This window comes from Paraburkholderia sp. BCC1886 (assembly GCF_900996245.1).
Taxonomy (GTDB): Bacteria; Pseudomonadota; Gammaproteobacteria; order Burkholderiales; family Burkholderiaceae; genus Paraburkholderia.
Map to the genome: position 1 here is coordinate 54716 of NZ_CAAJGK010000011.1, position 113294 is coordinate 168009.

119 protein-coding genes (2 of these 119 running past the window's edge) are annotated in these 113294 nt (G+C 58.2%); 25 read left to right on the top strand and 94 right to left on the bottom strand.

Annotated features, from left to right (window positions below; genetic code table 11):
- Both FQ746_RS00365 and FQ746_RS34600 read right to left on the bottom strand, forming a co-directional pair.
- Positions 1 to 459, bottom strand: partial view of an AAA family ATPase gene (locus tag FQ746_RS00365; protein WP_144106622.1) — the 5' end (the start) only. The gene continues 873 nt to the left of window position 1, outside the view; only the first 459 of its 1332 coding nucleotides appear in the window; it begins with the start codon at positions 457 to 459; the stop codon falls past the left edge of the window.
- Between the two features lie 298 nt (positions 460 to 757).
- A complete protein-coding gene (locus FQ746_RS34600) occupies positions 758 to 922 on the bottom strand; it encodes a hypothetical protein (RefSeq protein WP_186310585.1) in 165 nt (54 codons plus the stop codon).
- 167 nt (positions 923 to 1089) lie between these two features.
- Between FQ746_RS34600 and FQ746_RS00375 the strand changes: the two genes are divergently transcribed.
- The 3 genes from FQ746_RS00375 (at position 1090) to FQ746_RS00385 (ending at position 2688) form a co-directional block, all read left to right on the top strand.
- Positions 1090 to 1389 (top strand): H-NS family nucleoid-associated regulatory protein, encoded by a 300-nt coding sequence (locus FQ746_RS00375; RefSeq protein ID WP_144106623.1) that lies wholly within the window; start codon positions 1090 to 1092, stop codon positions 1387 to 1389.
- 291 nt (positions 1390 to 1680) lie between these two features.
- The gene (locus FQ746_RS00380; protein ID WP_144106624.1) at positions 1681 to 1887 is read left to right on the top strand and encodes a hypothetical protein; all 207 of its coding nucleotides are present in this window, start codon (positions 1681 to 1683) and stop codon (positions 1885 to 1887) included.
- Between the two features lie 75 nt (positions 1888 to 1962).
- A complete protein-coding gene (locus FQ746_RS00385; RefSeq protein WP_144106625.1) occupies positions 1963 to 2688 on the top strand; it encodes a sulfite exporter TauE/SafE family protein in 726 nt (241 codons plus the stop codon).
- 87 nt (positions 2689 to 2775) lie between these two features.
- On the opposite strand, the gene FQ746_RS00390 is transcribed toward FQ746_RS00385, so the two are convergent.
- On the bottom strand, positions 2776 to 3060 hold the full coding sequence (locus FQ746_RS00390; RefSeq protein WP_144106626.1) for a hypothetical protein: 285 nt from the start codon (positions 3058 to 3060) through the stop codon (positions 2776 to 2778).
- A gap of 154 nt (positions 3061 to 3214) precedes the next feature.
- Between FQ746_RS00390 and FQ746_RS00395 the strand changes: the two genes are divergently transcribed.
- From FQ746_RS00395 to FQ746_RS00405, 3 genes are read left to right on the top strand one after another with little or no spacing between them, the layout of a single operon-like run.
- Complete coding sequence (locus FQ746_RS00395) at positions 3215 to 3514, top strand: hypothetical protein (RefSeq protein ID WP_144106627.1); 300 nt, start codon at positions 3215 to 3217, stop codon at positions 3512 to 3514.
- 13 nt (positions 3515 to 3527) lie between these two features.
- On the top strand, positions 3528 to 3728 hold the full coding sequence (locus tag FQ746_RS00400; protein WP_144106628.1) for a hypothetical protein: 201 nt from the start codon (positions 3528 to 3530) through the stop codon (positions 3726 to 3728).
- Between the two features lie 4 nt (positions 3729 to 3732).
- A complete protein-coding gene (locus FQ746_RS00405; RefSeq protein WP_260853842.1) occupies positions 3733 to 4392 on the top strand; it encodes a DNA ligase in 660 nt (219 codons plus the stop codon).
- Here FQ746_RS00405 and FQ746_RS00410 read toward each other — a convergent pair.
- From FQ746_RS00410 to FQ746_RS00420, 3 genes are read right to left on the bottom strand one after another with little or no spacing between them, the layout of a single operon-like run.
- Complete coding sequence (locus tag FQ746_RS00410) at positions 4381 to 4704, bottom strand: hypothetical protein (RefSeq protein WP_144106629.1); 324 nt, start codon at positions 4702 to 4704, stop codon at positions 4381 to 4383. The two genes, FQ746_RS00405 and FQ746_RS00410, sit on opposite strands and share 12 nt — an antisense overlap.
- The gene (gene imuA, locus FQ746_RS00415; protein WP_144106630.1) at positions 4691 to 5416 is read right to left on the bottom strand and encodes a translesion DNA synthesis-associated protein ImuA; all 726 of its coding nucleotides are present in this window, start codon (positions 5414 to 5416) and stop codon (positions 4691 to 4693) included. Before imuA ends, FQ746_RS00410 begins: the two co-directional genes overlap by 14 nt.
- 46 nt (positions 5417 to 5462) lie before the next feature.
- Complete coding sequence (locus tag FQ746_RS00420) at positions 5463 to 5774, bottom strand: hypothetical protein (RefSeq protein WP_144106631.1); 312 nt, start codon at positions 5772 to 5774, stop codon at positions 5463 to 5465.
- A gap of 509 nt (positions 5775 to 6283) precedes the next feature.
- Here FQ746_RS00420 and FQ746_RS00425 point away from each other — a divergent pair.
- The 3 genes from FQ746_RS00425 to FQ746_RS00435 all read left to right on the top strand — a co-directional run bounded on the left by FQ746_RS00425 (position 6284) and on the right by FQ746_RS00435 (position 9870).
- Positions 6284 to 7513 (top strand): ParA family protein, encoded by a 1230-nt coding sequence (locus tag FQ746_RS00425; protein ID WP_144106632.1) that lies wholly within the window; start codon positions 6284 to 6286, stop codon positions 7511 to 7513.
- Entirely contained in the window at positions 7510 to 8538 is a 1029-nt protein-coding gene (locus FQ746_RS00430; protein ID WP_144106633.1) for a ParB/RepB/Spo0J family partition protein, read from the top strand. Before FQ746_RS00425 ends, FQ746_RS00430 begins: the two co-directional genes overlap by 4 nt.
- Positions 8539 to 8778: 240 nt before the next feature.
- Positions 8779 to 9870, top strand: coding sequence for a Replication protein O (locus FQ746_RS00435; protein ID WP_144106634.1), 1092 nt, complete (start codon positions 8779 to 8781; stop codon positions 9868 to 9870).
- Here the strand turns inward: FQ746_RS00435 and FQ746_RS00440 are convergent.
- The 9 genes from FQ746_RS00440 to FQ746_RS00480 all read right to left on the bottom strand — a co-directional run bounded on the left by FQ746_RS00440 (position 9862) and on the right by FQ746_RS00480 (position 18432).
- On the bottom strand, positions 9862 to 10272 hold the full coding sequence (locus FQ746_RS00440; protein ID WP_144106635.1) for a hypothetical protein: 411 nt from the start codon (positions 10270 to 10272) through the stop codon (positions 9862 to 9864). The genes FQ746_RS00435 and FQ746_RS00440 overlap by 9 nt on opposite strands.
- A gap of 127 nt (positions 10273 to 10399) precedes the next feature.
- Complete coding sequence (locus tag FQ746_RS00445; RefSeq protein ID WP_144106636.1) at positions 10400 to 10663, bottom strand: hypothetical protein; 264 nt, start codon at positions 10661 to 10663, stop codon at positions 10400 to 10402.
- 42 nt (positions 10664 to 10705) lie between these two features.
- Positions 10706 to 11158 (bottom strand): hypothetical protein, encoded by a 453-nt coding sequence (locus FQ746_RS00450; protein WP_144106637.1) that lies wholly within the window; start codon positions 11156 to 11158, stop codon positions 10706 to 10708.
- Positions 11155 to 11397 carry a hypothetical protein gene (locus FQ746_RS00455; RefSeq protein WP_144106638.1) on the bottom strand — a complete coding sequence of 81 codons (243 nt, stop codon included), beginning with the start codon at positions 11395 to 11397 and terminating at the stop codon, positions 11155 to 11157. The genes FQ746_RS00450 and FQ746_RS00455 overlap by 4 nt, the downstream gene beginning before the upstream one ends.
- 29 nt (positions 11398 to 11426) lie before the next feature.
- Positions 11427 to 11951, bottom strand: a complete 525-nt coding sequence (locus tag FQ746_RS00460) for a hypothetical protein (RefSeq protein ID WP_144106639.1) — start codon at positions 11949 to 11951, stop codon at positions 11427 to 11429.
- A gap of 115 nt (positions 11952 to 12066) precedes the next feature.
- Positions 12067 to 13608, bottom strand: a complete 1542-nt coding sequence (locus tag FQ746_RS00465) for a hypothetical protein (protein ID WP_144106640.1) — start codon at positions 13606 to 13608, stop codon at positions 12067 to 12069.
- A gap of 160 nt (positions 13609 to 13768) precedes the next feature.
- A complete protein-coding gene (locus tag FQ746_RS00470) occupies positions 13769 to 15928 on the bottom strand; it encodes a hypothetical protein (protein ID WP_144106641.1) in 2160 nt (719 codons plus the stop codon).
- Positions 15868 to 18117, bottom strand: a complete 2250-nt coding sequence (locus tag FQ746_RS00475; protein ID WP_144106642.1) for a hypothetical protein — start codon at positions 18115 to 18117, stop codon at positions 15868 to 15870. The genes FQ746_RS00470 and FQ746_RS00475 overlap by 61 nt, the downstream gene beginning before the upstream one ends.
- Positions 18118 to 18144: 27 nt before the next feature.
- Complete coding sequence (locus FQ746_RS00480; protein WP_144106643.1) at positions 18145 to 18432, bottom strand: hypothetical protein; 288 nt, start codon at positions 18430 to 18432, stop codon at positions 18145 to 18147.
- Positions 18433 to 18648: 216 nt separating this feature from the next.
- Between FQ746_RS00480 and FQ746_RS00485 the strand changes: the two genes are divergently transcribed.
- Positions 18649 to 18912, top strand: a complete 264-nt coding sequence (locus FQ746_RS00485; protein ID WP_144106644.1) for a hypothetical protein — start codon at positions 18649 to 18651, stop codon at positions 18910 to 18912.
- Between the two features lie 87 nt (positions 18913 to 18999).
- Here FQ746_RS00485 and FQ746_RS00490 read toward each other — a convergent pair whose 3' ends face one another.
- The 14 genes from FQ746_RS00490 to FQ746_RS00555 form a co-directional block, all read right to left on the bottom strand.
- Complete coding sequence (locus FQ746_RS00490) at positions 19000 to 20412, bottom strand: hypothetical protein (RefSeq protein ID WP_144106645.1); 1413 nt, start codon at positions 20410 to 20412, stop codon at positions 19000 to 19002.
- Between the two features lie 16 nt (positions 20413 to 20428).
- Positions 20429 to 21946 carry a hypothetical protein gene (locus FQ746_RS00495; RefSeq protein ID WP_144106646.1) on the bottom strand — a complete coding sequence of 506 codons (1518 nt, stop codon included), beginning with the start codon at positions 21944 to 21946 and terminating at the stop codon, positions 20429 to 20431.
- 3 nt (positions 21947 to 21949) lie between these two features.
- Positions 21950 to 23515: a hypothetical protein gene (locus FQ746_RS00500; RefSeq protein WP_144106647.1), complete on the bottom strand. Its 1566-nt coding sequence runs from the start codon at positions 23513 to 23515 to the stop codon at positions 21950 to 21952.
- A gap of 211 nt (positions 23516 to 23726) precedes the next feature.
- Positions 23727 to 24458: a hypothetical protein gene (locus tag FQ746_RS34605; RefSeq protein ID WP_186310586.1), complete on the bottom strand. Its 732-nt coding sequence runs from the start codon at positions 24456 to 24458 to the stop codon at positions 23727 to 23729.
- Positions 24459 to 24547: 89 nt separating this feature from the next.
- Positions 24548 to 25411, bottom strand: a complete 864-nt coding sequence (locus FQ746_RS00510; RefSeq protein ID WP_144106648.1) for a hypothetical protein — start codon at positions 25409 to 25411, stop codon at positions 24548 to 24550.
- 4 nt (positions 25412 to 25415) lie between these two features.
- Entirely contained in the window at positions 25416 to 26516 is a 1101-nt protein-coding gene (locus FQ746_RS00515) for a hypothetical protein (RefSeq protein WP_144106649.1), read from the bottom strand.
- A gap of 7 nt (positions 26517 to 26523) precedes the next feature.
- A complete protein-coding gene (locus FQ746_RS00520; RefSeq protein WP_144106650.1) occupies positions 26524 to 27219 on the bottom strand; it encodes a hypothetical protein in 696 nt (231 codons plus the stop codon).
- 8 nt (positions 27220 to 27227) lie between these two features.
- Positions 27228 to 27884, bottom strand: coding sequence for a hypothetical protein (locus tag FQ746_RS00525; protein ID WP_144106651.1), 657 nt, complete (start codon positions 27882 to 27884; stop codon positions 27228 to 27230).
- An 8-nt stretch (positions 27885 to 27892) separates the two neighbouring features.
- On the bottom strand, positions 27893 to 28327 hold the full coding sequence (locus FQ746_RS00530; protein ID WP_144106652.1) for a hypothetical protein: 435 nt from the start codon (positions 28325 to 28327) through the stop codon (positions 27893 to 27895).
- Between the two features lie 120 nt (positions 28328 to 28447).
- Positions 28448 to 29068, bottom strand: a complete 621-nt coding sequence (locus FQ746_RS00535) for a hypothetical protein (RefSeq protein WP_144106653.1) — start codon at positions 29066 to 29068, stop codon at positions 28448 to 28450.
- A 1-nt stretch (position 29069) separates the two neighbouring features.
- Positions 29070 to 29711, bottom strand: coding sequence for a hypothetical protein (locus FQ746_RS00540; RefSeq protein ID WP_144106654.1), 642 nt, complete (start codon positions 29709 to 29711; stop codon positions 29070 to 29072).
- 44 nt (positions 29712 to 29755) lie between these two features.
- Positions 29756 to 31255 carry a hypothetical protein gene (locus tag FQ746_RS00545; protein WP_144106655.1) on the bottom strand — a complete coding sequence of 500 codons (1500 nt, stop codon included), beginning with the start codon at positions 31253 to 31255 and terminating at the stop codon, positions 29756 to 29758.
- A 404-nt stretch (positions 31256 to 31659) separates the two neighbouring features.
- Positions 31660 to 33603, bottom strand: coding sequence for a hypothetical protein (locus FQ746_RS00550; protein WP_144106656.1), 1944 nt, complete (start codon positions 33601 to 33603; stop codon positions 31660 to 31662).
- A gap of 1290 nt (positions 33604 to 34893) precedes the next feature.
- Positions 34894 to 35268: a hypothetical protein gene (locus FQ746_RS00555; RefSeq protein WP_144106657.1), complete on the bottom strand. Its 375-nt coding sequence runs from the start codon at positions 35266 to 35268 to the stop codon at positions 34894 to 34896.
- 361 nt (positions 35269 to 35629) lie between these two features.
- Between FQ746_RS00555 and FQ746_RS00560 the strand changes: the two genes are divergently transcribed.
- A complete protein-coding gene (locus tag FQ746_RS00560; RefSeq protein WP_144106658.1) occupies positions 35630 to 36742 on the top strand; it encodes a hypothetical protein in 1113 nt (370 codons plus the stop codon).
- Between the two features lie 323 nt (positions 36743 to 37065).
- Here the strand turns inward: FQ746_RS00560 and FQ746_RS00565 are convergent, their stop codons facing one another.
- The 19 genes from FQ746_RS00565 to FQ746_RS00655 all read right to left on the bottom strand — a co-directional run bounded on the left by FQ746_RS00565 (position 37066) and on the right by FQ746_RS00655 (position 49191).
- Entirely contained in the window at positions 37066 to 37326 is a 261-nt protein-coding gene (locus tag FQ746_RS00565) for a hypothetical protein (RefSeq protein ID WP_144106659.1), read from the bottom strand.
- A gap of 12 nt (positions 37327 to 37338) precedes the next feature.
- On the bottom strand, positions 37339 to 37710 hold the full coding sequence (locus tag FQ746_RS00570; RefSeq protein ID WP_144106660.1) for a hypothetical protein: 372 nt from the start codon (positions 37708 to 37710) through the stop codon (positions 37339 to 37341).
- 48 nt (positions 37711 to 37758) lie between these two features.
- Entirely contained in the window at positions 37759 to 38076 is a 318-nt protein-coding gene (locus FQ746_RS00575) for a hypothetical protein (RefSeq protein ID WP_144106661.1), read from the bottom strand.
- Positions 38077 to 38326: 250 nt separating this feature from the next.
- Positions 38327 to 38554 (bottom strand): hypothetical protein, encoded by a 228-nt coding sequence (locus FQ746_RS00580; protein WP_144106662.1) that lies wholly within the window; start codon positions 38552 to 38554, stop codon positions 38327 to 38329.
- 10 nt (positions 38555 to 38564) lie between these two features.
- Positions 38565 to 38891 (bottom strand): thioredoxin TrxA, encoded by a 327-nt coding sequence (trxA, locus tag FQ746_RS00585; protein WP_144106663.1) that lies wholly within the window; start codon positions 38889 to 38891, stop codon positions 38565 to 38567.
- On the bottom strand, positions 38888 to 41122 hold the full coding sequence (locus FQ746_RS00590; protein ID WP_144106664.1) for a family B DNA polymerase: 2235 nt from the start codon (positions 41120 to 41122) through the stop codon (positions 38888 to 38890). The genes trxA and FQ746_RS00590 overlap by 4 nt, the downstream gene beginning before the upstream one ends.
- Before the next feature lie 437 nt (positions 41123 to 41559).
- A complete protein-coding gene (locus FQ746_RS00595; protein ID WP_144106665.1) occupies positions 41560 to 41979 on the bottom strand; it encodes a phage DNA polymerase-associated SH3 family protein in 420 nt (139 codons plus the stop codon).
- 23 nt (positions 41980 to 42002) lie between these two features.
- The gene (locus FQ746_RS00600; RefSeq protein WP_144106666.1) at positions 42003 to 42410 is read right to left on the bottom strand and encodes a hypothetical protein; all 408 of its coding nucleotides are present in this window, start codon (positions 42408 to 42410) and stop codon (positions 42003 to 42005) included.
- An 18-nt stretch (positions 42411 to 42428) separates the two neighbouring features.
- Complete coding sequence (locus tag FQ746_RS00605) at positions 42429 to 42962, bottom strand: hypothetical protein (RefSeq protein ID WP_144106667.1); 534 nt, start codon at positions 42960 to 42962, stop codon at positions 42429 to 42431.
- A gap of 25 nt (positions 42963 to 42987) precedes the next feature.
- A complete protein-coding gene (locus FQ746_RS00610; protein WP_144106668.1) occupies positions 42988 to 43383 on the bottom strand; it encodes a hypothetical protein in 396 nt (131 codons plus the stop codon).
- A 1-nt stretch (position 43384) separates the two neighbouring features.
- Positions 43385 to 43855 (bottom strand): hypothetical protein, encoded by a 471-nt coding sequence (locus FQ746_RS00615; protein ID WP_144106669.1) that lies wholly within the window; start codon positions 43853 to 43855, stop codon positions 43385 to 43387.
- Between the two features lie 5 nt (positions 43856 to 43860).
- Positions 43861 to 44235, bottom strand: coding sequence for a hypothetical protein (locus tag FQ746_RS00620; RefSeq protein ID WP_144106670.1), 375 nt, complete (start codon positions 44233 to 44235; stop codon positions 43861 to 43863).
- A gap of 25 nt (positions 44236 to 44260) precedes the next feature.
- The gene (locus tag FQ746_RS00625) at positions 44261 to 44905 is read right to left on the bottom strand and encodes a hypothetical protein (RefSeq protein WP_144106671.1); all 645 of its coding nucleotides are present in this window, start codon (positions 44903 to 44905) and stop codon (positions 44261 to 44263) included.
- The gene (locus FQ746_RS00630; protein ID WP_144106672.1) at positions 44902 to 45282 is read right to left on the bottom strand and encodes a hypothetical protein; all 381 of its coding nucleotides are present in this window, start codon (positions 45280 to 45282) and stop codon (positions 44902 to 44904) included. Before FQ746_RS00630 ends, FQ746_RS00625 begins: the two co-directional genes overlap by 4 nt.
- A gap of 762 nt (positions 45283 to 46044) precedes the next feature.
- The gene (gene acpP, locus FQ746_RS00635; protein WP_144106673.1) at positions 46045 to 46293 is read right to left on the bottom strand and encodes an acyl carrier protein; all 249 of its coding nucleotides are present in this window, start codon (positions 46291 to 46293) and stop codon (positions 46045 to 46047) included.
- A 16-nt stretch (positions 46294 to 46309) separates the two neighbouring features.
- The gene (locus FQ746_RS00640) at positions 46310 to 46807 is read right to left on the bottom strand and encodes a histidine phosphatase family protein (protein WP_144106674.1); all 498 of its coding nucleotides are present in this window, start codon (positions 46805 to 46807) and stop codon (positions 46310 to 46312) included.
- Positions 46791 to 47057 carry an acyl carrier protein gene (acpP, locus tag FQ746_RS00645; protein WP_144106675.1) on the bottom strand — a complete coding sequence of 89 codons (267 nt, stop codon included), beginning with the start codon at positions 47055 to 47057 and terminating at the stop codon, positions 46791 to 46793. Before acpP (FQ746_RS00645) ends, FQ746_RS00640 begins: the two co-directional genes overlap by 17 nt.
- A 15-nt stretch (positions 47058 to 47072) precedes the next feature.
- On the bottom strand, positions 47073 to 47615 hold the full coding sequence (locus tag FQ746_RS00650; RefSeq protein ID WP_144106676.1) for a hypothetical protein: 543 nt from the start codon (positions 47613 to 47615) through the stop codon (positions 47073 to 47075).
- 559 nt (positions 47616 to 48174) lie between these two features.
- Entirely contained in the window at positions 48175 to 49191 is a 1017-nt protein-coding gene (locus tag FQ746_RS00655; protein WP_144106677.1) for a hypothetical protein, read from the bottom strand.
- 172 nt (positions 49192 to 49363) lie between these two features.
- Here FQ746_RS00655 and FQ746_RS00660 point away from each other — a divergent pair, with 172 nt between their 5' ends.
- Positions 49364 to 50167 carry a hypothetical protein gene (locus FQ746_RS00660; protein ID WP_144106678.1) on the top strand — a complete coding sequence of 268 codons (804 nt, stop codon included), beginning with the start codon at positions 49364 to 49366 and terminating at the stop codon, positions 50165 to 50167.
- A gap of 59 nt (positions 50168 to 50226) precedes the next feature.
- On the opposite strand, the gene recJ is transcribed toward FQ746_RS00660, so the two are convergent.
- From recJ to FQ746_RS00695, 7 genes are all read right to left on the bottom strand, one after another.
- On the bottom strand, positions 50227 to 51927 hold the full coding sequence (gene recJ, locus FQ746_RS00665) for a single-stranded-DNA-specific exonuclease RecJ (RefSeq protein ID WP_144106679.1): 1701 nt from the start codon (positions 51925 to 51927) through the stop codon (positions 50227 to 50229).
- A 1-nt stretch (position 51928) separates the two neighbouring features.
- Positions 51929 to 52459 (bottom strand): macro domain-containing protein, encoded by a 531-nt coding sequence (locus FQ746_RS00670; RefSeq protein WP_144106680.1) that lies wholly within the window; start codon positions 52457 to 52459, stop codon positions 51929 to 51931.
- Entirely contained in the window at positions 52456 to 53154 is a 699-nt protein-coding gene (locus FQ746_RS00675) for a hypothetical protein (RefSeq protein ID WP_144106681.1), read from the bottom strand. Before FQ746_RS00675 ends, FQ746_RS00670 begins: the two co-directional genes overlap by 4 nt.
- A complete protein-coding gene (locus tag FQ746_RS00680; protein ID WP_144106682.1) occupies positions 53147 to 53608 on the bottom strand; it encodes a GNAT family N-acetyltransferase in 462 nt (153 codons plus the stop codon). The genes FQ746_RS00675 and FQ746_RS00680 overlap by 8 nt, the downstream gene beginning before the upstream one ends.
- Positions 53605 to 54699, bottom strand: a complete 1095-nt coding sequence (locus FQ746_RS00685) for a hypothetical protein (RefSeq protein WP_144106683.1) — start codon at positions 54697 to 54699, stop codon at positions 53605 to 53607. Before FQ746_RS00685 ends, FQ746_RS00680 begins: the two co-directional genes overlap by 4 nt.
- On the bottom strand, positions 54696 to 55250 hold the full coding sequence (locus tag FQ746_RS00690) for a hypothetical protein (RefSeq protein WP_144106684.1): 555 nt from the start codon (positions 55248 to 55250) through the stop codon (positions 54696 to 54698). The genes FQ746_RS00685 and FQ746_RS00690 overlap by 4 nt, the downstream gene beginning before the upstream one ends.
- 126 nt (positions 55251 to 55376) lie before the next feature.
- Positions 55377 to 55610 (bottom strand): hypothetical protein, encoded by a 234-nt coding sequence (locus tag FQ746_RS00695; RefSeq protein WP_144106685.1) that lies wholly within the window; start codon positions 55608 to 55610, stop codon positions 55377 to 55379.
- A gap of 684 nt (positions 55611 to 56294) precedes the next feature.
- Here FQ746_RS00695 and FQ746_RS00700 point away from each other — a divergent pair.
- Both FQ746_RS00700 and FQ746_RS00705 read left to right on the top strand, forming a co-directional pair.
- A complete protein-coding gene (locus FQ746_RS00700; RefSeq protein ID WP_144106686.1) occupies positions 56295 to 56870 on the top strand; it encodes a hypothetical protein in 576 nt (191 codons plus the stop codon).
- A gap of 3 nt (positions 56871 to 56873) precedes the next feature.
- Positions 56874 to 57194, top strand: coding sequence for a Gp49 family protein (locus tag FQ746_RS00705; RefSeq protein ID WP_144106687.1), 321 nt, complete (start codon positions 56874 to 56876; stop codon positions 57192 to 57194).
- 112 nt (positions 57195 to 57306) lie between these two features.
- Here the strand turns inward: FQ746_RS00705 and FQ746_RS00710 are convergent, their stop codons facing one another.
- Entirely contained in the window at positions 57307 to 58056 is a 750-nt protein-coding gene (locus FQ746_RS00710; RefSeq protein WP_144106688.1) for a GIY-YIG nuclease family protein, read from the bottom strand.
- 68 nt (positions 58057 to 58124) lie between these two features.
- On the opposite strand from FQ746_RS00710, the gene FQ746_RS00715 reads away from it, so the two are divergent.
- Positions 58125 to 59360: a hypothetical protein gene (locus tag FQ746_RS00715; protein WP_144106689.1), complete on the top strand. Its 1236-nt coding sequence runs from the start codon at positions 58125 to 58127 to the stop codon at positions 59358 to 59360.
- 92 nt (positions 59361 to 59452) lie between these two features.
- Entirely contained in the window at positions 59453 to 59878 is a 426-nt protein-coding gene (locus FQ746_RS00720) for a hypothetical protein (RefSeq protein WP_144106690.1), read from the top strand.
- A 43-nt stretch (positions 59879 to 59921) separates the two neighbouring features.
- Here the strand turns inward: FQ746_RS00720 and FQ746_RS00725 are convergent, their stop codons facing one another.
- From FQ746_RS00725 to FQ746_RS00740, 4 genes are all read right to left on the bottom strand, one after another.
- Positions 59922 to 62165, bottom strand: coding sequence for a hypothetical protein (locus FQ746_RS00725; protein ID WP_144106691.1), 2244 nt, complete (start codon positions 62163 to 62165; stop codon positions 59922 to 59924).
- Between the two features lie 131 nt (positions 62166 to 62296).
- Positions 62297 to 63988 (bottom strand): hypothetical protein, encoded by a 1692-nt coding sequence (locus FQ746_RS00730; RefSeq protein WP_144106692.1) that lies wholly within the window; start codon positions 63986 to 63988, stop codon positions 62297 to 62299.
- 24 nt (positions 63989 to 64012) lie between these two features.
- Positions 64013 to 66625 carry a hypothetical protein gene (locus tag FQ746_RS00735; RefSeq protein WP_144106693.1) on the bottom strand — a complete coding sequence of 871 codons (2613 nt, stop codon included), beginning with the start codon at positions 66623 to 66625 and terminating at the stop codon, positions 64013 to 64015.
- Between the two features lie 77 nt (positions 66626 to 66702).
- A complete protein-coding gene (locus FQ746_RS00740) occupies positions 66703 to 67617 on the bottom strand; it encodes a hypothetical protein (RefSeq protein ID WP_144106694.1) in 915 nt (304 codons plus the stop codon).
- Between the two features lie 187 nt (positions 67618 to 67804).
- Here FQ746_RS00740 and FQ746_RS00745 point away from each other — a divergent pair, with 187 nt between their 5' ends.
- Both FQ746_RS00745 and FQ746_RS00750 read left to right on the top strand, forming a co-directional pair.
- Positions 67805 to 69943 carry a hypothetical protein gene (locus tag FQ746_RS00745; RefSeq protein WP_144106695.1) on the top strand — a complete coding sequence of 713 codons (2139 nt, stop codon included), beginning with the start codon at positions 67805 to 67807 and terminating at the stop codon, positions 69941 to 69943.
- A 91-nt stretch (positions 69944 to 70034) separates the two neighbouring features.
- Positions 70035 to 71009: a hypothetical protein gene (locus FQ746_RS00750; RefSeq protein WP_144106696.1), complete on the top strand. Its 975-nt coding sequence runs from the start codon at positions 70035 to 70037 to the stop codon at positions 71007 to 71009.
- An 80-nt stretch (positions 71010 to 71089) separates the two neighbouring features.
- Here the strand turns inward: FQ746_RS00750 and FQ746_RS00755 are convergent, their stop codons facing one another.
- From FQ746_RS00755 to FQ746_RS00840, 18 genes are all read right to left on the bottom strand, one after another.
- Positions 71090 to 71302, bottom strand: a complete 213-nt coding sequence (locus FQ746_RS00755) for a hypothetical protein (protein ID WP_144106697.1) — start codon at positions 71300 to 71302, stop codon at positions 71090 to 71092.
- Positions 71303 to 71322: 20 nt separating this feature from the next.
- Positions 71323 to 71847 (bottom strand): hypothetical protein, encoded by a 525-nt coding sequence (locus FQ746_RS00760; protein ID WP_144106698.1) that lies wholly within the window; start codon positions 71845 to 71847, stop codon positions 71323 to 71325.
- A complete protein-coding gene (locus FQ746_RS00765) occupies positions 71844 to 72176 on the bottom strand; it encodes a hypothetical protein (protein WP_144106699.1) in 333 nt (110 codons plus the stop codon). Before FQ746_RS00765 ends, FQ746_RS00760 begins: the two co-directional genes overlap by 4 nt.
- Before the next feature lie 54 nt (positions 72177 to 72230).
- Positions 72231 to 73526: an RNA ligase family protein gene (locus tag FQ746_RS00770; RefSeq protein WP_144106700.1), complete on the bottom strand. Its 1296-nt coding sequence runs from the start codon at positions 73524 to 73526 to the stop codon at positions 72231 to 72233.
- The gene (locus FQ746_RS00775) at positions 73517 to 73756 is read right to left on the bottom strand and encodes a hypothetical protein (RefSeq protein ID WP_144106701.1); all 240 of its coding nucleotides are present in this window, start codon (positions 73754 to 73756) and stop codon (positions 73517 to 73519) included. Before FQ746_RS00775 ends, FQ746_RS00770 begins: the two co-directional genes overlap by 10 nt.
- Complete coding sequence (locus tag FQ746_RS00780) at positions 73746 to 73979, bottom strand: hypothetical protein (RefSeq protein WP_144106702.1); 234 nt, start codon at positions 73977 to 73979, stop codon at positions 73746 to 73748. Before FQ746_RS00780 ends, FQ746_RS00775 begins: the two co-directional genes overlap by 11 nt.
- On the bottom strand, positions 73976 to 74389 hold the full coding sequence (locus tag FQ746_RS00785) for a hypothetical protein (RefSeq protein WP_144106703.1): 414 nt from the start codon (positions 74387 to 74389) through the stop codon (positions 73976 to 73978). The genes FQ746_RS00780 and FQ746_RS00785 overlap by 4 nt, the downstream gene beginning before the upstream one ends.
- Positions 74319 to 74810 (bottom strand): hypothetical protein, encoded by a 492-nt coding sequence (locus tag FQ746_RS00790; protein ID WP_144106704.1) that lies wholly within the window; start codon positions 74808 to 74810, stop codon positions 74319 to 74321. The genes FQ746_RS00785 and FQ746_RS00790 overlap by 71 nt, the downstream gene beginning before the upstream one ends.
- A 260-nt stretch (positions 74811 to 75070) precedes the next feature.
- Complete coding sequence (locus FQ746_RS00795; protein WP_144106705.1) at positions 75071 to 75592, bottom strand: hypothetical protein; 522 nt, start codon at positions 75590 to 75592, stop codon at positions 75071 to 75073.
- Between the two features lie 121 nt (positions 75593 to 75713).
- Positions 75714 to 76175, bottom strand: a complete 462-nt coding sequence (locus FQ746_RS00800; RefSeq protein WP_144106706.1) for a hypothetical protein — start codon at positions 76173 to 76175, stop codon at positions 75714 to 75716.
- A 186-nt stretch (positions 76176 to 76361) separates the two neighbouring features.
- Positions 76362 to 77117 carry a S80 family phage morphogenetic serine protease gene (locus FQ746_RS00805; protein ID WP_144106707.1) on the bottom strand — a complete coding sequence of 252 codons (756 nt, stop codon included), beginning with the start codon at positions 77115 to 77117 and terminating at the stop codon, positions 76362 to 76364.
- Between the two features lie 29 nt (positions 77118 to 77146).
- The gene (locus tag FQ746_RS00810) at positions 77147 to 77875 is read right to left on the bottom strand and encodes a hypothetical protein (protein ID WP_144106708.1); all 729 of its coding nucleotides are present in this window, start codon (positions 77873 to 77875) and stop codon (positions 77147 to 77149) included.
- Positions 77876 to 77909: 34 nt separating this feature from the next.
- Entirely contained in the window at positions 77910 to 79337 is a 1428-nt protein-coding gene (locus tag FQ746_RS00815) for a hypothetical protein (protein ID WP_144106709.1), read from the bottom strand.
- Positions 79338 to 79352: 15 nt separating this feature from the next.
- Positions 79353 to 79541 (bottom strand): hypothetical protein, encoded by a 189-nt coding sequence (locus FQ746_RS00820; protein WP_144106710.1) that lies wholly within the window; start codon positions 79539 to 79541, stop codon positions 79353 to 79355.
- 84 nt (positions 79542 to 79625) lie between these two features.
- Positions 79626 to 80798 carry a hypothetical protein gene (locus FQ746_RS00825; protein WP_144106711.1) on the bottom strand — a complete coding sequence of 391 codons (1173 nt, stop codon included), beginning with the start codon at positions 80796 to 80798 and terminating at the stop codon, positions 79626 to 79628.
- Between the two features lie 255 nt (positions 80799 to 81053).
- Positions 81054 to 82064 carry an HNH endonuclease gene (locus tag FQ746_RS00830; protein ID WP_144106712.1) on the bottom strand — a complete coding sequence of 337 codons (1011 nt, stop codon included), beginning with the start codon at positions 82062 to 82064 and terminating at the stop codon, positions 81054 to 81056.
- 59 nt (positions 82065 to 82123) lie between these two features.
- Entirely contained in the window at positions 82124 to 85372 is a 3249-nt protein-coding gene (locus FQ746_RS00835) for a hypothetical protein (RefSeq protein ID WP_144106713.1), read from the bottom strand.
- A gap of 5 nt (positions 85373 to 85377) precedes the next feature.
- Entirely contained in the window at positions 85378 to 87000 is a 1623-nt protein-coding gene (locus FQ746_RS00840; protein WP_144106714.1) for a hypothetical protein, read from the bottom strand.
- A 78-nt stretch (positions 87001 to 87078) separates the two neighbouring features.
- Here FQ746_RS00840 and FQ746_RS00845 point away from each other — a divergent pair, with 78 nt between their 5' ends.
- Entirely contained in the window at positions 87079 to 94176 is a 7098-nt protein-coding gene (locus FQ746_RS00845) for a glycoside hydrolase family 19 protein (RefSeq protein ID WP_144106715.1), read from the top strand.
- A 79-nt stretch (positions 94177 to 94255) separates the two neighbouring features.
- A complete protein-coding gene (locus FQ746_RS00850) occupies positions 94256 to 96346 on the top strand; it encodes a hypothetical protein (RefSeq protein ID WP_144106716.1) in 2091 nt (696 codons plus the stop codon).
- 56 nt (positions 96347 to 96402) lie between these two features.
- On the opposite strand, the gene FQ746_RS00855 is transcribed toward FQ746_RS00850, so the two are convergent.
- The 4 genes from FQ746_RS00855 to FQ746_RS00870 all read right to left on the bottom strand — a co-directional run bounded on the left by FQ746_RS00855 (position 96403) and on the right by FQ746_RS00870 (position 99627).
- Positions 96403 to 97701: a hypothetical protein gene (locus FQ746_RS00855; RefSeq protein WP_144106717.1), complete on the bottom strand. Its 1299-nt coding sequence runs from the start codon at positions 97699 to 97701 to the stop codon at positions 96403 to 96405.
- 70 nt (positions 97702 to 97771) lie between these two features.
- Positions 97772 to 98314, bottom strand: coding sequence for a hypothetical protein (locus FQ746_RS00860; protein WP_144106718.1), 543 nt, complete (start codon positions 98312 to 98314; stop codon positions 97772 to 97774).
- A 41-nt stretch (positions 98315 to 98355) separates the two neighbouring features.
- Positions 98356 to 99018, bottom strand: coding sequence for a hypothetical protein (locus tag FQ746_RS00865; RefSeq protein WP_144106719.1), 663 nt, complete (start codon positions 99016 to 99018; stop codon positions 98356 to 98358).
- Between the two features lie 66 nt (positions 99019 to 99084).
- Positions 99085 to 99627 carry a hypothetical protein gene (locus FQ746_RS00870; RefSeq protein ID WP_144106720.1) on the bottom strand — a complete coding sequence of 181 codons (543 nt, stop codon included), beginning with the start codon at positions 99625 to 99627 and terminating at the stop codon, positions 99085 to 99087.
- Positions 99628 to 99755: 128 nt separating this feature from the next.
- On the opposite strand from FQ746_RS00870, the gene FQ746_RS00875 reads away from it, so the two are divergent.
- Complete coding sequence (locus tag FQ746_RS00875) at positions 99756 to 99992, top strand: hypothetical protein (protein WP_144106721.1); 237 nt, start codon at positions 99756 to 99758, stop codon at positions 99990 to 99992.
- 24 nt (positions 99993 to 100016) lie between these two features.
- The gene (locus FQ746_RS00880; protein WP_144106722.1) at positions 100017 to 100517 is read left to right on the top strand and encodes a hypothetical protein; all 501 of its coding nucleotides are present in this window, start codon (positions 100017 to 100019) and stop codon (positions 100515 to 100517) included.
- Between the two features lie 75 nt (positions 100518 to 100592).
- On the opposite strand, the gene FQ746_RS00885 is transcribed toward FQ746_RS00880, so the two are convergent.
- The 7 genes from FQ746_RS00885 to FQ746_RS00915 form a co-directional block, all read right to left on the bottom strand.
- A complete protein-coding gene (locus FQ746_RS00885; RefSeq protein WP_144106723.1) occupies positions 100593 to 101348 on the bottom strand; it encodes a hypothetical protein in 756 nt (251 codons plus the stop codon).
- Positions 101349 to 101396: 48 nt separating this feature from the next.
- Positions 101397 to 101939 (bottom strand): hypothetical protein, encoded by a 543-nt coding sequence (locus FQ746_RS00890; RefSeq protein ID WP_144106724.1) that lies wholly within the window; start codon positions 101937 to 101939, stop codon positions 101397 to 101399.
- The gene (locus FQ746_RS00895; RefSeq protein ID WP_144106725.1) at positions 101936 to 102616 is read right to left on the bottom strand and encodes a hypothetical protein; all 681 of its coding nucleotides are present in this window, start codon (positions 102614 to 102616) and stop codon (positions 101936 to 101938) included. Before FQ746_RS00895 ends, FQ746_RS00890 begins: the two co-directional genes overlap by 4 nt.
- Positions 102600 to 103127 (bottom strand): SLOG family protein, encoded by a 528-nt coding sequence (locus tag FQ746_RS00900; RefSeq protein ID WP_144106726.1) that lies wholly within the window; start codon positions 103125 to 103127, stop codon positions 102600 to 102602. The genes FQ746_RS00895 and FQ746_RS00900 overlap by 17 nt, the downstream gene beginning before the upstream one ends.
- Positions 103091 to 103450, bottom strand: coding sequence for a hypothetical protein (locus FQ746_RS00905; protein ID WP_144106727.1), 360 nt, complete (start codon positions 103448 to 103450; stop codon positions 103091 to 103093). The genes FQ746_RS00900 and FQ746_RS00905 overlap by 37 nt, the downstream gene beginning before the upstream one ends.
- 80 nt (positions 103451 to 103530) lie before the next feature.
- Positions 103531 to 103875, bottom strand: coding sequence for a hypothetical protein (locus tag FQ746_RS00910; RefSeq protein ID WP_144106728.1), 345 nt, complete (start codon positions 103873 to 103875; stop codon positions 103531 to 103533).
- A gap of 10 nt (positions 103876 to 103885) precedes the next feature.
- The gene (locus FQ746_RS00915) at positions 103886 to 105466 is read right to left on the bottom strand and encodes a hypothetical protein (protein ID WP_186310588.1); all 1581 of its coding nucleotides are present in this window, start codon (positions 105464 to 105466) and stop codon (positions 103886 to 103888) included.
- A gap of 51 nt (positions 105467 to 105517) precedes the next feature.
- Here FQ746_RS00915 and FQ746_RS00920 point away from each other — a divergent pair, with 51 nt between their 5' ends.
- A complete protein-coding gene (locus FQ746_RS00920; protein WP_144106730.1) occupies positions 105518 to 106339 on the top strand; it encodes a hypothetical protein in 822 nt (273 codons plus the stop codon).
- A 67-nt stretch (positions 106340 to 106406) separates the two neighbouring features.
- On the opposite strand, the gene FQ746_RS00925 is transcribed toward FQ746_RS00920, so the two are convergent.
- The 4 genes from FQ746_RS00925 to FQ746_RS00940 form a co-directional block, all read right to left on the bottom strand.
- Positions 106407 to 106817: a hypothetical protein gene (locus FQ746_RS00925; protein ID WP_144106731.1), complete on the bottom strand. Its 411-nt coding sequence runs from the start codon at positions 106815 to 106817 to the stop codon at positions 106407 to 106409.
- A gap of 97 nt (positions 106818 to 106914) precedes the next feature.
- Positions 106915 to 108549, bottom strand: coding sequence for a ribonuclease H (locus FQ746_RS00930; protein WP_186310589.1), 1635 nt, complete (start codon positions 108547 to 108549; stop codon positions 106915 to 106917).
- A 64-nt stretch (positions 108550 to 108613) separates the two neighbouring features.
- Positions 108614 to 109093, bottom strand: a complete 480-nt coding sequence (locus FQ746_RS00935) for a hypothetical protein (protein WP_144106733.1) — start codon at positions 109091 to 109093, stop codon at positions 108614 to 108616.
- Between the two features lie 24 nt (positions 109094 to 109117).
- A complete protein-coding gene (locus FQ746_RS00940) occupies positions 109118 to 109540 on the bottom strand; it encodes a hypothetical protein (protein ID WP_144106734.1) in 423 nt (140 codons plus the stop codon).
- Positions 109541 to 109635: 95 nt separating this feature from the next.
- Between FQ746_RS00940 and FQ746_RS00945 the strand changes: the two genes are divergently transcribed.
- Together FQ746_RS00945 and FQ746_RS00950 are read left to right on the top strand one after the other, a co-directional pair.
- Complete coding sequence (locus FQ746_RS00945) at positions 109636 to 111051, top strand: hypothetical protein (protein WP_144106735.1); 1416 nt, start codon at positions 109636 to 109638, stop codon at positions 111049 to 111051.
- A 15-nt stretch (positions 111052 to 111066) separates the two neighbouring features.
- Positions 111067 to 113028 carry a hypothetical protein gene (locus FQ746_RS00950; RefSeq protein WP_144106736.1) on the top strand — a complete coding sequence of 654 codons (1962 nt, stop codon included), beginning with the start codon at positions 111067 to 111069 and terminating at the stop codon, positions 113026 to 113028.
- Between the two features lie 57 nt (positions 113029 to 113085).
- On the opposite strand, the gene FQ746_RS00955 is transcribed toward FQ746_RS00950, so the two are convergent.
- Positions 113086 to 113294, bottom strand: partial view of a hypothetical protein gene (locus FQ746_RS00955; RefSeq protein ID WP_144106737.1) — the end only. It continues 766 nt past the right edge of the window; the window shows 209 of its 975 coding nt (coding positions 767-975); the start codon falls outside the window, past its right edge; it ends in the stop codon at positions 113086 to 113088.

Sequence of the window (113294 nt, forward strand, 5' to 3'; positions counted from 1 at the left end):
ACGAAGCTCATGCACCAGTGTTTCGGAGCCGCTGAATTCGATGCAGAAGTTGGAGCGTGGGTGGGGGGCGTATGAGATCCAGAGAACCGGACGATTACCCTCGTCGAGCATGACGAAGTCACCTCGGCCAAGACGCACAAGAGCCTTCGCGTCCACATACTCGAAGAACCATGCGTCCGACTCGAAGTAGTGCTCGCTCGTCAGCATTCGGTTCGTATCGACTGAATCCACCGGAAGACCCAATGCCTGACAGAACGCACGCACTGCCGTTCCATTCAAAGCCTTGTTGTCCGGGTCGAGATAACCCGTGCTGTTCGTCCACGAGAAGAGCGCATCACCGATCGAATCGAAATGGGAGTTCAGCGGACGCACGGTCGAGAACCGGATGACCGGGAAGTCGGCTGCTGCGTTAGTGTCTTGGTCGATTGCGTTCACGTTGCGGAGGGCTGCAGATTTCATGGGTGTTTCCTTGGATTAGTTATAGGTTCGTGTTAATGCTTGGTTATCACCACCAGGGCCGCCACTCAACATGTCCTTGTGGTGTCTGGTGCTGCTTTCTATCGAGCGTGCCTACTGGCACACCGCCTGCCTTCTTTCGTGATGTGTCATGCTCCCGAGGTGTGAAGGGCTGAACAGCATTTGCCGAACGGCGCTTCGAGAGTTCGAGTTGCTTCTTGCGCTGCTTAGGAGTCTGCTGAAAGTTTTTCACCCTTCGTCCTTCTGTAGTTGATTGCGTGACTGAATGACGCCGATGTCCTTATTGCTGGACTTGCGTCTCATGGGGGACGTGGCTCTGACCAACGTGGTCAGCGACAACGAGCGTCAAGCCACCGAAGATGAAGATGAGCGTTGTCAGGAACGCGCGCATCGTGTTCTTCTTGGTTTTGCCAGAGTGATAGTTCTTTCTCGCGAAATCGTTCATGACATTTGCTCCGTGTAGTTAGATTTGCCAATCCATAGGGGGATCGGATTCACGGCTGTCATATGTGGCTGAGATTTCTTTGATTCGTTGCTCGCACAACTGAATGAACTCGTAAGCCTCACCCTGTAAAATGGTCTCGCCTTGAGCACCACACATTAAGGATAGGAATGGCTACAAAGACACTGGCGCAGATGCGCGAAGAGTACGCAGCACTTGAGCAGAAGATCACTCAGGCAGAACAGGAAGGGCGGGCGAGTGCGATCGAGCAGATCCACGCGATCATGGATGAGTTCAGTCTCACGCCGGAAGACTTGGTAAGGAAGCGCAAGCGCGGACCGAACAAGAATGCGGGAACACCAATCCCGCCGAAGTATCAGGATCCGAAGTCGGGTGCGACTTGGAGCGGTCGCGGTAAGGCACCGGCATGGATTGGAAAGAACCGGGACAGGTTCTTGATTCAGAAGTAACGCAGCAAAGAAAAAAGCCGCCCTTGAGGCGGCTTTGTTTTTGGCACGCTTGGCTTAGGCGACCGATAGTGCATGGCCTATCTTCCTTGATCCGAATCTGGTGAAAGCTGCGCGCCCTTCAACGGACCAAGCACCGCGGCCCGCAACCACTCGATGTTGCGACGCTCGAATCGCTCGAGGATGAAGCTCACACCATGGTCCTGATGACGGATGCTGATTTGATGCTTGCGGCAGAGCGCCTCGAACTCATCTAGAAAGACTTCAATCGCGTCGGGCGATTCGATGCGTTCCTTGGCGACGCTTATCGACCACCTTCCATTGGGTCGCGGCGATCTATCGATCGAGAACGTCCAGCAGGCTGTGCTCTCGGGCGGATCGGTAGCGGTCGTGGAAATTCGACCACATCAGAGTAAAGAAGAAATACAAGCCGCGCTCGACGAGGTCAGTGCATGGCTGCAACCGAAAGGTATAGCTACGGTTTCTGAAATCTTCGCTTGATATAGTTTTAACGCCAGGGGACGGCCAACCTTTTCGAAGGTTGGCCTTTTTGTCATTTAAATTACAAAGCCAACTATGATTATCTATTCTCTCGTCTTTGTCGTGGGTCTCGCAGCGGGAACCATCAGCGGTGTGATTGGTACTGGATCATCAATCATGCTGCTGCCGGTGTTGGTGTTTTCGTTTGGCCCGAAGCAAGCAGTACCGATTATGGGCATCGCTGCAGTGATGGCAAACGTCGCGAAGGTGGCTGCCTGGTGGCGTGAGGTTGACTGGAAAGCCTGCGCGGCCTATTCAATTACCGGCATTCCTGCTGCTGCACTGGGCGCCCGGACCTTGTTGTTCCTTCCAGCGCGAGCAGTCGATATTGCGCTAGGTATCTTCTTCATCGCGATGGTGCCAGTCAGGCATTGGCTGAAGAAGAAAAGTTTCAGGATGAGCCTGTGGCATCTCGCAGTGATCGGCGGCATCATCGGTTATCTGACCGGTATCGTCGTGTCCACCGGGCCGCTCAGCGTGCCGGCATTTACTTTCTACGGCCTGACAGGGGGTGCGTTTCTCGCGACTGAGGCGGCTAGCTCACTGGCTGTCTTCATTTCGAAAGTACTCGCATTCCAAGCATTCGGTGCGCTCCCGCCCGACGCGATAGTGAAGGGGCTTATTACAGGCGCGTCATTGATGCTCGGTTCTTTCCTCGGAAAAGCGGTAGTTGTGCGACTAAGTCCCACATTCTTTCGGCGGCTCCTCGACTGCCTCATGCTTGCGTCCGGAGTGACGATGCTAATAGCATCGACTCGTTAATCGCCATCCATTAGCGACAGATTCTCGATCGTACACCAAAGTAAAAAGCCGCCCCTTTGGGGCGGCTTTTATTTCGGCTGTCTTGCGCTAGCCCGCACTGACACTGAGGTAGGGGATATGCAGACTGATCGTTGCCAGTACCGCAAACGAAAGAAGCATAACCACGAGCGGAATTATTGAACCCTCGCGGTCGCCTGACTTGATGGCCAAAACTGCGCTGCGGGCGGTTACAAACACCGCAACCAGTCCGCCAACAACCGTCAACCACTTATTTACTTCGGGTCCAAACCGCGTCACCCAGTGCAGTGCCAACAAGATTAGCGCGACGATCCAGGTCCAAGCTTCGCCCCCAATCGATTCTTTTTCCGCCATAACTTCTCCTATTTGTTATTTGACATAATGCAAATGATCAACATTTTAGTTCAATGTTTTCAATGCCTTAGCTCAAAAGTCACCAGTTGATAATGCGCTGCGTTTATCGGGCCTCACCCTTGCTTGATGGTAAGCAACCTCCCGGAGAACCCCGATGCCCAGAACAGATAAAGACAACTACCAGAACATCGCCATGATGTTACGCGATCTGCCCCTTGGTTATACGGCCGACGTATCGGACTACATCGTGTTCTATTGGGATGGCAGCGAACTAGCGGGCGCGCATCTCTCGCCAGATAATCCGGGCGTCGTCGACGAGACGTTCGCCGTCGAGGAAGTGCTGTGCCTGGTCCCGGAAGTGGTCGAGGACTGGTTGAAGGCGCCGACCTTTACGTTTCGCCAGTCAGTCGTCGCATGGCTGAGTGACGCACCGCCGATCGACGCCGGCGTGTAACCGGAGATGAGTCATGTGCTATGGGAAACCTGATGAGCTAACTGCGCAACTGCTCGAAGCCTGCGGTCTCAAGAAGAACGATCTTGGGCACACGGCGCTCGATGACTTCGATCATTTCTGCGCCTACAGCGGATGCATCAAGGAAGAGATCGGTGAGCTTGCCTTCGCGTGGACGAAGTACGCTTACCTCAGCGCACACCCCTTAGTCCGGTAGCAGCGTGGCCGACTTCGAAGCCGCCGACCTGATGCTCGCCATTCGCGAGCACCGGGTGTTCTCGCGCGACGGCTGGTTGTTCGAGCTCAAGTACGATGGCTTTCGCTGTCTGATCCGAAAGAAGCGTGAGCGCGTGGAACTCATCTCGCGGCAAGGCAATTCGCTCAACCAGTCCTTTCCCGACATGGTCGAGCAAGTCGCTCGGGTGAAGGGTGACTTTGTCTGGGATGCGGAGCTTACGGTTGACGAAGCGACGGGCCAGTCGTCTTTTGATCGGCTGCAAAAACGTGCACGGGCGTCACTGCCTCGATCCGTGAAGGTGGCGATGCAGAACCACCCTGCCCGGCTTTACGTCTTCGATATCATGACGGCCGGTAAGCGGGATGTCCGTGCCCTTCCCTTGGTTGAGCGCAAAGAGATTCTGCGCGACAGCTTCGAGAACACAAGCGGTCTGGTTTTCGTTACGGGGATCGTCGCTGCCGGCGAATGGGTCTTCGAGCAAGTGAAGGCACATGACTTCGAAGGCATGATCGCCAAGCGCATGGATGCGCCCTATCAGCGTGGTCGCTCTCGCGACTGGATCAAGCTGAAGTACGAACACTACTCCCGGCCTGAAGCATTAGGTTTCGGGCGCAAGCTCCCTCCCCTGCCCTCAGTCGACTAACGCGGGTTCCGGCTCGTCCGGTTCATTCTTCCGCGGTGGTGGCTTCAGACCCGCCAGTGCCCCCAGTCGCAAATTCTGCTCGACGAAAATCAGGCGCATCTTTTCCATCGCAACCAGCTGGCCCAGCTTCTCATCCTTCCAGGCCTTGTGGACGGATTCGAAATAGCGCTCGAGGCTGATCAAGGTCTGTCGACTCTGCGCGATCTCGAGCAGCATCCGTTCGACCTCGGCATTGCCGCGGTACTGTTTCCAGAAGCGGCGCAGTTCATTCAGCCCGATCGGCTCAAATCGAGGAAGCTCACGCATCATCATCGAGCACCGACACCGGGATTGGCAGCGGCGTCAACTTGCGCGCAACCTTGGTCGGCTGACGCGTCATGCGTCCGTGCTCACTGAAGAGAATTGGCGAGTGCTTCAATACAACTTCGAACGGCTCGGTGCCAAGTGGTCCCTTCCGTTTAACGATGTCGATCATCACGCCACGGGTAGACGGCCGCAGCCCGATTCGCAATGCGGCCGGCGACGCATCCTGCTGTACGGCAAGCGGTCGCAGAATGAAGAGCATCGTTTCAGCCGACTGGGACGCGAGCGACAAACGTCGAAGCGCGTCCGCCCGCATGTGTTGCTGCCACATGAGGACCGCACCGCACGTCCCTGCTTTCAAAACCTGCTCGGCGCTCCAGAGCGTATCGGCACTGGTCTCAGTCTTGAGCAGAAGCAGTTTCTCAATCGGGATGCCGATGTGGTGCAGACCGTGTCCGCTTGGTTCATGCGGGGGCTTGATCAAGACGATCGGGCGCTTCGAGACCTGAGTGAGTGCGGGTTGCAACAGGCGCATCTCTCCGATCCCCGGCTGCTGAAGCAGCAGCTCGGTCAAAGCGCCCACCGGCCACCCTCCTCCCGGCAACTCCGTCGAGAGATTGTCGTAGCCGGTCGGCACGACACGACCCACCTGGCGAGCCAGTTGATTGGCTCGCCAGAGCGATGGGTGGATTTCTTCGATGTGTTTGGGTAAGGCGGACATGACGGATGCAAGACACTGTACGGATATACAGCATCCTACACTCTTCTCAACGATTCTCTGCTGCCAATAATTCAGGGCGCCATTCCCGCACCACTGCCTCGAACTGCTCACTGAACCCCAGCGTGTCGGGGTAGGTGTGGGAGCGCGACGCCAGACGGAAAACGATGCACATGTCATCCATGATTTCGTCGTCCACGCCCCAGGCGGTCGTCAGGTCGTAACTGCCGCACGATCCCGCGTTCCACCAAGCAAGGAGAAAGTCGGCGACGCGCCGGCTTTGATCGGTGTTTCCAACAGCGTGGAGGAGAAGACGAGCCAGCGCCATCTTCTCTTCATGACGAATCTCATCGGGTCGCATATCCCCTCCTCCTGAAAGCTGCAAGTGTACTGCGGCGGTATTGCTCGATAAAGCATCGCGCATTGACGGTTAGTTGCATCGCAAGCCGAAAACGTAAAAAACACTACGATCTACGTAATGCTTAGTACGGCATCGGGGTCTTTGCGACTTCGGTGTCGCACTTATGCCGGTTCGCACGCCAGATCAGCATGAGCAGCCGAGACGGGCATCAAAACGCGTGGAACATTTCGCGATTGTGACGCTATGTCCATGACAGGACAGTGTTTTCAAGGCGCGCAGTGTGGACCTTGAGTGTTTCACGGACCGGCGATCGTTTCACGACTTCACATCTTTTCGAGAAAACCCGATGAAAGCCTTACCTAGCCTTGCATCCCCCTACCCTCTCGCCGGCAAAGTTAACTTGTCACGCCCTCGTTTACCGTTTACAGTCCCAACGAATTTCGCCTGTCAGCGCTTTATTCGACGCCACTCGGCGAATCCGATCATCACCTTCAGAAAGGACGGGTCTTATGGCAACGTCTGCTAAGCCCATTGTGTCGATAACGCATGCAGTGAACAACCTTCCGACTTCGTTCGCCCTCGATGATATCGAGATTATCAGTCAGCACGCGAACGAAACGCTCTTGACGGTGCGTGAGCAGATGCTCCTGCCCCACCCCAAGAAGCATGCGCCCGTCTTCACAACGCCGCAGCTCGCAGCGCTGTGCCGGACAGATCGCAAGAAGATCAACTACTACTGGGAGCGTCCTGAGCTGGCCCTGCCGCAAGGCACGACCATGCCCCGCTCCCGTGAATTCACTTTAGCCGAGGCGCGTGAGTGGATCAAGAAGGTCGGTCCCTTCTCCCCTCGCCCGGCGGGTGCTCGAGGCAAGAAGATTGCCGTGGGTAACTTCAAAGGTGGCGTGACCAAGACGACCTGCGCCATGACGCTAGCCCAAGGGCTGTCGCTCTTCGGCCGTCGTGTTCTACTCGTCGATCTGGACCCACAAGCCTCCCTCTCCGCCCTGAACGGCGTCATCGCAGATAGCGAAGTCAGCGAAGAGCAGACCATCCTGCCGCTGATCTACGGCGAGGAAACGGACCTCAAGTACGCGGTGCAGAAAACGTACTGGGACGGTATCGATCTGATTCCAGCCAGTGCTGCCCTCTTCTCGGCGGAGTTCTATCTCCCGTTCAAGCAATCCCAGAATTCGGACTTCCGCTTCTGGGACGTGCTCAATGCTGGCCTTGAGCCCCTGCTGGACGAGTACGACGCGATCATCATCGATACGCCCCCTGCCTTGTCCTACGTAACCATCAACGCCTTCATGGCAGCTGATGGCCTGATTGTACCGATCCCGCCCAACGCGCTGGACTACGCCTCCTCCACCCAGTTCTGGTCGCTGTTCACCGACCTGGGCAAGAGCATGAAGAACGTGGTGCCGGACCTGAACAAGCGCTTCGACTTCATCCACGTTCTGCTGACCAAGGTGGACGCGAGCCAGATCGCCACCAACAAGGTTCGCGAGTGGATTTCGCGCTCCTACGACAGTCTGGTCCTGCCGATTGAAATCCCGGCGACCACGGTGACGACGACCGCCTCCATGGAGTTCGGGACGGTCTACGACATCTCGAAGTACGAAGGCAGCAACAAGACCTACCAGCGTGCCCGGGAGGCCTACGACCGCTTCGCTGAAATGATTGACCAACAACTGATGGCGCTCTGGACAGCGGAGACCCAAGTGGAGGTGGCAGCATGAGTTTGAGAGACAAGCTGGCTGCGAAGAATGCAGCGATCGCCGTGGCATCTGAGAGCAACCAGGGCGTGGCGCGCCCCAATGACGGCGCACCCAAGACGGCGCCCGGTCGCCTGTTGGAAGCTATGCCTATGCTGGCCGCCAAGGACAAGCAGCTGCAAGAGCTTCAGACGACCAACAGCGAACTGCGTGAGCAGCTCTCGAAGGCCGCACAGGCCGGCGCTGACCTCCCTCTCAAGCAACTCGTCGAAATCCCCGGTCGTCGTCGCAAGCTCTCGAAGGAAGCCTACGTAGCGCTTCGGGAAAACCTGCGACACAACAAGCTGATCCACCCGGTGGTGGTGCGTAAGGCCGAGGGCGATACGTACGAGATCATCTCGGGTCACCATCGGGTCGACGCCTACCGTGAACTGGGCCGTGAGCAGATCCGCGCCGTGATCATGGACAGCTCTGAGGAAGAAGCCACGGACGGCGCGTTCAACGTCAACCTCATTCAGTCCGGCTTGACTGACTACGAGAAGTATCTGGGCTTCCGGATCCGTCTGGAAAGAACGCCCGGAATGACGCAAGTGGAACTGGCTGAACAGACAGGGATTTCGACCGCCCTCGTCTCCTTCATCCTCCAATTCGATCAACTCCCGCCTGACGTGTTATCGATGGTGGAGGAGCGCCCTGACCTGCTGGGTGCGACGGCTGTTGCGGCTCTGGCCGGCTACGCGAAGGCGGGTAAATCCGAGCAGGTAGTGACGGCAGTACAGAAGCTGGCAGCGGGAGAAATCGACCAAGGTCAGGCCGTGAAGCTGGCTGGTGCCGAACCCCCGAAGCCGAAGAAGGTCTCCCCTCCCCCAGTCATGGAAAAGATCAAGGCAGGGAAAGCGACCTACTGCGAGATGCGTCGCGCGAAGAATGTGTTCCGGCTGGAGTTCAAGTCTGAGGATGAAGCCGAGCGAATCCACACGGCACTCAAGAAGCTGCTGGAAGACGAGGCGCTGGTGGCAAACACCGCTTCCGAAAAAGAAAGTGCTTAACAATCAACGGGTTAAGTAGACTAAACAACGTTTTGGAGCAGGAAATGACGTAATCGGGCTTCAGAAAGACAAAGGCCCTCAGCTGGAAACTGAGGGCCTTTGCGTAGTGGGCTTGGCTGGAAACCTCGCACCACACTCCCCAGCTGGAAACTGGAAAGGGTACTTCTCTCAACCCGGAGTGTAGCGCAACGAGATCGACAGTCAAGCGAATTCAAGCCATTTGAACAATGGACGCTAGACATGTCTATCGCGCAACCTCTCGTTGCTGGCGAGGGTGAAACACATCCTGCCGACTCAGAAGCCGTCGTGGCCTTCTATGCTGACGCTGTGAATCTGCCGTGGAAGATCTTCCGCGCCACCTTCCGCGCGAACCACATTGACGCCCTGCCTCAGCGCGCTCGCGCGGTGCTCGCTGCCCTCGCCCGTACCGTTGATCAAGCCAAACCCTTTGCTGCCATCTTCGCCCGTCGAGAGCTCCTCACCGGCCGCGCAATGCAATCCATGCGCACCTTCTATCGCAGCCTGGATGATCTGGAATCGGCTGGGTTGATCGATCGTCGCCCCCAAGGTCGCTATGTCGAAGCCGGGCTCTTTGGTCGCGCTTATCTGCATCTCACCCAGCAAGCAGCAGAACTCCTAGGGCTGGTCGAGCCGCCCGTTGTACACGTACCAGCCGCAGAGCCTGTCTCTTTGACTAGCCCGTCTGCCACCGTGGCAGACGGTGGTATATATAAGGATCTTTCCCCTGCTTCTTCTCAAAAGAGACAACCGGGGCAAGTGCCTGCGGATCTTCAGCGCCTGCGGTCCCTGGGGTTTCTTGATTTCTTGATCTTCAAACTCATGCGAGAAGCACGTGAGCATGGCAAGCGCCTCTCGGATGTCGTGGAAGTCACGTGGCAACACCTCAAGGCTGCCCAACGTCCGATTTGCTATCTGCGCGCCCTGCTGCGCAACCCAGTCGACTTCTCGCACCTGCTCCGCCAAAAGACGCAGACGATCGTCGAAGTGCAGGCCAAGGTTATTGAGCAAGCCCACGGTGAACGTACGGCCCGGGAATGTGCAGGTCAGCGGTTTGTGGATGCTAGCGGCGAGACGACATACGTGGTCAGTGACGACGGGGACGCACTCACGGTTTTCAAGACGAGCGAAGGCGTGGGACGTCAGGCGGCGAACTGGAAAGCAGGCTTTGCGCATGCTCTGGCCGGTGGCTTCATCCGCAGGACCAGCGAGGTCAGTGTGGCCGCAATGCCGACGGCAGCCGAAGCAGCGCGAGCACACCTCGCCAACCTGCGCGCGCGTCTCCGCGGCGGCATGGACGCATCGTCACACTGAGTTTGAATGTCGGTAGCATGCGAACGATCCTGCATGCGGCAAGTTACGCGTGATGTAATCGCGGGGCGGGAACGGGACAGTGATCGTTTCTTTGTGTCCCACAGAAGTCATGCCCTGAAAAAGCGGGAACATCTCCTCCCACGAACCTGGCCTAGGCTCGAGCCTCCGTCCGAGTGGGTCGAGCATGATGATTTCTACCTCGAAGCTCACACGCCCTGAGCGATCATCTTTGATCCAAGGAACATACACCTCGACATGGCCGTCGTTGAAAACCGTGACTTCCATACCCTCGCGCCACTCGCATCCGTTATCGCCCCACCCATCGCCAAACCCCACCTGCCGCCAGATGTTCGAGTTGCCAGCAGGCGGTTTGCTGTCTGAGTAATGCGCCGTGTCTCCCATCTCATCCTCCGATCTCGTGACCACCTCGTTAGACCACCCGCAGAAGTCTAGGAGCCGAGCCGCCACCAAGCAAAAAAAGAAAGACGGCATACGGCCCGGTCCGAAGACCGGGATCTCATATCTGCGATCAGTAGTTCATCGGCTGGGTGATGACGACGTTCCCAGAAACCCACATCTGACGTCGGGTCTTCTTTTCGGTGAACGCAAATCCGCCACCCTGTAACTCCTTGATGGGGCCGATCGTGTCGTACCGCTGACTGTCGCTCTGGAGTGATACCACCACAGTGCCAGTCGCTTGATCGGCAGCTGGAGTGCTCGGTTCAGCTGCGTGCGAGCAACCGAGCATTAGCGCACCAGAAATCGCCACCATCCACGTTTTTAGAATCTTCATCTCTCCGTCCTGTTGAGTAATTTCGAAGTGATTTCTTGCCAGTTAAAGCGCCAGCTGGATCGAAGTCTTGAAGTGCCGGATACACACGTCGAACTCGTTCTCAATCCCTGCCTTGAAATCGAGCGTCAGGCTCACGCCGAGTACAAGGTGGACTCGCCATTCGGCAGCGATATGTTCGGGAGCACGCTGCAGCGTCGCGATCTTGTGCTCGATCTCTTTGGCAAACTCCGTCGCGCGTTCTTGGTTATACGTCGTTCGCTCGTAGCCGCTTTCCGTCGATTCAAAGCTCGGAATGCCATCTTCGAGCAGCGCGGCAAGATAGCTCATGAATCGGTCCGACTGCACACCGGTAATCACAAACGCACCGGCGTCGTGATCGAAGGTGACGGTCTCGCTGAAGTCTTCTTCGCGTTTGCTGATGAGCGGCCGGAAGGCATTCACAATCTGCGCATAGAAGCGCGGGTAGATGACCTCCTTGTTTCGGATATTGCTCATTCGCTTTCCCCGATCGAACTCTCTGCATCGTTGAAGAAATGCTCGATCTCGTTCGCCACCCAATCCCAGTAACCCGTAATCGTCGATTGTTCTTCGACGGCCGTGCGCCATGCACTACGCGGATAGTGGGGATGTTCGAAGTCATAGGTCGTGGCGAGCACATAACCCGAGACATGTCGTTCGTGGTCCAACTCTTCGAGCTTCTTGGTTTGTGCTGCAACTTGTTCTTGTGGTGACATGCCCTTTCCTTTTTCGTTAGTGATGCTTATTAGTTCACTTTGTACCGTTCGATGTCACGCAAGGGGAGGGGACCTACGGGATGCCCTGAACCGAGGCCGGCGATCTCGCGCAGGAGGCGTAGGTAGTTCGTGTCGATCTCTTCCACTACACACCACGCGAAGAACGCAGCCGGCCTGATGAGACCGGTCGCGCTATCTGAGTTACGCCAATCACGCAGGTCCTTTCGGATCTGGTGAATGCGTGCGCCACTGATCGTCACGATGTTCGAGAGTGCGATGTCCTTCGCATCGAATGTGGTTAGAACGTCGTTGTCGTCCAACCCGTTCTCGGGTGGCACCACGCCATTGATCAGGCAGCAGGCCATCAGGCTCGTCCAGTACGACATGTCCAGGTAAGGCGCCAACTTGAGGATCTGGCGGGAGGCGCCAACCACCTCGTTGACGCTCGCGCTGGGGAGTTGCGAGTTAAGCGAGCGCAGCTTCTGGTGGGTTAAATCGGGATTCAGCACGTCTTTGCACATCTCACACAGTTCATTAAGGGATTGGTTACGCATGTCGGAATTCCTTCGTTCGGGCATAAACGCGACTAACCGTCTGCGCCCGAACCCACCCGCAGGGGCAGGTACGAGGCAGAACGTTTAGCAGGGCAGGGGGTAGTGAAGGCTTACATCAGATGCGAGCGTGTACGGTCTGCGTGCCGAAGGTCAGTGCACGGGTCCGCATGAGCTCAATCTTCCGTTCGTGATACGTCATGTGCTTGGGTTGGTCTTCGTTGACGAAGTAGACCCACTCCGGCGTGCGACCATCCTTCATCTTGCGAAGGCGACCGAAGCACTGCAGGTTCGCAACCACGCTCGACACCGCGGTCGTCATGATGTTGAGCGTGAGCTGCGGGATGTCGATGGCAGTGCCCGCCGAGATAATCGTGGTGACGCGAATGTCCGCTTCAATCACGTTCTCGAACGGATCTTCCTCGACGTAACGCCGCACGTCCTTTTCGGGATAGACCTCTTTCAACCACGCGACGAGCCGCGTGCACAGATCGACCGACGCACAGAAAATGATGCACTTGTCACCCGGCAGATACTTCTTGAGATACTTCTGCTTCATGACGTCGTTGATCAGTTCCATGTACCCCTGCAGCATGTCGGGATAGTTGATGATCGACTGCTCGAAGAGGTTGTGCGAATAGAACCCTGTCATGCGGTCCTCGCACTTGATCAGCTCCGGATCGTTGAACCGATAAAAGAGGGCGGTGACCGCAGCGTACTTATCGTAAGCCGGCCCCAAGTGCTGATCCTTCTTCGGATACGCGATCTCCTGCATCCGTTTGATGAAGAGGTCTTCTTTCGTCAGCGTGGCCGAGAGCGAGAGGGAGCGCTCACAGTGCGTGTGCAGATCAATCAGGAAGTGCCGATGAAATTCTTCGTGCACCTCATCGATCAGTCGAATACCCGCACCGAGCGTGCCCAGCAACTCTTGAGGTCGACAGGCGTAGCCGAGATCGAGCGACTCATCGCCACGCATCTTGAAAAACTTCATCCAGTCTGCGATCAACTCGCTACTGATCAGGATGATCTTGCTCGTGATAAGATCCTCGACCCCCATCTCAAGGAGTGCACGCAAATGCACACCCTTGCGGATCATCATCAGGTCCTCGATGGCGATGTCGTAGACCTCCCGGATTTCATCACGCCATTTGTCGAGATACTTCGGTGCCACCATGATGCAGGGACGCAGGCCGAGGCGACTCACGCCAATTAAGGACGTCACGCCTTTCCCCTTCCCCGTCTGGAAGTCAATGAGCTTCGAGACGGGGAAGGGTTGCATCACGTACTCAATCCCTTTCTCCTGATAGTCGTAGAGTTCCCGCTCCTCGGTCCACATCTTGGAGATCGGAAGCTCAACGCGAACAGGTTCCGGCACCGGAACGTGCTCGACTTCTACCAGCGAGCCTTTGAGCTGGTAATAGCCAAGTTCTTCCTGGAACTGCCTGAGCGTGTTGATGTGAAAACGGTATTCCCCCGTGTTGTCGCAGTACGTCGCGAAAACGGGAGGGGCTTTCTGTGGCTTCTTCGCATACGGAGAAGGCTTTCGTGTGAGCGGTGCCACAAACTGCCTGGCGAACGCCGTGACCGCGGGACGACCGCGGGGCGTCACCCGACTCACACTGAAATGATGAGTGTGTATTCGGATTAAAAGCTCAGCCATACGTCACCGGGTCATTAAGAAAAGGGGAGGGGACACCAGGTCGGTGTCCCATTGCATTACTAGCTCAGGGCGAATTGAATCACTCGCCAAAGCAAGCCGAGGGCAATCACGACGGCGAGAATCACCCGCGGGTCGAGGTCGATGTGTCGTCCTCGATACTTCATCGCCGCATACGATCTTCGTATTCGAAGACTTCCCGTGGGACTAGCAAAGCATCGAAGGGATGCGGGATGCGATTCTTGCTGATGTAGCTGATGGGATCCGTGAGCGTTTCGCGGTGGTCTTCGAAGGCCATCGCCGCAGACAGGGAGCGATGCAGCATCGTCTGCGACATCACGCCCAAGCCCTGATCGGTCCACGGCTTCGGCAACGAGTAATCGCCGCTTTCCGCCGAGACGATCATCGCCTCGAGCATCACCACGTCGAGCACGGTCAAGTTCACGTCGAGCTTGCTGTTGACCAGATCGTAGAGCTCGATCAGGGCATCGTTGGGCTTCACGTTCTTGTCGCGCTCTTGCATCATCTTCACGCTCGACTCGAGCATCTTGGCGATGTCGCGTGAGTGATCCGACATGTTGAAGTGTTTGAGCGGCAGTGCCAGAATCGGCAGCGACCAGTCCCAGTCGGTCATATCGACGACGTAGTTGTTTTCGGAGTTGATCCGATATCCCACGCGCCGGATGTGATGCAACAGCGAGTGCGTCATCGACGCCTTACGTCCACTGATCGTCGTGATGACATCGGTGCCGTGCGATTCCCCTTCCTTGCCCACCACGAGACCGATCGCCTCGACAGCGGAGAACCGCGTGATGTTCAGGTTGTCGACGGAATCGATTTCATTGACGTCGTTGATGTTCGGCACGGACTCCGCAGCGATGATCAGCTTCACGGGATTGGCCTTCAGGCGATCTGCCATCAGATAGGAGTTGTCGTCCGACCCGACTCGCAGATACAACTTGTCGCCGTCACTTAGGACGATTGCTTCGATGTTCGCGGAGCTGTCCAAGTGCTTCACGGACAACACGGCCTGCGACGACTTCTCAGTCAGCAACATGCAACACATGTGACCGATGTTCGTGTAATCCGGCACCGAGTTCGCCAGCTCACCAAAGCAGGTTGCGCACACGCCGACAGGGTCAGGATGTGCACAGGCCATCACTGACCGAATCTTCAGGCGCTGGTTAATCAGCTCCTTGCTGCTTCGGCGCACGACCTTGAGCGTGTTCGTCTCCTCATCCAGATAGAACTTGCCGGCCAGTCGTCCGAGATCGGCCTCACGCACCGGGAAGGTCACGTACTGCTGCGACCCACAATCACCCCGGTGCAAATTCTGCACGTTCATCGACATCAGCTGTAGACGACGGGAGAAATACTCGGCCTGCTGCAACGGCGACTTCGAGAAGATGAGCGACTTCGCGGCCGAGCGAGATTCGATCAGCGAGTCACGGAAGTTGCGCAGCCCTTCCGTGTAGTTGCGCACGATCGCGTGATCAAACACGTTCGAATCGATATCCGTCAGCTTGCCGCGCGCCACGACGCACTGGAGCAACTGATCGAACTTCACGGTCCCGGCCAGTGCGGCGCGCGAGAGCGGGTTATTCGGGAACTCGGCCGGATCCTTGATGACCTTGCCTGCCTGGGTATAGGCTTCATCGAGCATGCGGTCCGTGACCTTGTCCGCCGCCACCTGTACGAGTGGCATCCGTGCTTCGACCACCTTGGGATGATCGAGCATCTGCACGAAGTCGACGACGTCCAGCGACACCACATATTCTTCGGTCTTATACGTCAGATCGTTGTACATGTGGTTCATGATCTCGTAGGTCATCTTCGCGAGATCATCGAGCGTCACCGCCCGACCATTGCTGTCATTCACGACCAGCAGCGTTGTGTTTTCATTCGGCAGGCAATACACATCAAATACATCCCACACCACACTGGCCAGAAGTTCCAGATGGGTGTTCGATCCGAGTCGCTTGCCGTTCAGGATCGTGTCAACGTGATGCTTCTTGAGCAGGGGCGTGTTCGGATAACGGCGATGGAAGTCCCACGCGTAGGACGAGTAGACCGTACCTCTGTGATTCACTTCCATTTCGCCATCATCGAAAACCAGAATGAATCGCCCAACGAGCGATCCCCAAAGATCTTCGGTTGTCATGCCCAGCAATGTTCTTGCGGCTATGCGACGCATTGTTTTTTCCTTGTTTGGGTCGTAACGCGCTTCAGGTGAGGGCAACCCGAAGCGCGACAGGACCGGTCTTAGTGCAACGTCTCGGACGGCGTCATGATCGGAACGTGGGTACGGTCCGAGTCCTTCCATGGCGCTTCATACGGCTGGAACACAAATTCAAGCCCTGCACAGGCGAGGATGTGTTTGACGAGTTGCAACGGTCTGGAGCCACCGAACGGGATGACCGAGCGGTCCACCGCGTTGTAGATATTGGTCGGCTCGTCCGCTTCGAGGATCGCGTCCAGTACCGCCTTGTGCGTGAGGGGATTGTTGTTACGGTCGATAATCTCGGCCGCAGCACGCTGCCCCACGTACGCTGCAAGAATTCGGAACTCGGCTTCGCCCCATGCGCGAATCGGCTGAGACCGATAGGGCAGGGAGTGCTTGTCCGCATTCGTCACCTGCGACAACACACCGTAATGCTGCGTCTTGCCCGACGAGGCTGCGGTCCAGTCGTCCGCGATCTTCTCCAGCAAGATGAAGTAGACGCTGCCGATACGCACTGGCACCTTGGTCGTAATGCGACGGCCCGAGTTGCCGACATAGCTCACCGGTCCGTAGGTCGACGGATAGTGGCCTTCAAGCATGCGCACGATGTCGGTTGACTCGCGCGGGTTGTGCGTTGGCAGGAACATGTAGATGCCTGTCTTGACCACCTCGGCCAGATGCTCCGCGTGGGTCTGCATGTACTTGCCGCTGGTGAACCACGAATGCATGATCGGTGAGACGATCTCGTAGTACCCCATCAGGTATTCCCACGCCTGGTTGAACACCGCACGATTGCTCGCCTCGATTTCCTGCACGTGCTGAAGCGCTTTCTTGTCCCCTTCGGCAAGATTAAAGAGTCCACGGATGACCTTCGCCACATCACGCGAATGGGCGTTGATGTAATGCTCGTACTTCCGGCCGAGATTCATCCGGGAGACGGTCGAGTTCGGGTCCATCACGATGTCAGCGATGTTGCCGTCGGCATCCACTGGCATGTGCGAGCGTGGCACCACCTTGCAGATCACGCCCTTACCGCCGTGCGTGTCGGTCAGCTTGAAGCCGATCGTCGGGGTGACGTCGTACTCGATTGTGAACTCGATACGCCAGTCATCGAGCGGTGCCTTGCGGTGCAGCTTGTAGATGCGTTCCTTCGTTTCCTGGACGACGGACAGGGCTTCCACAACCAGCCGGTGAAACTCCGGCGTGAGTCGTAACGATTCTTTGCGTTCGCGCTCCAGGCGACGCCATTCGTAGACGATTTCGGAATAGAACTGGCGCCGTGCCGCGTCATAGCGCTCTGCCTGCGCGTCCATGCCGACCGGCGTCGGTGAGTTGTTCACCTGGTTGTCGTGATGCACCCGGATGTCCACGATGCGACCACCAGCGCCATCGGCATAGATCGGCTTGTCGAAGGTGCTGTCCGGCTCCATCAGGTCGTAGATACTCTGCTCGACGATTGCGAGTTCGCGGTCATAGCTGCGCGGATCCTTGTCATAGGGGCGCAGCGCCATCAGCAAGCCGTCAGCACGGATCACGTCGCCGATATCGGGAAACGCCTTGAAGGTGTGCTCATCCCCATACAGGTTGAGCGGATACGACTTCGTACCGAACTCGACCACGCGCGTCTCGTACTTCTTGAAGCCAAATTCTTTGAGCAGCTCCTGACTGATGAGGATGCCGTCCTCAGAGGTTGCCGGATGGCTCATGTAGGCCACGTTGACTTCGCGGCCGTACTTATAGCCACCGGTCTCGGTGACTGAAGGCGAGTCGGTCAGGATCGTGCCTTCCTTCAGGAAGCTTCCCTGACGCACATTCGAAAGGTCCGGCTTGATCTGGTTCTGGAAGCCGAAATACGAGTGATAGGACGTGTGCGACGTCACATTGATGCAGCCGATTTCCTTGGTGTGGATGTTTTCGTAAATGATCACGCTGTGCGGGTTGTCCTGCCGGCGCTTGAGCAACGTGTCTTGACCGAACGTCTCGCGATAGCGATCAATCACCTTGATCACTTCGCAGTCGACCGGGACCTTGGTCTTGAACGTGTAGCGGGCGAAGTCGCGCTCGGTACCCGCCTGACAGCGCCGCTCGGTTGAGCCATTGATCACCAGACACTGACCGAGGTGCGAGGAGAACATCTGCTTACGCGCGGCCGAATCGTGGCCGTCCCACGGATTCAAACTACAGACGTTGAGCAACTCGGCGAACAGCTCGTTCGGCTCTTCACGCAATACGCCGGCACGACGCAGTGCTGAAGTCATAGGCTCACTTCCTACATTCAGACTTTGTTCCATCTTGTTGCCTTCCTTGTCGTGAACCGACTATTTGCGGTTGACGTGGGCGCCAGACAGGCTCGAATTGGTTTGTTTGTGCGATTGCTGCAGCGAGCTGTCGCTGGCAGCCCGATGTTCGTGGTCGGTCATCTGCTCGTCGAAGCGGATGCGTTTGGCTTGTTTGCGCTGATGCGGATTCAATTCCGGATCGAAGTTCGGATCGACTGGATGCTCAGCCAGATGCCGGTTGCGTGTGACGGGTTTTGCCTTCGGAAAACTGTCCTTGACCTGAGCGAGATCGCTCAGACTGCTCAGCTTGATGGGTTTGTTTTGCATGATGCTTTCCTTGTTTGTGCGTCGCTGATACCCACTACTGGTCCGACAACACAGTAGTGATATATCAATGAAACTCTTTTCAATCTCTGTGCTTCCTTGACCATGGCCACCACTACAACCACGACGCTTGCGACCCCACCGATCTTTAATCTGATGGTGGCTACCGGTCCCACGGACTATTACGACGCGGATTTCCGCCAGGTCCTTGAGGACCACATGACGTATCTGCGTAACGTCAACACCACGACGTTGGTAACCGTGTCGGCCCAGCAGGTCTGGGAGAATGATCAGGATCTCTTTGGATACCTGCAGACGGTCCTCGTCATGCCGCTGCAGTACCACTGGGTAACGATGCGGTTGAACGACTACACGTCTCCCGATCAATTCACGGAAGGCGTCACCCAACTGCTCATCCCGTCGTCGACCACGCTCGAACAACTGCGAAGCGCCTGGAAGACGAGCAGTACGAGCAGTTCCTGATTGGTCAAAAGCAGACAAAGAAAAAAGAAGTCGGGGAGGAGGGGAGCACAAGCTCCCCTCTTTTCCTTTTATGCCGTCAGGTCACACTCAGACCACACGCGAGCGACCATAGCCACCACCGCCTTGCCATCCTTGCTGCTGCGGATAGCTACCGGAGGCTTGCTGTGACCAGCGCGATCCCTGTTGCTGAACCGGCGCCTGGTACGGCGGCGGACCACCCGCGGCGTAAGCCACAGCCGGACGGGCAGCCATCACGGATGCGAAGTCCAACCCACGGCCGGTGTGGGCAATCTGTCCCGGTCCTGGACCTTGCTGATGCTGATGTTGTTGGCCGTGTTGCTGGTGATGGGCAGCTGGCTGACCACGGAACATCGACTCCTGATGACGTCGCGTTGCTTCACGCTCAGCCAGGAAGTTGTCGAGGCCCTGACGATTGCCGATTGCTGGAGATCCGCTCGTGTCGACCGGTCCCGTGGCTACCGGCGTAGCTACTGCTGCCGGTGCGGCTGCTGCATGGGTCACCACTGTCGGTTCTGCGACCCGTGCCTGCGGATACGACGCGGGCAGTGCAGTGGTCGACGCTGCGGGGGTTGCGCTCGGTGCTTCGCCGCTTGCCCCTTCGTTGCCTGCCTGCATCGGTACGCTGCGGATTTCCTTCAGCATCACGCCGAGATTGACGAAGGTGTCCTGCCAGTCGCAATCGATGAAGTACTCGTTGCCCTGATGTTCTTCATCGCCCAGCTGGTTCTCGAACGTGCTCGTGATGTCGTTCAACGGCAGAACGATCGCGAGTGCGGCTTGCATCAAGGCATCCAGGTTCGGCGCCACATCGGAATCCGAGCCCCGGTTGTAGGACCCTTCAACCTCGATTTGCGGGAACATGAATTCCATCAGGGCGATCAGGCTTTCCTTGTCCTTCACCCGGCACTTGATGCCCCAGATGTCGCTGCCTTCACGCTTGAGTTCCTGATAGAGCGGGAAGCTCACGACGCCGACACGCTTGTGACGCTTGCCGCCAACCGAGCCGGTCTTCTTCAGGAAGATGCCGACTATCCGGCGAGCTGCCTGATCGGCCGGCATCGCGCCAAGGATCTTCTTGAACAGATCGTAGGTCTTCGCATCCACGGTCTTCACCTTGGACAGGAATTCCGACTGATCGGGCGAGAGCTTCGCGTGCTCGTCCTGCGAGATCGCAATCGAGAGCAGCTGCGCCATCAGTTCGGCCGCCACCATGTTGAAGCGCAGCATCAGCAAGGAGCGATACTTCTCGAGCACTTCCGATTCGCCGCGGGTGATGGACTCCGCCAACGGATGAAACAGCACGATCGCTGACTTGTCCGGGTTGGCCAGATGCTCTTGCGTCGGCAACGCCAGACGCTTGCCCTTGATCAGCACCGGATGGGCCTGCTTGCCCAACCTGCCCGAGACCAGGTTGTCGCTGGTGACCACCAGGTTCGCGGTGGCCATCAACTGTTTGTATAACGCGATTAGTGAAACCACTTTCGTACTCCCTTTTTTAGATCACGCCGAACTTCGGGCGATCGCCAGCCGGTGAACCCGGCATGCCGTGATGGTCGGTGAGGTGATGGAAGATCTGCTCGAAGTCCTGCGAAAGCGTCGACGAGAGTTGATGGTTGTTCGTGATAACCGGCACGAGCAAGGCATCGGCGAAGCTGGGTGTGACGTAGTCGATCATCGGACCGCCGTCGAGCGAAATACGAATCCACGTTTCGCCAATCAGATCCGCCCGCATTTCGATATAGAAATCGATGCCGTTTCGGTCCGAGATGTCGTTCAGGATCATGTGCTCGAGGCGGACAATGAAGTTCTGCACGTACGGACCCAAGTCCTGCGAGCTGAACCCTTCGGCGTTGGCGATCATCGTGCTCACGCGACTTGACGGATCGAGTGGGTTGTTGCCAGTCATCGCGCCCGTTAGCACCCGACGATTGGTGGTCGTGAACACCAACTGCGTGAGCGTCAGGTCCATCATCAGCGCCGGTACCGATTGGCTCAGAATGGTGGCGACTTGCGTCAGACGGTCCGAGCCACCCCAGTCCTGCGAGAGACCGGCATTCGCGAAGTGCATGCTGCCGTTGCCCGGGCCGGCCGCGCTCGTATTCCCCTGCGTCGCGACCGTCGTGCGTTGCTCCACATTGGGATCCAGTCGCAGCAGATCCTGGAAGACGAAGAAGTTCGACATCTGCCCGTCGCGCACCTTCTGCATCGCCGAGAAGAACGGGTTCAGCGCCACGGCCGTTTCTTGCGCGTAGCCCCGGGCCTGTTCGTACACGTCCTGTTCCTGTTGGACGCCGAACTCGTTTTCCATCGACGCGGTCTTGTACGTGTCGAGCAGCTTCGCCGCGTAGTCCGCCGCGATGTTGTTCCCACGGCGGGATGCCACCGGAACCGAGGACAAGACCGTGCGGGTGTCATGCACGTCGCCCAAGCCGGTCACATGGTTCAGTTCCATCGATGCGTAGACGTCTTCCGGACGCATGCGATGCATCTTGTTCGGCGTGTACGTGTCGATGTAGCTCGAATCGACTAGCACGTGTGCGTTCTCTGCCACGTTCGTATAGATCTGGTTGCCGAACGGCGTGTTTTCCACCGTGTGCCGAACTTGCACGATCGAGTTGATGTAGAACTCCATGCGCGGATCGATCGACTGCGTGTGGATGATGATGCCAGGGTGGTCCGTATAGCCGAGCACGATCACCACGGCCATGCTGCCCGACAGACGTTGGCGGATCTCCACTTCCATCATGAAGCGCAAACGCCGTTCGCCCCAGCCACCAACGATGCCAATCGCGGATTCGGGTGTTGCCGACGGCGCGATCACCTGGTTCGCCACACCGGCCAGCAGCGACGGTGTGAAGCGACGGGTCTGGTCCAGTGAGTTGGCCAGTGCATCGAGGGTGTAACCCTGCACGTTGGTTTCCCACGGCCGACGGTACTGCGGGTTATACGTGCCAGTTTCAGCGAGGAGGAGTCGCTTGACAGTGATGCTCGACGGCGTGCTGTGGTCATTCATTTTTTAGAAGCTCCTTTGTGCCAGCGCAAGGGAGAGTTGCGCCAGTTTGATTTTGATGTTCGGGGGGACGGCGTAATGGCGATCGCGCGGGTTCTGTGTGACTTGCCCGACCCACTCGGACGGCAACGTCAAGCGCCAGTCGTGCTCACTGAGGCCCTTCGTCAACGAATCGATTGCCACTTCAGCCGATGTCGGCAGACGTGGACTCTTCTGCTTGCCCGACTGGCGTCGCGGATGCGGATACCACTTCGCCAGTTCATCGAGCATGGGCGCGGGAATGCGTGCCTTCGAGTCCGAAGCAGTCAGATGCATGACGTCCTCGTTTTTGCGGGCAACAGCACTTACCAAAGCGGCCAGTTCGGGATAGCCCTTGTGCCAGTAGATCGCTTGTGCGGCTGCGATTGCCTGGAGGCTGGAGAGGCGTACGAGATGCAGCTGACCGCGAGGCTGCAGCTGATTGCGCGGCTTCAGTGCAAACATCGCCAGAAGCTTCTGTTCCTTGTAGGTCATCTCGTTTTCCAGCGAGCGCACGGATTCGAAGGACATGTCGAGATATTCCAGCGGCATGTCCGGCGCAATGGCCAGCGCAATGCGGCGCATGTCGCGCGCATAGAACGAGATCGGGGCGATCTTGCCCTCGGACACCGGCAACTTGACCTTGCAGCTCTCGAGCTTCGATTGCTGGTTCTCGGCGTTATCCTGGTTTCGACCCTCGACTTCCTTTTTCTTCACGATCCCGCTGAAGCCACTATCGGAATTGCCGCGCGTCTTGTACTTGATGAAGTTGAAGATGCGACTCACGAGATGAGAGTTCGGGTCGGTGCCGCGCACGTCACCGATCGATAGCTTGCGTACCAGCACGAGCCCCACCACGAGGTACGGATAGTCCTCAACAGAGATGCCCTTGAAGACGTGGGCGCTGTTGGCAACATCGATCAGCTTGTTGTCGCTCGGGATCATCGACTCGACGTACGCGCGTAGCCGATCCATGTGCTCGGAGTTCGCCAGATCCGTACGGGAGAGCAACTGGAACGCGTAGTACTCTTTCCAGATCGTTCCCGATTCTTCGCGCGTGCGAGCGATGAACTCGCCCCAGACCGGCAGAATCACGCGCAGCGAGATCGAGATAGCCACGAGCCAGCTATAGTCTTCGCGCAGATACGTGCCTTCGCGCGTACCCGGCATGTCGTACTGCACGAAGTGTTCTTTCAGATCACTTGGGTAGTAGATGTTGCTGCGAAAATCCATCCAGTGCTTGATGTCGGACAGGCTGTTGTGCTCGTAGAGCTGTGCGACGAGCTTGTACAAGCGAAGCTTCAGCTCCTCCGACTCGAAGAATTCGCCAAAGACGTCCTTGATCTCGCGATACGTTGCAAAGATCTGATCCTGCTTCTCCATGGGCAACGTCGCCCAGTACTGATTGATCTGCTCGAAGATGTTGTACTCAAGCTCCTTGATAATGGTCTTGAAATCGCTGATGTTCCAGTCGATGGTTTCCCCGCGATGCGACAGGGTGACCTCGCTACGGCTCGTATCAATCAAACCGAGTTTGCCAATTTGCAGTTCCAAAACTGATCTCCTCAGGAACAGTAACGACAGTGTCTAGTTCGGTGATATATCGCCGAAATCGAATTCAATCGCGCGCAATACTGTTCGAGCATGTGCTTGGTGATAGGGCTTGTTATTCACGCCGTCCCAGCGAACTGAGACGGCGGCTCAAGGAACTGACCGTGCGTTTTGCGTTGGTCAGCTCCTTGATTGGCTTATTGAAAATTCGTTTTTACCAGGGGATGTCTTCGTCGACGGTTTCCTGGCGTCCGCCGCTACCGCCGCCGCCACCACCGCCGTAGTTGCTGTTGCCACCACGGTTGTAGTTGCCGCCACCATTGCGTTGGCCACCACCGCCGCCACCGCCTTGATCCGGCTTCTTCTCCGGCTCGACGTAGTTGTCGCAGAGCATCACAGCCATCATGATTTCGAGCAGCTTGATCCAGCCCTTGGCGAACAGCACCGAGCACTCGCCCTTGCTGTATTGCTCGCCCGTCTTGTGGAAGAAGGCGTGGAAGTCGTTCGAACCGAACGGGAACTTGATGCGCGGGCGGTCCTTCGCGGTGACCGACACCCACACCACGCCTTCAGCGTCCTTGCCGCAGTGCAACTCGGAGACGACGACTGGCGATTCGCTGCGCTTGCCGCCCGGGAAGATAAAGTTCTTGTTCTCGATCTTCACCTTGTCTTCGGTGCCCGCCGGCGCTTCGAGGACGGAGTTCAGCTTTTGCAGGAAGACCATGAACACGACGGCGTCGAGGTTCGCGGTGATCTTGCCGTACTGCTTGTCGGCTCCTTGGTCATCGGGGTCGTTTGTGTAGACGGTGATACGGGGGTTGTTCTTGAACAGGTTGAGCTGCAAGCTCGAATACTTGCCCTTGGCCGTCGGACACGGTGTCGACAGATGCAACTTACGGTTGTCGAACGCGTTCTTCTCTCGCGGTGCGGGTCGGAAATCACTCATGATTCAATGTCCTGATGTTCTTCGGATTTTCGTTTGGCGGGGGTGACAAACGATACTCACGTTGGATAAAAAAACTCCGCGCTATCGTGTTAAGGCGCGACGAGTAAGCTCTTGAAAAGGTCGCGTTTCGGCGCGTCCTTGATGAAGTCCGCGCAGAAGCGGATCCGGTCTGACGTAGTGACGGCTGACCAGTTAAACCGAGTTGCAAGTTCGAGCACCTCCTTACGTAATTTCGGATCTAGCGTCCGGAACGTTTCGCCATCGCCCATGACTTGAATCAGGTCTTCCCGGAAAGGGATCTGGGCGAGTTCGCGACCATTGCTGTACTTCGTGTACCAAAGTGCCCGGTCCTTAATGCGACCCGTGTGTGACTCGAGCAGCGAGAGACTGCGAAAGGCGCGATAGGAGAGAAGGTCATACGCGTGATGCGTGATGATCAGCGTCTTGGGGGCAGGGACCTTCTCGGGCGTGAGCTTGCGATCAAAGATGAGGATCGGGTCATCCCGGTCCCGGTTCTGCTGCGCGATCAGTGCCATCGTCTGCTTCAGAATCACGGCGTTAGCCTTCATCCGATCGGTACTGTCAACGCGAAACGCAGCGTACGGATAGGCTTGCGCCATGCCCTTGTACTTGCTCAGATAGAAGACCGGCTTGCAACGACCATTCGATCCCTCGTTCACGATCTCGGTGATCTGCTCCATTTCTTCATTGAGCGTGATCGCGATTTCATCGGGACTGACCATGGCACCCGAGACTTTGTCCATGGCGCCGAGGAAGTTACGGAACAACGTGCGCATGTTCACGAACAGTTGCTCGTACTCCAGAATCGGTGCTGACTTCACGGGTGGCAGATCTGGATGAATCCCGAAAGCTCCCTCGAGCGCGAGTGATGTCGAGATCGACACGGGATACTGGCCCACTGCGCGGGCGGAAATGCCGGGATTCAAATCCATCTTTTCACCTTATCTCGTTGATCTTCGTTTGCGCAATCATGAGAAGCTCCTGAGTGATGCCCATGCCTACCAGGCGCTCGGACAGGAGTTCTGTGATGTTCTCGCGCGTGATCGTGATGGGGACGAACTCTTCCTCGTCGATATCGCCCAGTCCCTGGATCTCCTCCTCTTCAGGGTCGATCGGGTTTTTACTCCAGATGAAGAAGGGATAAAGCCGCTTCAGAGCGTCCATGTCCGCGAAGAGGGGATGGTCGTGATTTGCCACGACGCGTACCGCCGAATTCATTGGCAGGTCGCGCACGCGGCGCTCGATCTCCATCAGCGCGTCCTCCACGGGCTGATCGATACAGCGCACGGAGATGAACTTCTGTGCGGTGGTGTTTTCGACGAACGTGACGTCGGTATCGTTGTTCGGATGAATCACGGCGCGCAGGTGACCCTTAGGTTCCTCTTCGCCGTGTCCTAAACGGGGGAAGGAGCCTTGTGCGTAGATCCGCTCGAACGACGAGTACTTGTGCACATGACCAATGAAGATCGCGCACCGGGTGATGGCGAGATAGGCCTCGGACGAATGCTTCTGGGCTTTGACGTGGGCGGGCAGCTGATACTCAAACTGACCATGCATGAACATCAGATCGACCTGCTCGATGCCTTTTTCCTGCATCTGGGCGTGGATTTGGCTGAGTGTTTGGTCTGTTGTCGGCGCACTCTCATCGGGTACGAACCCAACCCAGAGATCCAGGGCGGGTTCGTACTCGACGGAGATGTCTTGAACATATTTGAGATTAGCGCCAATGCCTGCCACTTCATTGATCGTGACGAAAAGCTGTGACTGTCGCCGGTCATGACTCGGCGTGCCTTCCAGCACGTAGAGCAAGATGTCGTGCTTCTTGCAGGTGCGCAAGAGCCGTCCAATCCACAGCTTGATTTCCGCCACGTCGTCATCGTTCAGCGTGAGCAGCTGATCGAAGACATCTCCTACCAAACAGATGAGATCAAGCGCAGCCGTCTCCGCGTTATCGGGGAAGGCTGCATCCAGACCCACAATCGTTCCATGCGTTGCGGTTCGCGAGGCGCCCAGATGGATATCCGAGATCGTGGCCACGCGTAGTTCAGAAGTCCTCATACTCGACGTCCTCTCCGGAGGAAGGGTTGGTCGGCGTGTTCGCTGCAGCAGCTGGTGCTGTCACTTGCGAGGCACGAGGGTCTGCAATCAGCGGCGGACGGTTGTAGCGCGCCATGATGGCGTTCCATGCGAGGACGTGACGCACGAGATGCTGTCCCGAGCGCATCGTACGCAGACGCTGGGCCAGCGCCACATTCATGAACTGCGTACCCTGCGCGGGGTGGATCTGCATGTACTGATCTGCGGTCTTCATGACTTCGCCAAGCGGTGCCTGACTGCGGTCATTTACGTCCCGTACAGGATTGACGCCCTGGTACTCAAATACCGGCGGCACGCGAAAGAGCACGGCGCCACTCTTGTCAAACACATCCACGCCCTTGTAAGGCGTGCCCGCGATCGAGATCCAGTCAGCCATGCCGACCTTGTGCTTGAGGAGCGCGAGATCCTTCGTGAGCTGCGCGTAGGAGGTGTTCTCCGCGAGGTGCTTCACATAGATCTCGAAGAACGGCAGAAAGACGTGAACGAACTCGTCTTCCGGCAGGCGGGCGACATCCTCACTCGCAATGTCGGTCAGGCTGCTGGCGACCATCGAGATCCACAACGCCTGTTGATCCGGTTGTGCGCCCGGAGCAAAGCGATCAGCTTCGGGAAAGAGCTTGTTCGCACTGGAGATGTTCGGCATAGGAAACCTCAGTCTTTGACGGGTGTGGGGCCGTCGTCTGCTTCAGCGGCCTGACGAGCGGCACTGGTGCGCGCTGCCATGCGTTGCTGGATCTGTTGCAGGTAGCCATTGGGGTCGTCGAACGTCTCGGCAGCTTTCGGACGCAGGAAGGTGAAGTGCATGAACTGCATCGCACGCAAGGGGATAGCAGCGACTTGGCGCTTGAGCTCATTCAGCGCTGCGGGGCTCGGCGACACCGGAACGTTGTCGTAGGCGAAACGTCCCTTTTCCTGGTAACAGAAGACCTCGTAGTCGATGACCTTCACGTCGGGTTCGGCCGGGCCAGCAGTCATCGCGTCGTGACCGTTTTCGAAGATCGGCTTGAAGCTTGCGACGAACGCCAGATCCGAAGCCATCGGAAAGCGGGTCATCACAATGATGTCGCCCGATGCGAGAAGATGCGGCTTGACGAAGACCTCGAAGTGCCTGAGCGTGTGCGGCAAGCGCTTGTTCTCAAGGTACTCGTGCTGCTCGAAAGCAACCACCTTCATGATCGATTCGTTGATACGGCTGAAACAGCTATCGATCCACACCGGTTTCGGGGCATGCGGACCGCCTTTGCCACCAGGACGGACGATGTCGTCGTACTGCTGAAGTGACGCGGGTGCATTGGTTTCGGTACTCATAATCTTGCCTAGTTGACGACAGTCGAAGCCACCGACGGTCCGTTGTTGTTCAGCTTGGTCGCCTTGAGGAACTTCGAATCAGCGAGTTGCACCAGGCCGTAATACGGATAGGTGACGCCGTTCTCTGTGACTTGGGCGTAGATCGACACCGTGATCAGGCTCGTCGTGTTGCCAGCCGTCACGTCATCACTGGTGACCTGCGCGAGCACCGAGTCGTAGTACCGGCCGAGATAGGCCTCAAGTGCGCTTTGCAATGCACTGCAGGTCTTCGGCATGTTTCCGGCGTTCGCCTGGATAATCGACTGGATGCTGGTGACGCTCCCGGCGTACGTGTACGACTGGTTCGCCATCGATTCGTAGATGTGCGCCATCAGCGCATCGGCTTTCTGCGCAGTGGCGGTGATCCACCCAGCGGTCGACAAAGACGGAACGACGGTAGTCATGGTGGCTGGCTCATAAAGTTGGTCGGTTACATAAAATCTGCCCACACCGACAAACTCACTACCGGCAAAAAAAGAAGAGCAAGGCGCACGGAGAGTCATCTCCGTGCCCGTGTGCTGCCCTTACATCTTCTCGTTCCACTTCGAGGTCGGATCTTCCTTTCCGGCTTCGATGTACGCACGCAGATTCGCGAACGTGTCGAAGATGTCGACCTTCTGATCGAATGCCGGCTCGACATCACCCGCATGCAGATCGTCGAGGTAGTGCCGCACCATCCAGCCACCATCCTCGGTGTCTTGCAGGACGCCATTCATGAGCAAGCGATAGTCGTAGTGGTCCTCACCCACGCGACCCGGTTCCATATCGACGTAGGTTTCGGAGAATCCATCGATCCGCTGCTGGTGATAAAGACGTCGTGTGGTCGGCTCGGCCATGATCCAGCGCTGCATGGCGAGCGGCGCGTGCTGCATGCGACCGATATCCCAGATGCTCTGGATCGTGTCTGACATGAAGAGCGAGTCGAGCTTGCGATGGGCTGCCCGCGCGATTCGCATCGCCTCCGAACCGTTGAAGGTGTTGAAGAGTCCCGCGGCCGACTGCACGAACTGCTGACCGAACTCGGTCAGCGCGCCCGTGAACTGCTGGACCTGGTTCTCGAGAAAGGCCATGGTTCCAGGATGCTTCTGGGCGCCATACACGAGACTATTGAAGGTCGCCGAGTCGCCTTGTACAAACATGACCATCTCAGCCCTCCAATTCGGGGTTGTTTTCGAGGAACGGCAGGACCCGGATGCGCACGGTCGGGACCTTGTCGCCGTTCGGGAGCGTCACCATCTCGGAGCACCCATGCAGACGGTCGGCGATGGCGATGTCGTCCGTCTCCCCGATGGCCATGTACTGCTGCTGACCGGTTTCGCCAGTGAGGACCTCGATGCTGAACGCCGCTTTCTTCGCTGCACGCTTCAGACCGAAACGCTTTGCGAATTCGTCGATCGAGGGGAGGCCAGGATAGGGTGCAAGTTCCTTACTAGCAGCCCGGCAGGCCGCGGTTAGTGCCGCGTGCGCGTTCTTCTCAAAGAGCGGTGAGGGTTCCGATTGGTAGACGAGCGTGGGCATGGCTCGATACCGCACCTGCTTCGTCTGCGTGCCGTTGGGAAGCGTGAAGCGCTCGCTTTGTTGCACGATGGTGTTGGCGTCGTGCAGGCTGTGCGCCACGCCGATCGGCGCCCAAAGAACGCCTTCGATTCCCGGGAGGGACTCTGCCTTCTCCAAGAGAAACCGCTTTGAGCCACCCAGCTGCACTGCGGTGCCGTTGTACAGTTTGTGAACGACCTTCACACCGCATTCGCTTTCACTGGGCGAAGTGCTACCCTCATGAGTTGCCATGATCTTTTCCTTGTTTGGTTTTCTGGGGAGTTCCGGCTGGATGCTTAGGCAGCTTCCGGGATCAAAGCCATGCGGCGGACCACTTCCGGATCGGCTGCTTCCGGCACATCCCAATGCATCCAGTTCGAGATCGTGGCAATCACGGTCTTTGGCATGGACAGATTGCGGGACACCGTGCGCGGCGCGTTCATGTCAAACACGCTCTGATGCGGAGCGAGCTTTTCCAATTCCGTGGCCGTGACAAAGTCCAGCGACAGCGTGGCGTTGAGCTGGTCGCCATCGAAGTCGGCGTTGAAGCCAACCACGATCAGGATGCTCATGCCGATGGTCGGGTCTGCCACGTCGGTCTTCACCTTCGTGATAAACACGGCCTGTGCCGAAGAACGTGCAAGCGACGGATTGCGTTGCAAGACGATTGGCACGCCCATGAACGGCGAGCGTTCGACGAACATCTGGAAGTACGCGTCGAGCTGCGGGTGGTACTTGTTCGCATGCTCGAGAAGGAAGGCTTCTGCTTCCTGAGGCGTCATGCCATCCCGCATGAGCTTGTTCTTCAGATGCACTTCGAAGACCGCGACGCCGATGCCCCACGGGATATGCACTTCCCGGTGGTGATGCGCATCGGTGAGCGAGCTGATCACTGCACGGAAGCTGAAGTGCGAGCGGGTGCCGTAGACGTGCTTGCGGAAGATCCCCTCTTTCTTGGCGAGAACGGTCCGCATCGTTTCGTCGTAGTACTGCGACGTCTGGATGATCATCTTGATCGTGCGGTTTTCCTTCACCCGCGCCGAGTGCACCGAGAGGGGTGCGTCGATGCCCACCATCATGCGGATCGCGTCCACTGCGACCGGTGCCGTAGCATCCGTGTACGCGCCGTGGTTCGTTTCTTCCAGCACCAACAAGGAGCGGTTGGGTAGCGGCAGAAACTTCGAGAAGATGCGGTCGCGCTGCTCACTCAGCAACTGCTTGAGGGAGGAGAGCTTCTTCTTGTTGTAGAACTTCAGGTTAAACATGAAGCTCATGATTTCGTCGAAGTGATCGACGAAGTTGTTGTAGCCGCGGGGAATGCCCGCCTTGCGGATAAACTCGATGACCGGCGGTTCCTTGACCGCAGGCTTATAGGTGATGTCGCAAATCCAGCGCATCACATCAAAGCTGCTCTTCTCGAATCGCTCGCTGATCATCGTCCAGACGATCGGGGAGATAAGCGCCGAGACACCCTTGGGTGCACGCAGCCAGATGAGAGGTTCCAGATCGTGCTGATGCGGTGCGGTGACTTCGGTATGGCATTCGGGACAGACCACCGGTCGATACCGTTTGCCGTCCCCCAGTTTGTCGACCCCGGCAGTGTTGCCGCATTGACACGAGGGGATGTTCGACAGCAGATCGGAATTGATCAGGTCGTACTTGGTGAAGATGAGGTTGTTGATGTGTTCTTTTTCCTCTTCGGACGAGTCCGAGAGGTCATTGATGATGATCGGTTCCTTGGAAGCGAAATGGTCAAATACTTCGTCTTGATTGATGAGTCTGAGATGCACCGACACGCTTTTCTCCTTGATCGATCCGTCGCGGCTGAGGGGAGCCACATCCGATTCAGCACACGAATAAATTTCGACCTGTATTACGGCTCGAAGTAGTGATATATGGCTGAGCGGCGTTTCAGGCGCGATTCGCGCCACGTACGAGGAGGATCGGGCAGGCTGCCAAGGGGACCCAGGAGAACAGTGCGATGATCATCAGATGCATTTTCAAGCTCTACTCAAAAAGGGCTGCGAAACAGCAAAAAAAAGAAAGAGACGGCATAAAAAGAAAAGATAGGGAAGAGCCCGAAGGCTCTCCCGTCTCCCCGCTTCCATTGCTGGAAACTTCCCGTCGCCGATAGGCTGATGAGCTGGGTCATGCCCATTGACAGCGCTCACACAAGGAAAGAGCGCTGTCGGGATACTGCTTACTGCTGGGCCCAGCGGCTGAAGCCACCGCGTGCACCGTACTGCTGTTGCTGCTGTGCGCCGTAGCCACGGTTGAACACCGAAGCACCTGCCTTCGACATGTCCATGGCAGCGCCCATTGCGTACGAGTTGACCGCGCGCTGATGCTGGTTCAGATCCGTCACCGGCGAGATGGTGCGCGTGGACAGACCTGCGTCCTTCGCACCTGCCAACAACGCTTCCATGAACTTCGGCTCGATGGTGACCCGACGAGCGAAGCCCGTGAAGTTCACCGAGTCTTGGCCCAGGATGCCCGTGATGATCTGCTTGCGCTTCGACAGACGCACGTTCAGGTCGAGGCTTGCCAGGTTGAACGTTTCCGACCATTCGCGAACGACTTCCGGATCGCGGTGACCAGCGAAGTTCAAGACGGCCAGGTAGTCCACGTCGCGCAAGTCGCGCTTCACGCCGAAGCGGTCCGTGTACCAGCCCAGATGCACGCGGTTGAACTCGTCCAGCGCCACACGTCCGTCACCGTTGTAGTGGCGGCTGAAGTTGCCGTGCGTCAGCGTGTTCGCCGCTTGCAGGATGATGTCGTTGATACGCTGTGCGTGGGGGTTGTTCATCTCGCCAGCTGCAGCGAAGATGCCGTTGAACCACGACTGCGGACCGCATTCCGGCACATCCACCGACAGGATCGGCGTCGGCTCGACGACCGAAGCCAGGAGGGCAATCAGGTTGTCCTGATGGCCTTGGCTGCGCAGGAACGAATCGGCCTTCGTGTCCACCCGGTCGCCGTAGCCGCTCGCGTTCTTCTCGAAGTTCGCTTCGATACCCACAGCGCCGATGTCGCGCAGGTCCATGTCGTTGCCGACGACTTGCTGACGCGGGCGCCATGCTTCGGCCCATGCATTGCCTTGGAACAGACCCATCGACGTGATCAGCGCGAGCAGCTGCGCTTCGGTCGTCAGCAGTTGCAGCGATTCGAGATCGGTGATCACGAAGCGCGGCAGGTAACGCTTGAACTCGTTCGGCGACGCAACTTGCTGCGTCGGCGGCGCCCATTGGCTGTAAGCCTGCGTTTGCTGTTCGGCCGGTGCCCACACCAGATCCATGAAGCCGCTGGCGCGCGAGATTGTCGCCACACGCTGCACGGCGTCTTGCTGACCTTGGATCTGCTGACCGCCTGCACGGAACTCGATCACGATGTCGCCACGCATCGGCGCACCGACCACATCCTGCGTTTGCGGATTGCCGAACGTCGTCGTGACCGTCAGCGTGCTGTCTTGCTCGGTGCCGCCCAAGTCCAAGGGACGGTAGCCCGGTGCACGTTGTTCGAGTTCGGTCGTGCACGCCAGCGCGGCGTTCGATGCCAACTGAAAAACCAGTGCTTCGTCGTCGAGGTTGAAGTCGCGCGGCACCACGCATTCCGCTGCGTCGAACAGCGGCGTGCTCGGGAAGCTGCGCTGCACGACGGAGGCGATCTCCTTACGGGCATTCGGTGTGATGGCGTCGCCCGCGACCTTCAGGATTTCGACTTGCTGGCCGTTGATCATTTCCACGCGCGGAGCGATGGCCGGGCTCGATGCGTCCAGCACCAGCGTGTGGAACGCTACGCCGACGTCGCGGTTCTGATTGTCGCGGGTCGCGACAACGATCACCGACTTCAACAGCGTTTGCGTGGTGTTCAGGTCGATCGGCAGCAGGGTGATTTCCCAGCTCTTGTCGACCTTCGCGTATTCCTTGACCAGTGCCGCGTGCAGCTTCGTGATCACGTCGCTCGCCGGCGAACGCGACAGTGCCAAACGAGCGATGCCGCCCAGATTGTCGAGGCGTACGCGTTGTGCTTGCGGACGTTGTGCTTGGGATTGGTCTTGTCCGCGTGAGTCTTGCTGGCCGCGGGCGAACGCATCGCTCATGGTGGAGTTACCTTGCGTGTTCGTTTCGGGCTTGTTCAGGGCCATGGTCTGTCTTCCTTCGTTTTTTCAACAGGTTAATGATCGCGCGTCACTAAGCATCTGCTCTTAGTTCAGGAGAGTGATATAGGTTTCAGTTTTCTTAGAATCGCGATGCGCTGAAATGCCCTCTCCCTCGCCAGCTAATAGACGCCTAGCTTCCATCTGAGCCTGTTGGAAAGTGGCCCATTTGGAGTACTAAAAGAGACAGAGTTTGACCATTGGATAACAGAGCGGTACTTCGGGGCGCTCTATCCGACCAGGCTATTCAAGCTGGGCGGCAGGATCCGATGGCGTTTCTTCTCCTACAAGATAGGGGGGAGCAGGTAAAAATTTACTTGTAAGGGAGACAAGTGTTGAGGTAAGCGACGGGGAGGTCGTAAGGACTTGCTCGCGACGCAGTACATCCGTCATGAGAGGTGTTCGATAGGTTTAATGCAGGCGCGGCGACAGCGGAAGACTGGGGAAAACTCAGCATGTTCGTAATCTACCTACAGCTAAAAATTGCATCTAATAAGACGTTATTACGGTGAAGAGAATACCGCTTATTGGCTAAAAAGCCGTTAGCGAAATAAACTTCCGCGGTGCGGAATGGATTTAAAAGAGGAAATAACAATCGAATATAAACGTTTGCGAGCGCAAAATATGTCGCGGAAACGGCAATTAGTAGAAGAATCCACCTATCACGGTAATTCTCCCCAGGTTTCGATTACGCGCAATTACGACCGTTTGAGCACAATCGGCTGTGGTCGAAAGTACCGATAAGTAAGGGTTTGTAGCTTATGTTTTCATTTCAAAAATGAAAGCTACCTTTCAATGAAAGTTTGATAAAGGTACTGGAAACGCCTTGTAGGTAGTCGCTTCGCATTTTCGGACTTTGCACCATCGCCGAACAAGCGTTTCATAATGCGGTTTGAACTGTATGTAAAACGCACGACTGAAATGTGAAGTAAACGTTTAGAAAGTATTGATGCGGGTTTTCAGGGCACGAGCTCGTGTCACAAAACTGCAACAATAGATCAGGACTACGACGGAGTTTCGTAGGCCGCTCACGGGCCTACTTTTCGACGTGTCAACCATTCCACCATGCCGAGCGTTTATGGCGCCCCCCGCGATGACCGCGTCGCTCCGACCGCGATGGTCGTGTTACATACGGCGGCCCGGCATTCATGTTCGGGCCTTCGGTGTTATCGGGATCACCAAAGCGCTGGACAGCGGTGGTGGTGTTTTGCTCGTGCACAGCTGTAGACAGTGCGGTAGACAGTGTCATGAGGGCCACTGATCTCAAAGATTTTCGTGTCATGCCTCGACCTTGCGTAGGTGGCAAAAGTGCGTAGTGAGAAACTCAGGCGTGAAATCGCCCGCCGTCATTCGGGGGAACCAGTGCTCTCGGGGTGTGCTGCGGCGATGGACGATCAACACACTGATCACCCCTTCCTCTTCGAATTCGAGATCGATGTAGTTTTCCGGGCGGTCCCAGTAGAGTCCTAGCTGGGCAGTGACACCTGAGATCATGGGTATGGGTGGAGCGAGGTCCGGCGGCAGCGCGCGCAGAAAACTCTCGACTGCAACGATCTCCTTTTCCCGCGGGGCGGGACTATGTTCGTCGTGCCAGCCAGCTAGCAGCTGCCGATAGCTACTCACCTCGACAAGGGTGGTCTCAATGGTTCGCATTTGTATTGTCTTTTTCTCTAGCGGATTTCCCACTACCGTCGTCCGGTCGTGGTTGACGTTGAGCGGGCGCAGTTATGGGCTCGCTGATGTGCCCTTGAATCGGTGACACTCAACGCTTACGCTCCCAAGGTGACTGCTCCCACCAACGACGGCCCTTCTTGTATCGGGAGCCGCGTTTGGGCTTGGGGGCTTCGGCTTGCGAGGGCGGGCAATCATCGACTTCATCCGGAGCATGAAGGTAGTAGGGCTCTCGGTCGTCGTAGGCTCCGTGTTTGATGGCGGATTCGGTTGCGCTTTCTGCGTGTCCCATGGTCGGCTCTCAATTTTATGAACTGTCAAATTCCCAACTGGATGCGTCGCTATGCACACGCTTTTCAATCTGGTGCCGAGGGCGCTCCAAGGCATCCAAATCCCGGGCCTGTGGCCTTACGTCCGTGAGGGACTGCGGCGAAATATCGGCCAAGTGATTCGCTACTATCGCAATGCCCCGATGGCGGTGAAGAGTGATCACATCCTCGTCAAGCTGATCCAGAGCGTGAATATCCCGCTCTCTCACAACTTGGAGCGGTACTTCGCGAACGTGGATGCCGTCTCACTCAATCTGTCGATGGCGTTGAAAATGACTTCGTCCCTCTATAGGGGAAAGATGTGGGATGGAGACTTCTACGGCCCCGGTCATGATGAGGTCCTCTTGGCGCACACTGAGACGTTCGATGTCGATCGCACCCACGACGACTGGCAAAACGTCACGCCGGTGCGGGTGTTGCGGCACCCGCGCAGCGATCTCTACATGAACCTGCCTAATGGCCACCTCACCGGGACAGAGACGGGTATCTGTGTGATTGCGATCAACGTCCCGATGCTCATGGTCCAGTACCGGGCGTTTCGCCTCGCGCAGGATGGGATCACCGGTGGGGTCGACGAGAAGTCGACGATGATGTTCATCCACATGTACGTTTTACCGAACATGCTCTTCAGCCACCTGGATCAGGCGCTCTTCAACCGGATACGCAAGCTCCAGGCGAAGGAGGCGGTAGGTGAATCGATCCGCAAGCATCCGTTTGCCCAGATCGATTACTCGGCCAAGGTCGATGCCTGCTACAACCAGATCCTGACCAACTTCGACCGGCATCCGATGAACTTCGTCGGGACCCTGCAAAGCGTGCCGGCCGCTGCGCGCTCCAATATGGAACAGGCGATGAAGGTGCCTGACATGGCGCCAACGCGACAGGCGATGTGGGCACTGGCATTGGCACGTCTGCCCATGCTGGACTTCGTTCTGACCATGGCGATGGGTTCCCCGCAGACCCGCAACCAGCTGGAAGTGGACCTCATCAACCGGACCTTCCTTGGATGGCAGCAGGAGCGGCTCTTCGATGGGGTCATGGACCCGCTAGTCCGACAAGACGTCATAGAGGAGCTAACCGACATCCTCTCCAAGGCGAACCCTGGAGCGATGTCAGCTGTGGCCTAGTCACGGCGGATATATCGGTCGTACAACAGGTAGAGTCCTGCACCAGCGCACCACGCGAAGAGGCCGGCATCAATCCCGTCCTCGAGGCTCACGTGGAAGTACACACTACCTACCGCGCCGAGGAGGTCGCAGGTAAGCTGGGTCAGTATCAGGATCCAGAGCGTCATTCTTGGACGTATCCGAAGTTGGGATAGCGATGGGGGAAGTTCATCGGTGTCTTGCACACGGTGCACTCATGCGGGTACTGCGGTGGGTCGCTAAGCAGCATATTCATACCCGCTGGGCGCATCACCCCATCGCAACCTTCCACATCGCACTGGTAGTCAACGCTGACGACCTTTGCTGGTTTTGATGTCTGGGGCATCTTCTTTGTCCTCAACGTACTTCGTGAATGGATAGGTCTGATAAAACTTCTGAGTGCGGCCGCAGTGGCCGCATTTATGCTCGTACATCGGCGGACCAGACCCTTCGCCGAGAGACACGCTGACGTTTCCGCTGGGTAGCATCTTCCCGCTGACGCAGAGTGCGTTGGCGCAACGACGCTCAACGCGTACGACGCGCAGGGGAATTTCGATCTCTGACATGACGGGGTCCGGTTAGCCCTGCGATTGACTGGCGAGACGACGGTGCATCTCATCCATCGCGGCCTTGAGCGTGCGACGACTGATGCGACTCATCTGCTCATCGTGCAGCAGGATGGCGTCAGCGATCTTTCGACCCTGATCCTCATCGAACTGCCAGATGTTGAAGATCTGTGCGGCGTCGCGCGCGGCGACCGCACTGTCGAGTGCACCATTGACCACTGCGACATCCGCTTCACGCTGGTTGCTGTGTTCCGAGAGCACCAGTGCGATGTTCAGTGCACACACGATCGTCGACCAGTGCTCTTCCGATCCACGGCCGGCCCGCATTTCGCCGAGGGCGAGGTGATAGGCGATCCCGAGATCGAGCTGGATGCTCGTGTCCACTTTTGCCCGACTTTTATTTCTTTTGCTCATGACTGGGGCGGCGTTGAGTTATAGCTTGCTGGCCTGACGCTTGGCGATAGCGGCTTCCAGATTGTCTTCGTCGACGAGCTGACAATAGAGTGCTCGACCGTAGTAGGTCGCGACGTTGCCGGCTTCCTTCTGGTCGATAATCACCTTCGCGGCAAACCCGGCTTCGAGGAGGGCGTTGCGTGCCGACTTCGATGGAATGTCACCGTCATCCACCGGACCGCGTTCGATCAGGCAGATCAGGACATCAGTCCAGCCGGAAGGCAGACGACTGGTGTCGATCGCCTCGTCTTCCCAGGGCGCGCGCACGCGCTTCGAGTATGCTGTTACGTCCGGCATGACTTCTCTCCCTGGCCCGCCTCGGTGCGGGCTTTTATGACCTTCGTTTCAAACCAGCGACCTTCTTTGCCACACAGTCCGAACAGGCGGGCAGCGAACCATCCGCTTGACCGATGGATTTCGGCGCTCGGCGCATTCCAGAGGGTGCGACCAGTGGCCAAACTCACCGAGTCTACGTTTTGCGGGGCTTGGCACCGCACTCGGTCGAAAACGTCCTTTGCGCCATACCTGCAGTCTGTGCAGTGGTGCGTCATGTCAGTTCCCTGGGAACGCCTACGACAGGATCTGCTGGTGATGTCGCCTGCTTGGCGGCATCGATGGCTTTGCCGAGCAACTCGCGAAGATCGCTGTCATCGACGCCGAGTGGTGTGTCTTTCCTATCGCGACGCCGCCAGCTGGTTTTGATCTTCACGTACAAGGCCGCTACCATAATCGAGATCAAAACCCATGCGCCTAAAACCGCCAGAACTGTTTTCACGACGATGCTCCTACAAGTGAGGGTCGAGGAAGGCTTTCAGTTGGGACTTCGACAGCGCACCGACCTTCTGCGCGATCAGCGTGCCCTTTTTGAACAGCACGAGGGTGGGGATACCGCGCACACCGAAGCGCGCAGCGATACTTTGGTTCTGGTCCACGTCGACCTTAACGATCTGCAGCTTTCCTTGGTAATCCAAAGCGATCTGGTCGAGCGTCGGAGCAAGCAACTTGCACGGACCACACCATTCCGCCCAGAAGTCGAGCAGGACCGGCAGCTCTGCCTTGATCACGTCCTGTTCGAAGTTCGCTTCGCTGGTATGTCGAATTTCTGCACTCATGCTGCTTCCTTCAGAGGTTCTTTGGGTGTTGGGGCATACAAATCGCTGAACAAACGAGTCATCTGCTTGTTTTGGAGGTAAATTCCGAGCGACTCGCAGATTAAATAGAATACGGACGTGGTATCGGTGATGATCTTGCGCAGCGCCACTTGCGAGAGGATCTCTTTGGGAATGCCCACCGACTGGATGATTTGCTCAGGCACATGAAAGGTCGTGATCTGCTTCTTACCCGCCCTGAGCATCCACGACGCGAGCTTCTCCGCGAGGTCCCGGTCTTCCATCGCCGACAGCCACGCCTTGATCTTCGCGGGCGACTTCAGGTCAACAGAGATCTTCACCGAGCTATAGGGAGGCTCCGGCACCATGCCGTACTTCGTTCCGAACGTTTCGTTCCACAGTGTGTAGTAGGCGAAGTTCGATTTCTCTGGCGGCAAGGTGTACGACTCCGCGGTCTTGATCTGACCGATGCGGAAGTACTCGTAACTCGAGCGCTCAAGGATCGACGATCGAATCTCGTGTTCGAGGTCTGCGATCTCCTGGATGATCGAGAGGGCTGAGATCTGCTTCTCGGCCATGATCGTCTCCATGATGCGAACCATCATCGCCTTTGCCTGCGCCATCACTGCCCGCGGTGCGTTGGACGACTTCAAGTGCACGCCCTTGATCTCGGTGTCCTGTGCAGCGAGCAGGTTGCCTTCCTGGCAGCCGATCGAGGCGTAATAGTGCTTGGCCACTTGGGTTGGTACGAACACATCGAACTTGAACTCGTTCTTCATCGCCACCTGGAAGACGCGGCTCTCTTCAATCCCGAAGTTGGCCGACATGCGCGCGAGAATGTGCGTGACCGTCTGAGCGGACAGGAAGATCATCGTCGCCGCGACTCCGCTGGAGCGATCGTCATATCCGAGCTTCCCGCGGTTGTACCAGGTGACCCAGTCCTGCACAGTGAAGATGGTCGAGTCGGTATCGCCCATCAGCGCCGATCGTCGGATACTCTCTGGGAAGACGGCGAGCGAGGCAGGGACATTCTTCGTGACAAAGAACGCCCGGATGAAGTTGCGGTAACGCTCGACGGTCGAGCCAACGTGTTCGGTCGTCGACGCTAGCAACAGCTCCACTTCCCCGTTCACCGTGTCACTCACCTTGAGACCTCGCATCGCCGAAGGCACGAGTTGCGCGGCGAGCGCCACGTGATCTTCGTTCGCGCTTTTGAGCGTCTTGCGATGCGCATCGAAATCCACATCGGTTCGTCGCGGCCAGAGACAGGTCCGGACATGCTCGAAGTCCACACCCTCGACCGGGATCGTCGGGGAAGACAGATCGGTGATGAAGTCGCGCACGACTTGATCATTGAACCGCATCAGGTGATACAGGTCGCCCGTATAGACAAAGGCGCTGCGCTGAATGGCGGAGAGCTTCTTGATCAGCGCTTCAATCTGTTCGTGCTGCGCTTTGTCGCGGAAATACAGTTGTGTCGAGTACCGGATACACTCCATCGTCTCCTCGACGCTCGGGTGACGTATGCCGAACTCGGTCATCGCTGCGTCGATTGCGAGGTAGTCCGTGTTCTGAATGATCGCGATGATGTTGTTCTTCACGATGTCCGGCGACCAGTAATGCCGGTTGCCGTTGAGCAGCTTCTCGTTGTTGGCGGATCCGTAGCCCGCCGTGCAGCGACAGTTCGACGTCAGCGTCGAGTGGGCGGTCTTGTTGTAAAGCGGGGTGGAGGCGGACACATGCGCCCCTGAGCAGGCATTGGACGTGAGCTTCATGTTTGTCTGCTCGTTGTCCTTCAGGATGCGCAGCACTTCATTGCCATCCATCTTCGCCTTGAACATCTCGCCTTTGGCGACCTTACGGCGCGAGACGCGGTTATCAATGAACCCGGCGAGGAGCGACTTCTTGACCTTCGGGTGATAGTAGGTAGTGAGCGTCGGGGCGATCAGTTGGTGTTCTTTCACCGACTCCGCGAGATACCCGCCGAGCGTGCCTTCCACCTTCTCACGATCACCGTTCTCATTGCGACGCAGATACTGGATAGCCGGATCCTTGAAGGGGAAGCGACCATCGGCCTTCAGATTCTTCTTTACGTACTCGCGGCAATACTCCTGGGAGCGGCCGGTACGCAGTGCAAGGAACGCGCTCGCCTGATCAACATAATGGCGGAACACGTCGATATCGCGTTTGTACTCGCTCGCTGGTAGTACAAACGGGCTTTGGATTGCAGACATGGTGAGTCCCTCTCACTTGCTCGTACAGGATGAGGCGGGGCGGTAAAAAAGGTGTGTGCCGGCATAAAGAGAGCCGGGCGGCTCCCACAGGCAAAAAAAGAGGGAGGACCGAAGTCCTCCCTCGCAAGGTCAGAAAGTAGCGAGCGCACACGTAGCGCATTCGCATGGATGAAGCCCGGCGCGCCCAAGGAAAGGAAAACACGCCGCACCTCCAACTACGCTCGCTTCAAGCTACTTCCAAGGTGACTCCGACAACTCCCCTCGTCAGAGTTCCTGCAAGAATGTGACTCTTGACAGGCAAGCCGGGTGTCACCAAGCACCCTTTGCACCGCACGCGCGACTCGCCTGGGATCTGTGAACCCGCCCAAGCAATCCGGGGCATCACTCCCGAACAAACCATAAGCACATTGGGTAAATATTTACCTGCTCGGTTGATCCTAACTGCTGCTTGCGGTCGTGCTATTGATCGACACCGAGATGTTGGTATAGCCATTGCTGATGAGAGCGTTCTGCACACCCGTCACATCCGACGCCGTGACCCCCGAGATCGTCGCCGTGATCGTCTGATTGGTGGTCGCGACAATCGTGCTCTCGTTGATCCAGGGCATGCCAAGCGCGGTGATGACACCCTGCGAGGTCTTGACCTTGATGTAGTTGTACTGGTCCGCCCCAGTGGGCACCGGCGACGGCAGATAGGGCGCCACCTTCAGGTACATCCCCACCGTGTCGATGATCGCGTTGGCTGAGTCCTGATCGAGCGTGCCCAGCACCGTGACGTTATCGAGGCTGTTGCCAAGCACCGCGGTCGGGTAAAGACTGAAGCTGAGCACCTGACCGATCTGGTAGTTATACGACATGGATTTCACCAAAAAAAGAAAGGCTAAAAGGGGAAGTGAAAGAGCAGAATGTCGTTGCCGATAAAGCGATCGAAGCCGTAGTCGATATTGCTTTTCATGTTCCCATCGAGAAAGAGGCCCGTCTCAATGAGGCGCTGCTGGAGCGCGGCCGCAAATTCACCGGTCGCCTGGACCACCTGGCGGTACACGTCGAGACGGTGCTCGCCACGCAGTTCCGGGATCTCTATAGGATTCAAATTGGGGAGATCGCCGAATTCCGTTTCGTCCCCTTGCCACTCGATATACATGTCGAGGCACTGACGGACCAGTTCTTCGAAGGCGGCGGGAGAGAGGGTGAGGCCGGCGAGCCGGGATCGGTACTGAAGGATCAGGTCGCGGGTAGGGATGACCATCTTTTCGGGAAAGCGCACGTCTGATTCAGGGCGACACATGGCGCGCTCCGGAAGAGGTTATCGGCGTCGCACCTTCCGCAGGGGAGTGAGGACATAGAGGTCATCGTCTGTCGCAGTTTCCATTGGACGATTCAGGTGGATGACGGGGACGAGGGTGCGGGTGAGCACCATGTCGCGACCGATCCAGTCTGTGAGGTGGTAGTGCAGGTAGCCGTTGCGATAGAGACCGAGATTGCGGCACAGCGCGAGCACCTCGTTGCCGAACCGATAGATCTGGTTGGCACCAGCCGTCGCGCGCTCTACGGCTTGTCGATGGCGGCTTTCCAGATCGAAGCCGGGTAGGGCGAGATACGGTATCTCGCGCGACTCACCGGGCAGTGCCATCACATCGGAGAGCAGCTCATAGCACAGGGAAGTCAGCTGGTCCTCCGCGCGCTTCTCATACGCGAGACATTCCATCGCGCGGTCGATCAGGGAATGATCGTCCTCGGCGGCCATCTCCGGGATCTGGGCATAGAGCTCGGCCATTAAGCCGCGCGTCTCCAGGATGATGTTATCGGGCTCTTGCGGGCCCCTTACGAAATAGCCCATGACTGTCAGACTCCACATTCGACGATTACGCGGCTTCCCGATCGGTGCGCTCGAAGATCAGAAAACCATCGTTACGATACTGTTTGAAACGATAAGGAAAGAAACCATCCTGCTGATACGCCCCCAGGGTGTGTAACTCCTGGGTGACGGCTTCGCCGGCGAGGATGATACGCTGAGCGAGCTCAAGGCGCTCGGACTCTGTGACGTCGTTATGGCCCCAAAGACCATCTCCGAACGCCATGTGGTCTGCAATACCATACAGCTCACGCGAGTAAGAAATGTCCTGCACCTGGACTGAGCCAAAGAGTTGCTGGAAGAGCCAGTCGACATCAACAGTCGGCATAGGCGGCCCGACCACCCACTGGCGCAGAGCGCGCAGTGCGGGCGGTGAGGCCAGGACGAGGTGCTGCGATTCGCTCACGTCAATACTCCTTGCCGCGCAACGTACGCACGAAGACCAGCAAGTCATCCGCGATCCAGCGCGGCTGCAGACTGGGTCGGCTGCCGTCCTGCGCGATCTCGAAAAGCCGGGTGGCCAGATGCTGGTGAAGGAGGGTATCGGCCGCCAGTTCGATTTCAGCGGCAACGAAACGGATGACAGCCAGGTTCTCTGCCGCACATTCGAGCGCGAGTAGCGGAGAGTGGGGCGCAGTCTCACCCAGCTCGCTGTAATGGTCCAGTGCGAACTCAAAGTCGTCCAGCACCTTCGCCACGAACCCACGCGCTGTGCGATGGCCATGAAATGAATTGGTGGTGTAAGGGCTGTTAAAGGAACGTGTAAGCACCGCGTCCCGTATCACGTCCTTGATGCCCATCTCGTAGAAGGCGAAGAAGGGCATGTACTCGGCGTACTCACGAATCAGGCTTCGCGTATCCAGAACGAGAGGGGTCATGGGGCTTAAAGATAAAGGTAAGTGACACGCAGGTCATGACGCAACAGTTCGATCCGAACGTCTGATCCACTGGGAAAGTTCAGATCGGGCGCGGCCGCCCCCACGGTTTCAACGAGATGGACGAACGCTTCTTCGGCCAGGTGGTGGGCACTGGCCTGATCGACACCGGCGGCAACGAGATACGCTTCCGTACGATCGAGACGACCCGTGTTGCGCGGATCGGCGTCCTGCCCGAAGACTTCATCGAGGAGCATCTGCAGCGTCGCCCGGGTGAACGACTGCAAAGCCGATGACCGAACGTCGCTCGACAGATGAGGACGGGCCCGCTCCCGCACCAGACTCAGGATGTCGCTCACGGAAATCAACGTTACTTTATTCATGGTCTCTCCGTGATGGACGGGGTGATTAGCTGCGATAGGGGACCTTGTTCTGCTGGTGCCACTCGATGATGCGGTAGTCGAGCGACTTCTCCACGTACAGGCTGAAGCGATCCTGTCGGAGAAAGTGCACGACCCAGTGATCGTGACCCAGGAACTCACGGACCTGTGATTCGATTGGCAGCAGCACGCCCAAGATCTGTTCGTAGACTTCCGGCTCCTCGCGAAACTCGGGCTTGAGGAATTCGCCGTAAAGGGCCGGGGTCGAAACCACCGGTGGGTTCTCGCGCTTATCGCCGTAGTGACAGAGCAGGTCGCCGATGCAGCGCTTGATGATCGCGACACCTCGACCGGGCAAGGTTGGTCGGGATGAGAGGAAGCGCATCTGGCTGACCGTGATCGCCACATTGGCATCGAGATCGAGCACGGGCGCAGTCTTGTCAATGTGGTCGATACTGGTCACGACGACGCGCTCTTCGAGACCACTGCCCTTAAAGATGTTCGGGTCGCGCTGGTGATAGACACCACCAGGGACCATGACGGGATCGAACCGCCCCTTGATATAGACGCCTGAGGCTGGCTCGGTCAGGAAGTCGCCAATGACAGCTTCGAGCACAGCCGCTACGGGAAGAGGGTCCAGCAAAAGCGTATCGGTAACGGGGTACTCGTTCATGGTCGATTAAAGATCAGCGCGGTGTCTAAGAAATAGTGGAGGTACAGGTCTCTGTTCCGCACGCTCAGGCTGAGCGCCTGCTCGTCGTAGATGGCCGGTACCTTGATGAACGTACTTGTAAGCGTATCGATAGGGTAGGGCGATCCTGCCGTTACCTGAGCGTGGATCATGCTGTACACGCTGGCACCCCGAGTGTGTCCATGGACCAGAAGACCATAGACGTTCTCGATCTGGTGTCCAATGATCCACTGGAACGCATCTTCCATCGTGCAGCCCATCAGGCCGAACTCATCGCGATGAAAAAGCGCCTGCAGGCTCGGTTCAAGCAGTCTGCGAAACTCTCCGATGTCTTGTATCAGGGTGGCTTGTCGATACACCTTTGTAGGCTCCTTCAGCTATAGAATTTCGGGCCTACGTATATATTTCCTATTACCAGCGGCGCCAAGGGCGTTCTGATGCGTCTGGGAGGGTTAATTCTCTTCGTCACGCCGCCGCGTGATCTTGACCTTGAAATGCTTGTTGATCCACATACCCAGGATGATCCCGACGATGAGGATGATTGCCATGATGTTCTCCAGGACGAAATGACGGCATAAAAGGAAAAGTGGGGATAACCACGCCTCGCGATTGCGATCCTGGTGGCTATCCCCGATGCACTGCCTCTTGAGCGCGGCTGTGCGGTATAGCGGTACGACACTCTATGCTTACCCCGCTGAGTCGGTTGGGGTCCCATCATGACATCGTGCGACTCACGCCTACCGCAGGAAAGTGTCACGGCTTCCTTACGCGCATTGAGTAAGGACAGGCTGACACCGGCTCGGTAAGTCATCGATGGACGCGATACGTCTTCTCCCCGGAGCGGGGCGATTATAGCGATAGGAAATGGGTGATCGATGGCTCTCCAATAAAGGAGAGTCACAAGGCCTTAGCGTTTCATGATGCCCTCCTTCACTGACCGCAGCATCGCGCTGACCCGGTCTTCTGTAGGATGTGGTGAAGTCAATGGGGCGTGACTGAACGACCAGTGCAGTTGTCGGTACCCGCGAACGTCGAACGCGCGACAGCCCGCGATAGCACCACGGCATTGGCGCGAGAGAGCGGCGCCTGGAAAGAATGGCGGGGCGCCGATTGAAAAAGGCTTAGGCGAGTGCCGGGAATTCCTGCTTCACGCGATCGATCGCAGCCTGCACCGTCGTGATCTTTTCTGCTTCTTCGTCCGCGATTTCGAAACCAAACTCATCCTCGACAGACATGACGAGTTCAACCAGATCGAGCGAGTCCGCACCGAGGTCGTTCACGAAGTCGGCCTCGGGTTTGACGTCCGCCTCGCGCACGCCGAGTTGTTCGCACACGAGGCCGACGATGCGTTCATTGATGGTCTTTTCCATTTTCTTCTTTTCTCTTTTAAAAGGGAGTGACGGCTTGACTAGCCAGAGGACGACCTGATTCAAAGTCGATGCTGACAATCAGATCGAAGACACTCGGATCCCACGGGTCGGGATAATGACCATGGTTTTCCACGCCCAACGCCTTGATGAGCTCAGGGATATAGCCATGGTGCCAACAGACAAGCACCGTCTTGTTGACAAAGTGTTTATGCGTGAGCAGACGCTCACCCAGTTCCTTCGCCATCGAGTCCGGAAACGAGATGTCGAGTGGAACGCCCTTGCCCCAGTACAAGCGATCTTGCTGCATGAGCGGCGTGACTGTTTGCATGGGGCGCACGCTGCGCTTCGTGGGTGACGAGGCGTAGACGTAATCCGGGATCCCGTAGGTGTTCGGGATGTAGGTCGCGAGCAGGTCTGCCCGACGGTGACCGGCTTCAGACAGCCCCGTCTCGTGTTTGTTGTCAGGCTTCTCGGCGTGGCGCATCACGAGAATCTGCTTAGGGGAGTGCGACATCTCTATCTCTGGCTGGAGTAATTACCGATTCAACGAACTTCACCACTTCGCCCACGGTCTTGAGCTTCTGGCTAATCTTGGCCGGGATCTCGATGTTGAAGTCATCCTCGATCTCGAGGAGCATCCCGATCGTGTCGAGAGAATCCGCACCGAGGTCTTCCTCGAGGCGGTCACTGGCGTCCGGTATCGTCCCGATCATCCCCAGGTTCGTGGCGATGATGGCTTTGACCTTCTCCTCGATGCTGCGCATGGCGGACCTCGTGGGTTAGAACATCATGGTGAATTTCGAGACGACGGGTTGGCTCTTCTGGAAATTGATCACGTAGACCGAACCGTAATCGTTCTCCGGCCAGATTTCGGGATAGCTGCCCTCGGCCAGACCCAGAGCCTTGAAGAAAGCGGGTAGCTCTGCACGGGTCCAGCAGACGTAGACATTGATACCCGGATGACGGTGCTCGTAGCGCAGTTCATGGCCGAGGCGGAAAAGCGCGTTCTGATGAAAGGCGCCCGCATCGAGCATGGGGCAGTCGCGTTCCATCTGGTTGTGCAGTGGCTTGACGGTCTGGCCAGTGATGATGCTGATGTCCTTGGTGTCGCCGTAAAAGGCGGGCACGTAGATGTAGTCGGGCTTCCCGAAGTTGCGTGGCATCCAATCCTGGATATAGCGCGCACGGTCGTGACCGGTCTTGGAGAGCGCCGTGCCTGACTCATGCAACTCGGCGTGGCGAAACACCACGATGCGATCGGGCAGGTAGATATGACTGCGCGTCACATCGATCTCTACAGCAATATCTTCGACGGTGCTCATGGTGCGATCTCGGTGAAAGATGCAGGTGGTTTGGTATAGGCGCGCGCAGGTGCTCATACCAAACCCACCGCAAGGTTGGGTTGGCTCCAAAGGCGCCGCCTCCCGTAGGATCCTGGGCGCTGGAGTAGAGAAGGGTGGTGCTCACTGAACCGTAATCGCGTGCGATGCAGAGCCTATCCCTCCCTCGGGAGTCAGACTCAGTAACCCTTGATCTCATGGAACCAGGTCGGCTGATCAGGGCCGCAGCTGGAACTCAAGTCTTTCTCAGGTCAGATCGCTTTGATTGACGCCATTAGTAAAGGGCGTGCTCGATGTCTTATGTCAGTAGAGGGGTCTGGATAGCGGACTCGTCTGTCCCATTTGCTCATGTAAGACCATCCAGACGTGCGATCCATACCGTATCCTCTTTACGGCGGTATCCACGTCCGGGTGTGCAGATGGGTCTGGGACCAGCAGGTGCGCCTGCACATCGCGCACCGCTGTTGACGAGTATTCGACCTTGAGCAGGGTCCAATGCATGGGCGGATCAAACAGCCGCTGCAGGAACCCTACCCACCGCTTAAAGAACCAGACCCGAGTCGGTGGCTTGATCGGCACTGGTCGAGATGCTCTGACGACGCAGACGCGCCGCACCTTGTTCTTCCATCTCGCGCAGCACGCCGTTCAGATGCGAGGACACGTCGCCGAAGACGCCATCGGAGATGACGTAGTGGAACGGGGCCTGCACCTCCAGACGGTCTGCACCGTTGCCATCCAGATAGCCCACGAACTGCACTTCCGGGCGCACCGGCAGCGTCGGGTCGCTGCCCTGATTGGTCAGCGTCGCGATACTGATCAGATTGCCCAGCATCGTGAGGCTCGTCGGGCTGATCTTCTCGATCAGCGTCAGCGATGCGAGCGACGGACGGTGCGACGTGATCTTCTGGAAGTGGACCCAGTTGTACAGGTCTTTCGAATCGAGCTCACGGTTCTGACGTGAGTAGAGCACGCACAGGGCCGAGACGAGGCTTTCAATGCGCTGGTCGACAACCGCACGAGTCATCTCTGCGCTGTTTTGCAGATAGGACACCACGACCGGCTGCTCGCGCACGGTTGCGATCTTCTCGTACGACTTGATCGTGTTCAGCGTGTTCTCGGTGAACTTCTTCGTACTGTCGTCGCCCACGAGGATCGCCACTGCGGAACCATCGCGCGCGAGGATTTCCGAGAGGATCGACGGTGCGATCACCGAGCCGGAGCCGCCACTGCCAGTGGACAGGACGATGTTCAGATCCGTCGGCTTGAACTTCAGCAGGATGTCCGGCACGCGGGCTGCGATGTCCGCATGGTTCGCACGACGTTCCTGACCGGAGCCGTCCTTCTGTTCGCCGTTTGCACTCTCGATGAGATAGGTGCTTTCGGTATCGATCGCAGCATGCAGGTTCGATTTCGACGTGTCGATACAGACCACGCGCAATTCTGCAAACGCCGGATTCGCATCGGCAGCGAGGCGTGCGACCTTGTGTCCGATGTTGATACCACCGCCACCACATGCGTAGACCGTCACACGGCCGCGTTCACGGATATGCGTTGTCATGTTTTGTTTTCCTTGATTATTGAAGTACAGCTGGGGTGAATCCCTTCATACAAGACGAAGGGTGGATAAAAAAAGAACAATGAGTCGGTCTATTAGGGAAATCGTTTGATACGGCGTACTTATCTACAGCAGTGATATATCGCCGACTTTCTTTTACTTCCCGAGGTAGGCCATGTCTCCGATTTCGAAAGCCCTCTTTGAGATGAGCCGGCGCATCCCACCGGAGGTTCTGCAAACGGTCTTTGTGAAGCGTCTTGAACGCTGGCGCGATACGCCCAAGAGCATCGAGGAACAGATCCTGAGTCTGGTGATTCGTCCGCGGGTGCTACCCGACTGTGATCTCGTGGGTGGCACGCAGATCTGGGTGAATCTCGACGGCTGTCGCATCGGCGGCAGTGACGTCTACGAGACGATCTTCCGCATCCCCAAGCAGCGCACGAATGGTCGCTCGATCATGTCGGTGCTGGAGGTCTGCTTCACGGACCCGTCCCGGATCTCAGCAGCCGGAATAGCAGCGAACGGACAAAACAACATGATGTTGCAGGGCGGGCAGGCTGTCATGGATGCGATGGGGATGATTCCCCAGACGTCGACTGCACGGATCGAACTCATCGCGGAAAATACGGTGCTGGTGCGTGACGTGATGACGATGCCGGCGAACTCGTATCTGCGGTGCACGGTGGCGAACGACGAGAACCTGAACAACATCCAGTTGCGCAGCTATCACAAGTTCGTCAAGTTGGTGGAGTGGGCTGTGAAGTCCTACATCTACAACTTCTACATCGTTGACTTGGATGTCGGGGAACTGCGCGGCGGTCAGCAACTGGGCCGGATCAAGGAGATCATCGACACATATGCGGATGCCGAAGCGTCGTATGAAGATTTCCTCGAGCAAAAATGGAGAAAGGTCGCGTTCATGAACGACGACACTTCCTACAATCGCTACCTCCGCAGGATGATCGGCGGAAACCGATAAAGACGGACATAGAGGCCAGGGCGCAGGCCCTGGCTTTTATGCTGTCAGCTTATGGCGCGTTACGCCGCATGCTCGACCATGAGCTGGACGCGCCGTACGCCGTTCCATTCATCGCTTGCGAGGCGATAGACGACGGTGACGTGGTGCGGCAAGAGTTCCGCATGATTGAACCAGATGGCGTTGAAGCGCTCCCCGTCGCGCACAAGCTGTAACTTCAAATGCTTGTCCTTGATGAGCGATTGCGAGGCCACGACAAAATCACTGGAGAAGGTGGGTGGTGGGAAGCCTTGCCCCCACACCCGTTCCTCCAGCATGCCGATGAACTCAGGCGTGAAATACCCGCTCTCCAAGTCCCCATCCGTCTCCATGCTTCGCGACAGGATCTCGGGCGTGAGCCATTCTCGACCAACGGCTTCAAAGGCAGCCTTGAACCGCGGGAGGTCCGCACTTGCGATTGTGAGACCGGCCGCCATCGCGTGTCCGCCGAACTTCTGAAGCAGGCCCGGCTCACGCTTGGAGACGAGATCAAGCGCATCGCGAAGATGAAAGCCCGGAATGGAGCGCCCCGATCCTTTACAGACCGTGCCGTGTTCGTCACCGCTTGCAAAGGTAATGGACGGACGATGAAACTTCTCCTTCAGCCGCCCCGCCACAATGCCAATGACGCCCTGATGCCACGAGGAGTCATAGAGCACCACCGTGGCACGATCCGCACAGTCGACCGAGTCCAGTGCGTCCATTGCTTGTTGCTGCATACCGGCCTCGATGTCGCGCCGCGCCCGGTTCATGCTGTCCAGTTGCTGGGCGAGTTCATACGCGCGTCCGACGTCATCGGTGGTCAGACATTCGATACCAAGGGACATGTCGGACAGCCGACCCGCTGCGTTGAGTCGAGGCCCCAAGCCGAAGCCGAGGTCCTGGCTTGTCGCCACGTTCGCTTTTCTCGCCGCGGCGTGAAAGAGGGCAGCAATACCTGGCTGCATCTGTCCGGAACGGATGCGACTGAGCCCCTGCATCACGAGTATGCGGTTGTTCTGATCGAGCTTCACCACATCGGCAATGGTCCCCAGTGCGACCAGATCCAATAGCGAATCTAAACGCGGCTCCGGCTGCTCGCGATAGGTCCCGCGCGTCCGTAGCTCCGCCCGTAACGCCAGGAGGACGTAGAACATGACCCCCACGCCGGCCATGCATTTGCTTGGGAAGTCGCAGCCAGGCTGGTTCGGATTCACGATGGCGCTTGCCAGCGGCAGGACATCGCCGGGTAGATGGTGGTCGGTGACGACCACATCGATGCCGAGTGCATTTGCTGCCGCCACGCCGTCAACACTTGCGATGCCGTTGTCGACGGTGACCAGCATATCCGGCAGGCAATCCGATTGACGTGCTGCCAGTGCAACAATCTCAGGCGTCAGGCCGTACCCATATTCGAAGCGGTTCGGGACGAGATAGCTGACGTTGGCGCCGAGCATGCGCAAACCGCGAACGGCCACGGCACACGCGGTTGCGCCGTCACAGTCGTAATCGGCGATCACGAGCATGCGCTTGCCGGCTGTGATGCCGTCAGCCAGGACGCTTGCCGCTTGTCCCATCCCTTTAAGCAGTGAAGGGGCAAGGAGCGCCTTGAGCCCCGTGTCACATTCGGTTGAGGACAGGACGCCGCGTGAGGCGAAAAGGCGAGCGAGGACAGGATGCAAGCCCCCGGCCGCGAGGTTGGCTGCTGCGACGGGATCCACGGGACGTGGCGTGATTTGCGTCATGTCAACCCCATCGGGCGCTACCGCACCTGTCATTCCAGCCTTCGCGCATCTGGTGCGCTGCGATCTCCAGCGGAACACGCCCGGATAAGGTTCCCAGACCCGGGCACAACACGGTCTTGAACCCGTAGCTGATCGCGCGCTGCATCGCCGCGCGCATCGCCAGATACGGATTGCGCGTGCCTGCTGGCAGCGGACCCGGCAGGCGCATGGTAGGCGCAGAGATCAGCCACTGGATATTCGGGTGGACCGTGCGCAATGTGATCGCGTCACCAACCGGTAGCTCGCCGTTACTATCGTTGGCGATGAGATCGATCAGGCGCGTCTCGAGCGCATAGCCAAAGAACGTGCGGTACGCCTTGTCGATCCCGCCCGTCATCCAGCCGAAGCTATTGGCAGGCGAGACAATGGCATCGGCCTGAAAGCTCAGGATGTCCGCCACGCGGCATTCGACCTGCGTTTCCGGGACATCGCGAAACGCCACCTTGAGGTGACAGATCAGTTCTTCGTTTTTGTCACAGAGGATCAGCTTCATTGGGGGTTCCCTCCGAGGAAGTGTGGAATCCAGCCTTTATCGGACGCATCGCGCAATGCGCTGTGCAGTTCAATGAGACGGCGCCCGAAGTTGATTTGCACCGACTCGTCGCCGTGCGAGAAGAGATGCCGCATCGGGTCGCCAAAGAGAGCATGGAGGCGGTCCAGATCGAATCGGAACTCTCTCGTACTCAGATTGCTCCCCGTGACGAATCGGACCAGCGCGTCATCAGGGGTCATCAACGAGAAAACCCCGACGCCGTTCTTTTCTCGGCGCTGAATTAACACGACGGGGCCGATCATCGTCTTCAACCCGATGGCGCGCATGCCATCCGGTTGCTCGAACTTGAAGTACCGGTCGTAGGTGAACACCGCACGCTCGATGAGCCGGGCAAATTCGGGATAAGACGTTGTGTCATTCAGGATGATCGGCTCGTCCGTTTCCGGCACGGTCCGGATGACCTCCCACCATTGCTCGAAGTAACGGGCAAAGTGGATGCTGCCGGGCGTGGCCCACGGTTGGTCGCCCCGGAACGCCTCGACCCGTTGCTCGATCGCCGCGATGTCGAACTCTCGGGTGACCGTGTTGGTTTCAGTGATCGTCACGCGCGACGGCGCTGTCTTCTTTGCCGCACCGCGCGTTGTCCGTTTAGCGGCGGGGGCCTTTTTGGCTGCGACTTTCTTTTGCTCAGTCATGGTGGCTATTTGCTTGGTTGAAGACGTACTCGAGCTTCCCTCGCCGGTACAGATGCTTGCTCACTTGGGATAGATCAAATCCGTACCTATTGATAAAGGGTGCGCTGTAAGAATGAAACATCTCCTCACAGACGGTGCAGTGCGGCTTGTCGTGATCCAGCTCGCGTAACATACGGTCCACCAGTCGCAGGCCAATACCACGGCTCTGGTAGGGCGGGGCCACACGGATGCAGCGCAGCTTGGTTTCCCCGTCGCGCGCCTTCCCTAGGCCGACGCCGATGAGCTGGTGGTGCGCTTCCGCCACGACCAGCACGTCATTTCCCGTGACGATCCCCGGCATGCACTGGTTCACGTACCAGTACTCGAATTCGGGGTAGTAGACGCTGAGCGAATCGAGCAGGGTTTTTGCACGCACCGCATCCACGAAGGCATGGCTGCGGCGAAACGTGATCATGCGGTAGGTGCCTGATGTGCCCACCAGCCGTCCCTGACGTCTGCGGGACGTTCATGCGCCGCAGGCTTCGGACCCCACACTTTCCGACCACCGCGCATGCCGGCGTCGAAGATTTCCTGCTCGGTCGGTGCGCGACCATTGGCAACGACGAATGCGCCACGGAAGCCACCGTACGTGGCAGGCGTCACGAGCATGGGCGAGCGCTGTGAGCGATGCGCTTGCTGCTCTTCATAGAACGCGAAGACCTTCGAGAGCCGCACATGCAGGTTCTGGCTGTTGTGGTCATCGTGTCCCGGGCGACGTGTGTAGCCAAAGATGTCCAGATAGGTTCCCAGATCCGGACGGCCGTTCTGGTTGAACCGCACCATGCCGGTGCCCCGGATCGGATCGGGCATCTGAAGCCGGTAGCTGGTCACGCCGATCTTCAGCGTCGGATGGACTTCCTTCGGGACATCCACATCCTGCGGCGTTTCATAGATCACGACCGGGCCCACCTGCGTACCCAACGCAATCATCCGGTTGCCGTCTGGAAATTGACCGCGGATGTACACACCCGGTTCCAGCCAGTAAGGTAGGTCGTCCGGCTCACGGATATCGATATCTCCATTTGCCTTGTGCTGCAGTGGCTCGGTGATCTCGTTGCGGATCTCACGCCACTTCGATTCAAACCACGACACATATGGCGTGAGCTGGTCGCGCAACTGGCTTGGCATCGTGCGCAGTGCATCCCAGCGCGTGTGGCCGACACGCTTGAGCTTCCACTTTTCCTGAGCAGCCCGCACCTTCTCGGCGTATTCCGCCTGACGTTTCACCAGCCGTTTTGCCGTCTTGCCGATGTGATGTTGAAAGAACGCACGGGCCCATACCAGATCTTTCGGAAGAACATACATCTGCGCCACGGTGCAGGTGTGGGTGTACTGGTTCAGTGCGCCGTCCGAGACGCCGTTACCCAGCTTGTGGTCCTTACTGACCATCAGCCCTGACTTCGAGCGATAGAAGGTCGTCAAGATCTCGTGGATAGATTCCTGGCCAAAGGCATGGCGCAGGATCACGATGTCATTTGCGAATGTCTTTACGGGTTCGTTGCTCATACTGCACCTTCCTTTTTCTTGCCGAGTTTGTTTTTCTCGAGCACGCTTTCAATACGCATGATCAGGTCGTCGGGCGTCCTGTGCTGGTATTCCTCGTTGTGTGCTTTGAGATGATCGAGTGCTTCTGCGAGCAGCAGGCCAAGACCCTGCACGGCTTTACCTGCCAGCGTCTCTTCGAGGTGGGCTTCCACACGCTCACCCGTACTCACGATCTCGGGAAGCGTATTGGGTGGCGAGGCGAGAGGGCGATGCAGGAACGTCTTCTCATGCTTCTCGTAGACGGCATTCGTCACGTCGGACACAGAGAGCAGGATGTGTTCGGTCGAGGAGCCCACAGCCGGCTTCCAGTGGTCGGTGGCGGCTTCGCCCTCCGGCACGAGGTAGCAGATGTCCGACAGAACGGGCAAACGCTTGTCGCCCTGTTCCGGCATCAGGAACATCTTGGCTTTGACATTCACGAAGCCCGCGGTACGCAGCGCTTCGGCGATAAGCGCCTGCACGAACATCTTCGTCATGATGTCGTGGCTGTTGATCTGAATCCGTGTTGCCATGGCTGCGGCCTCGGTATGCTTTTTGATTGGAGTAGTGATGCACCATACCCTTGGCCTTCGCGATAAAACTTGCCCGGCTAATGAAAAAAAAAAGAGAGCCGCTCGGCTCCCTCTTGATCACAGCGACTACGACTGCTCGTCACCAGCGTCCGCGTCCAACCGATGCGCGAGTTCTTTCCCGAGAGTTTTGAGTTTGCGCTCTGTTCGATTGATGCCGCGAGTCGTTGCCGTTATCAACCTAGCGACCTCTGCAGCGTCTTCATCGACTACCTTCTTCAACTCGTCCATCTGCTTCTCGTAAGTTCTCTTTACGGTGGCTGTGCGATTAATGTCGCTTTTGATTTCGTCTTGGCTACGCATGGTCACTCCTGTGGATTGGTAAGAGAGTGATATGTGTCTGAAACGGCATAAAGGCAGGCTTTCGGCCTGCTCAGAAAAGAAAATGAACGATTTCGTGGCCCGCCAATTAATTAGTCTCGGATCTCGTAAAAGGCACCTCCGGTGCCTTTTACTCGCTCCTCGCCTACCAACCCCAGGGGTCGATATGCTAGGTTCGCAGGGGGTTTAAATTGAAGGTCTGACCGACCTCTTCATATCTATAGTTTCAGTGGGCAAAAAATACTTCGAGTAAGCATGGTGGCTTGCAGCCATTGAACAGTCTGAGCAGCGTGGCTGCTCAGAGAGGAAAGAGCCAACCGCTCAGGGTGTTCTTTTAAAGTTTTTTGTCGGTACTTAGGCTAGGGGTCTGGGGTCCCCTAGCCAGTGTGCTGTGGGCAAAGCCGAAGGCATAACGGCAGACAGGCAGCACACAGACCACACCACCAGATCGAACTACCAAAGGGACAAAGACTTTCTTAAAAACCCAATAAAAGGGGCGCGGAGGGCGGCTGGCGGGCGCGGCAGGGGCGGGCAGGTAGCGAAGGGTGGGCGAGGGGCGGCAGCGGCTGGAAGGGGCGGATTTCCGAATCGGTGATTCGGATAGTTCTAATCCTGTGTTCCGCGTGCTCCGCGCACGCCACCTCATTTCTGTCATGGAAGCCAACGATGCCTTCACTCCTGAAAGTCGCCCTCGAAGGCGATAGCGCCGAACCGTTTGCCAGCACCTCCTCCGATGCCACCGATAAGGACATGGTCGAACTGAAGGGGCCACTCGCCGATGTCTTCACGCAAGTGCTCGCCAAGGAATACGCCCGTGCTGATCCAGCAGCCGCGCCGGCGACTGAAGGCGTTGCCACCGAGTCGCAAGCCAATGACGCTCTGGCTGTCTCGGAACTGATGGACAACATCCAGCTCGCCAATGACACGACGCCTGCGGGCGACGGGGCACTCACCGTGTACGGCGTGGCCGCCGCGGATGTGAAGCCGGAGCACATCGTCGAAGTGAGCCAGGACTTGGCCAACCGGGATGCGGACGACATGGAAGACTTCATCCTCGTCATGGATGCGACCCAGCCGTCGGTGAACAGTCCCGAGTCGAGCAATGCTGAGCCGCGCTTCGAAAAGCTGGGCGAGGCGTTGGAGTCGCTCGTCGACGCGTACGGTGGTCACGTCTTTCACAGTCTCGAAGGGTTTGCGAAAGCGTACTTGGAAGACAAACGTGCCGGGCAAGGAAAGGAGTAAGTCATGAGCGTCGACGAGAAAATCCTGGAGGCGCGCCTACGCGAGCTACAGCTCACTGCCCCGCGCAATAAGCCGGCGGACATTGACGCCGTGATCAAGGGGACGACCTACACCGTCTTGCCGAGCAAGAAGGTCATGGTCTGCGAGATCACGCTCTTCAACGGCTTCACCGTGCACGGTTTCTCCTACGCGGTGTGTCCGGAGAACTTCAACGAAGAGATTGGTCGCGAAGTGTCCTTCAAGGATGCCCGCGAGAAGATCTGGCAGATCGCAGGTTTCATGCTCCAGCAGCGTCTCTATCAGGAAGCGCTACGGACCGCCTAACGCTATCTTCGGCACCGGTTTCGGCCGGTGCCGCTATGCCGTCTCGTTGCCAATCATTTGACCTGAGCAAAAAAAGAAGGAACGCGAAAAGCGGTGCGTCCCGTCGGAGCCTTCAAGGAAGTAGAAACCACGTAGGTCTCTTTCCTCGTAGGAGGTGATAGCGAACACTGGTAAGACCGATTGCTCGCCCAGCCGCGCTGATGCTTGGATAGACGACTCCATCGATGGATACGCGGTGTCCCATTTCATCTAAGCGGTTTCGTGAACCCAAGAATTTGGCTGGATCCCTCCACGCCTTTTTTAATCCCTCGGCCAGTCGCTGCCGCTGCTCGATAGTTCTCTTTTGCCCCGTCGTCTTGGCAACGATCTTAGCGAGGCTTTCCGGGGTGACAGCTCTCCCTTTTTGCCACGCTGAGAGTTTTGCTTTGTGCTCAGGGGTAAATACGATCCCCTTCCGCCCTGCAGAGATCTTCGCGCGGTGTTCCGGTGTGAACTTGATGCCGAACATCGTCCGCTTGACATCCTTTTGGATGTTGACCAGAAGCCCGGATGGTTCATGGTGCTTTATGACGTCCTGTTCCAGCTTGAAAGCGGATTCTCGGAGATCCATGGCACTTCCAGAAACTGCCACGACAAACAATTCCACGTGGAAGCGTGGATCTTTGTTGAAGAGTCGTTGCAAGTGTTGATTGGGATGGCGTTTGGCCTTCAGGTCATTGAAATGCCTCGCACGTCTGACCGCAAGGTCAATCGCGCTACCTACATAAACCTTCTTGGAAACCAAGTGGGTCAGGACATATACACCGCACAGCTTCGGCGTGCGCGTCGGCTTGGCGCCAGTCCAAAGTAAATCAAGTTCCATGGAAACATCCTACGGTTGTTAGCGCAGGATAGTGATATGTGGCCAAGTTTAAATTCAAGGAAAACAGTATGGCTACTGCCCGATCGATTTCTACCGTTTTTGAGGAAGCGTGCGGTCAATTGGTGTTAGATTCTGCGTTTGCTAAAAGGCTGGCGACTTACCAGAGCAGCTGGAAGCACAAAAACGACGACCACATCAAATTCTTTGGTGGCAATCTCCTCGGTGTCGAAGTGGTGCGCTTTACGGAAGCTGATCGCGACCAGTGGTTCGATGAAATCCTGAAGGCGGATCAGAACAACCTGAGCGAGCAACTGCTGGCGCTCCCCACGGTGAATCCCGAGTTCAATGTGTCGAGCGACACGATGAACCTGTCGTGTGCGTGGCTCATGCATGTGCTTTACACCTCACCGAAGCTGAATCCCCAGCAGAAGCATGACGCGATGCTCGATGTGGCGCTGGTACTGAACTACAAGTTCCTGACCTCGCGTCTGTTTCGTCATTTCAAGTACCCCGCTGATCGCGCGACGGCGGAAGCGACCTATGCCGCGCTCTCAGGCAAGTTTGCGATCAAGCAGTTGGGTAGTTGGGCGCGTGTGCTCGAACAGCGTAGCGAGGATCTGATTTCACCGGAGGGACTGCACTTCAATGCGATCTCGCGAATGAATAACGATCTGGAGGTGATCTATCTTCTGAACGACACGCAGGGTCGTATCCGGGACATGCTCAAGAACATCTACGATGTCTTCATGCAGATCCATCATCAGGGGATCCGCATCCAGTCCACGTCTTCGCTGGTGGACTACGACGGCGAAGTGGTACTGAAGGACAAGAACAAGAACGTCTTGGCCTATACGCGCTATCTCCACGCCATCGTCACGGACAAGTCATCGTTCATGCGCGAGGAGCTGATGGAGCTGATCGAGAAGCTGATGCATACGACGCCACCCCGTCTTTTCCGGGAGACGCTGGGCTGGCTGTCGGATAACTATCGGCAATCAGGCGCTGGGAAGATCGAGGAGCTCTTGAACGAGACCCTCATCCACAGTTTCGACTACCTGGCCGAAGAGCGCACGATGATGCGTAGCCACGTTGATCTGCCGACGTTACTCGCACGTCTGAAGGGCGTGTACACCTCTTCACGCAGCATTGACCCCGCGCTCTTTTCGCTGCGCGATAAGGCGCAGTGGTGTGTGAAACAGGCTACGGGCAATCGCAATGACTCAGTCATTGCATCGGTTCGGACCGCAGTTCTGCTTTACGTGGTCATCCGGACCATGACCATGCAGCACTACACCAACAAGTAGGGCACACGCAGAGGGCATACCCCGCGCGGTGCGCACAGAAGGTGGAGTCTCTTCATCCTTACTTGGATTGACCCGTTATGGCAGTACGAGATGTGATCGGCGAAGCGGCCCGGGCGATACTGGCGCGATTCACTGCGCTAGTGCTCGGACCTTCATCGGAACGCGTTGCGAAGGAGCCGCCCGGCGGCATCAGCAGTTTGACGGTGACCACTGTCCACGGTTATGACGTGATTCTTTGCTGCGAGGCGAGTTACATGGAGCGCTGCTACACGCGCTTTTATGTGCCGTCGCGTTTCATCGCAACCTACCGTGTCTATGCGATGGTGCCCCTCGATGCACCCGAGCGCTTACGCACGTTGGCTGGAAATTTCTCGATGACAATTCCGCGGCGGTATGGATCGCTCGCCCAGGAGCCGGCACAGAAACGCGCGGCGCTCCAAAGCTATCTGGATGCGTTGTTCCGCCGTCTTGAGCGACGCATTTATACGGACCAACGGTCGATGCGTTTGTTTGGTTGACGTCATAAAAGGCCAGGGCTCTGCAGCCCTGGCCCTTATGCCCTTATGCCGCCTGCCGCACGAACCGGCGTTCATATTGCGACATCGACGTGGGGAGCCGATCGCTGAAGGAACCGTGCAAGTTGTTCGAGAGATTGTGCCCCGCCATGCGGTTGGTTTCCCGGCGCAGTCGCTCCCGACGTTTCTCACGCGACTTGGCGATGAGGGTATCCAAGCTGAAGGTCTCGTCGACTTCCGCCACGCGCTGCTTGTCGAGCAGTCGCAGCTGGTGCTCCAGCTTCATGATGATCCACTCATTGTCTTCCCGGCTGAGTTCTTCATAGAGTGCCTCCATCGCCTCCAGAACTTGCTGCTGTTCCTGACGCTGTTCGCGATCCATGATGGTCTCTTCGGTCTGTCCGCCCAGTGCAGCGCCAATGCGACGCTGATCGATCCCGTAGAACGACAACTGCTTGCCGCGTGTCAGCAAGAAGTGCACGAGGAGCCAGCCAATGACCAAGTCATCATGCCCGCCGCTCGGGTGATCGATACGGCCATTCTTCGAGATGAGGGAAGTGATCTGGTCGATCAGGGCCTTGTCGTGCACCATGCTGCAAGCGCGCTTCGCAGCCAGCTGCAGCGTCGTGGAATACAGCTCACTGCGGGACGTGAGACCTGAGCCCCCCGAGGTGCTGAATCCAAAGAGCTTCTTCAGGCGGGCGTAGACGTCACGATTGCGACGACCCATCGGCACGGAGATCTCCTTGAAGCGCTCCGGATACTCGTCATATTCCTGCACGACCTTGCTAAAGAGCCGACGGAACGGATCGATGCCGTGCTCTGGGAGCATCAGGCAGAGGAAGTCCAGCACGGCGACCCCGGTACTGCGGTTTTCGATGACGGCCGTGAAATTCTCCCAGCGCACGAACCAGCGCGAGAACCACTGACAGAAGGTGATCAGGTTGGTCTCGTTGTAGGTGCCCGCTGCGACCACTTCCAGCGTTTCCACGTCGACGAGGATGAGCGAGATATCATCGCCGCCTGAGGCATTGGACGTATCCATACCCAGCACGAATTGTGAGTCCAGCATGCGCTGTTCGATCTCTTCCTCCTCGATATACCAGCGCGTCGTGTAGCCTTCCGGGCTGATCTCCGTGTGCTTCACGTCCTTCACGCTGTTCGAGATGGCCTTCAGCACCGCGATGGGGATCGGGTTGGTGAGCGAGCCGGCCGTCCACATGTTGAAGAAGTCTCGGTTTGCATCGTCGCCGCTGGAGGTCGACTCTTCAATCTTGCCCCGCAGCCACTGGTCGGTCTTACCCAGCTGACGATGGTTCAGCGTGATGTTCACCCGGTAGACGCCCCCGCCTTCGCCGCGGGAGGCCTTGCGGATCATGTGCTCGAGTTCTTCCGCATCCCGCGCATCAAAGAAACGCTCCGTCCAGATGGCGGCCGCTTGCAACAGACCGTAGATGAAGGAACCGTCCTTGTCATCGATTTTGCCAGCGGTCGTCGTGAAGATGGTGCCGTACTGGCCGCCATTGGCTTTCACCTTATCCACCGCCGCACCGGTTGCCGCCAGTGCCGAGCCCACCGCGATCTTCACGTTCGGCTGGAAAGGGCCTTCGTCGATGTGCATGATGGGCGAGGTCAAACCGCGACCCAGCTTGTAGGCACCTTTTTCCGACGCCTGCGGGACGTGCGTCTTGTAGATGTTGAAGCGCGAATTGACCGTGATCGCTTCGCTATTGTTCGTGTCGACCTTCGGGTTGCGCTGTTGCAGATAGCCCGGCAGCTCGTCGATGCATTTCTTGAGCCGGTCGATGTTGGTCTTGCGAAGGATTTCGTCCTTCGTCAACAGGTTGATTTCCGTCCGTTCGCAGACGATGTTCAGGAGCAGCGACATCAACAAGTCGGTGGACAGGGACTTTCCGGTCTGACGGATCTGGATGAGAAACGTCATGACGTGGTTGAAGAAGCACCAGAAGAGGGCCACGTTGCCGCGGTTGCCTTCAAACTGTGTTGCGTCTCCACCCCCGATGGCGGGTACCCGTGCGACCTCGCGCATGTAGTACCAGCAGTTATTCGCACACTCCACCGCAATCATGATCATCTCTTCGCGGGTCAGGTCCGGCGCAAAGGGATCAACGCCTTGCAGGCGAGGGTTCAGCAAAGCGAGGGGGAACGCGTGGTTCTTGATCCCCATTTTCTTGTACAGCATGACCAGACGGACATAGCTCTGGTTGCTCGTCTTCGTATCGATGATGGCGTTCGGATACTTCAGCCAGTCGGATTCAAATAGCAGCATGGTGGACCTACAGACGTGTGGGTGCCTGCCAAAGACACCGAAGCGTCTGGCAAGGGGCAAACCTTCTCCCACCGCTCCCGCCGGTGAAGGCGCGAGACAGTGAGAGCGGAATGCGTTAGATCAAGAAGGGATCAGCTGGTGGATGTCAGGCACTGCACACCGGCGACGCTCAACTGCAGGTCGTTGGTGGTGGTGCGCTGGATGAACGTGACGTAGATCGTGGCCAGATTCGTGAGCGGCACGGTCGTGGTCTGTTGCGCGTTCCATTGTCCAAGCGTGCAGGTGATTTCGCTGCCATCCGGCAACTGGATGTTGAAGTGCGTCGGTACCGGCGCGGCCGTCTCGGTTTGAGGATCCGTGAGCGGCAGCGTGTTGTAATACATGGCGGTCAGCCAGTCGGCCTGTGAGGCGTAGCCGGAGGTCAGATCGATCGTGTACTGGTTTGCCGCGACTTCGGCGATGGTGGCGTAATTGCCCACCCCGAACGCAGGGGATTGACCCGGCGAGAACTGGACCTCCCACGGCGATTCGGTCGTGCCATCGTGCAGCAGGGTAATGGCCACCGACTCGGTGAAGTTGTAATCCGTGTAGCTCGCATCCACGGCCTGCAGGTTGACCTGACCGGTGATGGTCTGGACGGTCCCGTAGGTGAGTGGCTGGAACGCTGGCGAATTCGCCGAGATCGTGACGAGGCTTGTGACGTCGTACCAGTCCGTGCGGTCCAGGTCGTACAGGAACCACTCCAGCCGGTAACCACTGACCCCGTCGATCCATACCGGGAACGCGTAGAGCTTGCAGCTGTAGGCTCCGTCGGAGCTTTGCGCAATCGCCGTGTACGTGGCGTTGATGAAGAGCTGGTTGGCCACGGAGCTCGCGCCGTAGACCGCTTCGTCGGTCGACAGGTTGTACTTGAGCACCAGCTCGAACTCTTCGCCCACATTCCCCGAGACGAAGCCATCGAAGCCGAAGATCTGGAACTTCGTCCCATCCACCGGCAGCTTGGTCGTCGTGCCGTCGCTGTAGCTGACGATCCCCATCAGGTTCAGGCTGGACAGCAGGACGTTGACCGGGAACTGGATCTGCGTCGGGTTGGCGCTCGACAGGTACGGGCACTGCAGCGAAATACCGGTCACATACTTGACCGACGTGTCTGCCGCGCGGATAAACGCCGTATTCCAGATGAGCATCTGGCGCGACGACACCACCGAACCGGTCGAGGTGTAGGCCACCGCCGTCACGGGCGTCCCATTGGGCAGCGTCGTGTTCGTGTAGGCCACATCCGGCACCATCACCGTCGCGGTCGAGCCATCGGGCATCAGTGAGCTGACAGCCGATAACGGAATGTTCTGGCTGACCAGGGTGCCCGACTGGTTGTAATACGCACTGATGCAGCTCGTGTTATCCGACCAGTCCGCGCCCGTGAAGATCTTGATGTAGGCGGCGGAGTTGTTCGGGAACCAGCAGCGCGCATCCACCGACAGAACGTACGGCAGCACGCTCGTGTCCAGACAGCAACGGAACGTGTCGGCCGGCGTGCCGGAGTCCACTCCCTGCAGCAGATCGCCCGACGTCATCACAGCGTTTGGCGCGGTTGTGAGCGGCGTCAGGGTCGGGATGTAGGTCGTCGCATCAAGTGCGGTGATCTTGTACCAGTCATTGGTCGTGTAATCACACACGTAGTCGTTGACCTTCCCGATGTACATATTCGTGCCGGCCTGACCCTGATACAGGAGGGCCAGTGGCCAGATCTGCCAAATACCTGTCGGGTTATAGATCGGCACCCCACCGTCGGTGCCGGTAGGGAGATTGACTGTATCAGCCATGAAGACGGCTCCAGGAAAGGGGTGTTAGCTGGTACTGATGGCGCTACTGGTGCCCAGTGCCGCGATCGAGACGAAGCCACCCAGACTCACCTTGTTATTCAGGTAGATCCGGATAGCGGCAGTGATGAAGCGGTAGGCATACAGATCGAGCGCAATCGTGACGCTCAGGTTGTGCGGCCGGATGGTCGTGAAGGTCGGGTCCGGCGCATTGGCGGACTGGGTCGGGTCGTACGCGAGCAGGTACTCATACGGTGCACAGACCGTGCGCACGTAGTCGTCGTTGTAGAACGACTGGAGTGCCGTCTCATCGATCACGTCGTTCACGAAGTCGTAAATCAACTTGCAGCAAAACGGACTGAAGAGCGGATAGAGCGCCGTGATCGTGTCCGGACCACTTGCGGTCGTGGGCGGGTAGTAAAGCGTCATGTACGCTTCCACCGCCTCGTCGATCGCGGTCGACTCCGCCAGATACGTGTAGGTGTCGACATCCGTCACACTGCGCATCGGCACTACGATCTTCTGCACCTGGTACGGTTGCCCGTTGATCGCCGCCGGCACGAGGATGTCCGTCGTCTCTTCGGCGAACTGCAGCGCGGACTTGGCGAACACCCCCCCACCCATCACCACACGCGTGACGTCGTCATCACGGATGTTGTACTGGTTGTTGTTCGAGAGCAGGCCGTACTGCACCCAGCCCACGTCCTTGTATTCAATCGGCGTGAGCGTGCTGTCACAGAATCCCGTCCAGCGGATTGTGATGTTCTGCTCTTTGTCCTGCGGGAAGTCCAACGCATTGATCGTGTTGATCATGATCTCGGGGAAGGACATCACATAGTCCAGTCCCTGAATCAGACTGCGGCCGTTCAGGAAAACGTCGAGCTGCCCCATCGGGATCTGCATCGCAAAGAGCTGCAAGGCGTAGTTGCGAATCGCTTCTTCCTGCAACTGGATGGGGAGAATCCCTTCCGTCGGCTGGATCCCGAGCGTGTAGGCGAGGATCGTCGCGTTACTGCGCACGCAGGTGTACGTCGTCGTCAAATCCACCGACCACGACAGCACATTGCTCACCACCGAGTAGTTCGAGGACCCCGTCACATCTACCCAGTCATACGACGGCAATCCCGTCTGACTGTCATAGGGACAGGTGTACATGCGGTAGTCGAGCCCCGCGACGAGCGTCTGGGTCTGTTCACCGTACGTGTCATCGATCTGCTGCGAGGCGCTCCCGACGAAAGCCTCGACCAGCGTGCAGGTCGGGTTCGCACAGACATAGGCCCCGCCGCTCGTGTGGTTGTAGAACCCCAGGAGCGTGCCGGTTGCGTCGTACTCCCAGATGGAAGAACTTGACTGCAGGTTGTACGGGAGCATCACCACAAGCTGCCCGGACTCGAGCGTTGGCACGAGCGGGCTGTTACCCACCAGCTGGCTCACCCGGTTGTAGCCGTAGCCGTCCTGCACCATGTCCTGCGTGACCAGGGAGGCGGGGGACGCGCCCATGATCGAGAGATACGGGGAGGCTTCGAGCGTCGCTGCCTGCCAGTTGGTCAGGGTCGCATTCGTCCCCGCCATTGCACTGACGATGTTTGCATCGGACAGCCGATACAGATCCAGGATGCGGTTGTTTTCCGGCAAGAGTGGCCTGTCCAGACCCGCCTTCCGGATATGCAATCGCACCGTGATGTTGGCGGCCGCCACCCAGTCCGTCTGCTCTGTGATGTAGCCTTGGACATACGTCGTCGGCAGGGAGTAATCACGATGCGTCACGTTACGGATCGCGTCGACCTGGTTGTGGTGGTAATACACGCCTTGCGTGTTGCCGGTGCCCGGGTCGTAGTACAGAAAGACATCGATATCTTTCTCGAAGTCAATCGTGCCGTCCCCTTCGCCGTCATAGTGCAGCAGATACTTGAACTTGCTGTCCTTGGTGCTGGTGAAGGTCGGCAGCCCCACATACGGGAAATCGATGACCTTGTAGATCGAGCTGTCGTAGACATACTCGACTACATCACCCAACGCGACGGTCGCCACATTGATGGTCGTGACCTTATAGCCGTTGAGGAAGCAGTACACCGCCCCCGGTAACGTCGCCAGACTTGCGATCGTGTTCTGGATCGTCGTGATGTCCGACTTCAGCGCGGGCACGACACCACCCGTCTGGATATAGTTCTTGGTCGCACCCAGTGTCGCCCGTGTGCTGGCGAAGAACGAGTTGCTATAGACCCGCAGGAAGATTGCCTCGGTATCCATGTCCAAGCCCAAGGGAGACTCGAACTGGATCGCGACAATCAGGTTGCGGTTCTTCATGACGCGGAAATAGCACTGGAAGCGCGGCAACTGAATCCCGCTCTCCGTGTAGATATCCGCAATCAGGTTGTTCTGGTTCATCGCGGTCGTGAACGTCGTCCACGCGGTGGTGCCCGAGAGCAACCCCAGCATGTACGGACTGACCTGACCGATCTGGTAGACGTGAAAATTCACGCCAGACGTGGGCAGAGTGTACGAATCCCAGATGACCTGCACCGAATTCATCACGCCACCATCGGGCGTCAATCTCGCCAGCTGGAAGATCCCCTGCCGGTCTTGCGCCGGTGCACACCAGACATTTTTGAGTGCGTTATCGACGAGGTAATTAAACATGAGACATCCCAATGGCGAATACTCCCGGGGCCAGACGGCGCCCCAGGAGTGAGAAGGAGGAAGGTCGGGAAGGGGATTTAAGCGCGGGCGAGTTGCGTGAGGTTGAGCACCGCACGCAGGAACTGCTTGTTCGCGTCCTTGTGGGCCTGACGCTCGACCAGGCGGGCAAGGCCCGAATTCTTATAGGTGCGCTCGGTATGCGCGGCCATCAGGAGCGCCAGCCATGTCGGTGGGTGCTCCGTGGAGGCGGCCAGCATTTCCTCGGCATTCACGCCGAACCAGCTTCCCTTGAGGATGCTGATGAGTACGCCCGGGTTGAACTTCTCCAGCCGAACGCTCTTCGTGGCTTCGGCCGCCGTGCCGCAGAAATCCTCGATCCCATTACTCGGCGCGCTCTGCTCGTCGAGGATCGCGAAGACGTCTTCCGCACCGATTCGCATGCCGCGGGAGATTTGCGTCGCCATCTTCGTGCGCAACGTGTCATCCAGCACCGCCTCGTCGGTGAAGAGCGAGAGATAGTGGAAAGCCGAGAGGATCGAGAGGCTTAGCTGCTCGCGCGGGTCAAGCGCAAAGCGCCGCGAGACGCTCTCGCTGATCCAGCTTGCAAACACCGTCATCGCCACGGGTGACACGTCGCGCAGGAGCGCCGGGTTGTCATTGATCCAGATGTCGTTGAGTTGCGCGCGCCGATGCAGGAGCGCGTACTCGACGCCGTTGCGCAGCGCATACGCACCTTTCATCCGATCGTAGCTGCCAAAGGGGCGCACATCGATCGCCAACAGCTTCTCGCCATTCATGTCCAGCAAGAAGGGATGCGCGAACTGCGGCACGGTCAGCGCCGTGGTGCCCATGCCTTCGATCTCGATGATGTTGCTGCCGTTATCGCGCTTGTAATCGCCGTGGATGTACGTGGTTTTCAGCGCGGTTTCGAGCTTGTCGAGCACGTAGCCACCACACACCGTGGTGTCGTATGCGGTGAGGAAAGGTTTCATCTCAGAGCCTCGTGGCTGCATGCCGTCGGGGAGCCCAACAGCATCCTATGTCTTAAAGGAATCGTGCGTTTTTGCGCCTCTGTCATGCGGTTTTTTGCCCGCATTCATCAGGAGTGCAAATTTTCCGAATTTATATGATGCGGCGCATCGACTTGTAAACCATATCATTCATGACAGGAATCCAACCATGACAACGGCATCCATTGTCAATGGCGCTCCGATGACCATCTTCCAGGGGGCTCAGGATCTGAGCACCGAAGTGGTCACTGCGGTTGCCGAACAGATTCCCCAGCACCTCCCGTTGATCTGCCTGTACACGCAACAGGGCCCGGTGACGACGGAGCTGGTGTCGGGGAGCGACTTGACGACCATGTACGGATCGGATTCGTTCGATCTGCGCAAGGCCTGGGGAAATCACGCGACTGTGCTGGCGAGCACGGTGAACGCGCAAGGCAACGCGATCCAGGTACAGCGGATGCAACCGGCCGACGCAGCGCCGGCAGCGACCATGCGCCTGTATCTGGACGTGCTGCCCGCGACCATCACGCAGTACGAACGCAATTCGGACGGTTCGTTCACGACGGACTCGGCCGGTAACAAGGTTGCAGTGACGGGTTCTGGTGCCACCGCCGCAGGCTACATCTGCAAGTGGGTGCTGGGCACCGTGGACTGGACCGCGAACGAAGACGCAGGCGACTGGGGCGAAGCCACGATCGCAGCCGGCGACCAGAGCGTCGGCTCCGTCACCTCGCAGCGTTACCCGATCATGGACCTCCAGGTCCCGAGCTTCGGCACGTACGGGAACAACAACGGCATTCGCCTCTACGCACCGACCACCCAAAGTTCGGTCGCAGCCAACACAAACTTCACGGAATACGACCTGGTCTACCCGTTCCGGATCTCGTGCGTTCAACGCACGGCGACGAACACGACGGGCTCGCTGGTCGCCGCACAAAGCGGTGCGCAATACCTGGACTTCACGTTCAAGCCGAAAACGATCGACTTGGCGATGGATGATCAAATCTCCATCCAGGACACCTTCATTGCCGCCTACCAATCTCTCAATCAAGCAAGTGGCGTCGCCGATGTGTTCGGTCCCTTCGGGCAACTGTTCACGTATGACGACAACATCGCAACCCTGGTGGCGATGTTCTATGCGGCCGAGCTGCCCCTCATCAATTCGTTCTCGGATTTCACGGGCGCAACGGGTGAAGAGTGGCTGTTCAACTTCGTGAGCGGTGTGTCTTCGACGAATGTGCCGTACTCGTCCTGGCAGCTGAACACGACCGACAGCGACGCAGCGTATCTGTCGAGCAGCACCACCCTGTGGGCTTCGGGCGGTACGGACGGCACGATGAACGATACGTTGTTCGCAGAGCTGGTTACGAACTTCATGGCGGTCTATGCCGACCTGACCAATCCGGTCCAGGACATGGTGACCTCGCCGGAATCGATTTTCTGGGACTCGGGCTTCCCGCTCGCGACCAAGAAGGCGATCTGCCAGTTCATCAGCCAGCGCAAAGACACGTTCGTTGCGTTGTCGACCTTCTCGACGCTGAGCCCCGTGCTCACGCAGGCCGAAGAGTCGTCGATGGCGGTGGCGCTCAAAGCGTACCTGCAGCAATACCCGGAATCGGATTACTTCGGCACGGCTTGCGTGCGCGGGATGATCGTGCCCGGCTCGGGCACCTTGACCGGTTCGCTCTACGCTGGCTCGACCGATTCGAACAACAGCAGCCTGCCGCTGACCATCGAGCTCGCCTCGAAAGCGGCCGCCTACATGGGTGCCAGCAACGGGAAGTGGAAGTCGGGTTACTCGTTCGATTCGGCACCGGGCTCGGAGATCACGCTGTTCTCGAACATCAACGTCACGTTCTGGCCAGCCACGGTGCGCAACACCGACTGGGCCAACGGGATGGTGGGTGTGGAAGCGTTCCAGCGTCGCTCGGTGTACTTCCCGGCGCTGAAGACCGTGTACGACAACGACACGTCCGTGCTCAACAGCTTCTTCAACGCGATGGCACTCTGCTATCTCGAGAAGATCGGCGATGCGGCACGTCGTTACTTCTCGGGCACGGCCTCGATGACGGATGCACAGCTCATCAAGAACGTGAACGCGTGGGTGACGGCACAAGTGTCGGGCATCTTCGACAACCGGTTCACGATCGTGCCCAACACGACGGTGGCGGGTGCCGATGCGCAGCGCGGCTACAGCTGGACCCTGACGATCGCTGTCTACATGCCGAACATGAAAACGGTCGAAACATTGGCCATTCAGACGTACCGCTCGGATGACCTCACCTCGACGTCGACGACTTCGAGCTAAACAGTTAGCACAACCAAGGAAGAGCGGGGGCGCGCGCACGTCTACCGCAGCCTTGGGCTGACTAGCGATCCATTGAATTTAGGAGCAACTCATGCCGCGCGTCGCAGATGCAATTTTGTCCAACACGACTGCGTTCGCCATCGGGCACAACAACCCGATGCTCGATCTGCAGAACGGTGGGCAGATGGGCTTCACGCCCAACTACGTGCAGTGGGTGAGTAACCAGCAGTACGTCCGCCGGAACCTCATCTGTCTGTTGATCGAAGCCCCCTTGGGCTTCAACTATTTGCCGAACCCGTCCACCTGGGTCGGCACGCTGCGAGCCCTCGTCGAACTGCATGCATTGCGGATCACGGGCCTCAACGCTCACCTCACCGTGGAAGTGGCGGAAACGCCGGTTGGCGGTGGCGGGAACATGCAACAGGACGTGACCGACGTCAAGCGTGAACGCTCGGTGCCGGCCTTCTCGTGGAACGAAAAGTACGGCATGCCCGTGACGATGTTCCACCAGGGCTGGATCACGAACCTGCTGATGGACCCGGATACCAAGTTCGCGAACGTAGCGACCTTGACCCCGATCACGGGACTCGCGGCACCGACCGACATGTTGGCCGACATGTACACGGCGACCATGATCTTCATCGAACCGGACCCGACGCACACCCGTGTCGTGAAGTCCTGGCTCGTGACGAACATGTTCCCGCTGTCGACGGGCGACATCGTGGGTTCGCGCGACCTCGCGTCTGCCAATGAACCGCTGACGGTGGACATCACCTACGCGGGCATTGCGCAGTACGGCCTGGGCGTCGACCAGTTCGCGCAACAGTTGCTGACCTCCATCAGCATCGCCGGTGCGAACCCGTACACGGAATCGGCCTTCATCAGCGCGATCAACGCCGATGTGGCTGCGACCACCACGGGCTACCAAGCGGAGATCAACCAGATCTCGGCAGCGCAAGCCGGCACGACCGCGGCCTTGGCCACGGGCGAAAGCGCAACCTCGAGCGACGTCGCCACCGCGACCACCTCGACGACGGCGGTCCCGACCTCCAGCGTTTCGGCGTAATCTTGGTCTGGCTGGAAACAGCCAAAAAAAGAAGCCAGCATACGGCCCAGCCCGCGGGGGCTGGGCTTTATGACGTCAGGTCAGCGTCCCCAGCCGTCGTGCGTTGTCCAGCACCACAGTCGGTACAGCCAGCAGCAGAAGTAAGTTACCGGCCAGATCAACACGAGGAAGAAGACGATCAGGCTGGCTCCTTCGTCAGCCAACAGTTCGGCGCTAAACCCGCGGTGTGTACGCAGGACGAGCGGACCCAGGAATAAATAGATCCCAAAAAGAACCAGACCGATGATGGCCAAGAACCACTCGGGTGGACCCATCACATCCCGTCCTGGTTCAGGCTTGCCCACGGTTGCGGCAAGGTCACGACATTGGGTTCGCTACGCACGGGCAGCACATTGCCGTCCTTAAACAGGCACATGATCCAGGTGCCGTTGGCTGACGGCGACGAGTAGAGGCCATTCGGATCGGCTTGCGGGAGGTTGTCAACACCTACCTGCGTACTGGCGTAAGCGATGTATTCCGGGTTCGTGTATTGCTCCGACTCGGGAATGCCGTAGCCCACTGAGCGACAGAGCGGTGTGTGCTCGTTGTGCATGCCGACGAAGTAGGTGTAGGTCGTAAAGTTCGGCGTATCACGCTTCTCCAAAATTTCCTTGAAGATGCGTTTTTCGGTGAAGTTCAAGATAGCTGGAAAACCTACTGCCTGGTTTGACGCGGCACTGGCCTGCGCCTGTTGTTGCTGTTGCTGCTTGTCGGAGTCCGACTGATCGTTTTGACAGCTTTCTGCCGTCAGCACGAAGAAGGCGAGTAGGGCGATGCCGATGAGTCGGAAAAGTTTCATTGGTTGGTCTCGAGAACGTTCTTGAATTGTTGGAGGTCAGGCGGCAGCTGGTTCGGATAGCCGTCGACGTTGTGAAGGAAGGTGTCACGCAGGACTGCCTTACTGGACGGGTCCGTTGTGCTTAGATACTGACGACGCATCTCGTAGAGCTGGCGCAGCATCCCTTCGTTGTATTCCTGGGACTGGGTGAACGTGTTGCGGCGCACCTGTTCGTACTTCGGTGCGAAGTGGGCGTATCCGAGATAGCCCAGCTCCGTGATTCCGATCACGACGAGGATGGCGATCAGCACGGAAACCAGCAGACCCATGCCTTCTTTTACGGTACTCATGTACAGTACTCCTTAGTAGTAGGCCGCAATTGCGGCCCGTCATACCATCGCGACTTACGCCTCTTTCTTCTCCTTCTTCTCCAGCCACTTGTTGGAGATGATCTTGAAGCTCTTGCCCGTGACGTTGTTCTTCATCACCAGGCCTTCACGGAGCCGCGTCTGATCGAAGTGCCCCGGACCATCTGCCAGCGCCATCACTTCCTTGATCGTCGGGGGCAGGGCGAAGTTGGCGTCCATCACCGGGATGTATTTCACACCCAGTGCGTCAGCCACCTGACGCGCCTGCTCCGGCAGCAGCCGCATGTTGCCGTTCACGAACGTGCGGTACATGTAGAAGCAGTTCGTCTTGGCGCCGTCGGCATTGCGGTTGAAATCGGGCCCAACCATCTCGCCCTGAATCGCCAGCTTCTTACCCTTCGCGAAGGGCAGGTCGTTGGTGTCGTTGAACAGCGCGATCTTGTACGCCAGATTCTCGCGGGTGAAGTACGCCACGAGCGGGACCGACTGAGCGAGGAAGCCTTTCTTCCAGCGGGGCGTGTCGCAATCAGCACCGCTGCGACGGCGTGCGATGCAACGCACCCAATCAGCGAGGTACACGCGCAGCGACTGCCAGCGGGTGTAGAGCACATCATCGGTACGCAGCGAGTAGTTTCGCTGGGCGACCCCGATCTTCGCGGAGTCGAGCTCCGTATAGAAGGTGGAGGACTCGCCGTCGAGCTTGATCGAGAGTTCGGCCGTTTCGCCTGCCTTGGCCATCGCCGTGTACTCTTCGAACTGGTTCTGCACGCGCTCTTCTTCCGACTTCACGTGACCGTGAGGGAAGGGCTGCAGACCATCCGAGACAATCCCGTTGACGAGCCAGGCACGCAGACGCCACACCAGCTTCTTGCTCTGCTTGTCGTCGAGCTGCAGGGAGGTGTTCGTGTAGAGCCGTGCTTCTTCGGGCGAGACATACTTGAGCACGTCCAGCGCATTCGTCACATTGGTACCGACCGAGTTGCCAGCCGCTCCCGTTCCAGCGTAGGTCGCGCGCGAGATCAGCAGCCCTTGCGAGAGCGCGCCGCGCAGACGGATTGTCTTGATAACGGCGTATTCCTTAGCGTTACCTTCATCCTTTTTCACGCGCAGGTACTGCTTGTCGAAATCAGCGAAGATTGGACTGTCGAGCGGAATCGCTGCATCGATCTCGAAGTAGAGCGCTTCGTCACCGATCTGATAGGTGCCTTTTTGCACCACGCATTCCCAACCTTGCACGACCGCGATTTCGAGCCGGTCCGCTTTCGGAATGGGGAGGAGGTTGTCGATCTTGACGATCCGTGCGAGTTGGCGTGTGTCTTCTTTTACGAACATGATGGTTTTAGTTTTACTTGGTGGAAAAGCTCGTCGCTGAGGTCCAGGGGCTTCAGCGCATGTTGGGTGATGATCAGGTTGACCTGCATGGTGCAAACGATCTCGTCGGCGAGGTCGTGCCAGGCCTCGTAATACCAACCCATGTCACTGGTGCGTTGTTGCAGGGGATCAATCCCGCGCATGGCGCACAGTGCGTGGGCGGCATCTTTGAGCTTCTGGCTATAGGGCACGACGCCTCCTTATGCGAAGGAAGAAGCGACACACTCGGAACGCATCAATGAACACCCAGAAGAACATCAGGATGTTCATCGTGAAGAGCTTCGAACTGAATGTCCCTTCGATCTTGCTGAGGAACTCCCAGAGGCCGGCATTGCGGTCAATCCAGGCGAGGCCCAGCATGTAGTTGATAAGAAGAGCTGCACCAATCCAGCTCAGGAGATGAGTCGAAATCACGATCGGCGCTCCGTGTTCGGTAGGGCGGGTTTGGACTTCGGAGTCAGCATGGCAACGACTCGGCTTACGATCGAGAGGGCTTCGTGGTCGCCTTGATAGGTCTTCAGGTGGCCGCCGGCACGTCCCTGACCCTTGACGATGTAGGCGTAGTGAAAACTGCCGTCTGAGACGGCCGTCATCTGCAACTGAACATCCATCGTTTCGTCCTGACGCTTCCACTGCATGACGATGGAGCCGTCTTTCAGCAGACCAACGTCGCCTTCGTGCATGACTGCAGGGAGCAACTTCAAGATCCCTTCGGCGCGCTGGATGGCGTATCGGGCAGGCGCGATCGCCCCACTACTCTCGATCTTGGCGAGGAGGGCCAGCTGTCCCGGCAGGGGTGGTGCTGCGGGTATCAGTTGGGTCATCGGGTGGCGTCTCCGTTTGTGGGGGAATGAGGCTTGTGATCTCGTACATCAGCTTCACATCGATGCCTGCGTCTTTCAGGTAGTCCGCTGCGATCCCAACGAAGAGATGTCGATGGCAGAACACGCCCGCTTTGCAGTAGCAGGCGACAGCGATGGGAAGATGAATCGCTTTGAGCTTTTCCCATTCCTGCGGGAAGCGCTTCTTCGATATGGACATGCGCTGCAGATAGCGACGCGTGTACTCCTCTTCGGATAACTCACCGCGCTTGTACGCCATGACATCGTCAAAGCGTGGAGCGAAAGCGGGATTGCCAGACTTCGCGGTTACATCAAGCAGATGAATGCCCAGGTCCCGGACCAGACGCCAGCGTGACAGCTGCACTTTGAAGAGCTTCACGACGGGTCTGATCGCTGGTTGCATTTCGCATCCGGGTACTTGCTGGTACGAGTGGGGTGCGGACCATAACGACAGTCATCACAAATCACGCGACTGTCATAGGCACAATCGAAGTCACTGCCGTTCGAGGTATTGGTCCACTCACCCAGACACTTCGGATGGCGGGTGGGTTGACTTCCGGGTGTCGTGATACGGATGACGTCCATGGCGGGCACGAAAAAAGAAGAGGCAAAGAAAAAGCCCCGCACTTGGCGGGGCTTCTTGGGTACAGCAGGTCGGATGGCTTAGCTGCTGAAGACGCTCGCAGCGCTTTCCTTCAACAGGGTCTTGACCTTGGCCAGTTCGCCGCGGTTCTTCGTACCGTAGGTCCGGTAGCCGACGGACAGCGCGCCGTGGGTGATCTTCGTGCCGCCATCAGCGGTCGGGTCGGTCACTTTCTTCGTGCGGTCATACACGAAGTCGAAGCCATCCTTGCCGGTCGTCGGCAGATCCAGCGTCGTGCGCTCCAGTTCCTTGTGCTTCTTCATCACGTGTTCGGATTCTTCACCGAACGCGAGGCCGACGGCCGCTGCCAGCACCGTGTTGTGATCCTGCAGGCCTTCGATGATCGGCACCATGTCGTTTTCGATGCCCGGGTACTTGGTCTTGATCGCTTCCGGCACGGCCAGGCCGAGATTTTCGACGTACCAGTTTTCCTTGATCGTACCCACGCCGGTCTTCGCGTCGATCTTGATGTCCTTGCGAACGGTAGCGGCGAGCTCGGACGTGGTCGGCTTCACTTTGACGATGGTCTTGGTATCGGACATGTTCTGCTTCCTTGATTGAGATTTGTAAAGGATGTGTAAGGGCTTGGAGGAACTACGCAAAGCAATCCGTCACGACTACACGAGTCCCTCCGTGTGGCGGTGCTGAAACAGGGGGTGGGAATTAGCGCCGGTACGCAGCGCGAGAATCGCTGCGGTACGGGTTTTCCCGAGGCCGAGATTGTGCCGGATAACGGCGTTCCGTTTCGTTACTGGCCGTAATAATCGGCCGGTCATCAACGCGGATTTTCTTCAACGCAGGCGTCGAGATCAGACGACCGCGAAGCATGAGAAGGCCTTCGGATTGGGCATCCAAAGCTTTCTGCCGACCGAGCAGTACCGTGAACTTGCCTTCTTGTTTGAAGAAGGCGATGTCGCCATATTGCAACGCACGGTGTTCATCGGAGTCGCAGTTCTCCAACTCCACGCAGAAGTCCTTGTAGAGAATCGGATCCGCTACGTTGATGTCGTCGCGCGGGACATCGATGAGTGGCGCCTGGGCCATGAGACCCAGGAGCTTACCCACCGGGTACTTCTCGCCTTTGAACAGCAGCTGTCGATTATCGCCACGGATATCGGTAATCATCGGTCCTTTCTCTCTGTGGGTTCAGGATGAGCATAGGAAGGCCCTATGTCAGTAAGAAATGCCCAGGCGAACGTGCAATTCGTTGTACGGGCTCAAGTTGGTGATATGTGTCCGAACCTGATTTGAATCCCGACAAGACGGCATAAAGGCCAGCAGGTCGCCCTGCTGGCCCATGGGGTAGGTGCACTACCAGTCGAGATAGGCGGGCTGCTTGGAGGGGTTGGTCCACCCGAGCGTCTGGAAGAGCTCGGCGGTACTGAGACGTACGGACTCCAGTGCCACGCTTCCGGTGGCGGGTGCCAGCACGGCGCGCTCGAGCTGACGCCGCGAGAACATCGTGTCCGCCATTTCTTCCAGCGCCGGCACGCTCCACTTGTTCGCTACGGCGAGACCCGGTTCATTGACCGCATCCCATGTGACAATGTTTTTCAGGATGCGGTTGGTCGTGCGACCGACCTGCGTGTCCTGCGTGAACGCACGGATGGAGAAGCAGACGTTCTCGTGCTTGTTCTCGAACGACGCCTGCAGCTGCTCACCCTTCGGCCCACATGGCTTGACCTTGCCCATGATCGCGATGACCTTGCGGCCCTGCTGATCCTTCACCCGGTCGAAGTCGAGCGTGACTTCACGGATGTGGTGCGAGATCTCGCTCTCGTAGATGGACAGGATCCGCTGGGCGTAGGACTCGTAGCTTTGCGTGGGGGAGAGCTTCGGGTGACCGAACTCGCCGCGCAGGGAGCCGGCGCCGACCCGCCGCATGAGCTGGCTCGATCCCGTGAAGAGATCCTTGGCCGGTTCATACGGGTAGAACTGGTCTACCGAGTTGTAGATGTTCAGGCCCCCGAGGACGACCTCGTAATAGCCATCATCGTCCGGTCGGAGCGTCCCGGCCTTATTGGTGCCATTCAAGGCGGTGAAACCAAAGCGAATGTATTCACTCATGGCGATGTACTCTTCTTATCGGATGTGGCCTAGCCGTTGATGAGGAGGCTGTCGATGCGTTCCTGACGCTCGGACGGGGAGTTGAGCGCGCTGACCACCCCGCGGCTGAAGTACGAGCCCGCGAGCTTGGTGAAGGTGTTGTCGGCGGCGTATTCCACCGAGCGCAAGGGAATGAAGGCAGGCGGGTGCTTGACCAGCTCGTCCAGACTCTTGATAACCGCCCGGTAGTGCTGGTGGCGGTTCTCGGGGTTACGTGCCACCATCGAGATGAGCAGCTCGGTCACCTCGTGGTTCTGCCCCACGTTGGCGCCAGCGTGATAGCGCGCGGTATCCAGAATGCGCGCGGCTTCTGAATAACCGATGTACCAGGGCCAGTGGCCACCGGCGATGATCTCGTTGAACACGCGATAGACGAGCGTGTCCGCTTTCACGAGCATCGTGGTCGGGGTAATCGTCGCGCCCTTCTCGAAGAAGAACTCGTAGTACTCGTCGCCGTCGATGACGATATTCATCATCGAGGTCGGTTCGATGCGGATCATCGCGTTCACGAGCGACACCGCGAAGAAGCTGTCTTCCAGCACCATCGCGTAGATGCCGTAGACGTAGGTCTCGATACCGATCGAGGCGAGACCACGCTCAGCAAACCGCGCCGGCACGTAGAGCTTTAACGGCTGCTGTGCAATCAGCTTCCCATCTGCTGTCTCCAGGATGGCGCCCTTGACCCGCTCAGGGTCTCGAATGAGTTTTGATGGATCCATAGCGGTGTCCTAGAGAAGCAGGGGAGGGTGAGGCTCAGTAGTGCTGGATGCGGAGCATCGACGCCACCCAGAAGGCGATGTAATCGACAATGCTCACCGTCGCGGCTTCGCGTACCGACAGAGTCGGATTCTCACGCTTGGCGCGATCGATCCCGCCGAGAATGCGTTCGGCATCGGTCTGGAAGTAGCGCGAGCGGCACACGAGCTTCAGGCAGAGGTTGTAGAGATCGTCCAGATCACCGAGCGTCACCAGCGCAAGCTGCTCATTGAAGAGTTTCACGATGAGGTCGCGGTTATGGTCGAACCCATCCGCGCCGTCGATGTGGTCGCTCAACTGCGCACGGAAGTGGTGGTTGAGCAGCTCCTTCGCCTTGTTGAAACGCTTGTTGGCTTCGGCCGTCTTGGTGATGCCCGTGTGGGTGTTCCAGCGCGTGGCCAACTGATCCTTCTTCGCCAGGATGGCGTCGAGGGACGTGGCGAGCGGCATCGTGAGCGCATTCGCGAAGAGCATCTCGTTCGTGCCGCCGGCTTCCAGGAACTGGCGATACACCGGTTCATAGACGACCGTCTTCGCCCCGACGATGTCGCGCACCAGGATGCCCGAACGCACCGAGCGCTCCACCTTATCCAGCGCCCGGCAGAGCGTGGCGCCCGCCTGATCCCGGAATTCAGCGAGCACGCCGCGGTAATTCGCGAGCGACATGTTCGTGCCTTCCATCGGCTTGCCTTCAAAGAGCTTGCGCGTGAAGAGGAACACGGCCAGCGCCACGTCCACCCCTTCCACCCGGTCACCGACCCATTCTGCAAAGTTACGGAATTTCGCGTCCGAGCCTTGCTGGAACATGCCCTTCCAGACACGGGAGAGGAAGCCATCGCCTTTGGCCGCGAGCCATTCCGCCACATCGCCATCGAGCGAACCGCTTCCCGAGCCGGCCAATTCAGCCAGCTCGCTCACCGTCATATCCGGCAACGCCAGCGACAACGAGGGGCTATCGAACGAGACACGCTCAAACTTGCGAATGGCGGCCTGCAGCGCGCCATTGTTCAGTGGCTTGGGTTCGCCCTGCACTTCGACTTCCATCCCGAGCAACGAGGACCGGGTCAGTTCACCCAGTGAGTCCGACACACGCGAGTACAGGTCTTTCACAACCGGTGCGACCACGCCACGGGCTACCGCGATGTGATTCTTGACGGCATCGCACGCGGTGGCGACGATGTCATCGAGCACGACGTCGTGTTCTGCGCAGCCGAGGAACGGCTGCTGCTTGTTGGCCATGACGCCGATATTCACGACGAGCTGACCCACATTGCCTTGGGCCATGTCATAGAGACCGGAGTCCGAGCGGCTGGCGGCAACCAAGGCTTCGAGCGGGGTGCCCCCAACCGGATGCAGGGCGTAACCCGCAGCGTCCAGACGTTCGGTCAAGGGGAGCGAGCTCATCAGCTCTTTTTCATTCAACATGGTGGATCGCTCCGGTTACAGGTAGGGTTGCACGGCGGCCTGAAAATTGGCCTGTGCGAGCTGGTCAATCACGTCGCTCGTCAGCGCAGCGCCCGCAATCGAATCAGCGACGTCATTGCCGATGACGCCCTGAACGACTGTGCGCACGAGTTTCGTGGCATTCGCGAGCGTCACGAGCGTCTTTTCAGATTCTCTGTTTTTCATGAGGATTCCTATCAGCAAAGCACGGAAGAGATAAACAAAACAGCAACAGATAGCGCACCCGAAAGGCACGCTATCTGTCAGAGGTCACGAGTTGTACAGAGCGACGGCCTTGGCAGCGATGACATCGAGCAAGGTGTTGGTCGTCGCGATGACTTCGGGAGAGGACACAATCCGGTCAGCCACGGACTTGGCACCAAAGACAGCATCAACCTTCAAACCGGATTCAGTCCGAAGGTCGCGTTCCATCACGGCACCGAACACCGTTTTCAGCTGATTACCGAAGACGCCTTTGTCGCCGACACCCGCAGCCACATCCGTCGTCACGTAGAACTGGATGGCGGCGGTATCCGGTTGGAGCGGGTTACCCTCGACACGGAAGGCTTCATCCACGCTGCCGTTGTAGCCCCGTTTGCCCGCAGCTCGAGAGCGGCGGATCATGGCGACATCGGAGGCGGCAGCGAGTTTGCGCAGGGAATCGGACATGTCCTCCAGATCCCCGTGATAGAACACATCGATGCGTTCGATCTGCCCCTTGGTTTTGGCCTGGGGCGTTTGCGCACTGAGCACCCGCAGTGTGTCGAGCGACTCCTCATCAAAGAGGCGATTGCCCGCGGTCACGGCGTCTTCGATGACGCATAAAATATCTTCCGCCCCCACGCGTTCGCCTGTTTTGCGCACCTTGTGGATTTCCTGATCGAAGTTCACGACGATGGTTCGCATCTTCGTGGTCTTCGTCGAGAGCAACTCGGCCACCTCTTTCGAGATGGCGGAAGAGTCTTCCAGCGTCACCGTTGCTTCCATGAACACCGTCTTCACGGTGATCCCAGCCTTCCACACCACACCACGGGGATTGAGCACATCGCGCTCGAAGAACCCTTCGTTGTAGCAAAGGAGTTCACCCGGCCTGAAGACCTGTCCGACCCGTACTGCCGGGTTGACCTGGTGCGGCACAATCAGACCGGCCGCGTTCCCGTAGCGTCGACCCAGTTCGATACCCTGGATCTGACCATCGTCGTACTGCACCTGCATGCCTTCTGGCGTCACCGAAATCACCTTCCCAGGCTTCTTCGCGGTGAGGGCAAATAGATCACTCGTGCGATGCGCAATGACCTGCTCGTAACCGGTACGCAGCGACGCCTGGCGATAGCCCTTGCAGGCGATGCCGTGCGACTGCTGGATCCCGATAAAGTTGACCCGTTTTGGCTTTATGTCCACTCCGTTCGCGACACGGAGCCGGTGTGCTATGACACCCGCCATTGGCTTTCCCAATGGAGCAGACTATATCTTCCTCCCAGAGGGAGGGTTCCCATTTCCCAGTCGCTTGACCGGTACACCGTGATAAGCGGTTAGTCGTTGAACGTTTCTCCCTTTCGGGAGCTTCGCTGCGGATTGCCCAATCCTCACCTTTGTTACCGTACCTGAGTGATTAGTTCAGCCACGACGCCATTACTGCCGTCGCTTGGTAAGTGAGGCTCTAAGGGGGTCCCCGTCAGTAAGAGAACATTCAGTCACTCATTGCTGAGTAACCGGACCCTGCTTGTTGCTTGAACGATCGTTGTAATACTTGAACTTTAGTCCGTCTGGGAAAACCGTCTTCCCTTCGCTTTTGAGCCGATAGGTGAGTGCAGTGGGACGTATGCCGAGGGCCTTGGCACAATCAATCGCGGACAGGAAGATTTGCTCCTCTCCGGATGACTGATTTGTCACCAGGACCACGCGTTTCCCACTGAAGATCTCGTGCTCGTAATAGGGGTTCTGCACGTCTCGCCACGGCGTCTTATCCTCACGCCATTTCAATTGATGCATACCACTGACCACGGGTTGATTGGGCGCTGTCAACCACTGTTGTACGGTCGGTAGAGCCACGTCGAGATAACCCGCAAGCTGAGTAAGGGAGTCAAACCCCCGCACCTCGCCCGTCATGACGTTACGAGCATCCACTGGTCTCGTTCTCCCATACCACGTGAGGAGATCGCCAACTGAGACCGGCCATTCACTACCTGCCGCAGCGAGTCGATACTGCTTTCGTTCGGGGTACACCCGACACGAGTCAGCTTTGACTCTCCACGCTATCGCATCCTTCGAAATGCCGAGCGATCTGGCGCATTCGATCAGACTTGCGTATTCGTCAACTTGTCCAGAGTCGACATCACGAACCTGAATGGGTAGACACTTTCGCGTCAGCCCCAGTCTCCCCGCGTGCTCCGCGTTCTCCTGGTACGTTACCCATTCTAGGTTGTCGAGAGAGTCATTCTCCTTATTCCCGTCGATGTGGTTCACCACTAGATCTTTGACATCCTTCCCAGGATGTTTGAAGACGCAAGCAAGTAAGCGATGGCGACCGATAAGTGCCGTCGTCCCGGCATCGGAGGTCATCGAAAGGTTGTAGTAACCATTCGCTCCTCGCCAGCCAACGACTTCCTCAAACAGCGGGTGACTAATCACCGACCCAGTCTTATCGATCAAGTATTGCGAATATCCCGGTATCTTGAAGAAACCCGAGAGGTGACTAAGTTCTGGCATTACAGTCTCCTATCCTTTACATACGATAGGAGGGTTAACTTCGTTTCAATACAAAAGCGTTAATCATCCCGATCCGCCGCCGGCGAGAGCAGTGCCGAGGTTGAGAGCAAGGCGGTCACCCCGGACGTCTTCAGGTCGTAGCGGCGCGAGAGACCGCGCAGCGACGTGAACTGGGGATCCGCACTCGTGTAGGTGTTGATCGCCACATCGGACGAGTCGACCGTCGACTCAGAGATGGTGCCCATGTCGTTCTCATGGTAGACACGGGTCTGCTTGGTCATACTGCGCGAGCCACGACCGCCGACACCGGAATAGGTGACCGCTTCCATCTCCTTCAGGTTCTGGATCGGGTTGATATCCGACACCTGAATCTTTGCCGGATCCTGGGTGACGTTCTTCCACACCTGGAACGGGTTCAGATCGATGGGCACGCGCGATTTGCCCGGCCGACCGTTGTGCACCCGGATAGAGCGCACGATCTCTGAATAGACCGCACCGGACATCCGCTCGTAGCCCTTGATCCGCATCCAGCGCGAATCGAGTTCATCGGGATGGGTATCCGTCAGGAGCATCTCGCAGGCTTTGAGCAGCAGGCTCTGATAATCGGTCGGCTCCTTCATGTCGATCAAGAGCTCCCGCGTGATCGGATCCACGAAGAGCTGGTACTGCAGATCCAGTTCCCGCAGATACCGTTGCGAGGCACCGCCCGACTCCAGCACATTCAGATACACGCCGCGCTTGTTGAACTCATGCAAGTTGTAGGTCCGGATGCTGCGGTGATACTCATTGAAGCCCGCCAGCACGAGGGACGCGTACATCTTGTCTTTCGGCAGCACGAGCGTCTCATCGGCGAACACAAGGCTGTACTCGTTGGGCTGCAGGTTCACCCGCTGACCTGCTGGCACGCGCCGGGGCTCGACACCCAGGAACTTCATCAGGCGATCCAGTCCCATCTCGTAGGCCAGCACGATCCCCAGGGGAATTGTCCGACCCAGCACCGATACTTCCGCAAAGTCCACCGGCGACTTGCTCGGATCGAGCCCCAGCATCTCTTCGATGGAGGGCAGGTCGAGAGGGCGATGACGCTCACCCTTGTCGTACTGATAGAGCGCCCCCTGACGATCCATGATGAGAAACGCATTGGGCTTTCGGAGGGACTTCCCGCAGACCACGATCCCGTCGCGCTCGATCATCGCGAGCGTGTCTTTCCCGTAGAGGGCTTCGCGCTTCGTGTGGTCGAAACTCCAGTCAAAGCCACCCAGCTGGAAACCCCGAAATGCCATGGCCAGCGTGCTATATAGGCGCGGTGCGGTGAAGAGGTTGTCGAACACCGCGGCGGTTTGCAGGTGCTGGACAATGGGGTTGCTCTTGTCCAGTCCGATGGCCGTGATGTTGTTCACGAGCCAGGTGCCGGAGTCGTTGACGCGTTTGGTCGAGCGTGAAACGAACACCTTGCCGTAGTAGCTGGTCAGTGCCACGCGGTCCGGGGCGATCTTGCGAATAGGCAAATCCCCCCGCTGCTTCCGTACCCGGTACTTCACGCCATTGCTCGTGAAGGTCCCGTCTTCTGACAACACCGGCAAGCGGAACCGGAACGTCGACGAGGCGCCATCTACCGGCGTCACGCGTGCCGTGTAGACGTTGTAGGTTCCCATGACGTCATCGACTTCCTGCACGTCGTAGTCCGTCACGCAAAGTCCCGCCTGCTGCAGGTTCAGCACCATGCCCGCAATGTCTTTCTGCATCACGTGCTTGATGTAGTGCGAGTCAAACACATGCAGCGAGGACTTCAACATCGACTTGTCGGTCACCGTCTTGATGTCCGGAATCTCGGGAGAGGCCGGAATCGCGATTGCCTCTGCCGGGATTTTCACGAAGTCGGCCAGTGTCGACTTGCCGTCAGGGGCCACAATCTTCTTGTACGCTTCCGAGAGCGCCTGATACCGACGGTGTTCCCCCGCTGTGAGCATGCCTTGCTCAGCGAGGCGGTCACAGATTTTCATGACCGCACCATCCGGGGTGAGCGTACCCGGTGACTCGAGGGGCCGCTGCATCGAGGCATCGTCTTCATCCGCATGGCTGATGTTGGCGATGTACTCGAGCTGGTCGAGATCGTGATCCATCTGCTTCTCGACTTCCAGATCCGGCTTGATGTCGATGCCGCGCTCGGCCGGCTCGATGGCCTGATGCTGAATAACGTGCGCCACCTTGGCCGCGGCCTGTCGGTTCTGGTCGAGTTCCTCGTTGATGTCGGCATCCACCTGCTTCGGTGTGACGCCCAGTCCGTTGGGCACTTCGAATGGCTGCGAAACTTGCTTGACCGCGACGCCCGTCAGGGGATCGATGACGTCGACGACATTGCTCGGCTCATCTGGCGTCAGATCGCTCGGCGCGGATTCCGAGTCGCTTTGTGCCATCACTTCGGGCGCCGCGGTGGTGCGCGCCTCCATGAGGGACATCAGCATCTTCAGGAAGTAGCGCTGCAGCCGTTGCGGGGCGAGACCATGTTGATTCGCATCGGGGTCCGCTGCCAGTTCGGCTTCCGTCGCGACACGCCAGTCGTTGACGGTGCCAAGGTTCATGACAAACCAGCGGCCGCTTTCCTCGAACAGAAGATTGATGCGCGACAGACGCTTGTCGTCGACGTGCGAGAGCATCGACGTCTTCCGGTTCTCCCCCAGCCACTTCCAGATCTCCAGGATCATCAGTGACTCGTGCGAATTGAACCGCTTGATGAGGCGCTGGTTCATGCCGCTGGCCGTCCCCAGATTCAGGTCAGCCAGACAGGGCAGGATCCGGGGCAGCGTAATCGGGATGAACTGATGACGGTTCGATGTCTGGGCAATCTCACCCGCCACCGACCACATCGTTTCCGCGATGTTGTGCCACTGGCTGTACGCGGTGTAGAGCGAACGCGGATAACGGAACAGCCCCCAGAGGAAGGCGTAGTTGAACACGGCGAGCGTATTCTCGTCGCGCGTACCGACATCGAAGTTCAAGAGCTTCTTGTAACGACGATTGCGCTGGAACCACTTGGACGACAGCAGCTGCGTGGACGTCGGAATCGGACGGGGGTGACCCAGTTGGGCGCGCTGCTCGAAGACATGCTGCACGACGATGGGCTTGGTGACCCCGCGGAATTCCAGCTGGTTGGAATCGGGACCCTGATCGAGCGGGCTCGTGCCCATGAAGTGAAACAGACTGCGCTTGGGCAGATGCAGCTGCTCCACCAGCGGCATCGGGGGCGAGATCAGTTGGGACGTGCGCCGGATGCCGTAGTGCTGGTAAAAATATTCGTACAGAAACATTGTCGTTAGTCCCCAGTCAGGTTGTGCAGCACCAGCTCGACTGTGGAGACCGCCACACTCGCCAGTGCCCGGCCGTCGGTGCCTACGTAGGCTCGCCGACTACCGAGGAAGTCATCCAGCTCCGCGATCGACTCGTCGGTGTAGGTGACGTTGGCCGAAGCCGTATCGCCGTCGAAGTCCGCCCCCATGCGACCCAGGCGTGCGCTGTGCGGCACGAGCGAGTTGATGAAGGCGCCTCCCGTGATGGGAAATTCGTAGGCGGTGTAGTCCTCGCCGATCGGTCGCCAGTCCGGCCCCAACTCTTCACGGGCTTCCGCACGGATCGTGGTCTTCACGTATGCCTTGCTGGGCACGATCGAACCGATCCCGGTGATGGGATAGCGGGTGATGAACAGGGGTAGACCGGTCAGGTGGCGATATGTCGAGGCGTACAGCAGCTCGCAGAACGTAAGCGGGGTGACGTACTTCTTGTCAAAGCCATCGGGCAATTCATCGAGCCCACTGAAGAGCCGGAAGCTGTGATCGGGTCCCTTGTAGATGAGTCCCAGATATTTCCCGTCGATCTCGATCGGCTTGTGGCGCATGTCCTCTTCGCCAAAGGCCGTGATGATCTTCTCGACGCCCTCGGTCGTCATCCAGCGATCGTAGTAATCCGGCTTGAGCATCGTGGGCTCTTGCATCAAGGTCTTTTTGTTCACGAGCCGCGCGGGAGCAGTCGCGCCAAGAAAGACTCTTTGCAGGAAGCCATTGCGGATCTGATAGGTCGCCACCGGCCGCGCAGCCTTGAGCATCTGATAGAGCCCAATGACCGTGTTGTTGTAGCCGGGGTTGCCCTTTGCACCCAGATAGGCGGTGGACGTATCCATCGCCGTGATCACGTTCCGTGTGCCGTCAAATACCCGGCGGCTTGCCCACTTGCCGAGCAGCAACTTCTTCTTGCCCTCGATCATTGATTCGAGCAGGTCATAGAGCTGGCAGAAGGTGTTCTGCAAACTGAATCGCACCGTGTTGATGATCTCGGGGTTTGCGCGCAGCACGTTCTCGGTGATCGCATTCGACTTTGCGAGCAGCGTGCGATAGATCGTATTGATCTCGTCTTCACGAATCCGGCCATCCGGACCAATTTCCAGATCGCGCATGCCGGCTGGCATCACAACGATCTTGGAGGTCATCGCCTTGTCCCGGTACTTCTCGATCAGCTTGATGTTCTGCTCGCGCTGATCGCTCTTCGTCTGGGCAAAGACGAGGTTCTTCCAGTTCGCAACGAAGAAGGCAAAGCCCGTCTGGCCGTTGATCGCATCACTGCGCTCAAAGTCGCGTAGCTCGGGGTTCCAGACAGCACGTTCCTGACCCGAAATGATCTCGCCGTAGAGGCGCTTGAGACTCACGAGCGCCCGGTACACCACCGGGTGAAAGATCGGCACCTTGATGTCGATGTAGGAGAAACGCGACGAGCGTTTCTCGTCTCCCACCTTCCCAAAGATGCTCACGGAGAACAACCCATCGTCGTGAAAGGACTGCGAGTTGCCGTCGAAGAAGTCCAGCGAACGCACAGGGCGCAATCCGGCTAACCTGGCAGGCGTGAGTTCGAGCAGAGAGATGTTGAAGGGAATCGCCGAGCGAATCATGGCTTGTCTGCCTAAAAACAAAAATCTATGAGGAGCCGTGATCTGGACACGGCCTGCGCTTTAAATGGAGCCGTCGCAATGGCTAAGAAGAAACGCTTGAAATCAACAGACGAGTTTGGGTTTGATACCGAACTGGATCTGCCGGACTTCGACTATCAGTCGAAGCCACCCAAGAACGATCGCCATCCGGCCGTCTCGGCTGCAAAGGACTTCACCAAGGGGACAGTCACGGGCATCTGGGATGCCACGCGCAGCGAGAGCTTTATCAAGAAGACGATCAAGGGGGCGCTTCCATCGGGCTATGGCAGCGCGATGGAGCTGGCGGACGAGGCGACTGCCTCAATCCGAAGCCTATACAATTCCGGCGCCAACGAGATCAAGCCCGCCCTCAACGAGATGAAGCGGGCGACGGCGAAACTCCTGCCGTCAGCGAGCAAAATCCTGCCCGCGAAGATGCAGCAGCGGATCAAGGCATGGACCGAGACGGCGAATTCTGGCTCCACCGGGATCTCCGAAGAAGCCATGCGCCATGCCTCGACGCAAGCCATGCTGGGTGATGTCTTCGCCTACCAGGCGCAGACGGCGGCGCAGGAGCGCGCTGAGGACAAGGCTGAAGCCGACATCCAGAAAAACATCGACCACAATCGGGCCAATACACAGATCACGCAGCTGAGTGCTATGCGCATCGCACTCCAGCGACTGGCTGATTACCAGGACAAGGTCACGGTCAACTTCCAGCGCAAGACGCTCGAGCTGCAGTACCGCCAGTACTTTGTTGCGATGGACGCGCTAAGCGAAGCCAAGCGGCAGAACGCCCAGACCACGCAACTGCTTCAATCGATCCAGAAGAACACCGGCCTGCCAGACCTGCTCAAGATCAAGGCCCGTGAAGATTGGCCGATCATCCTGCGCAACAAGTTCATGGGTAATGTGGGGGGCATGGTCCTTAGCCAGCGTTCGCAGTTCATGCGCAACCTGACCGGACACCTGCAGCGCCAGATGAAATCCAGTCTGTCGGGCATCGTGGGCGGTGCCCAGATGGCGATGGGTATGGGCGACATGGTCGGTGGCATGGCGGACATGGGGGGTCCGTCCGGTGCCGAGATGGGGGGCAACATGGTCGGCGGGATGGTCGCTGATGGATTGGCCCCGCGCTTTGGCAAATGGATCGGCAAGCACGTCAAGAACAGCAAGTACGCGGGCGACGTCAATCGCATCGGGAACCTGTTGCAGTTCTACGCGGGCAATGCACCCCAGCACGCGATGGAGTTCGCCCACTCCGATAAGTGGGATGACGCTCCGGTCGTTGGTGGCATGTTGCGTTGGCTGAAAGATCAGGCCATTGCGTCGAACGGTGTGCAGACCGGCTTTCACGTCGACAATCTGCGCAACCTGCAGGACCCGGCGCCATTTAACGGCTTGGCGCGCAAGTCCCTGACGGAAATCATCCCTGGCTACCTGGCCCGGATCTACCGTGAATTGCAGATCATGCGCACGGGAGACAGCTCGGTCGAGCTCACGCATTACGACCATGCGAAGAACACCTTCGGCAAGAAGTCGGAGGTCACCGCGCGGGCGCTGCATTCGGTCGTGCGCCCGGGTGATGCGGCGTTTGTGCAGGAACGTGCCCACGGGCTCGTGGATGAGCTGGAGAAAGGTAGCAAGCGCAAGCTCACAGCTGAGCAGCGCAAGGTGCTCATTCGTCGGATGATGTCCGACAACCTGAACAACCGGGTAGGTTCAGCCAAGCGCTATTCCGACATCTGGGAATACCAGGGTGCGGACGCCGAGCACGGTGATGCGTTGTCGGGTTTGTTCCGGGATTACTTCTCGGACGATACGGACAACAAGAAGCAGATGGCTTTCCAGGCGCGCTTTGCGCATCTGGGCAGCGGCATGGCGGATTCACGCGCCCACATGCAGGACATGCTCAATAGCGGGCAGGGGCAGATTCTCGTGAAGGCGGGGCTCATCCGACCAAACGGCACGCTCGATCTGCAGAAGCTCCAGGACTATTACCTCGGTGAGAGTTTTGCACCGCAGGGCAAAGTCGCCTCCGGCCGTCGCCGCCGGCGCGGGCGAAGCGGTCATCCGTTCGGCAATTTCGCCAGACCCAATCCAAGTGCGTCAGGTGTTGCGGCCGCCGCAACACCTGCACCCCAGCCCGCTGCGCCTGCAGCCGCTGCTGCATCACCTCACGCGAATGCTTCGTCCGCGGAACTGACGCAGATGGCGCAGGACAACGTGATGAAGAAGCATGGTCCTGTCTATGAAAAAGACGTGGGCCGCTGGTTGCGACTGGTGGAAGGTGAGTTTCATCGCCTGAACACGGGTGCGGTGGGCGAGGACCTTCATGGTTCCGCTGCACACGACGTCAATCACTTCCTTGGCAACAAGTGGGGACGCTCGATTGACGGTGGGCCGAATCAGGCACAGGGACGCGGGGACTTTGCAGGTGTGATCGCCGCGATCAAACAAAGCAGCAGTAAAACTATTTCGGAGAAGATCCATGCAACGCTCGTTGCGATTCAAAAGAAGATTACGTCTGGTGTGGCTGTGTCTGGTCACGCTCCTGCCGGCGACGGCGTACCACCCCCGGACGCTAAGAGCGGCAAAGCTCGAAAGGCATGGCTAGATTACAACCTCGGTGACATCTTCGGGGGTGTAACCGGGAAGGTGCGATCGGGCGTCGCGGGGGCATGGGACTGGATGAAGAAGCCCTCGCCGCTGATGCAGCGCGCGCGCGGAATGATCGGTAACGGTCTTGGCGCACTGGGCACCGGGGGCAAGAAAGCGCTGGAGTTCGCGAAGGGCTTTGACGATATCTACGTTGGCAAGAATCCTGAACCCGTCTTGCTCGCGTGGAAGTTGAAAGCGGGCCATTACCGGGACAAGGCGACGGGTCAGGTCATCAAGTCCTACAAGGACATCAAGGGCGATGTGGTCGATGCCTGGGATCCTGAGAAGGTCATCCTGAAGGCAGACGAGATTGGCGATGCCTTCACCAAGAGCAAGGCGGGTCTGCGCTCGCTGAAGGCGTTGGGTTCTGTCTGGAGGGGCGCGAAGGGACTGCTCGATGCGGCCACGGGCGGGATCACCTCCCTCGTGCCTCGCATCATCCGTACGGGTGCTCGTGCCATCCGCGCTGGCATGAACATCATGGATGCCCCGCAGGACATCTACGTGAAGGGCAATCCGGATCCGGTGCTCCTCGCGATCATGATGCGCTCGGGTGCCTACGTCTCCCAGCGGACCGGCCACAAGATCACCCGGCCGGGTCTCATTGATGGTCCGGTGATGGATGTCAGCGATCCCGGCAAGCCTGTTGTCGCACTCTCGAAAGAGATGATCGGCAAGGGACTGGTCGACGTCAACGGCAAGCCCATCCGTTCCCCGTTGATGAAGCTCCTCAGTGCGGCCACCGTTCCGATCGGGATGGCGTGGAAGGCATTGAAGGGCGGGCTCAACATCGCGAAGGGGGCGATCTCCAAGCCATTCGAACTCATCGGTAACTGGGTATCGAAGTGGATCGGAAAGGACGGGCTGGTCTTTGCAGGTTCGAAGACCATGACCGAGCGCCTGACCGAGATCCGTGACCTGTTGAAATCCCGTCTGCCTGAGCGCAAGCAACGGTTGAAAGGCGACGAGACAGGTGATGGCTTTGTCACCAACTCCTGGGAGGAAATGCAGCACAAGGGAGAGATCGGTGGTACGGAGCCGAAGGCGGCTGCTGCTGCGAAGAAAGGCGGCGGAATTGCTGCACTCCTCGCGAAGCTGAAAGGCGGAGGGACGGACAAGACGAAGGGGAGCGGCAATCTGCTCACCCGCGGCATGGATGCAGCAGAAGGTGCAGTGGGAAGTTTCCTCGGCACCAAGGTCGGTAAAGCGGGTCGCGCTGCGTGGGGTGGCTTGAAGCGCTTCGGCGGTCGTCTGCTGGGCCGCGGTGCATCGGCCGTTGGTGAAACCGGCATTGAGGCCGCGGCTGGGGAGGCCGCAGGGGCGGGCGCCACGCTCGCAGAAGGCGCAGGGGCTGTAGCGGGTATCGGGGAAGCCGCCGCTGTCGGCGGGGGTGTCCTCGCGGCAGGTGCCGGTGGCCTTGCTGCCCTGATTGCTTCGCCCGTTGTGCTGGGTGCGGCAGCCGTCGGTCTCGTCGGGTACGGGCTCTACCGGAGCGTGAAGGGAATCAAGAACTTCTTCGCAGGCAAACCGGGTCCGCTCGCAACAGTGCGGATGGCGCAGTACGGTTTCCTGCCGGATGACAATGATTCGCTCGACGTGTTGGTGGATCTGGAAAAGACCCTGCTGCCTGCGGTGACCTACGGCAAGGATGGTGCGCAGATCAACGCGCAGAAGGTCAAGCTGGCTGATGTGCTCAAGGGCTTCGATATCGACCAGTCATCGAAGACCGAAGTGCAGAACTGGCTCACCTGGTTCCAGGGTCGCTTCAAGCCCGTGTTCCTCACGCACATGACGGCTTTGCATGGCGTCAATTCGGGTGTGGCGCTCACCGATGTCGACAAGAAACTGACGAAGGAGGAAAAGCAGAAATACCTGAAGGCAGCGAGTTGGCCGAACGGTCCGTATAACAACCGGACCTCGCCGTTCCATAACTCCCTCCTGCTCCTCCACAGCGCGAAAACGCTGAAGGCAACGGGTGCCGATGTCAGGCAGTTTGTGGCAGAAGCGGAAGCCATCATCGCGAAGGAGCCGGACACGGCGAAGAAGACGGGTCAAACCGGAAGCGATGTGGCGAAGAAGGCGGCGGCGGCCGGTGCTGCTGGTGCGGCAGTAGGCGCGGCAGTAGGCGCGGCAGCAGACGGCAAGCCCGGTGGGAAGGGTGCAGCCAAGCCGGGTGAGAAGTCCTCGGGCTTCTGGGCCATGCTGGGTATCGGTACGGCTAACGCAGCGGAACCGAAGACCTCTGCGCAGAATGTCCTCGGCAAGAAGCCGACGGCCACGATGCCGATCGATCCGAGTCTGAAGAAAGAGCCTGACCGGCTTGATCTGCTGGCCTCGATCCGATATCGCACCTACGGTCTGACATCGCTGGACGCGGACAAGGTCGCGGCCCTTAAAGCGCTGGAAGTGGAAACGCTCAAGGCGCTGAAGATTGAGAAGGGCGCACCGTCACACGTCGCCTTCCTCAGTGACTCCGCCACGATCCTGGCGAAGATGGGCAGCAAGTTCGGCGTGATTGGCGTGAACAACACGTTGGGGTATCAGTGGCAGGCGTGGTTCAACCTGCGCTTCCTGCCGACGTATATGAACTACGTCGGTGCGAGCAACACGCTCACGGGCCATAACGACGCAGTGAGTATGTTGCTGACGCCTGAGACCGCTGTCCAGTTGGGTCGCATCGTTGCAGGGACAAAGAGTCCGAATGGGAAATCGGCGTGGGAGATCACCGCCTCGCCGTGGAACCACTACGACCTGAGTACGGATGCCACGAGTGTGAAGCCTGCACTCGATGCGCTCGCTGCCAAGGGCAAGAAGAAGGTACTGGCTGATCCGGCCGGACCTGCGAAACCCAAGGATAGCGCGACCCCGTCGAAGACGGATCAACCGAGCTTCCTGTCGAAGGCGGGCAAGGTGATCTCGGATGCGGCGGGCGCTGTGGGCAACGCCGTCAAGAAGGCGGCGACCTGGGCGGGTAACGAGGTCAAGACGGGCGTGAATTACGTCCAGAACACGCAGACCTACAAGGCGGCCAGTAAAGCCGTCAAGCAGGGCGTCCAAGCCGTTCAGAAGACGCAGGCGTACAAGACAGCTGCCAAGGCCGTCAAGACCGGTGTGGCGGCTGCTAAGAGCGCGGGCAAGTGGGTGGAGAAAACCTACTCGGCCAGCGCTCAGGCAGTGAAGAACGCGCTCCTCAAGGCGATGGCGGCGGCCGGCATCAAGACCCCGCAGGAGCAGGCGATGCTCATGGCGCAGATGGATCACGAAAGTGGCGGCTTCAAGTCACTGACTGAAAATCTGCACTACAGCGCCGCCAACCTGGTGCGTGTGTTTGGCAAGAAGCATTTCCCGTCCCTGCAGGCCGCGCAAGCTGCCGTGCAGTCGGGTCCGGAGGCGATCGCCGATGCAGCGTATGGCGGTCGTATGGGTAACACCGATCCGGACGATGGGTACAAGTATCGCGGCCGTGGCGTGGTGCAGCTCACCGGCAAAGACAACTACGCCCATTTCGGGAAGCTGATTGGCGTCGACCTCGTGAACCATCCGGATCTGGCTGCAGAGCCGGAGACGGCGGCAAAGCTCGCGGTCGCCTACTGGCAACAGCGGGTGAAGGGTGCGGGCAAGAGCGGTGACGTGCGCGCTGCAACGCTTGCGATCAATGGGGGCTTGAATGGCCTCAGCAGTCGTGAGCAACTCTACCAGCAATACCTGCAGCAGGCACAGGCAGGCAAGCTGGCACCGTCAGGCACACCGGCAGCAGCAGGTGGAAAGGATGGTGCAGCGGGAGCCGGTGGCGCCGCTGCGGGTACGGATGCGAAAGCTGGGGCAGGTGGTGGTGGCGCAGGTGCAAGCGCGACGACTGCGGCCGCCGCTGGCGCATCAGGTTCCGGCGGTGCGTCTACAGGTCCGGCAGGATCGGGAGCCTCACCCGCATTGCCGGATGCTGTGGCCCAGAGCAGTCAGGCCGCGAACCAGAAAGCACAGTCTGAGTATGACGCAGGAAGTGCCTCTGACAAGGCTGCGATCCAGAACGTGGTGGGGCATCCGATGGCACCGTCTGTCGGGGCATCTTCGCCACCCACGTCTGCTGCAGCCGGGTCCGCTGCGACCACCGCGGCTACGCCCGCCGCTCCGAGTGTCGCATCGGTGACACCGGCGGCGTCTCCGGCCGTTCAGGATTCGCCGTTCGGTTTTGGGGCGTCGTCGGCCCAGCCGCTCGTGACCAGCGCGCGTAGCGTGACCGCGGTACAGCAGGCCCAGCACCAGGAAAAGATGGGGGCAATGGGTGATGTGAGTGACATCCTGAACAAGGGTCTCAAGATCAATTCCGATCAGCTCGACACGCTCAAGGCCATCCTGACTGCAGTGCAAACCATGGCGAGTACAGCTCAGCAGGGCAACGCAGCGAATGCGCCCCCTGCATCACAGCCTGCCAGTAATCCGCGTGGTGCCCGGCAGATGATGCCGGCGTCACCGGTCTCCATGCGCAAGCAAGCGTAAATCCTGTAGTCCTTAGAGCGAGAAGCGGACTTAGCGGTCTGCTTCTCGCTTTTTATTTCGCCCCTATGGGAGTCGACGCATGGCTTCGAGCACGACCGATACAACGATTACCGACACCGGCTGGGTCCGGCAGTCATTCCTGGTGAAGTCCACGGACCTCGCCACAATCGACCAGACCAATCGTTTCTTTACCACCGCAAGTCTGAAGTACACCGACACCACCCCGGGTGGCAACATCCCGATCAACCCCCCGGCACAATGGACGCGCTATGCCGACCCGAAAGCCGCTAGCCGCAAAAGCGGCGGCAAGGGCATGGGGATTTCCTACTCCGAGATGATCGACGATCATTCGCAAGTAATCCACATGCGCTTTGGCGTGCCGGAGTTCAATACGCTTTCATACTTCCTCTCGAACTTTTACAACAGCGGAGCTGGTCAGCTGGCGCGGACCGGTCGTGCAGAGGGTGCGTTCTATCAGCTCGGACGTGCCGCCGGTTATGTTGCCGCCCTGATGAGCTGGAAGGTGTTGGCGTTTCATATCGCAGCGGTCGCAGCGACATTCTTCGCAAATAAGCCGAACAGTCGCTTCTATTATCTGAAGCCGAGTATGCCAACCTACTGGCAAACGGTGCAGACGATCGTCAACCAGATCGCGGTCAATAAGGGCATCATTCCGCGCGTGGGTGATCCGAACGTGCAAACGACCATCGGTGACAACTATCAGTTTAGCTCCGATGGCCTCACACAGCTCAATGCTCTACTGCCCGATATCTTCTTTGCTGGCGGCGGTATCGATGTCTATTCACTGGCGAACCGCGCCAAGCGACTCGAACGTCAACAGCATCAGAACAACATCGCCGCACTCGACACCGGAAGCGTCACGCTCTCGTCAGCGCTGCAGTCACTCTACGGTCCGTCGAGCCTGCTCGTCGACCAACCAAAACGAAACTTCCTGCAGTACCTCGATCTGTGGAACGGCACAGCGCCGGCGGCTCCGCAGTCAGCGGCCAGCGGTTCTGACAGCACCACTGGCGTCGCTTCGGCAGACTCGTCCACCGAACAGACAGCGACCAAAACGTCTCAAACAACGGGCTTCTTTGATTTCTTGGAAGCGGAGCTGGATGATGGCTCGGCATTTGTGAGTTTCCGGGTGAATTCCACGGGACCGGTGACGGATACGTTCAGTAGCGATACGGCGGACTCGGAACTGCAGCAGAAGATCAACAGCATGTCGAGCCAGAATCGCAGCACGCGATTCGACATCGAAGGCGGCAACCTCGCTGGTGGGGTAATCGGGTCGATTCTCGGCGGTGCGGCTTCGGCGGTGACCGACTTCGTTTCTGGCGCTGCGGATTCGCTAGGGGTTTCGGGCTTGGCGGCCTTAGGCGGCTCGGCCTTTGTCGACATTCCGAAACATTGGTCGTCGTCGACCGCCAACCTTGCGCGCAGCACGTACACCATCAATCTGGTTAGCCCCTACGGCAATCCCGTGTCGCAGTTGCTGAACCTGTACGTCCCGCTTGCGATGTTGATTGCGGGAGCCTTGCCGCTGGCCACCGGTCCGCAGTCGTGGACCAGTCCCTTTCTCTGCGAGCTGTATGATCGGGGCCGTTGTCAGATTCGTCTGGGCATCATCGACAGCTTCTCGATCACGCGCGGTACCGGCAACCTCGGTTTCGATCACGAAGGGAACGCCATGGGGATCGATGTAAGCTTCAGTGTCGTGGATTTGTCCGCGATGGTGTATCTGCCGATCACGCAAGGGCTCACCCAAGCGACATCCAAAACATTGGCGGAGCTGGGCTTTGTTGGTGGCGCAGTTCTGGGGACAGTTGCTGCCGGGCCAGTGGGTGGCGCCGCTGCCGCTGCAGCGGCAGGGACGGCAGGTGCTGTTCTTGGCGCGGGCGTCGATGCCGCAGGGAATGTGGTGAAGACGCTCGGCGGTATCTTTGACGGGGACAACTCATTCACGGACTACATGGCCGTACTGGGGAGTCTGGGACTGGCAGATCAGATCTACATGTTCAAGCGTCTCAAACTGAACCTGACCATGCAGATGGCGCAGTGGAAGAGCTGGCTCACCCCGTCGCACTTTGCGAGCTTCGCAGGGGAATTGCTCCCGGCCCGGATGGTGGGACTGTTCTTCAAGGGTGTGGATTCATCGATCTAGGCAGACGGCATAGAAGCCTGAGAGGACGCGCTGTCCTCTCAGGCCTTTATGACCTTTTACAGGGCTTCGGCGAAGCTGATCATGGTACTGGTCTGGGTAGATGCATCGGCCGAGTTCTCGTCGATATACGTGCCAGGCGTAGGCTGGTCTCCCACACGATCGTGTTGCTTCGCGGTGGAGGTGGTGGTCGTGGTCGCAACGGCCGTGATCTGCGAGGTGCTCGTCGCTGCGCTCACGGCGCTCGCGGAACTCAGCTGATCCGGCTCCACATACTTGGGTGTCATGCGAAGCGCGGGATCGATATAGGCGTTCGGGTAGAAGGCCTTCAGATCCGTGTCGACGTCCGCGACCGGATAGACCGCGGCCAGCGCGTAGAGCTGTACGGCGGGATCGGTGCTATTCATCACGCCGGCGGCCAGCACGCTCTTGAAGTCATCCGAGCCATCCTGCAGCGTGGTGATGTCAGTCGCATTGTCATCCGCTCCGACGCTGGTCCGGGTAGAGACGTTCCAAGTCGGATCTGCTCCCGCGAAGAAGGCGAGGACAGACGCCCACGTCGTCGCACCCTGACTGGGGGTTGCCTGCTGCGCATTGCCCGAGGCAGAGCGCGAGTAGCCTGATGTGAAGTCAGACAGGGCGGATGGATTGATCGCCGAGACGCCGGCACTGCTCGCTTGGGTGACGAGCGCCTGGAGACTGACGAGGTCCCCGGACTTGATCAGCGTGGAGAGTGTCTGGGCAATCACCGAACTCAGAACGGCGGTGCTCGTGATGTTCGACACCATCGGCGCAAATGCCCCCGAGATGCCGTAAGCGGCGCACTGGTTGATCACCCCGGCCACGATGCCGGCGAGCGCCTGAGCGTCACTGACCGTGAAGGTCGTGCTGCCGGAGAACGCATTGATGATGGCGCCCAAGCTCTGAACGTCGCTGATGCCCCCATTGGTTATCGTCGAGACGATACCGTTGACCGCGGTGGTGACATCGCCCACGGTCGTCGCGGCGGCCGTCAGCGCGGTTTGCACCGTCGTGGAGAGGGTGTTGAAAGCCGTGTTGACCGTACTGGCTGCGGCCGTCGTGGTGGTGACGGCATTCGCTGCGGTCGTGGTGCGGGCGGTGGCGGACGTCGTGCTCGCAAGCGTGTCGCTATTGGCAACCGTCTCGGTGGTTGGGACAGCCTGGGCAGCCGTGGAGCTGGCGCGCAGCAGACCCACTGCGTCGACATCGAATGCCGCAGCGAGGCTCGCAATCGCGTTGATCACGACCCCTGCATCACCCGCATAGACGTCGACCGTTTCCAGTGCATCATTCGGTCCGGTCAGGAAGGTGGTTGACGCTAAGGGCGTAACAGCCATGGAAGACTCCAAAGAGGCAAAAAAAAAAAGAGAGCGCGCGGCTCTCTTTTTTTCAGGTGGGGTTAGGCGTTTAGACCGGCTTCACGAACAGCGAGACAATGGGCTGGATCGGATAGGATTCGCCGCGCTTCACGCATTGACGAACCCGCTCCAGTCCTGCGCAGAGCCACGGCGCCGTTTCCGGAAATACCTGCACCTGTGCGGGCGTGAGGTAGTAGTACTGGAAGGGCAGCGTCGACTCGCTCATCAGCTGCCGGATATCCGCGTTCTGGATCGCTTTGTGGTAGTTCGCCTCGATGATGATCTCGGTGAACCCGTCGCGCCACACCATCTTTCGCGTCTTGGCGTAAGCCTTTGCCCGCGCCCCAACCAGCGTGCGGTAGTTGTCGTCCGGCTCCTCGGACTTGATGTAGTGCCAGAAGCCCTCCATCGATTTGAAGGGGCCGTAGAAGGGATGGATGAAGGGCGTACGTGCAAAGTGGGCAAGCTTCTGCCCCAGTTCCGTGGCGCCAGTCATCGAGATGTTGATGTGCGTCTTGCCGTCATCTTGCGGTTCGACATCCGGACGCTTCTCGAGCAGTGCGGGCACCCGTTTCGTGGCGTTGGTGGTCATGTTTCTGTATTCCATTGATGTTTTCTACCAGCGGCCCTCCCTTAGTGATCAGCGCCGGCGTTGACGCGTTCATCAAAGGTCGGCTCAATGCGGCCGTCCGGGAACGTTCTGGATTCGTAGACGTCAGCCGTCATGCGGACAGGCTGCTTGTGCGGTTGGGGTGACTCGCCTTCGAAGAGATCGGCCTGGGTGTCCTCGGGATCGATCTCGAAAGGGAACATGTTGCTTTGCGCGAGACTGGTGATGAAGTCGCGCACCTGCTGCAGATCGATATCCTCGTCCTGCTCGAATTCCACATCGAGCTCTTCGAGAAAGCGGTTGACCATGGCGCGTGAGCCGAAGTCCACCATCGTGCCGTGCGTCGTGATCTTGCCATTGCGGTGTTTGCACCGGATGGCGAATTCCACTTCCTCGATCTGCAGAAAGCGCAGCCCTTTCATGAAGACCTTCCAGGTCATCTGGGGACGGGCGAATTCTTTGGTGAGATTACCGCGGGCGCTTGTCTGATCCCGCCGGGTAGGGGGATAGCCGTTACGGATATCTGTCACGAAGTCGTGCATGAGATTACCGTACCGCGGACCACCGATGTTCAGGTCGTACAGCATTTGCCGCCACAGACGGGAAAGTACACCGTTTGCACCGGACGTGTTGCTCACTCCCTTGTCCTTGGACTGGAGGATGCGCGCGAAAGGGTTGCGTGCCATGTTCGTTGAATTCCTTTGTGATCCTGCTTGTGAGCCTGCTTTGTGCTTGATTATCCACTGCTGTCCTTACGTCTCGATTGCTTCGCTGAGATCGATAAGGGCGACCGCGATTTGCCGCAAGTTGACGAGGAGCTTTGTCAGCATGCGCAAATTGTGTTCGTGAAGACCGAAGTCGGCCGTATCACTGGACTGCATGAGCCTACATAAAATCAGGGCGTTTTCCTTGAAGGTGATGAGCTCCTTCGGGACGTCCAGATAGAAGCCGTCATGCGAGGTAAAGAACTGGGATAGGGGAACCTGCTGGGTATCGATCGTCGACCATTGGTGGCCGAGTATCGATTCGCGAGCGACCGCCGCCTTGAGCTTCAGCAGCTCCGCGTTGTAGAGGTCGATCTTGGGAAAAAGGGTTGAGATCGCGCGCCCCGCGCCGTAGCTGTGGCGGTAGTCCTCAAACAGACCGACATCCAGATGGAGCAGGAGGTTTTCTAGGAGCTTCCGGTTAGGCTGGAAGTTCGACTGCTCTTGCGCTTCGCTACGCAGCGCCTGCGACATCGCACGGTGTTCTTGAATCGTGCGCCGGTGCTTCCAGCGCGAGAGCCATTGCATCATTGTCTTTTTCCTTGTGTGTAGGACGAATCATGTGCCTGGTGACAGGTAGATGATATGTAGTCCAGATTCTTTTCACTTCAGCCCGCTATTGGGCGTGACACCAACCCGTACCAAAAGGAAACAAGATCATGTCGATCATTCAATCCGCAGAAACCGTCGCTGAATCCATCGTTGCCAAGATCGAAGCCGAAGGCCACGACGCTGCAGCGTTCCTCGAAGCCATCGTCGCGAAGGTCAAGGCGAAGATCGAAGGCACGGCAGCAACCGATGTGGCGGACGTCGCCACCGATGTCGAGGACGACGTCGATCCGGCAGCCGACACGCCGGCAGCTCCCGCAGCCAGCACGGACAGCACCGCGTCCTAAACCGTCTTATCGCAGGAGAACATGATGTCCGAGCAGGACTTTGAAAACGAAGAGCTGTACCCGGAGATCACGCCTCCTGCGAAAGCAGCGCCTCAAACCATAGAGGTAGAGGTGCTGCCTTCGGATGACCACGTCCTCAGCTACACCCAGCGCCAGCGCCAACTCCTCATCACAACCATGATGGGCGAGAAAGGCGAGAAGCTCAGCGAGCTCGACAAGGGCGAGAAGATGGTGGTGCTCCATGCGCTGGACGGCATGGACCGGCAGGCAATCTCGAAGAAGCGTCTTGATACCGACAAGGAAATCAGCGCGTCTCAGGCCGAAGTCGCCGGCATCATCGCTCAGGTGCTTGCGGGCACCGTGGGCAGATCACCGGGTGCAGTGGGCGGTCGCAAAGATGTGCCACAGTTACCGACGAACATCGCCGAGCCGGAGTTCGTGCCCGGCGAGATTTCTGTGGACGCGCCCCAGATGGACGTGGATACGTTCATGGCTCAATCCTATGACCAGGGACTGAGCCAGTAAGACTCGCTTTTACGGTGCTCATGACCTCCTCCTACTCCCTACCCTGTACAAGAGGGTAGGGAGTAGGAGGTGGCTTTATGCCGTTGCGTCGTCTTGGGGTTTGATGATGCTGAAGTATTTGATGTCGATCAATTCCAGCCCCACCAGGCCGGAAGCAAGCATTGTCATGGCTGCGAACGGGTGAGCCGCATCTCTCACGAGGTCCTGCAAAGTCTTCTGATCGGGGCGCTCGCCAAAATACAGCGCCGGCGCGATGAGACTGACGTCAGGCAGGCGTGTCGTTGCAAAAGCTTGAGCGTGCACTTCCATCCATGCTTGAAAGTCGTACATGAACAGCATCGCGTAGTTTGCTTTGACGTGGGTTGGTGTCAGCGCTTGAGGACTAATGGTGACAAGCTCGACGGGTGCAGTGCTCCCGACGTGGACTGCCACGGCTTTACCGATGGCCTCTACCAACTCAGGATTCAACTGGTACGGGTACGTATTCACAGCGATTTTGACCCCATCGAAATAGGGACGTGTGATCGCCATCTCGCTCAGATTCTGAGCAAGGCCACGCAACATCGTAGACAGCAGAGTCAGACCGGAGTGTTGCAGTGTTTCGACATTTCTTTCACGATAAGCTCGCTTGAACTCTTCGGTATCAACTCCCTCGAAGACATCGTGCTCACGCGTGTGGTAAGCATTCTGAAGCGCGCGAACCGCAGTATCTACCCCCATCTTAGCTAAAGTTCCGAGCCGCGTATCCAGGATACAGTCCAGCTCGACCAGTATGGTCTCAATCTTATTTGACGTAGTCATTGCCGCTGTACGACAGATGTTTTTACGCACGGGGCCTCGATGCCCCGTGGCCCTTCAGGTCATTTTCCTACAGTACTGCTACGCCGGCGTCGTCGAGGAGGCAGGCGCTCGCTGGCGCGGCGGCTTCTCCTTGGGCAACTCAGGCGCTTTCACGCACAGCTGGATCAATAGCATCGTGACCAGCCATTTATTCGCCATCAGCAGTCCCTTGCATGCCCGCTCTTCAGCAAGCGCGTCGAGAATCGGCTGAGGCATCGCTGGGAATCCCGTTATGCCTTGGGGCATCCCCTGGCCCGAATCGCCGCTGACAGCAAACGCAAGCGATTCCACCAGATGCGCGTACCGTTCACCCGTCGCCCCCCAGCGAGAGTAGAACGTGAAGCCGAGTGTCAGGATGAAATCACGGATCTCTGGGTCCGTGAATGCAATCTCGACAGCATGGCCAATGCCATCGGCACTGGCAATCATGAAAGGCTTCTCACGCAGCACCAGCGAGTAGACAAATTTTCCGAGTCGCTCTTGCGGCTCCGGGCTCATCGTCTTCGTGTGTCCGAACACATGGTCGAAACTGTCCACGAAGACCGCCGCAGCGTCGGCCCATTCTTGCGGTAGAAGACTCATGATACAAGTCCTGCAGGTTGTAGGTGCATGCTGATCAGCATGGAGTTCAGCGTCTGTGTGGACTTCACACCGCCGCGCAGATGTTCAATGGCTTTCTGCGACGCACCCCCGGTGCGCGCAAAGCTGTCATTGAGTGCGTTGAACCCCTTGGTGTCGCCACCACGGATCGCCGTCATCTCGACAATGTTCTTGTCGAGCTTCAGCGCTGCCAGCACCTGTGTCTCCGGATACGAGATCCGCGACGCTTCCGACTTGCCAGAAGGCTGCCCCGTCAGGTCATCGACACTGCGGTTGTCTTCCGGCACGGACATCTTCTTGACCTGCAACTGCGCCTGACGACGCAAGATCATGTCGCCCACCAGGTATCGCACCGGTGAGAGATAGGGCGGGATGTCGTTGCCCGGATCAATCCAGAGCCGCTCGAAGAAGTTGTGGCCCAACTCGTCGGCAAGGTTCAGGTTGTTCGCCACCGTCACTTTCGCTTTCGCGAAGTTCGGTGCAATCACGGCAAGACGGATTTCCTTGCGGCCGAGCTTCCCCATGAAGTCATCGAACGTCTCGTCATCCATCTCAGCGAAGAGATCCTTGTAGATCTGGACGTTGCTCGTATCGCCCGGCAATAGCTTGCCGATATATTCGAGAATGAACGCCTCGCTTTCCTTACGTTTCTTTTTCATCCTTCACCCGTTTGTCCGCATCCACCAGAAAGATCGTGGGCTCGATCTCACGTCGACGTGCTTCCTCAATCATGTTTCGGGTGCCGGTGGATTTACCGTCCCAGAACACGACGAGCTTCGTCATGACGTTTGCCATCTCGGCATTGCGCTGATGCCCCGCCACGACGTTGTAATCGCGGCCAGTGCGGTGATTGCGTCGAACCACCGCACCAGGCACAGTCAGATCGTCCCACTTCGCCGGGAACTCAGTCCAGGCGAGACCATTCTCACGACACCAGCGAATGGTCATATCATCAGCGCCAGTACGGGCCTTGCCACTGACGAAGATGAGTGAGGTACCGGGATGTTCGCGAAGGACGTAACCCTCGAGTTCCCGAACGAACCGATCGTAGTCGTTGAAGTTCCGACTGCCTGCCACCACGATCACTTCGTCGAAGTCCGCAATCGCTTCATGCGACAGCGGTGCGTGTTCGATCAAGCCAACAGCGGCAGCTCGTGCGTCATGATGCATGGCAGAACTCCAACGGTGAACAGGCGCTTCCAGTCGTCGACGGACCCTTCACGATCCACGAGGCTGTAACGGACATCCATCGTGTCGATCTGCTTGACCTCGTTCAGGCGACCGATAATCACACGCCACGCGCGGTTGATCGCGAAGCGCTGATAGTTCTGGTCTTCCAATGAATCTACGCCGGCCTGGAGGTGCTTCAGCCAGTCGTGCGGGCGCGGGTGTCCCTTCTCCTGCAACAGCTCGGTGACCCAGGTCACGAGGTTGGAGGATGGTGGATTACTTTGCTCCGATATCTCGGAGTTTTTCTCTACATCATGAGTCATGGCAGTATTTATTACCCAGTAATCTTATTAATCACGCTAAATGGCGCATTTTTAATGACGCCATTTAGATTTCAGTGCGGTTATTCAGCAGTGGGCTGTTTCGCTTTCCACTCTTTGTAGTAGGCGAGGGCGCTGCCTTCCGGCAGGGATTCAAACCGGCCGTCTTCCATCTGTTCCTGTGAACGGTGCGCCGTACGACCGTCGACCATCAGGTAGGCGTAGGAATCTTTCCAGCCATCGCCTTCCTTCTTCACGTTCTCGTTGGGCAGCCCGGTGATGATGTACACGCCACCTGTCTCCAGATGGCGCACCTCTTCGCCGATGCGGAACCTGAACAAGCCCGACGTGGCATCGAGCTGGATCGTGAGCTGCTGTTGCAGGTACGGGTGCACCCCAGCGATCTGCTGGCGCTTTGCGTCATCCATGGTGTTTTCCTCAGGCCGCAGCCAGGTAAGTGAAGCCGTCGCGTTCCGCGCAGCGCTGGATCAGATCGAGGTACTGCGGCAACGGCTTCTTGTCTTCGCCCATCCAGTACGGGAAGTAGTGGTCGCGATCTTCCTTCGGCAGCGTCATGCGCAGCAGATCCATCGTCGAGAGGAAGGGCAACTCGTGTTGCTCGCCGTGTTCGTGCGTCCACCAGCCGCGGGTCGTCAGCAGAATGCTCCAGTCGAAGCCATCCGCTTTCAGCTTCTCGTAGAGATCCTTCGGGGCAATCTTGAACTCGGGACGCAGCGTGTGCCACAGGTAGCTCATCTGGCACATCTCGGAGGTGATGTTCAGTGCCCGGCGCAGCATCGGGTCGCTGTCGATCTTGCGCCGCACCGTGGTGCGCTGCAGTTTGACCTCCGGATAGATCGCGAGGCTGTAGTTGATGTTGTTGCCTTCCAGCCCGAAACGACCCTGCTCCTTGATGTGGTGGAACTCGGTAAGCGACGGCAGCACGCCTTCCTTCTGGGAGACGATGAGCGTGAACGCCATGCCCGACACACCTGACTTCGAGCGCAGGTTACGGATCTGCACTGTGTTCAGGTCGGTATCGAGCTTGAGCGTGTCGTCCTGGTTCCGTGGGTATTCCGGCGCGCGGTTGCTGTCGAAGAGCGGTGCCGAGTTGAAGCAGTGCCAGAGATTGTGCGTGATGAAGGTGAACTTGTCGGTCACGCCCTTGATCTTGTCGCCGTTCTTCAGGTGCTTGAGCTTCTGGATCGGTACCGAGCCAGCGGGACCAGCGTTTTGCAGCGTCGATTCCTTGCCGAGGTGGGCCACCATCTGCAGGTAGTCGTAGGCCTGACCATGCAGGCGCGGAGCTTCCATCAGGATCCGGGTCTTGGCCAGACCCTGACGTTGGTGGATCATGTTCCCGCCGCCTTCACCCAGATCGTTCTTGTCCTGCATCTCGATCACGTCGCTCGTCTCGAATTCCGAGAACGAGTCGATCTCGGTGAACGTCGGGATGAGCATGGTGAACGCACCCGTGCGCTCCCGGTTCCAGAAGGGCGTATTGACAACGATGTCCTTACGCTTGACCTTCTCCTCGAGCTCCTTTTTGTGCTCCTTGTACCACTCGTCGCCAACGTAGACCGTCTTGTCGGTAATGGACCAGCGGCCAGTGTCGAGCACATCTTCGCCGTGGAAGGCTTCGATCCGCGATACCACTTCACGCTGGTGATCTTCGTGGATGTTCACTTCGGTGTCGTACGTCTTCCCAGTCGAAAACATCATGCGCGACATAGCCGTCAGCGTCTGGAAGTGTTCGAAGGTGGACTTGAAGTTGTTACCAATCCCCGTGTAGCCCGTGATGGCAGCAAGGCCACCGTTGAGCACCGATTCGTTTCGGCGCCCCTTGATGTAATGCCCGGTGCTGATATCGAGCCCCGCGCCGATATTGATCATCAATTTGATGTGGGCCGCAGGGGTCAGTTTTGTTCGGAGGTCAATTTGCATTGTCGAGTTGCTCGTACATAGCCCTATGAAAAGGCGTTGGTTTTCTGACGGCGTTTCAAACAATGGCTCGACCAAAGTAATTTTATAGCGCAGCTCTGCCTGTTCTTTTTATCTCCGGACAACTACATGACAACCCTGCTTGAGAACCAACGCGCCGTGGTGGCGCTCGAAGCGTTTGCCCTGGAAGACATCACTGGTCTCTTGCACCGGGTGTTCCCTGCGATTCACCAAGGCTTTCGTACCCTCTACGACGAACTGATCTCCCCCAATGATCAGAGCGTGGCGCCGCTCACGGCTGACCAGGCGAAATTCCTCAAGCTGATCACAGGCCGCAACTACATCTCCATCTCGCCGCTGCCTGCTCGGGTGCCGGAAGGGCTGAAGGTGCCGTTCCTGGTCTACGGAGAGGCGCTGACCACAGCGAGCAACCATGCCGCGAAGATCCTCGACGAGCTCTCTGTTTTCACGCTCTTTCTGGGAAAGCTCATCAACGAGCACACCTACCAGTACGGCACCGACTACAACCCAGCCTTCTACAGCAAGATGCGCATCGCCCGCGTGCTGGACAATAAGCAACTGGGCGCCTGCTTTCAGCCGGGATCGACCAAAGCCGAACGCACCTTCGGCGACGTCGTCGGTCGTAACGCAGACTGGCGCAGTGTCTTCGAAGTCGCGAATCTGGTGAGTGCGACGATCGAAACCGTGAACCGTCGTACGGTCTTGAAGAAGATCGAGGAAGCGGGCCAGCTGCTAGATGTGCTGGAAAAGAAGATCGCGCGCAAGGAACTCGACGGCATCACGCCGGAGATGATCACCTCGCTCTCGGCCGGTGCCTACGAGATGGGTGAACAACTGGAGATGTACAGTGCGGTCTGGTACAAGGTGCAGGCTTTCGTCACGGCTGTTAACGAATGCACCCAGGTGGTCAACCGTGCCTTTGACCGGTAAGCGAACGGCATAAGAGCCAGAGGAGACCCGCGAAGGTCTCCTCTGGCTTGTATGACGCTTGGGGGGGTTATGCCTGAACGGTACCCCAGTTGTGCAGGAGTTGGCCGACGTCTTGCGCCATCTTGCCTTCATCGTCATAACGCATCCACTGAGGCATGACGGACACAACACGAGCTCCCAACCCCCGAACGTCCCTGGGTTCATGCAAGGTCTTGATGTTGACCTCCACGCCCAAGTCCAACGGACGGTTGCGCCAGATAGCGCGGCTGATATACACCGGGAAACGGAGGGCGGCGTCGTCGCTCGAGAGCTCCAGGATCTTGTTCAGCTTGTGCAGCATTTCGCCGTTGATTTCCTGGGGAGCCTTGAGTTGCGCCGAAAGCGAAGCAAGGAACAACAAACGCTTCATACGTGCGGATAAACGTCGGTCCAGAAATGACGAGCAACGCGCACGAATGACGCTGTTGACACGATACATTGAAGAACTCCGTAATGACGCAGCACTACGCTGAGCGTGTGGTGTGGTGGTTGTTTGCATAGCGCTTTTGTGCGTCTTGAAAAGGATGAAGATGAGGTTACGCGACAATCCTCAAGTTGCTGTAGACGCCCGCATAGATCCCGACATCCCCTTCCGCTTCCACGACCGTGGCGTAGCGAAATGCCTGAGGTGACTCGGGCCAGGTGATGAGGGTGACTTTCGGCAAGCGTTTTTCCAGCCGCTTGAGAGAGTTCCGGTTCAGCAGATCGATGCTCAGAGTCAACGTCACCGGGACCTGCGCAATTTGATCTCCGACTTTGCGGTTCGCCTGTACTTCCAGAGCGGCAAACCCGACCACAAACTGCGGTCGCAATTCGTAGGTCAAGACGGTCTCACCCTTTTTGCCAACAGGTTTTTCACGCGCCTCATAAAGAATACCGGTCAGATCGGTGCACGTAACGAACGCATCTCCCGACTTGTACATATCCAGCTTGTCGGCCAGATCGGAGAGCGCGTTCACAGCACGCATGGCGATACGCTCGGGTCGCAGCTCGCGCAGGAGTGGCTTGCGTCGCCCCCCAGCACCCGGTTCTTCATCGAGGCAGTTGAGATCCAGCCGGCTATGTTTCTCACGCGGCATGGCGATATCGCCATAGCGCATCAGTTCCTTATGGGTGCCGCCTGAGAAGAGCTGATCGAGCCGCAACATCACGAGCGAGTCCATCCCGCTGGCCATCCGGGTGACGTGGTCTCGGACAAGCTCGATCGCAGGATCCGGCTCCTGAATTCGCACCACCGAATAGGCGCCATCGCTAATGCGCTTGCCCAGCATTTCGTCTTCGGTGCCGTGCTCCCCCAGATAGTACTCACCCGGCTTGTGATACTCCGCCAGTGTGTTGAAGTACATCCGGCGGCTCGCGATCATCGGATGGCGATCAGCGTCGTACTTCCAGTAGCCTTCCGGCACGGTCGTCGTGATGTCCGAGCGTGAGATGTGTTGCTGCGCAAGCTCCACACCGATCGTCGCCGACTTGTCCGCGTCTTCGTTGCCGAGGTGACCGTTGTGACCTTTCACCCACGCAAACTTCACCTCCACGCCCCGGTCGAGCAAGCGCTGACGCACCTCGTAGATATCTTTCCAGAGTTCCACGTTGGAGGGCGCCTCACCGTTGGCCTTGAGCCATCCATTGCGACGCCACCCATCCATCCAACCTTCCATGCCCTTGCGGACATACTCGCTGTCGGTGGTGACCAGCACACGTTTGAGGTCGTAGTTGAGGGCGTGTTCGAGCGCGCGTGTGGCAGCCATCAGTTCACCGACATTGTTCGTCGGTTTCTTCGCCTGGTCCAGCACGAGGATAGAACCGTACCCATCCACGTAATGGATGGGCGTGACCTCCACGACGTTCGTCCGCTTGGCTGCCTCGCTCTTGGCAAGGTAGCCTTTGGCAGTCAGGATCCAGTTCGGATTGCCTGCGCCTTTCTTCGGTTTCTCGTCCGAATAAAGAAAGCCGTGAATACCCCAGCCACTTGGGCCGGGGTTGGGTTTGGCTCCGCCGTCCGCGTAAAGGGCCATGCCGCACGTAGCGACCGGTGTTTCGGGCAGCGCGATACCGCTGAGCTTTCCCTTGCCTGGGGCTAAGATCTGCTCGACGAACGCAGGGACACCCAACCCGATCTGGACGCTCGCGTCCTCCATCGATACTTCTACATCTGCAATGATTTCGCTCACGTTCGTGGACCTATGGTGTCTTTGACTACACCATTCGCGGCGCACGTCAAAAAATGCCGGAGCCTTATTTGGGCAATGGGGCAGGTGCTTTCTGGAAGTCATCGCAGCGTTTCAGGTAAGCCCGATACGCCTTGGTCTGAGCGACGCTTTCAGCGCGCACGTACTCCTGCAGCGCTGCGATATAGCCACGCTCAATGTCATTGATGGCCTTCGTGTCATCCGGCCGGGTTGCCTGCAACTGGGCAAGCGGCGCGATGGGCTGCACGGTGGGGGTGGGTGGACGGTAGGCCGGGCAAACTCCCGCAGTGCGCTCCGGTACCGGCACGATCACCGGGACAGGGGTTACTGCAGGCTTCGCATTCGGGTCGACGATCTGATCTTTGGGGATGAGTACGATCACCCCACTCAGGTGATTTCCGTCCACGCCCTTGACAGTGCTCAGCTCATCGGGGGTCAGCCCTACGTAGCGCGAGCCGTTGAAGCTATTGCAGCCCGAGAGACTGAGCAAGCCTACGGCCAAGACGGTCTGGATGAATGTCTTCATGGTGGAATTCCTGAAAGTTGGTTTTCAGTGCTTGACTGGCTTCGCGCCAAAGAGGGACTCAAGACCTTGGTAGTTCTCCAGCTGCGCGTTGGTGGCCGCGTCCGAAGCCGGCTGCACGGCGCTGGCGCTTGCAGGGACCGTGGGTTCCGCATCGTCGTCCTCAGCATCGGGCTCGCCGCGCGTGTCCTGAGGCAACTGCTTCTGCTTGGAGAGATGGTCGTAGGCGTTCTGGAGCTGCACATATTTATCCAGCAGCGTTACCAGACGAATGTCAGACCAGATATTGAGGACGTTGAAGGTGATGCTCGCCATGACGGCGATGCTGAAGATAGCGCGCCGGCGATTGGCGCGAAATGCTTCGCGCAAGCTCTTGCCTTCCAGCACCATTTCTTTGACGAAGGGCCATGCGCTCCATACGAGCTTAAAGATGAACTCGATAAGGTTCATAGGTCGACCCCGTAGTAGGTAATTTTATAGTCTGGATGCAACTATCGAGATGGGCTTACCCCCATCTCAGCGCGATCTCACGGAGAGAGAACACGATGTACACGCTTAAAGGCTTTATCAATAACGCGGCGTTTGTGAACAACACGCCAGGCTCGACTGCGGTCATCGGGGAACTCTCAACGCAATCGAGTACGTACTCGCTCAGCAAGGGCTATTACTCGGATGACAGCGTCGCGGATCTCTCGCTCGTGAGTTTCTTGAGCCAGGATTCCGCCACGGGTGCAATCGAAGCGCCTGCCGACATCGCGCTGCAGGTGCTGCAGATCGCAGCGTTTGTGTATGCGCAGACGCAGGCCACACCCAATCCCGGTCAGATCGCCTCCACCACGCTGCTTGCGAGCCTGCTCGCGCAGTTTCAGACGAGCGCAGGCAACTTCACCTGCGGCACGATGGTGACGGATGGAACCTACTGGGTACCACAGTGGCTGGCGTGGGAGAACACGACCGATACGACGTACGGGTCTGTCGCCACGAGTGATGCGAATTCGAACGAGATCAAGATCTGGTTCACGGACGCAGCGTTCAACGCCCAGTACGATGAATACGACATCGTGGTCGTGCCGCCGATGGCAACGCTCGACAATTTCTTTACGACCGCGTCGAATGTGAATGCGTTGCTGAGCGCGCAGACCTTCGTCGACACGATGACGCTGATCCAGACGGCAAAGGGCAACAACCCGGAGTCGCTCCTGGAAGCGGAGTCATACAACTACGTCGATCCGACGGACGCGACGAATTTGATTGCGACGAACTGGACGGTGCTGATTTACGGCATTGCCGGCAACACGGTGGACGCGATTGCTGAAGCCATCATCGACTACGTCCTCGCGAACAGCTCGCACACGCAGGCAGAGTGGACGGCGATTCTGCCGGACCTTTTCAAGCGCACCGAGTTCACGCTCGTTCCGATGTGGGACCAGACAGCGATCGCTGCAAAGACAGGTGGACTGCCGGTGTATTCCCCGGTGGCCAATCCGTCCCGCGCGCTGGCGATGATGACGGAAGTGGCAAGCACGTACACGGATGATCATATTAATTCCAATACGTGCGTCCAAACGTTCCCCTACAACAACATTGCGCTGATCAGCTGCGGCTCGCCGAACAACGCCAATGCGGCGTATCAGCTCGAAGATGTCTTCCCGGACATCCTGTCTGTGTCTTCCCAAAGCCTCGATTTCGGACGTCAGGCGGTGACCACGCAGGACTTCGTGCTGCTGGTGGCCAGCATGTTGGCCGCCGCAGAAACCATGACGGAATACGGCAGTCCCCCGACGGGCATGACCACGCTCACGCGGAACAACATCCTGTATCTGGTTGCGACCTACGACGCGATCAACTACCTGATGGTGGTCAAAGCCAACTTCCCGCTGGCCAATGTATCGACCTTCGGCGCCGATGGTGTCTACGTGGCACCGACAACAGACGGCAGCAGCACAACAACCACGAGCTAATAGAACAGGGCTACCATGACGACCCCTTTGACTCCGAATCTCAACTCATCGGGTAGCTGGAACCTGACTGCGCCGTTCGCGGCACTCCTGACATCGAACGTCTCGTACAAGTGCGTTGCCATCCGCTCATTGAGCGACCTGATTGCTGCCGGCGCTGATCCGTATTCGCTTTACTACTCGGCGAACGGTTTGACGCAGGCGGACTATCAGGCCGACGTCACGGCTGGCGCGTCCATCGTCTCGTTGCAGTCCTCGAGCGGGAGTTGGGTGTATGTGCCGACGACCTACATCAGCCAGATGCCGGGCCAGAACAACATCTCCTGCACGTCCATCGTGCTGGGGGTGAACCTCGGGCCGCTACCGGATTCGCTGGACCTCACGTTTGTGAAGACGCAGGTGGCCAATGCGGTGACCGATTCGCTGGGGGTGTCCAACCCAACCGTGGTGGGCCTGGCGGTTTCCGCCAAGACGCTGATCAGCTCCGCGGAAGCGGCTGCGGCCGCGGCGGCACGTCAGGCGGTGATCAACTCCATCGGTACGCCGACGGCGCAACTCATTGCCGCGCAGAAGACCGTCACCACGCAACAGACGGTCATCACGTCGCTTTCGGAGTACATCCAGACGCTGATCACGTCAGGTGTCATCCCGTCGGCTCAGATACCCGTCTCAGGCAGTACGCCCACGGTTCCCACCGTCACTGCGATGATCGACGCGAGTGTTCTGCCCAGTGGGATGACGCTCGATTCGACGAATATGGTGGTCACCAGCACCGAGAACGCCTGGCAAACGGCGCGAACAACGTACGCACAGTCGATCGGCCTCTACTACGCAGAAGCCACGATCACCCGGCTGGCGGGGGCGATCGGCTTTGGGTTGTGCAACCAGAGCGAAGCCGCAGACGGCGAACTGGGTGCCGATTCGAACGGCATCATGATGTTCAACAACATCGCCAACGTGACCAGTGGTGTGTTCTATCTGGGCGGGGTGGTCGACACCATCGGCGACCAGGCGCCGCCGCAGGGCACGACAGTGGGGATCGCGGCGAACCTGACGTTGGGTCTGGTCTGGTTCTGGAACCCAGTCACCCAGCAGTGGAACGGCGACTCACTGGCCAATCAGGACCCGGCAGGCAGCGTCGGAGGGATCGACATCACCAGCATCTGCCGATCCGGTTCGAATGCCGTCCAGGTCTATCCGGCGATCTCACTCTGGCAGTTGACGGACTCGGTAACGTACAACCCGGGCAGTAGTGCGTTCTCGAACACGATTCCGGATGGCTACTCGGCGTGGAACACGGATGCCAGCGCCACGGTGTCGACAGGTAGCACCACGACGACGACCCAGGTCGCCACGCTCGATCCGGTGAATTCGGGTACGGGCGGCACGCTCTCCAACAGTAACCTGACCTTTACCTCGTCCGGGGGCTGGCTGGTATCGCGCTCGACGAACGCGCAGAATGCTGGCAAATACTACTTCGAAGTCACGGTGAACAACATCGCCGGCGGGGTAGCGATCGGTGTAGCGAATGGGCTGGCGAATCTGGGGCAGTCGCTTGGTCTCGACGCAAACAGCATCATTGCCTACGACGAGCTGACGTATGAGCCCGGGTCCGGGATCTTTGCCAACAATGCATACGTGACGGGCACCATGGCGACGGAGGGCGAGTTCGCGATGGCTGCAGGGGCGGTGATCGGCGTGGCAGTCGATCTCACGAATGAGCTGATCTGGTTCTGGAATCCGGCAACGAGCCAGTGGAACTGTGACGTGATCGCCAATCAGGACCCGAGTACGGGTGCGGGTGGGATCAGTATTGGCGGTCTCACCGGCGTGGCCTATAACGGTTACGTCTACGCAGCCGTCTCTTGCTTCAGTACGGGCGACTCCGTGACGGCCAATCTTGGTGCGGCGGGTTTCACCAATCCGCTCCCGGCGGGATTCAGTGCGTGGGACACATTGGTGCTGACCGTATCGACCTAGACCCCGCCGTAGGCAAGCGGCATACAGGCCAGGGCAATGCCCTGGCCCTTATGTCCGTTAGTTGTATTGGAGGTTCGGCGCAGTGATCGATGTCGTCGCATTGATGGACGTGGCCGTCACCGGACCCACCACATTCATGCTGCCTTGAAGCGTCGCATTGCCGGCGATCTGAATCTGCCCCGTACCCTGTGAGCCAAAACTGCCGGAGTTGGCCGCAGTCACCATATCGCCATTCAGCCCGAACGCGCCGTTCTCGGTGAAATTGC

Excerpts from the sequence above, each read along its gene's own strand:
- FQ746_RS00390 (WP_144106626.1), bottom strand. The coding sequence starts at position 3,060 with ATGGCGGAAAAAGAATCGATTGGGGGCGAAGCTTGGACCTGGATCGTC.
- FQ746_RS00540 (WP_144106654.1), bottom strand. The coding sequence starts at position 29,711 with ATGGCAACTCATGAGGGTAGCACTTCGCCCAGTGAAAGCGAATGCGGT.
- FQ746_RS00740 (WP_144106694.1), bottom strand. The coding sequence starts at position 67,617 with ATGAAACCTTTCCTCACCGCATACGACACCACGGTGTGTGGTGGCTAC.
- FQ746_RS00600 (WP_144106666.1), bottom strand. The coding sequence starts at position 42,410 with ATGTGTCGCCCTGAATCAGACGTGCGCTTTCCCGAAAAGATGGTCATC.
- FQ746_RS00455 (WP_144106638.1), bottom strand. The coding sequence starts at position 11,397 with ATGTCACCACAAGAACAAGTTGCAGCACAAACCAAGAAGCTCGAAGAG.
- FQ746_RS00900 (WP_144106726.1), bottom strand. The coding sequence starts at position 103,127 with ATGCATCATGACGCACGAGCTGCCGCTGTTGGCTTGATCGAACACGCA.
- FQ746_RS00795 (WP_144106705.1), bottom strand. The coding sequence starts at position 75,592 with ATGTCCGATACCAAGACCATCGTCAAAGTGAAGCCGACCACGTCCGAG.
- FQ746_RS34605 (WP_186310586.1), bottom strand. The coding sequence starts at position 24,458 with ATGAGTGATTTCCGACCCGCACCGCGAGAGAAGAACGCGTTCGACAAC.
- FQ746_RS00420 (WP_144106631.1), bottom strand. The coding sequence starts at position 5,774 with ATGCGACCCGATGAGATTCGTCATGAAGAGAAGATGGCGCTGGCTCGT.
- FQ746_RS00865 (WP_144106719.1), bottom strand. The coding sequence starts at position 99,018 with ATGGCACGCAACCCTTTCGCGCGCATCCTCCAGTCCAAGGACAAGGGA.
- FQ746_RS00625 (WP_144106671.1), bottom strand. The coding sequence starts at position 44,905 with ATGAACGAGTACCCCGTTACCGATACGCTTTTGCTGGACCCTCTTCCC.
- FQ746_RS00935 (WP_144106733.1), bottom strand. The coding sequence starts at position 109,093 with ATGAAGACATTCATCCAGACCGTCTTGGCCGTAGGCTTGCTCAGTCTC.
- FQ746_RS00855 (WP_144106717.1), bottom strand. The coding sequence starts at position 97,701 with ATGGCTGTTACGCCCTTAGCGTCAACCACCTTCCTGACCGGACCGAAT.
- FQ746_RS00520 (WP_144106650.1), bottom strand. The coding sequence starts at position 27,219 with ATGCCGAACATCTCCAGTGCGAACAAGCTCTTTCCCGAAGCTGATCGC.
- FQ746_RS00695 (WP_144106685.1), bottom strand. The coding sequence starts at position 55,610 with ATGCGTAGCCAAGACGAAATCAAAAGCGACATTAATCGCACAGCCACC.
- imuA (WP_144106630.1), bottom strand. The coding sequence starts at position 5,416 with ATGTCCGCCTTACCCAAACACATCGAAGAAATCCACCCATCGCTCTGG.
- FQ746_RS00820 (WP_144106710.1), bottom strand. The coding sequence starts at position 79,541 with ATGAAAAACAGAGAATCTGAAAAGACGCTCGTGACGCTCGCGAATGCC.
- FQ746_RS00560 (WP_144106658.1), top strand. The coding sequence starts at position 35,630 with ATGCACACGCTTTTCAATCTGGTGCCGAGGGCGCTCCAAGGCATCCAA.
- FQ746_RS00950 (WP_144106736.1), top strand. The coding sequence starts at position 111,067 with ATGACGACCCCTTTGACTCCGAATCTCAACTCATCGGGTAGCTGGAAC.
- FQ746_RS00450 (WP_144106637.1), bottom strand. The coding sequence starts at position 11,158 with ATGAGCAATATCCGAAACAAGGAGGTCATCTACCCGCGCTTCTATGCG.
- FQ746_RS00730 (WP_144106692.1), bottom strand. The coding sequence starts at position 63,988 with ATGGCTGATACAGTCAATCTCCCTACCGGCACCGACGGTGGGGTGCCG.
- FQ746_RS00495 (WP_144106646.1), bottom strand. The coding sequence starts at position 21,946 with ATGAATGACCACAGCACGCCGTCGAGCATCACTGTCAAGCGACTCCTC.
- FQ746_RS00830 (WP_144106712.1), bottom strand. The coding sequence starts at position 82,064 with ATGCCAGAACTTAGTCACCTCTCGGGTTTCTTCAAGATACCGGGATAT.
- FQ746_RS00860 (WP_144106718.1), bottom strand. The coding sequence starts at position 98,314 with ATGACCACCAACGCCACGAAACGGGTGCCCGCACTGCTCGAGAAGCGT.
- FQ746_RS00480 (WP_144106643.1), bottom strand. The coding sequence starts at position 18,432 with ATGCAAAACAAACCCATCAAGCTGAGCAGTCTGAGCGATCTCGCTCAG.
- FQ746_RS00525 (WP_144106651.1), bottom strand. The coding sequence starts at position 27,884 with ATGAGTACCGAAACCAATGCACCCGCGTCACTTCAGCAGTACGACGAC.
- FQ746_RS00565 (WP_144106659.1), bottom strand. The coding sequence starts at position 37,326 with ATGTCAGAGATCGAAATTCCCCTGCGCGTCGTACGCGTTGAGCGTCGT.
- FQ746_RS00655 (WP_144106677.1), bottom strand. The coding sequence starts at position 49,191 with ATGACAACGCATATCCGTGAACGCGGCCGTGTGACGGTCTACGCATGT.
- FQ746_RS00425 (WP_144106632.1), top strand. The coding sequence starts at position 6,284 with ATGGCAACGTCTGCTAAGCCCATTGTGTCGATAACGCATGCAGTGAAC.
- FQ746_RS00385 (WP_144106625.1), top strand. The coding sequence starts at position 1,963 with ATGATTATCTATTCTCTCGTCTTTGTCGTGGGTCTCGCAGCGGGAACC.
- FQ746_RS00845 (WP_144106715.1), top strand. The coding sequence starts at position 87,079 with ATGGCTAAGAAGAAACGCTTGAAATCAACAGACGAGTTTGGGTTTGAT.
- FQ746_RS00945 (WP_144106735.1), top strand. The coding sequence starts at position 109,636 with ATGTACACGCTTAAAGGCTTTATCAATAACGCGGCGTTTGTGAACAAC.
- acpP (WP_144106673.1), bottom strand. The coding sequence starts at position 46,293 with ATGGAAAAGACCATCAATGAACGCATCGTCGGCCTCGTGTGCGAACAA.
- FQ746_RS00800 (WP_144106706.1), bottom strand. The coding sequence starts at position 76,175 with ATGATTACCGATATCCGTGGCGATAATCGACAGCTGCTGTTCAAAGGC.
- FQ746_RS00575 (WP_144106661.1), bottom strand. The coding sequence starts at position 38,076 with ATGCCGGACGTAACAGCATACTCGAAGCGCGTGCGCGCGCCCTGGGAA.
- FQ746_RS00485 (WP_144106644.1), top strand. The coding sequence starts at position 18,649 with ATGACGTATCTGCGTAACGTCAACACCACGACGTTGGTAACCGTGTCG.
- FQ746_RS00765 (WP_144106699.1), bottom strand. The coding sequence starts at position 72,176 with ATGAGTACCGTAAAAGAAGGCATGGGTCTGCTGGTTTCCGTGCTGATC.
- FQ746_RS00395 (WP_144106627.1), top strand. The coding sequence starts at position 3,215 with ATGCCCAGAACAGATAAAGACAACTACCAGAACATCGCCATGATGTTA.
- FQ746_RS00530 (WP_144106652.1), bottom strand. The coding sequence starts at position 28,327 with ATGACTACCGTCGTTCCGTCTTTGTCGACCGCTGGGTGGATCACCGCC.
- FQ746_RS00555 (WP_144106657.1), bottom strand. The coding sequence starts at position 35,268 with ATGCGAACCATTGAGACCACCCTTGTCGAGGTGAGTAGCTATCGGCAG.
- FQ746_RS00750 (WP_144106696.1), top strand. The coding sequence starts at position 70,035 with ATGCCGCGCGTCGCAGATGCAATTTTGTCCAACACGACTGCGTTCGCC.
- FQ746_RS00605 (WP_144106667.1), bottom strand. The coding sequence starts at position 42,962 with ATGGGCTATTTCGTAAGGGGCCCGCAAGAGCCCGATAACATCATCCTG.
- FQ746_RS00790 (WP_144106704.1), bottom strand. The coding sequence starts at position 74,810 with ATGCAACCAGCGATCAGACCCGTCGTGAAGCTCTTCAAAGTGCAGCTG.
- FQ746_RS00725 (WP_144106691.1), bottom strand. The coding sequence starts at position 62,165 with ATGCTGCTATTTGAATCCGACTGGCTGAAGTATCCGAACGCCATCATC.
- FQ746_RS00690 (WP_144106684.1), bottom strand. The coding sequence starts at position 55,250 with ATGGCAACACGGATTCAGATCAACAGCCACGACATCATGACGAAGATG.
- FQ746_RS00870 (WP_144106720.1), bottom strand. The coding sequence starts at position 99,627 with ATGATGCAATGGCTCTCGCGCTGGAAGCACCGGCGCACGATTCAAGAA.
- FQ746_RS00895 (WP_144106725.1), bottom strand. The coding sequence starts at position 102,616 with ATGAAAAAGAAACGTAAGGAAAGCGAGGCGTTCATTCTCGAATATATC.
- FQ746_RS00910 (WP_144106728.1), bottom strand. The coding sequence starts at position 103,875 with ATGGATGACGCAAAGCGCCAGCAGATCGCTGGGGTGCACCCGTACCTG.
- FQ746_RS00680 (WP_144106682.1), bottom strand. The coding sequence starts at position 53,608 with ATGATCACGTTTCGCCGCAGCCATGCCTTCGTGGATGCGGTGCGTGCA.
- FQ746_RS34600 (WP_186310585.1), bottom strand. The coding sequence starts at position 922 with ATGAACGATTTCGCGAGAAAGAACTATCACTCTGGCAAAACCAAGAAG.
- FQ746_RS00465 (WP_144106640.1), bottom strand. The coding sequence starts at position 13,608 with ATGGCTGAGCTTTTAATCCGAATACACACTCATCATTTCAGTGTGAGT.
- FQ746_RS00375 (WP_144106623.1), top strand. The coding sequence starts at position 1,090 with ATGGCTACAAAGACACTGGCGCAGATGCGCGAAGAGTACGCAGCACTT.
- trxA (WP_144106663.1), bottom strand. The coding sequence starts at position 38,891 with ATGAGTGCAGAAATTCGACATACCAGCGAAGCGAACTTCGAACAGGAC.
- FQ746_RS00715 (WP_144106689.1), top strand. The coding sequence starts at position 58,125 with ATGGCTACTGCCCGATCGATTTCTACCGTTTTTGAGGAAGCGTGCGGT.
- FQ746_RS00810 (WP_144106708.1), bottom strand. The coding sequence starts at position 77,875 with ATGGATCCATCAAAACTCATTCGAGACCCTGAGCGGGTCAAGGGCGCC.
- FQ746_RS00835 (WP_144106713.1), bottom strand. The coding sequence starts at position 85,372 with ATGTTTCTGTACGAATATTTTTACCAGCACTACGGCATCCGGCGCACG.
- recJ (WP_144106679.1), bottom strand. The coding sequence starts at position 51,927 with ATGACGCAAATCACGCCACGTCCCGTGGATCCCGTCGCAGCAGCCAAC.
- FQ746_RS00660 (WP_144106678.1), top strand. The coding sequence starts at position 49,364 with ATGTCTCCGATTTCGAAAGCCCTCTTTGAGATGAGCCGGCGCATCCCA.
- FQ746_RS00650 (WP_144106676.1), bottom strand. The coding sequence starts at position 47,615 with ATGAGCACCGTCGAAGATATTGCTGTAGAGATCGATGTGACGCGCAGT.
- FQ746_RS00435 (WP_144106634.1), top strand. The coding sequence starts at position 8,779 with ATGTCTATCGCGCAACCTCTCGTTGCTGGCGAGGGTGAAACACATCCT.
- FQ746_RS00925 (WP_144106731.1), bottom strand. The coding sequence starts at position 106,817 with ATGTATCGTGTCAACAGCGTCATTCGTGCGCGTTGCTCGTCATTTCTG.
- FQ746_RS00825 (WP_144106711.1), bottom strand. The coding sequence starts at position 80,798 with ATGGCGGGTGTCATAGCACACCGGCTCCGTGTCGCGAACGGAGTGGAC.
- FQ746_RS00840 (WP_144106714.1), bottom strand. The coding sequence starts at position 87,000 with ATGATTCGCTCGGCGATTCCCTTCAACATCTCTCTGCTCGAACTCACG.
- FQ746_RS00685 (WP_144106683.1), bottom strand. The coding sequence starts at position 54,699 with ATGAGCAACGAACCCGTAAAGACATTCGCAAATGACATCGTGATCCTG.
- FQ746_RS00460 (WP_144106639.1), bottom strand. The coding sequence starts at position 11,951 with ATGCGTAACCAATCCCTTAATGAACTGTGTGAGATGTGCAAAGACGTG.
- FQ746_RS00590 (WP_144106664.1), bottom strand. The coding sequence starts at position 41,122 with ATGTCTGCAATCCAAAGCCCGTTTGTACTACCAGCGAGCGAGTACAAA.
- FQ746_RS00550 (WP_144106656.1), bottom strand. The coding sequence starts at position 33,603 with ATGGCCCTGAACAAGCCCGAAACGAACACGCAAGGTAACTCCACCATG.
- FQ746_RS00535 (WP_144106653.1), bottom strand. The coding sequence starts at position 29,068 with ATGGTCATGTTTGTACAAGGCGACTCGGCGACCTTCAATAGTCTCGTG.
- FQ746_RS00675 (WP_144106681.1), bottom strand. The coding sequence starts at position 53,154 with ATGACTGAGCAAAAGAAAGTCGCAGCCAAAAAGGCCCCCGCCGCTAAA.
- FQ746_RS00640 (WP_144106674.1), bottom strand. The coding sequence starts at position 46,807 with ATGTCGCACTCCCCTAAGCAGATTCTCGTGATGCGCCACGCCGAGAAG.
- FQ746_RS00710 (WP_144106688.1), bottom strand. The coding sequence starts at position 58,056 with ATGGAACTTGATTTACTTTGGACTGGCGCCAAGCCGACGCGCACGCCG.
- FQ746_RS00785 (WP_144106703.1), bottom strand. The coding sequence starts at position 74,389 with ATGACCCAACTGATACCCGCAGCACCACCCCTGCCGGGACAGCTGGCC.
- FQ746_RS00475 (WP_144106642.1), bottom strand. The coding sequence starts at position 18,117 with ATGGAACAAAGTCTGAATGTAGGAAGTGAGCCTATGACTTCAGCACTG.
- FQ746_RS00745 (WP_144106695.1), top strand. The coding sequence starts at position 67,805 with ATGACAACGGCATCCATTGTCAATGGCGCTCCGATGACCATCTTCCAG.
- FQ746_RS00670 (WP_144106680.1), bottom strand. The coding sequence starts at position 52,459 with ATGAAGCTGATCCTCTGTGACAAAAACGAAGAACTGATCTGTCACCTC.
- FQ746_RS00510 (WP_144106648.1), bottom strand. The coding sequence starts at position 25,411 with ATGGATTTGAATCCCGGCATTTCCGCCCGCGCAGTGGGCCAGTATCCC.
- FQ746_RS00735 (WP_144106693.1), bottom strand. The coding sequence starts at position 66,625 with ATGTTTAATTACCTCGTCGATAACGCACTCAAAAATGTCTGGTGTGCA.
- FQ746_RS00440 (WP_144106635.1), bottom strand. The coding sequence starts at position 10,272 with ATGGGAGACACGGCGCATTACTCAGACAGCAAACCGCCTGCTGGCAAC.
- FQ746_RS00700 (WP_144106686.1), top strand. The coding sequence starts at position 56,295 with ATGCCTTCACTCCTGAAAGTCGCCCTCGAAGGCGATAGCGCCGAACCG.
- FQ746_RS00905 (WP_144106727.1), bottom strand. The coding sequence starts at position 103,450 with ATGACTCATGATGTAGAGAAAAACTCCGAGATATCGGAGCAAAGTAAT.
- FQ746_RS00940 (WP_144106734.1), bottom strand. The coding sequence starts at position 109,540 with ATGAACCTTATCGAGTTCATCTTTAAGCTCGTATGGAGCGCATGGCCC.
- FQ746_RS00805 (WP_144106707.1), bottom strand. The coding sequence starts at position 77,117 with ATGAGTGAATACATTCGCTTTGGTTTCACCGCCTTGAATGGCACCAAT.
- FQ746_RS00875 (WP_144106721.1), top strand. The coding sequence starts at position 99,756 with ATGTCGATCATTCAATCCGCAGAAACCGTCGCTGAATCCATCGTTGCC.
- FQ746_RS00760 (WP_144106698.1), bottom strand. The coding sequence starts at position 71,847 with ATGAAACTTTTCCGACTCATCGGCATCGCCCTACTCGCCTTCTTCGTG.
- FQ746_RS00620 (WP_144106670.1), bottom strand. The coding sequence starts at position 44,235 with ATGAATAAAGTAACGTTGATTTCCGTGAGCGACATCCTGAGTCTGGTG.
- FQ746_RS00470 (WP_144106641.1), bottom strand. The coding sequence starts at position 15,928 with ATGGAAGGACTCGGACCGTACCCACGTTCCGATCATGACGCCGTCCGA.
- FQ746_RS00770 (WP_144106700.1), bottom strand. The coding sequence starts at position 73,526 with ATGTTCGTAAAAGAAGACACACGCCAACTCGCACGGATCGTCAAGATC.
- FQ746_RS00430 (WP_144106633.1), top strand. The coding sequence starts at position 7,510 with ATGAGTTTGAGAGACAAGCTGGCTGCGAAGAATGCAGCGATCGCCGTG.
- FQ746_RS00400 (WP_144106628.1), top strand. The coding sequence starts at position 3,528 with ATGTGCTATGGGAAACCTGATGAGCTAACTGCGCAACTGCTCGAAGCC.
- FQ746_RS00850 (WP_144106716.1), top strand. The coding sequence starts at position 94,256 with ATGGCTTCGAGCACGACCGATACAACGATTACCGACACCGGCTGGGTC.
- FQ746_RS00595 (WP_144106665.1), bottom strand. The coding sequence starts at position 41,979 with ATGTCGTATAACTACCAGATCGGTCAGGTGCTCAGCTTCAGTCTTTAC.
- FQ746_RS00890 (WP_144106724.1), bottom strand. The coding sequence starts at position 101,939 with ATGAGTCTTCTACCGCAAGAATGGGCCGACGCTGCGGCGGTCTTCGTG.
- FQ746_RS00920 (WP_144106730.1), top strand. The coding sequence starts at position 105,518 with ATGACAACCCTGCTTGAGAACCAACGCGCCGTGGTGGCGCTCGAAGCG.
- FQ746_RS00815 (WP_144106709.1), bottom strand. The coding sequence starts at position 79,337 with ATGTTGAATGAAAAAGAGCTGATGAGCTCGCTCCCCTTGACCGAACGT.
- FQ746_RS00880 (WP_144106722.1), top strand. The coding sequence starts at position 100,017 with ATGTCCGAGCAGGACTTTGAAAACGAAGAGCTGTACCCGGAGATCACG.
- FQ746_RS00445 (WP_144106636.1), bottom strand. The coding sequence starts at position 10,663 with ATGAAGATTCTAAAAACGTGGATGGTGGCGATTTCTGGTGCGCTAATG.
- FQ746_RS00410 (WP_144106629.1), bottom strand. The coding sequence starts at position 4,704 with ATGATGATGCGTGAGCTTCCTCGATTTGAGCCGATCGGGCTGAATGAA.
- FQ746_RS00615 (WP_144106669.1), bottom strand. The coding sequence starts at position 43,855 with ATGACCCCTCTCGTTCTGGATACGCGAAGCCTGATTCGTGAGTACGCC.
- acpP (WP_144106675.1), bottom strand. The coding sequence starts at position 47,057 with ATGCGCAGCATCGAGGAGAAGGTCAAAGCCATCATCGCCACGAACCTG.
- FQ746_RS00705 (WP_144106687.1), top strand. The coding sequence starts at position 56,874 with ATGAGCGTCGACGAGAAAATCCTGGAGGCGCGCCTACGCGAGCTACAG.